We start from the raw sequence: 93,555 nt of genomic DNA, 5'->3' as shown, positions 1-93,555 counted from the left end.
GGGCAGGGGGCAGGGGGACAAGGGAGAATTATTGAACAAGTTTCTTCCTTGTCTTCCTTGTCTTTTCCCAATGCCCAATGCCCAATGCCCAAGTTTAATGTTGGAGTTCCAAACCTGCTGCCGCATCTAGCAGCCACCAAAGTTCTCCTTGGGGCTGAATTAAGCGGGATGGATAAGTGAAGTCATCGGCTACAGGTGCAAAGACTTGCGCCAAAGCTGGTCGTTTATTAGCACCAGCAACCAGAAAAATCACGCTGCTCGCGGCGTTGATGAAGGGGTATGTGAAACTTATCCGGGGATTTCCGTCTTTGTTACCCACGGTAACTAGGCGATCGCGTACTTTGAGAGCCTCTGTGTGGGGAAACAAAGATGCGGTATGTGCATCATCACCCATTCCTAGTAATACTACATCCAACGCGGGAAACTCGACCCCAGAAGAATTGAAAAATTCTTTAAGCTGTTGTTCATACTTAGCAGCAGCCAGTTCTGGACTGGCTTCCAAGGTTGGTACGGGGTGAATGTTAGCTGCTGGGATGTCAACATGATCTAGCCATGCACGACGCGTCATCAGTTCATTGCTATCGGGGTGATCTGGTGCTACGTAACGCTCATCCCCCCAGAATATATGAATTTTATCCCAAGGCAGTTTTTGATTTGCAATCGCTTCGTATAACGGTTTAGGTGTACTGCCGCCAGATAAGGCGATGGTAAACCGCCCCTGCTGTTCAATAGCAGTTTCTAACTTGGACAGAATTAATTCTAGCGCTCGTGCAACCAGCGCTGCCTGATCTGGTAGAACTTCAACGGTTTTGTTCATGGCTTCATCATTATATTGCTGGCTTCTGGCAATACAATACCGAACTTATTACAATCCTCCTTTTTAACTTTTGAAACATTTAACATCGTGGATTAGGTAGGCTATAAAAACGTAGACGCTCCTTATCACCTTCAACAGTAAATTGTCAGTAGTCAGTCGTACTAACTACTAACTACTCTCATGATTATTTTTATTTACACCCAGTTACTTGATACTTTGTTGATTAACGCCACAGAGGATACATTTATTAATTCTTATTAAAAATTAATAAAACTAATTAATCACAAAGAGTGCTTCCCAGTCAGCGATCGCTTCACGTTGGGCAATTAACAATTCCTGAATTCCTTTTTGGGCGACATCTAGCAGCTGATCCAACTGAGTGCGGCTAAAGCTGCCTTCTTCGCCTGTTCCCTGGACTTCAATGATTCCCAAATGTTGATTCATCACTATATTAAAATCTACGGTTGCAGCCACATCTTCGATATAATTCATATCCAAAAATGGCTCTCCCTCCAGTAATCCTACGGAAACTGCTGCTACCTGTCCACACAGAGGCGATCGCTCTAACACGCCCTCCTGCAACAATTTAGAAATCGCATGAGCCAACGCCACAAACGAGCCTGTAATAGCTGTTGTCCGAGTTCCAGCGTCTGCTTGCAACACATCAGCATCCACAGTTAGCGTGCGTTCTCCCAGTGCCTCAAAATCCACTGCTGCGCGTAAGCTACGTCCAATTAAACGTTGAATTTCTTGCGTTCGTCCAGATAATTTCAATAATTCCCTTTCTTGCCGTTTTTGGGTGGCAGATGGTAGCATTCGGTACTCAGCAGTTAACCAGCCTTTACCAGTTCCTTCGAGAAACTTTGGAACCCCCTTATTAACGCTAACAGTACAAAGTACCTGAGTATCACCGCATCTTGCGAGAACAGAACCGGGGGCAAAGCGGGTGAAACTGGGGGAAAAGCTGATCGGACGTAGTTCGTAAGGATGACGACCGTCAGGACGCTGCCAAGCCATTGGAGTTGCCTCAAGTTTTACAATACTGCCTTAAGATTACCTTAGTGTTGCAAATCATCTGATTGAGGGACATTGGGCATTGGGAAAAAGGAGGCAGAAGTTCTTTAATTTTGTTAGCGCAGCGTTAGCGAGTCCGCGAGCGTCATTTTGAATTGATTTGTCTCCCCTGCTTCTTTATCTAAGGAACTGAAAGCAGAGTCAAAATATTTTGCATCACCATCTCTGGTGACTGGTCGCCGTTGATGGTCAACAAGCAGCGACGACGGTCGTAATATTCTAGGATGGGAATAGTGCGATCGTAGAATAATTCTACACGGCGCTGTACGATTTCTGGTTGGTCATCTGGTAGCGATCGCCCCAAGGATCGGCTAACCATGACTGCTTCCGGGACTTGGAGATAAATTGCCCAATCTAGCTTTTGCCCTAAATCATCCAATAAAAAATCTAATTCTTCAGCTTGGAAGGCAGTACGGGGATAGCCTTCTAAGACCCAATCGCAGTTAATATCTGGTTGTCTGAGGCGTATTCGGATCAATTCAATGATCATTTCATCTGGAACTAACTCCCCTTTTTGCATATAGGGCCGTGCGTGGTAACCTAGTTCACTCAGGCTAGCGTAAACCGAAAGAGAAGTCCGGGGATCGGCTTCTAACCATCGAAATTCCGGCAGGGGCTGATTGCCTGATATTGCTTCCCGTAAAATCTCACCTGTAGAAATCAGAGGAATATCAAAGTATCTGCAAAGCCTTTGTGCTTGAGTGCTTTTCCCCGATCCTGAACCTCCCAGAATCACCAATCTCACAACAATTAACTCCTCATCCTGTCAAATTCATTACTTGCTAAGTCTGTTTTGCCCAAACAACCGGAAAATCTAACATTTAGCGATTTTCAGCCGTTATGCCCAGCTTTTTAAGTAATTGGAACTCTAACTCATGTGTTTTCATTTTTACAACTACTTTCAGAGGAAAAACGAAAATAACCCTTGACTTCAGCGCAAACGTAGTGTTTGACTAAGAATGAAATTTGCCAAATCCACCACACCTGTGAAAAAAAATTGATTATACAGGCAAATTTTTAATCAGTAGTGCCAGCACAAACCTTTAATTTATTGTAAATTTTTGAACTTAACCCTATGGTTGCCCAGCTAGAAACTCCAAGTATAAATTCAACCCTAACCTTACCATATCCAGTTGAAGGACTAGTGCAAGTTTTCACTAGCTCCCACCGCAACTTTTTTACAACTGTTATGGCTCAAGCACTGAGAATAGCTGGACAAGGAACGCCAGTATTAATAGTGCAGTTTCTCAAAGGAGGTATTCGTCAAGGACAGGATCGACCTATACAATTAGGACAAAATTTAGATTGGATTCGCTGTGATTTGCCTCGTTGTATCGATACACCACATTTAGATGATACGGAAAATCAAGCCTTACAAAAGCTGTGGCAGTATACACAGCAAGTAGTATGTGAGAGTAAGTATTCTCTCGTTGTCTTAGATGAGTTAAGTTTAGCGATTAACTTTGGTCTAATTCCTGAAACGGAAGTTTTAGCGTTTCTGGCAAAACGCCCTCCCCACGTCGATATTATTCTCACAGGGCCAGAGATGCCAAAATCTCTTCTCGATGTAGCAGATCAAATTACAGAAATCCGTCGGAGTTATCGACCCTAAACAAACTACTCAGTTCGTGCTAATATATCGAGTCGGTTTGAATTAACGTTAGCAGCGAACTTGTGATTAAGAACGATATCTGGATTACTGAAATGGCTCAACAGGGTTTAATTTCGCCCTTTGAGCCGAGCTTAATCCGAAAAGTGCAAAAAGATGAGTCTGTAGCGGTTCAGCCTGTAATTAGTTACGGTCTGTCTTCTTATGGCTATGATATACGCCTTTCCTCGGCTGAGTTCCGTATTTTTCGCCACATTCCCGGAACTGTAGTTGATCCTAAAAACTTTAATCCCCACAATCTGGAGCCAACAGCACTGCACACAGATGCCAATGGCAGTTACTTTATTTTACCCGCTCATTCCTATGGACTTGGGGTTGCTCTAGAAAAACTGGAGGTTCCTGAGAATATTACTGTAATTTGTATTGGAAAATCTACGTATGCACGTTGTGGCATAATAGCAAACCTAACGCCTGCTGAGGCTGCATGGCGAGGTCATTTAACTTTAGAATTTTCCAATTCTTCCAGCGCCGACTGTCGCATCTACGCTAATGAAGGCGTAGTGCAATTGCTATTTTTAGAAGGTGAACCCTGCGCTATTAGTTATGAAGCAAGACGGGGTAAATATCAGGATCAGTTAGAAATTGTGACTTTGGCAAAGGTATAACTGAATATTCCTAAATAACTCAATTTAATTCATGTTCCTGTTGATCTTTGCGATCGCTCTAAATCATACCCAAAAATCGGAGTGCGATCGCTTGCCTTATCCCACTGCAAATTCTGTCAGCTTTCGCATATAAGGAGGCTGATAAGCCAGCACAATATCCTGCTTAGGAATACCATACTCGACTAATTCATTAGCCACACCAACCTCAGTCCCATCATACTGAATCCAAATCTTATGATCTCGAATATCTAGGTGAATTAAACAGCCATAAACCCGACGACGATTTTCCCAACCCATATTCACAACTTGATAATGATCCTGTTGTAAATCAAAAATAGTTTGCCGTTCGATTTCACCATAGGCAGGTTTAATCTGAGCGTGACTTGTCAGAACTCGCTGGATGATTTGCCGATACTCAGCTAGCTTATCCATTGTACAATTACCTCATTCTCAGGGTCAAATACTAGTAGTTTCAATTGATACTCGTGAATACTCAGTTGTGGCAATTGCCGTGAGAAAAAATCTTCATAAGTTGCTAGCGGAACTGCTAAATAGAGAACTCGCTCTGGTTCTTTTAGTTTGAGCGCTACTCGATAGTTTAAACATTGTCCTAAAGCTGTATGAAACTCAGAAATCGCAGAAGGAGCAACAAAACTCTTGATTTCTACAGCAATTCGTTCATCTTGCTTTTGGGCAGCAATTAACCGTTCTGCACCGAGATCAATTTGTAATTGTCCATCTGCTAAGTCAATAGACAGTGGATCATGTGTAATTGTCCAGCCATCTTTTTGCAAAGCCAATCTAACTAATTGATGGAAAATATCTCTTGCAGACATTCTTTAATGTTTTAAGTGTAATAAGCTATTGCACCTTTAATTTGCACTAATATTTTTTCAATATGATTGCGGGCTGCGCATCTTGCCTGCCCTGATAATGCAAGTTGTATACGTAACAGCTTAACTCGAAATTTTGGCTGTTATGCTAATTTATTATCTGACGTAATAAACACATCAAACAAAAGTTTATTTACTAAATTCCAAAGTTGCTTATCTAAAAAAGTCTGCAATGGAACTCGCGTTCCAACAAACACAGAAGTACTACTTATAATATCTAGCTCAGAGGAAATAATTCGGCGATCGCATAGAACTTCTTGAATATCCATCGTCCTGAAAAATTCTATATGAGATAGTCTAAACCTTCATCGCGCTTCTAGCCAAACCTGTAAATCAGCCAAACTAGTAAAATCTAACAGTGCTTCACTCAAATCTTCCAGAACAGGCAAAGGTAAACCAGAAATTGAGGAGCGTATTTCCTCAGAAAGTTCCCCAAATCGCTTAGTCAATTGCCGGAGAATAAGATTAGCTGTTGCTTCCTCACGTCCTTCCTCACGTCCTTCCTCGCGTCCTTCTTCCTTAATTTCTCGGTAAACTCGCGTTTCCTTAAGCGTGATTCCTAACATAGACTCTACCTCCGCTTGAGTTAATTTTTCAAATCTGTACACCATAATCGTCGTTATTAATTCAATTATGGCGCGACTTGATGGTGATAGCACTTCTTGAGCAGTTCTTGTTAACAAATACCTTGCTTCTTCTGGTGCTTGTTCTTCATCCACTGTAGTTAATACCATCAGTGCCACCCATATAGGTAATTGACGAATATCCCCTAATTCATCTAAATACACCCGGTGTAGTTGTCCGCCGTTCAGCAATGAACGATGAGGATGAATATCGCTTTGTTCGATACTGCGCGACGGGTAAATTATCACTGCTTGCCAGTCGCTAAATCTAGCACGGTTGCGGTAGAAATATAACGAAGATTCAGCCCATACTCTCTCATAAAGTTGTTCATCTTTCTGGAACTGTACCTCGCAAAAATATACAACTCCAGCACCATCGCTTTCAGGTGGTAGAAATACTCCGTCAATTTCAAATTTCGGTTCTTTAACGGCGACTGAATCAAAACGATAACTATCTGCATTATTTGGAGGATTTGCCAGTAGTTCAAACAGCAAAGTGGGAGACTGCTGAAACAGTTTGTAAAATATTGAGTCTCGACGCATGAAAGCATTTTACAAATTTTTTATAAGAAGAATTCAGTATGAATTAATTGCCCCAAGATATGATTATGGTGCTAATCTCGCTTTACCTAGACGCTGCTTTTCATACCATTGTGCGATCGCAGGTGCCCAATCTTCAAAATGAGGCCACATCATTTCACACAACTTTTGAATTTCAAGTTGAGCATCTTTTTTATTTCTCAGGTCACAAAAATGTAAGAAAGACCTTAAATTGAAGCTAACTACAAAATGCTGGCGATAATCAAAAGGTACTTTACCTCTTGCATGTTCTTCAGACATTCCACCCTCAAAATCAGCTTTATATCGTTTAGCTGCTTCTAAACACCACTCCAAGTCTGCTGCTCGCTGCTCTGGTGAATAATGGTACTTTTTGCCTTGTCTATCAGTGTAATAACCAACGGGACGTAAGTAAAAAACATCTTCTATGTCTTTTTTACCTTCTAATACATCAATAAATTGATTGCCTGTGTACCTAAAAGACTGAACATCAAATGATACGCCTACACGATGAGTACGAGCCTGCTGCATGACACTGTGGGGAAAGTAGCCACAGTTGAAAACAATCTGGGGATGCTCTAGAGGCCCATAGTGTCCCCTCTCACCCGCTAAAAGTCGCTTAACAATAACTTCGCCGCTTTGTGACTCCGAGGGCCAGGAGTCGCGCTCATCAAACACGAACCCATCGGTATAGTCTTGGTGCATCGCGGCATAAATTACCTGCTGCGGGTTTGGTGTTTTGGCAATAACCTCTACTCGAAATCGATGCATTAGCTGTTAGGGAATGGATTGGTGACTAAGATTGCTTACGCAGAAGGAGCGGAGCCTATTTGTTAGACATGGCTTTAAACTCGATTCATCATCATATCTCTTCTCTGGCTTGGACTTCTACTTGATTAGATTAAAATACTTTACAAATATTAATAACTTTGTTACAGTTGTTTACATAAAGAGAAGACAGGGAAAAATCCATGCGTACAAGCACTGCTATAATTGACGACCAAGGCAAACTGAACAACTTTGCGATCGAGCCAAAAGTTTACATAGATGAGCAAGGCGATCGCACTGGCTTCACTCCTTATGCAGAAATGCTCAACGGTCGTTTAGCAATGATTGGCTTTGTCTCTCTGATAGCATTAGAAGTATTTACAGGACATGGCATCGTTGGTGTTTTGGCAAATCTGTAAAAACTAATTTTTATAACTTAATTCTCAACAAATATAAGAGACGGTAAATTTACCGTCTCTTAATTTATGTAAAACTTAGTGCTAGAGTGAAAATATACTGATAGCCAAAGCAGTTATCAGCGTAAAAATATTGGGTGAAATATGGCTTTAACTGCTTCAACTATGTTGCCACTAGGCACAAAAGCGCCAGATTTTAATCTACCGGAAGTAGTATCTGGAAAGGCGACTTCACTTTCTACCTTTGCAGATAAAAAAGCACTGTTGGTAATGTTTATTTGTCGGCATTGCCCATTTGTAAAGCACATTCAACAAGAATTAGTGCAGTTAGGAAAAGATTATTTTACAAGTGATTTAGCGATCGTTGCCATTAGTGCTAACGATGCAAAAAATTACCCAGATGATGCGCCAGAGTCGTTACAAGCATTTGCAACAGAACAAGGGTTTAATTTTACCTTATGCTACGATGAGAGCCAAGAAACGGCGAAGGCTTACACAGCAGCTTGCACACCAGACTTTTTTGTATTTGATGACCAACGGCAACTTGTTTATCGGGGACAATTAGATGATAGCCGCCCCAGTAATGGTAAACCTGTGACTGGCGCAGATTTACGTGCAGCCATTGAAGCAGTGCTGGCGGGTAAACCTGTTACGAGTGAGCAAAAGCCGAGTGTTGGTTGCAATATTAAATGGAAACCTGGAAACCAACCCAGTTATTTTGGTTAAAAGGGATTGAGCATTGGGGATTAGGCATTAGTTATTGACAGTGGAAAAACTTTTCCCTATTCCCCATTCCCCATGCCTATCAATGTTTAATTTCCAAATTCAGTATGTAACATCCTAATTGCACTTTTTCTGCCCACAATTCATATTCCAGACGCAAATGTTCTGGCAAGGGATGTCCGTTGAGAGTTAGGCTACTAGTAAAATTTCGTAAACGAATAGGATCGTTAGGTTGCAACGACTCAGTTGGCAACCAATAGCGACTAATGCCATAAACGCCTTGTTCCCAAAAGTGACGGTAACTAACTTGAGCGTTACCTTGCATAGTCATGATGACCCGGTAAGGGGAAATCTCCAGCCACAAAATTCTGGGACTGTTGGGGGCGTAAGCTTTGCTCTTGCTTTGAGGAAGTGTTTCTTCTGGACTTACTACACTCTCTACTTCGCAGCTAATTAGGGGCGGTGCGGTCAATAGTAAATGAAACCTATCTGTATCTTTTTGATACAATGTCGCGGCAGTTTCGACAACAGACCAGATTGGTAGGTCAGTGGAAATAAGTGATAAGCACACGGGCTTGCGGTGATGGGTCAGCATGGGAGCGATAAGGGCTAAAAGCTATTGAACAAAGTGAAATGAACACTCTAGCTGTCTAATAGGTCAGAGTAAGAAACTAAATAGTAAAACAGGCTTAATATTAATGAATCCGCTGATTTGTTAAGCTACACAGATACCAACCAATAGAAATAGGTAGAATATCAGCTTAGACAGCCAAAACGGTACTTTCTCTAGAGAGAGCTAATTCGTAAGTAAAGCTTGTAAATATTCTAAGGCTATAGCCTCAAAACAGTGGGAGTCTTTTTAGATGTTAAGAAACCTTCTTGAGGGAGACTTGCCGTAGATTTGAGTAAGTTTCATACAGCAAAAAGCGATAGGATACTAGGCCAGAAGTCACTAGCAGCGACTTTGTTTGTTGCTGCCGAACTTCAGGTGTATTCAAAAGCCAGTGTATCCTAATGTCGCCTTCTGTTATAACCGTAGAAACTCACGAAGACCTTTCTCACAAGTTAATTATTTAACGGCCCCCTTTTGCCTGTCTTTACGGGGTCATATCTAGGTGGTTGGGGATCTTCACCATCGTCTAATGTTGAGCGCTCTAGCCGAAGGTGAAACCGAAATTTCGTAACTTCTCTTAAAAGAAGAACTCCGCAGCATTGCTAGTTGTTTTCAAGCTATGGATGCCCAAATTTCGGAACTTTGGGACTGAATCGAGCATCGGCCCAGAAACCAATAGTATTAGGGTTATTGGACTGGCTCAACTGTATGGACAAATAAACTAATTAAATTCTACTGGTATATAGTGGCTTTGGGCATTTATACTTTATTAAGGTTGTTTTTAGCAAAATCAACGTTTTTAAATTTTTGCCGACAGCCAAAAAAGAATTAACTTATACTCATTTTCCCATTCATGTTTCTGTATGTGTAACTTATCTTTGTAATCAAATTTATCTGGATTTTTATTAAAACAAAATTTAGTTGGGTATTCTGAACGAAAAAGGATAGCGCAACGCCTTGTAAAGAGTATCTGAATAAAGGGCGTTTTTGCACTCCCATCAAATCATAGGATTTGATAGTCAAATTTCATAGTGGCGGGTCTGAATCCAAAACTGATAGAGCAGAGCCAAGGAGTCTGTGAACATCAAGATTGCTGATTCCTGGATTCTGAATTATTCTTCAACACCACCAAATAGAGGCATGATGAATTCATGCAATGGAGAATTATTGAGAATCTGCCGCATAGAAAGGAGAACTCATGCCTATACTGGCTTCTTTAGTTGCATGACCATCGAAAAGCTTAACAGTAAGATTTCCATTTACCTGTTTTGTAAATGGAATCAATAAGCCATCAATATAATTTTGTGCATTCTCTACAGAATCAAATTCATAAAAACCACCAACAGTATTAGTGTTTACACCACTTAACCAAGTTTTAGACCTCAATCCTGGAAATTTTTTCATTTCTACATTGATTGGAACCCAATCTATCTGACTGAAAGGAATAGATACTTGATACTCGGCATATACGAATACTTTACTCATGGGGATTTTCGACCTAATCTTGAATTTTGTTGCAATGATTTTCTCGGCTCTTCAGTCTTGTTATTTATTCATTGCTGTTGAGGATTTTTGGAACTTTGAAAAATTCGCCTTCCTGTTCAGGTGCACTGTTGAGGATGCTTTCCCGGTCAGGATAAGGTTGCAATTCATCCTCTCGTGTGATGTTGCTGACATCAATCGCTCGTGTTGTTGGAGGCACATCACTAACATCAAGCTCATCCAACTGTTGAATATAATCCAGAATACTTCCTAACTGGGTAGTGAATTGTTCCTCTTCTTCTGGAGTCAACTCTAAACGAGCAAGATTAGCTACTTTATGAACTTGTTCTTGGTCAATCATATTTTTTAGTTAGGAGTTAGGGAGAGACGCGATTAATCGCATCTGTACAGGAGTGAGGAGTTAGGAGTGAATGATTCATAGTTCCTAACTCATCACTTTTAGAAGAATACGTCAATTTGCGATCGCCCGGTGGTTTTCAACCAGTTTTGGGCTTCGATGTAGTTATTGGGAGCCATGCGAATAGCTCGAATCCAATAGTCTGCTGCTTGGTCAAAGAGTGCTTCGCCAGCCTCGTTATCTCCAGCTTCTTTCTCCTTTTCGCCTTGGTAGTGATAAATCACAGCGATGTTGTTCAAGGCTTGAGGCATACGTGGGTTTAACTCAACTGCTTGGTGATACAGTTCTAAAGCTTTGTTGTGGTCGCCATTGCTGGCATAGATTAGCCCCATATTGTAGAGAATATAGCCGCGATCGTTGGTATCTTCTTCTAGTGTTAGAGCTTCTTCATAATATTCCAATGCTTCAGCATATTCCCCTTCTGCTTGGGCTGACATGCCATCTCGATAATAAACAAACGCTTCTTTAGCTTTTTTGTTGGTTGGCAGGATCTTCAGAATAATATCCGCCATCACTGTAAAGGATTTGTCAACAAAATTATCGTTCTTTTGTGTTCTTGGCATAGTTGTGTCTGGGGATTGGGGAACTTGAGGCCCCTCTGGGAATAAGGGGCAATGAGGACTGGGTATTAGGTATTGGAAAAACTCTTCCCTCATCATCTAATCCCCAGTCCACTCAATAGCTAATTTAACTGATTTGTGGGGGCATTCTTCTCACTGAGTGGGATGATGCACTCTGGACTATTATGCCGAGAGTTGTTTACCAAGGTGCTAACTGGATACGCAGTCATTGCTGGCGCTGGATAGGGACGCAATAGCTGCTGTAGGGTTTGGAGCGTTTGCACTTGGGAATCTAGCCATAAATCGTAATCTTGTGGCTCTAGAATCACTGGCATCCGTTCGTGGATAGGTTGGAGTAATTCGTTAGCTGCCGTTGTCAAAATTGTACAAGAGATTATTTCTTCGTTAGCAGGCGAACGCCATTTCTCCCACAAACCTGCGAAGCCGAAGGGTTGCCCATCTTGAAGGCGAAAATAAAATGGCTGCTTTTTGCCTTGTTGTCGTTGCCACTCATAAAAGCCATCAGCTAGCACTAAACAGCGTCGATGCTTAAAAGCCGAACGAAAAGCGGGTTTTTCGGCAACAGTTTCTGCCCTAGCGTTAATCAGCTTTGCCCCCATTCCTGAATCTTTTGCCCATGACGGAATTAATCCCCAATGCAACTGCTTAAATTCACGCTTTTCGCTTTCGGGATTTTGCAATACTGTTGCCACCATTTGCGTAGGTGCGATGTTATATCCGGCTGCTAAATCCACAACTGGCTCGACATGGAAAACTTGAGCTAAAGCTTCTGCTGACTGGTTTAGAGTAAATCTTCCACACATACTTTTAGTCTCAACCACTGACAAAACTAAACATCTCAATCTAGAAAGCAATAATATTTTTTTATTTTTTCAGATAATTTTCTATAGTACTCAGAAGCTCAATATTAAAAAAAATTATCCGGTTTTAGGAAAATATTTTGGTAAGATATTGTATTTTGAACCTCTACTGTTCAACATATTCATAACTGCATTTTAGCATGGAACTACTGCGTTTGTACGATTTTTTACCTTCTGGTAATGGTTATAAGATACGTCTTTTATTGACACAACTAGGTATGCCTTTTGAGAGGGTAGAGCTTAACATTTTGAAAGGCGAGACTCGCACACCAGAATTTTTAAGTAAGAATCCCAACGGAAAGATACCTACTCTGGAAATCGAGCCAGGGAAATACTTGGCAGAATCAAATGCCATATTGGTATATCTGAGTGAAGGTACAGAATTTTTACCCTATGACCGCTTTTTACGAGCGCAAGTGCTGCAATGGTTATGTTTTGAACAGTATAGCCATGAACCTTTTATTGCTACATCCAGATTTTGGATTTCTATTTTAGGTAAAACTGAAGAATATAGTGAAGCTATAAAGCAAAAACGTGAACCAGCTTATGCAGCACTTAGCCTGATGGAAAAACACTTAACTTCTCACACTTTTTTTGTAGGAGAGCGTTACACAATTGCTGATATCGCCTTGTTCGCTTACACTCATATAGCGCACGAAGGTGGGTTCGATTTAACACAATTTCCTGCTATCCAAGCTTGGATAGAAAGAGTCAAAGCTCAACCAAGCTATATCAGTATTACACAAGCGTAAAAAGTCGATTTTGCGAGTTTGTGTCTCTCATTTCTTGGCTCTGTTAGAGGATGTATTGGGTGGGACATCCCCTCACATTCAGCAGGAGGCAGAGTCTTCCCAGAAGATATTACTAAGCAGCAACTAGATATCTGTATCAATTTCTATCAGCTTTTGCCGAGAGGACAAACCTGACTTAATTCTGATATCAGATTTAGCTACATCAAATTTCTTTGCTAGAAGTTTAATTAATTCTTCATTAGCCTTACCATCTACTGGGGGCGATTTTAAATACACAGTCAAACTGCCATCAGGTTGTTCTTCAATTTTTTGCTGTTTTGAATTAGGTTTAACCTTGACTTTTTTTTGCATAACCTATTTTATGTAATTGTCGCAGCCACAACCAACCTAAAACACAACCCAATGCATAATGAGGAAAATCCCACCAAACAAAGGTAGTACCAAGTAACAATTTACCTATCAAGGTGGTGCGAATCTCCTCTAATAGTGGCGGATGCCAAAGTTGCAAGAATTCTAGTATACAAGTGATAATAAAAACCAATATAGGAATTTGGATGATCGCCGCCCGACTTCTGAAAAACCAAAATCCAAACAGACACCAAAATATTTCGTAAAGTATATCTCCTCCGTAGTCATTAAACCACTGATGGGCAAGCCCAGTGTAATACTTAAAGAAAAGGCCCATCGGTACAACGATGAGCACAGAAAGAATAATAAATATTGTTTGATTACGGTTTCGGCGCATTTTATCAGGCTTAAAGACTAAGCAAAATTTTAGCCTCTGCATAGTCGTTTCTAAATAATTCGTAATATTGAATGTTAATTACGAATTACGAATTACGAATTATTTAGTTATGGATATCTTCTGCTACCAGCGCCCACTACACCGATTTTGTGGCGATAGGAGAGTTCGGCACCGAACCAGCCGGAAATGCTAGTCAGTGTACCAACAACCAGCGAGATTAACAGTCCCCAAGGTACTATTCGGGATTCAGCGTCGCCCCAACGCAGGAGAAAGTTGACGAGTGATAAAACCAGGATAGAAACGTTAAGTATCAAATGCGCCCAACCGGCGGTGCGCTTGCGAACTCGTTCAATTTTCAAAAAGTCGCTCAGACCGATCGCAGCAGCGAGTAAGCCTCCAGCTAATCCGAGTCCGATTAACCATAGCGAAGCCCTAGCCCAAAAGAAATCACGAGTTAACCAGTAGCCGATATCACTTCCCAAGGCGGCGGCTAAAAAGGCGATGGGAAAGATTACACTCAGGGGATGTAGAGGATGTCCTGCGATCGCAACTGTACTAGGTACGCCCGTATCCCGATACTCACTGTCGTTACTTTCAATAACTGGTGGAATATTTGGAAAAGGTGTTGAACTTGTTTGCGTTGTGTCTGTAGTTTCCATTATTAGTATCCTGAATTAATTAGTGTCCTATATTCTTAAGCTGAAGGAATTTTTTCAACATAAGCTTCAGCTTGTAGGGTTAGTTTGCCTACTTCTACTTTTAGTTGGTTAACTTGCAGACTCATTCCTTCTAAATCAAAGTTACTCAAATTTAAAATTTCGCTAGTTTGATCTATCAAAGCTTTTGTCAACTCTGGCGACATTTCCTCACTTTCGCCATACTCGACATTTTCCAGAGTAACAGTTTTCCCATTACCGCTGATCCTGGGTACTGCGGCAAAAGCAACTTGCTGATTTTCACCTGTTTCTAATAATTTTATGCTGGCATTTAATGCCACTTTCCCATCACCAGGTAGTCGAAAATCTACATGTTGAGGTTCAATAGTCCTCAGTTCACCGTTAACGTGGATTTTTTGACTTTGCAGTTGCGATCGCACATATTCAGAGTTGAAGGCGCGATTGATATCACCTTCAGTTAATACAACCCGTGCATTAGCTTCAGTAGGTTTAGTGAGTTCAATTTTGCCAAAAGCCACATTCAAAGGATTAATGGCAACACTAGTCATTTGCATTTGCAGCTCCTCCATCCGGAGGTCTTTCTGCATCACCAAACCTTCGCCTTCAATTGTGACTGCATCTACCTGCCCTTGAACAAGTTTAAGCGGGTCTGTTTTGATGTCTACATCTAAATTTTCTACTTCATCTAATTGGCTAGATAATCCTATTTCTGCCGCTTTATTCAGGGCTTGCTCTCCTAAACCAGGATTGTCTGGCATTATTATATTAACTCCTACTTTTAATAGCATATCCTTGAGCTAATTTAATAAATTAGCGTCAGCTTTTTATCTATCTAGCGATGGAGTATAGGCTTAAATATTGTCTATCCAAAAGTATAATTACATTATTTATAATGAATAGAAAATTTTGCTTTTCTATCCAGAATTTTTAAGCCGTAGATGCACAGAAGTTTTTAGTCAGATTTCACTCAAAAGAAAGATTTAAATATAAAAAAATTACTAGTGATATTATTTTTCATAGATTTCCGCTTAAATCTATTTAATAAAAAATTAATAAAAAATTTCGCAACCTACTTTAGAATCGAATTTTGGATTGACACATTATCATATTAATTTTGGATACAGTGCTTAGGTGTAGCCAGCCGGAGGTAGCGCTTTTACAATAATTTTTTCAAAGGCAATATAAACCCAGGCACAACATCTTCACCGCTTAATATTGCCGTAGCTAGATATTGAGTAATTGAACCATCTCGTCGATAAACTAGAGCTTGCTGATTTTTACTATCAATTAACCATCCTAACTGAACACCATTGCTAATATATTCTTCCATTTTGGCTTTGAGTTTTGTCAAGCTGTCATTTTTAGAACGAATTTCAATTACAAAATCTGGTGCTAAGTTAATAAATTTGTCCTCTTGTTGATCCCAACCTTCTGGTAAGCGTCCTTTAGCCACAAAAGCAGCATCAGGTGATCGCACTGCCATATTTGCTAATTTAAAACCAGTACTCGGCCCAAAAACTTCACCAAGCTCCTGACTTTCTACCCAATTGAACAGATAGGCTCCTGCTTTTATTTCTCGATTACCAGAAATTCCACCAGTTGGAGGCATAGTTTCTAAAGTTCCATTAGCATTGCGTTCAAACCGCAGTTCTGGATTTTGCGAACTCATCAGCATTAATTCTTCATCAGTGACAGTATACAAAGACTGCACCGTTATTTTTTCGCTGGTCATGATAATGCCATAGCAAGCTTGATAGATATTTCAATTTTAGCTCTGTACTCCTTTGATCCTTGGCGACCTCTGCGTCTGGAGTAGTCTGTTATCAAATTGGCACAAACGCTTTATTTGGTGGAGTTCTCCTAACCGGAAACGGAGCGTCTCTGGCTTTGCTCCTGAATTTTCAGGGGGAAAATAAGTAACTCTTTGGTATTATCGGACGCTTGTAGATGCCGTCCCGCAGACTAGAAGCACTGTAATCATTGAGGAATTGAACGGATCGTTGTACAAATTGAGGTATTAGTATCTCAATAAAAAATTTTATTTACCCAAAAGTAGATAAAAGTTTCATAAGAACTAGACAAATGGCTTTTTTACAGACACGATATAATCATGTGTCTCACGAACAAATTTTGGCTTTTAGATTATTTCTCTAGATAAAAAATCTTTCTCTCGGTAGATAGGTGTACTTATATTATTATGGCTGCTATGTTACCAATATGACGATAGTAAGACAAAACGCCTTAAATACAACCGTAAGTCCTTCAGTAAATTCTCCAGAAACCTTGGCAGAAAAGGTTATTGAAGCAGAGCGTATGCACGATGTTCTGCTTTTACTGCAAAACTTGATTAACAGTGAAGAAGCCACTGTGAAACTAATTATGGATTGTCTCTATGATGTTGGCTCAGTCAATCTGATCAACCAAAAGCTTCGCCTAAAACCCGTAAACAGGGTGATGAAATTAATTGCGCGAATGTCCAAACCAGTTTTTAGAACTTTGGCTTTAAATTGGTTTAAGAAAAACTGTCCTCAACTGATTACTAATTGGCTGCATACGCAGGTGACTTTTGGAAGTATCCAAAATATACCCCAAGAAGTACCTATTGAAGTTTCAGAACTTCAACCATACTCGATACCACAGAGAGAAAATCTGAGCCAAGAGGTTAAAAATCTGCGCTATCAGGTAAGATTGCTCGCTGGGATTTCAATAATAGCGATCGCTGTTTTAGGAGTAACAGCCGCTAGGTTAAACTGAAACCCATAAGTAGCAACATTATTCAATCTAATAGATCCAGTAAGCTCATTTCGGCGTAAGATGCATTTGGGTTCTAAAAACCCTGACAGCCTAAAGTGGGAATAATTTTTTTCCATCAGGTATTTTGGGAAATATTTGTTTGGCTAACTCCAAGCAGTTTAACTCGTTGTATTGCCAGCATATTTAATTAACTGGCTCAACATATATGCTAATTCGTACTATGACTTTGCCCAAGCCTACCTTGGAGGATATAGAAATACATCTGCTGTTAGAAGGTGTATATCAATACTATGGTTATGACTTTCGCAATTATGCTCTTTCCTCACTCAAGCGCCGCATTCAAAGCTTCATGCAATTAGAGGGGTTCGCAAATGTTTCTGCATTGCAAGAACAGTTACTCCACAACCGTGCTTATTTGGAAAGATTTTTGCTTGCTCTGACGGTGAACGTAACATCAATGTTTCGTGATCCCAGCTTTTATAACACCTTCAGAAATCAAGTTATCCCCTTCTTGCAAACTTATCCGTTTATTCGCATCTGGCACGCTGGATGCTCGACTGGTGAAGAAGTCTACTCAATGGCAATTTTACTACAAGAAGAAGGGCTTTACCACCGTTGCCGCATATATGCCACTGATACTAATGAGAAAGTATTACAAAGTGCCAAAAGTGGTATTTTTTCCCTGAAACTGATGCAAGAATATACTCAGCTTTACCTGAAAGCAGGCGGTAAGAAGTCATTTTCAGAATATTATACAGCAGCTTATGATAATGCTATTTTTCGAGCATCTCTAAGAGAAAATGTTGTTTTCGCCCAGCATAATTTAGCAACTGATAGCTCTTTTAATGAGTTTAATGTCATCCTTTGTCGTAATGTCCTGATATATTTCAATCAGGTACTTCAAAAGCGGGTACACGAACTGTTTTATAATAGTCTCTGCACCTTTGGCATCTTGGGATTAGGAAAACAAGAATCCATCAGGTTTACCCCTTATGAACAGCACTATGAAGAGATAGTCAAAGGTGAAAAACTATATAAGAAAATAGCTGGTGTTTAAAATCCAGATCATTTGAACCACTAGATGAATCTGATTTAGTTAGATTTAACCGTAAAAATAGAGAGAATCTAACTAAAATTGTATTCAAATTAGCACTAAGTATTTTTCAGTAAAAATATTATGAATAAAGTTGTGTAGGCGTAGCCCGTCGTAGACATTGCTGTCAAAAGACAGTCTGTCAAACATTTTTAATTGTGTTCAGAAGATAGATACAGCGTAGACGCATTAGCGAAGCGGTAGCGACGTTCGCGTAGCGTCTCGCAGAGAAGGAGCGTCAGCGGCTTGTTGCTAGGCATCGCTTAAGGTAAATTATACATTAAAGCCTTAAAGGAGATTGTCGATGCAGCTTCTCGAATGTCCTCCTGTTGCAGTCATTGCTGGAGAAAATGCGGTTCACGTTTCTCAACTACCTTCTACATGGCAAGACATTGCTAGAGGAACCACGAGTGTCGGACTTTCTCATCCCCAAAGCTATCTGGAGATGGCACAGTTGTTCTTATATAAATTAGAGCATGGTGATGTTGACTTGTTTAGCGATCGCCCCCAACTAGCTCACTTGATACCCTCATTTTCTCAGCTATTTGGGCAACTAGCATGGGAGACCCTAGAGTTTTTTGGGCAAGACTTTCTCAAACACAGCTATCCAAACTTTGCAGAAATTCTCCGTGATGTGGAGTCAAAGGGGACAGAGTATGCTGATGAGGTAAAAGTGGCTCGCATTGGCATAGATTTATTCAACGAGTTTGGTTATGAACTACCTGCCAGCTTCTATCATGTGCATCTAGCACCAATTTACCGCGATCATGTTTTTGAAGAACGCGCCTTACGATTTGATCAGCGCGATATCGAACACAAACGGGCTTGGGATGCCATACTCCATGCAGGTAAAGTGTTTGCGATTCAGATGAAGGTGCAAAGTATTGCTTCTAAATACGGTTTTACTTATCAACACGGCTGCGGTTGTAACTCTCACCTATCTTCCATTGATGTATCTAGTGGCGCGTTTGAATATGAATTGAGTCCCGAAAAGCGCCAGCGATGGATTCGCAGTTTTATTTGGACTGCTTGGTATGAGTATGCCTTTTTTGCGATCGTGCCAAATACGAGTTATTTAGTATAATACCAATTTGAAAAAAGAATGCGACAAATATACCATTTGTAGAGACGCGATGAATCGCGTCTTTACCCAAGGATGTGTTGAAATCATTAATTGAATTAGTCTAAAGAGAAATAAGTAGAGGGAGTAATTACTCCCTCTACTTATTTACTGCCAAACGTAGATGAGGATAAACAAAATAATCCAGATAACATCGACGAAGTGCCAGAACAACGAAGTCGCGTTCACGCCGAAGTGACCTGTATCGTAGTTGCCAGGGATGAAAGAACGTACCAAAATAATCGACTGCAACAGAATGCCGGTGAAAACGTGCAAACCGTGGAAACCTGTTAGCAGGTAAAACGTCCCGCCAAATACTCCTGTGGTGAAGCCAAAATCTAGGCCGTTCCATTCAATCGCTTGCCCAACCAAAAAGTAAGTACCCATCGCCATTGTTGTCAAGAGATACAGGCGAAATTTTACTAAGTCATGGCGTTGCAGGGCGCGTTCTGCTAAGTAAATTACAAAGCTACTGGCGACAAGAATTACTGTGTTGATTGTCGGTTCTTTTACTTCTAGCCCGGAAACACCAGCTGGTAGCCAGTTAGGGGTTGTTGTTTTGTAGATGGCATATCCGGCGAAAAAACTTAAGAAAATGACGCTTTCAGACAGTAGGAAGACAATGAAGCCAAACATCTTGTTGCCTTCTTCGTCATGGGTATGTTCTGCGCTTGTGTGGTGCAATTCATCTGGATTGATATAACTGTCCATTTTGCTGTTAGTTTGAGGGGAATTTGAAACGCAAAGGAACGCGGAGGGAAGCGCAGAGGGACGCGGAGGGTTTTTGCGTCTTCCCGATAGTTTGCGTTTATTCTGGGAGGTTGGATGTTAAGGGTTCTGATTTGCCGTAGCCGTAGGGTTCGGAGATGATGATGGGGATTTCTTCAAAGTTTTCTACTGGGGGGGGTGAAGAAACTAACCACTCTAGTCCGATTGCACGCCAAGGATTAGCTGGTGCTTTCTCGCCTTGCATCCAAGAAATCACCATGTTGAAAATGAAGGGTAAGGTAGACATTCCTAAGAGAAATCCGCCCAAGCTAGCGATGATATTCCAGAATGTATACTCTGGGGCGTAGGAAGCAACTCGGCGTAACATCCCTTGCAATCCTAATGGGTGCATGGGCAAAAAGTTGAGGTTGGTGCCAATGAAGGCTAACCAGAAGTGGATTTTACCCCAGCTTTCGGAGTACATCCGCCCAGTCATTTTGGGGAACCAGTGGTAGATGGCAGCGTACAAGCCCATTGTCACGGTGCCGTAGAGGACGTAGTGGAAGTGTCCCACCACAAAATAGGTATTGTTAACGTGGACATCGACCGGCACTGAGGAAAGCATGATGCCTGTGATTCCGGCGAACACAAACATGACTAATGCACCCAAGGCAAACAGCATTGGGGTATTTAGCCGCAGTTTACCGCCCCAAATAGTTGCTACCCAAGCAAATACTTTAATTCCTGTGGGGACAGATACAAACATCGTCGTCAACATGAAAATCAACCGCATCCAGCCTGGTGTACCACTGACGTACATGTGGTGTACCCAAACGATACCGCTGACTACGGCAATCAACATTGATGAAACGGCAACTACTTTGTAACCAAATAGAGGTTTACGTGAATAAACTGGGAAGATTTCTGAGAAAATGCCGAAGATAGGCAAAATAATCACATAAACAGCGGGGTGGGAGTAGAACCAGAAGTAATGCTGGAACATAACTGGATTCCCACCCCTAGCAGGGTCGAAAAAGGCGGTGCCAGCAGTGAGGTCAAGTAGCAGCATCACTGCACCAGCTGTTAATGCAGGTAGTCCAAATAGTTGGATGATTTGGGCACTAAATACTGCCCAGACAAACAAGGGCATTTTGAAGAAGCCCATTCCTGGGGCCCGCATTTTCACGATTGTGGTGACAAAGTTCACTGCCCCCATAATTGAGGATACGCCGGATATTGCCACCGCTAAGAGCCAGAGAACTTGACCATTAATCAAGTTACCTGTGGGATTCTGGAGACTTACTGGCGGGTAAGACCACCAACCGGCTTGGGCTGGACCACCACGGACAAAGAAACTACCCATCATGATAATTCCGACTACTGGCACCATCCAAAAGGCGACGGCGTTGAGGCGAGGAAATGCCATATCTCGCGCCCCAATCATCAGGGGTACTAAATAGTTGGCAAAACCAACGAGTGAGGGAAATGTCCACAAAAACAGCATCACAGTGCCGTGCATGGTGAACATACCGTTGTAGACGGTGCGATCGACTAAATCTGATTCGGGTGTCATCAGTTCTCCCCGCATCACCATCGCAAAGATACCGCCGACGAGAAAGAAGAAAAATGAGGTAACGAGATACTGAATACCAATTACCTTGTGGTCAGTACTAAAGCTGAAGTATTCTTTCCAATTACTTGGAGATTCGTGGTTATGCTTCTCATCAGGGAGAAGGATACCTTCAATAGGAACATTAGTCATGATTACTTTCCTTTCAACCAGGTGAATTGACTAGAGGAGGTGCAGCAGGTGGAACTGTAACCCAACCAGTTTGGACTGATTGATTGGATGTTTGGGCATACTCAGAAGCTGCCTGATTATTTGCTACGGATGGCTTTTGGGTTGCAGCTTGGGCGAGCCATTGCTGATAATCTTCAGGAGATTCGACAACCACATTCGCCTGCATCGTCGCAAAGTATGTACCGCTATATTGAGAATCGGTCAATCGATATTGTCCGGGGCGGATGGGAGTAAATTCAAAGTCGATCGCATGGTTGGGAATAATATCCTGCTTGAGGCGAAATGCAGGTATATAGAAGCCGTGCAAAACATCCTGTGATTTCAGGGCTAAACGTATTCTGCGATCGCTAGGTAAATGCAATTCGGTACTGGTAATATCTCTTTCGGGATAATGAAAAACCCACGCCCACTGTTTAGCTAGTACGTCGATTTTTTCTACAGGTTCTGCTAAACCGTTGGCTGGGGCATCTTTTGGTTCTGCATAAGCCGATTCCATTCCCAACGGATTATGCAGGTGAACTATTTCCGATGGGCCTTGAATCCCCATTTGTTCGTAAACTTGGTAGCTGTAACCCGCAATCCACAACACTAACAGAATTGGAATTGCTGTCCAGACAACTTCTAAGGTGATATTACCTTCAATTGGGGGGCCGTCAGTGAAGTCATCTTTGACTGCCCGATGGAAGATCACAGAATACATCAGAGTACTTGTTACTCCCAAGAAGATGAAGGCACCAAGGGTTACTAAGAAGCTAATCAAATCATCAATTAGTAGGGATTCGGCTGCTGCTTGGGGAGGAAGCCAGGAGTAAGCCTGCTTCCCGATCCAGAGACTGGTAATAGTCACTGCGATCGCGCCTGTAAGCAGCGTCAAAATATTTAAAATCTTCTGGATTTTCATGGTCATTAGTCATTAGTCATTGGTCATTGGTCATTAGTCAAATGACTAATACTTACTTGAGTGTTGTATTGAGGTCTTGGTGCGATCGCAGCAAATTATCTGCTGTATTGTGTACGCCAAACTCGGCAGCCATTTGCGCCCCTAGTGTCCCGTGGACGTACAGAATGAACATGATTGCTATGCCTGCCAACAGATAGATCCATTGCACTTCTCTATCTGTCTGTTTATATTCTTGTTTGGCCCAAACGAAGCGCTGCCATCCTCTCCAGATGGTCAGGACAACAATCAGCGCTAATAAGAACACACCACCCACACCATGCCAAAGCATAGTTTCCATTGCCTGCAATCCCCAGGCACTTTTCATATCAGCTGGTGGTGTTGCCAACAGCATTTCGTAAAAGCCTGCTGCCACTGTGAAAAATGTGATGATGCTGGCAGCTAGCATGTTGTACCAGCCAACATCAAATAAGTTGTCACGTTCCACAGTAATTGCTAAAAATTTGAAGACCCATTTTTCAAAGGGGAACAGAACACCGACAATATCAAAGGTCATTCCAATGATGAACAAACCTATTGTCAGATGGACTAAGTTGGGATGAATGGGAATTGTGTAAGGTAATCCGTTTGCACCTAAAGAGCCGCTCAATTGATCAATTAATTCTGAATTCATCGCAACAGACCATCCTTTACTGCTTCCACAACTGGCACTGTATGCAATCCATACACCCAAACAAGTTCATCTCCGAGATATACCTGCAAGCCAACTATCAGGGTCAAAATTAACCCGGCTCCCAAATAATAAATTGATATTTTTTGCGGGTTGCGGGCACGAATTACATAGCGCCAAGCTGTAATTGCCGTGATGATTCCCGAAAGCGACCAGCCAATCAGCGTATGTAAATTCAGCACTGATTTAGCGAGGCTGTAAGGCTGTGCTAAACCTGCTTCAAACTGACCAAAAATGATCGCGACGAAGATGGCGATCGTCGCAACTAACATATTCCACCAACTCACTTCAAAAAGACTGGTTTTACCAGTAAAATAGCCAACTACATCGCAGAAAAAGGAAAACAATACCATCGCAATTACGAAGTGGACAACGATGGGATGAATCGTATCTGGATAGGGTAGATTGTGGTCGTTCAAAGATGTCAAATACTCAAGCATTGTTTCTCCTGGACATATCTACCGCACTTTGGTCAAACTTCAATAATCGATGGATACTCGCTAACATCACCACAAGTATCTATCCATAATTGACTAGAATCTGTTCAATATCTGCGCGGTGTAATACGCTTAATCATGTCTTAGCTTTTGGTAGACAAATCTAGTAAACTTGCCTACAGGAAATAATTTTGGTTGCGATTAATTTCCTCATGCCAATAGTCTGCAACAGCAATTTTTGATGTAGCTAAACCAAATCACTGTCGTTTGTTGATTTGCTTAACCTATCTTTTAGCTTAAGTAAATTTTTATGAATTGTCAAAGCAATAATAATTAAAATTTTAAAAGTTACTTATTTAGCAGTAAATTATTCTCGTAATGTAGCGATTCTGGCATTAATTAAAATATTAAAAAGCCTAAATGAAATATTTTTTTTGTAACCTATTTCACAATCCTAAAATATTTATTTGTAATACAAATGACATTGCAGGTGTTTTTCACCAAATTGTTTAATTTCATTGTTGTACATTAAATAATTATTGTCACTTTTAAAGAATTAATGTCCAGTTTTACGATAGCTGTCTAACAAGCTCAAAGCCTTGCCACAAAACTCTTTGAGCTATATTTCTGCTTTTATTATTCTCTCACCACTTTTAAAGTAAATGATGTCATTTTTCTGATAGACTTTTAAAGTAAAAATGGAGAATAACGGATTCGAACCGATGACCTCTGCGGTGCGATCGCAGCACTCTACCAACTGAGCTAATTCCCCTTAATCGGTTTTAAGTCAAGAGTACTATTACTCATTAACTCAAAACATTATCACCATAGATTATTCTAACATTCAGTTACCGATGGTTGAGGCTGTTTTTGAGAATAAACCTTCTGAACCCGTTCGACTTCCAAATCACTGAGATAATCAACAGTCCAGTTACAGCAGCGCTGGAGCATATGGAATGGGTAAGTATTGGCTACACCAACAACTTGCATTTGCGATCGCTTCGCCGCTTCGATACCTGCTGGAGTATCTTCAATTGCCAGACACTCGTGTGGTTGAAGATTCAATTCTGGATATTCTTTATTTAGACGTTTCACTGCCAGTAGATAACCATCGGGTTCTGGTTTACTGGTGGTAATGTCATCACCCGCGACGATAATTTTAAAATGTTCAGCCAGTTTAGATCGATGGAGTACCAATTCTATTTCTTGGCGAATAGCGCCACTGACTAAACCTAGTTTCAGATTACGCGATCGCACCTGATATATTAAGTCTTCTACACCTGGATATAAAGGCAGTTTCTCGATTTTCTCTAGTTCCACCACATAGGCTTGGGCTTTGCGGTATAGCAACTGAGTTAAATAGCTTTCGTTAGCGACTCTACCACGATTAGCGAGTAGTTGCTGAAAACAAGCGCGATCGCTGCGTCCTAGAGAAGCTTGACGCTCATTTACGCGTTGGGGTTGGAGATTTTCTTGAATGAGAATCTCATCTATCAGTTGCAGGTGGATTGGCTCATCGTTAATGATGACACCATTAAAATCAAAGAGAACTGCCTTTAAACTCATGCCATTATGCCAAACGCTGGAGATCCAAGTCCCTCCAAATCATTATTATCTATTGATGTGGCAGTATATTGACGGATATTTTCAGTTGTGCTCGGTTTAACGCCGCTAGTTAACTGATGTATCCACCATACATCCTGCGATCGCACAGCTTCAAATCCAGCTGCACCCATATTCGCGTCCACGCTACCGGCAGCATACTCACGAATATATGGCTCCTCAAAAACATCATTAAGCCATTCTAACTGACGCAGAGTCTTCTGATTCCCATCTAGAATTAATACTTGCCCTCCAGTTACCAGCAACCGGAAGCTTTCCCGCAAAATTGCTAGGGACACCGCATCTGGTGTTTCGTGGAATAGCAAAGAAGCTGTTACTAGGTCAAATGTTGCATCACTCAAACCAGTTTTTTCAGCATTTCCATGTCGCCAGACTATATCGAAACCAGCATTTCTAGCTTTATCTTCTGCCCTTACAAGCATATAGGGTGATAAATCCAAACCAATAACTTCCGCTTGGGGGAAAGCTTGCTTTAACATTAAGGTAGTGGAACCTGTACCACAGCCTAAGTCAAGTATGCGTCGTGGTTTTACCTTGACGGCATCAATTAAAGCCTGACGGATAATAGTTTCATTCGGCGGCAGAACATATTGCGTAATCGGATCGTAACTAACTGCTGCACCGTAATTGAGATATCCGCCTGTAATACCGTGAAAGTTTTGACTGCTGTAGTACGGGGGAATTATCACATCATCTCGTCGATAGCGATCGCACTCTTTCTCCCAGTCAATACTATCAGCGTAACGCTGTAATCCATCTTCATCAATCAAAAGACGCACTACAGGGGATAAAAAACGTTCCCAGATTGTATCTTGACGCACTGCCATATTGTGTCAGAACTCTAAGGGGCTATTTAAGCAGGGTAATTTTCTTTACAAATTTTAATACATTTGGAAAATATCTGCTTTCCCTCTGGAGTGAGAGGTTGACATTTGTAGTTTATTTAGTTACACTTGTAGTATAAAGACATTACTCCTAAAAGTAGTTCTTCAGCTTCACGAAAATTGAAGGAGCCAAATGAAAGACAATACAACATTTAAATTGCTACAAATAACTAGGTAATGGGTTATAAAGCAGAGCGATAATTATCAGTGCCCTATGCCCAATCCAAAAACTAAAATTTAAAATCTAAAATAGAAGAGATTATGCCCTACGAAAAGTTAGAAATTACCACACCAGCACCCGTCTTATCTTGGGCAAATCACTCTTTAGGCCCAGAAGAAACTAAGATGGCAAAGAATGTGGCATCATTACCATTTGTGTTTAAACACGTGGCATTAATGCCAGATGTTCACTTAGGAAAAGGTGCCTTAGTTGGTTCTGTAATTGCAACCAAAGAGGCGATTATACCAGCTGCTGTTGGTGTGGATATTGGTTGTGGTATGAGCGCCATCAAAACATCATTTACCGCCGAACAACTGGAAGGGAAACTGAAGAAAATCCGCCTGGATATTGAAGCTGCAATCCCTACTGGATTCAACGAAAACAAAGACGTTGAAAAATCTGTTATCAACTGGCAACAATGGGATGATTTTAAAGACTTGCATCGCGGGGTGCAAGACCTACAAAGTAAAGCAATGAAACAGATGGGTTCTCTCGGTGGAGGAAATCACTTTATTGAGGTGTGCCTTGATACAGAGAATCAAGTTTGGCTGATGCTGCATTCTGGTTCGCGTAACATCGGCAATAAACTAGCCCAATGTCATATTCACACGGCCAGGGAATTAGCAAAAATGGCAGGTAATAAATTGCCTGACCCTGATTTAGCTCACTTTGTCGCTGGTACGCCAGAATTCCAAGCATACTGGCACGATTTGCAATGGTCACAAAACTATGCGCGTGTCAACCGCGATGTGATGATGGCGCGTTTTAAGCACATAGTTGAGAAGCATCTGGCAGGTGGGAAAGCAACTAAACCTTTATTACAGGTTAATTGTCATCACAATTACGCCGAAAAAGAAGTGCATTTTGATGAGGATGTATACGTTACTCGTAAAGGTGCAGTCCGCGCCCAGACTGAAGATTATGGGATTATTCCTGGTTCGATGGGGGCAAAGTCTTTCATCGTTAAGGGTAAAGGTAATGCCCACAGCTTCTGTTCTTGTTCCCACGGTGCAGGGCGTTTGATGTCTAGAAATAAGGCAAAAAATGTCTACACACTTGATGATTTAATTGAGCAAACAAATGGCGTAGAATGCCGCAAAGATGAGGGCGTATTAGATGAAATTCCTGGTGCTTATAAGCCTATTGAGCAAGTTATGGCAAATCAAGCAGATTTAGTTGAAGTTGTAGCAACACTCAAGCAAGTTCTTTGTGTTAAGGGATAAATTTGTAGGTGGGTAGTGCCCACCTTTTTCATTTTTAAACGCAAAGATACGCTGAAGAATAAATGATTATTTTAAGTAAATAGATTTGTCATGCAAAATAGTGAATACGAACAGCACTATAAGAAAAAAGTAATTGATTTCTTTGATAGCAGAACTAGCTACGATAACGATTATACAATTCATCGCGCTCTACCTCTACTAGATTTAGTTCAACTGCAAAAGGGACAAAAAGTATTGGATATGGCAACTGGCACAGGTATCATTGCCATTGCTGTTGCACAAATTATCGGTTCTGAAGGAAAAGTAACTGGAGTAGATTTTTCTTCAGGTATGCTAGCTCAAGCACAACAGAAAATTGAAGAATTAGGTTTGCAAAATATCGAACTAATTGAAGCTGATGCTGAGTACATAAATTTCAATGATGAAAGCTTTGATGTAATTCTTTGCTCTACAGCGATAGTGTATTTTAAAGATATTCTTGCTGCTCTACGTAAATGGTATGGTTTTCTCAAACCAGGGGGAGTTGTGAGTTTTTCTTGTTGCTCTGAGCAATCATGTGGAGCGCCACTCATAATCGAAATTTGTGGCAAACATGATATTTTTCTGACAAATATCAATGAGCCGACAGGCACTCCCGAAAAGTGTCATAATCTGCTTGTAGAAGCTGGTTTTAAAGATATTGAAGCCAAGACACAACAATTAGGTTTCTACCGCAATCTAGATCAAGCTAGAGAATGGAATGGAGGATGGTTTCATCCTAGAGAAAACCCATTGTTACAAGTTTCATCAGAGCAAATGGCAGAATTAAAAGCAGAGTATCGTCAAAAAATTGAAGCAGAGGCGACAGAGCAAAAATCTTGGTACGAAAATCTGACTTTTTTTGTAACTGGCCAAAAGGCGTGAAGCAAGTAAGATTGGTGTGCGACTGAGCAAAAGGAGAATTTTGTTGTAGCTTGTAAGTAACGAATAGCTCTAAGCTTCGACTCTATTCAGCCAATTCATCAAATCATCTTCACTGGCGAAATCTAGTAGTACTTCACCCAAGTCTTCTAACTGAGCCAGCGACAAATCTTGCAACCGAGATTGTAATTGAGAATTAATTGAACCGAGCCGACGAGTTAATAGACGCATCACTAGCCTCAGTTCTGATTGTCTTCCTTGTTCAATGCCTTGTTCAATACCTTGTTCAATGCCTTGTTCAATACCTTGTTCAATGCCTTGTTCAATGCCTCGTTGTCTCCCTTCTTGAAGTCCCTCTTGGAGAATTTCTTGATAAATGGCAGATTCTCTCATATCTTCTCTCCTCAAAAACTGACGAATTAGTTCTGGCTCGAATACCAACCCTGCTAGAAGTTGGGTACATACCGATATACTCTGCTTGGTGGCTTCTTCTCCAATCATACTCACTTGAACTGCTACCTGTTGAAGTAAGCTTTGAGGAGAATCCGTTCGCGCCAAAGTTGCCAGAGGTAATAAACCAGGAGATAACAATAAAGGTTCTGGATCTTGTTCCCAAATTCGGATGATGCGGTAATGGTGCGTAGTATTGCGGGCAGTAAATCGATCTACAAAGACAGCTTCTGAAGTTGTAGGTTTAAGGAAAATTACTACCTGCTCGATATCACAATTGTATTGTCGATATAGCCGCACCCAATAGTCCAACATCCGCAGTGGCAAGGGTGGAGTCGATGCTGGTAAGGTTTGAAACTCTAAATGCAGTATTTGATTGGCAGTTTGCAAAAAAGTTACAGAATCGGCACGAATTGGTTCTTGATTTAATTCTGTTTTGAGAATCTGGATATCCGTTGCTTCAGATACAAGTAAGTAGCGGATAAAATCTTCTGGATACTGCTCAACCAGATATTTAAGAGTGTTGTCGTATGTCACTGTGATATCAGTTTGGAGAGAAACTAATGTAGAGACGTGATATCGCCACACCTCTACATAGTTTGTCCATAAAAAAATTTAAGTTTAGGTATTGTTTATTGTTAGCGCTACTCTATGACAAACTAATGCTCGCTGATAGCGCTAACATTTAAATTTGGTGTCTTTTCAAAACTACAGTGTCAAAGATTGAGGATTTGTCTCAATCAATTTCGCTAAATCTTGCAAGAACGCCGCAGCATGGGCACCGTAAATAATGCGATGGTCAGAAGTAATATTGACTTGCATTTGTTGCCGCACACCAAATAAACCGTCGGGTGTTGCTACCACTTGCGGACGGGATGCCCCGATCGCTAAAATTGAACCTTGTCCAGGCGGTAAAATCGCATCAAATTTATCTACGCCAAACATCCCCAAGTTAGACAGGGTAAAAGTACCACTGTTATATTCTTGGGGTTGTAGTTGTTTTGCCCTCGCACGTTCTACCAAAGACTTCCAAGTACGGGATAGAGAATAAATATCCACTGCGTCTGCATTTTGCAGCACAGGTGTAATTAATCCGCCATCATCCATTGCTACTGCTACGGAAATGTTGATATCAGAATGATAAACAATACCCTGGTCTGAGTAGCTGGCATTTAAAAGTGGGTGTTTTTGTAAAGTCATCGCTACAGCTTTCGCCAGTAGCGCTGTCATTGTCACGCCTTTGGATTTAATTTGTTTATAAAGTTTGTCTAACCCATCAGTGGTAATTGTATAACCGACACGGAAGACGGGCACGGATATGGTGGCTACCATGTTCCGCACTACGGCATTTTGGAAGGTAGTTAGAGGCACGATTTGACCAGGAACAGCAGCTACCACTGGTGCAGGTGCTGGTGTTCGAGGTGCTGGGGGTGCAACTGGGGCGCTGGTTGGTACAGGTGCTGGCGGGGCAACTGGGGAAGTAGCGGGTTGTTTGCCCTTATTGGACAATGCTTCTACATCTTCGGCGACAATGCGGCCGTGGGGGCCACTGCCTTGGAGTGTAGTTAAATCAACTTTGAGTTCTTTGGCTAACTTGCGGGCGCGAGGTGAAACTACAAGTCTTCCTTCTTTGTGGTTAGACCCGTTTTGAGACGCTAAGGCAGGAGTTGCCGCTGAGGCTGTGGCAGGGATTGGTTCTGGGGATGAGGTAGCACTAGCAGCCACGCCGCCGGAATTGGCAAGAGATTTGGCCTGTTCAATTTCAGCTTCCGTTTCGGCTATGAAGGCGATCGCAGATCCTACCGGGGCAGTTTCACCAGCTTCAACTATGATATGGGCAAGAAATCCCTCATAAAAGGTTTCTACATCCATATCTGCCTTATCTGACTCTACAACCACCACTGTTTCGCCTTTTTCCACTTTGTCCCCTGGCGATTTCACCCAGGAGACGATTTTGCCTTCGGTCATGGTAGAACTCAGAGCCGGCATAAATACTTCGTGAATGCTCATAGGGTGGTTTGGGAATCAATGGTTTATGGACTTTAACAGCTTTTATCAGATCGAATTGTATCTTGGCGGGAGAGTTTTGGACTGGAGATTTTATATTTTAGGTTGAGTATTGGGGACTGGGCATGGGGCATTAGCTTTTGACTAATGACTAATGACCAATCGATTGACTCTAGGAACCTAAATATGAATTGGAGGTCTATAATACAGAGCTATCCTCAATGGTTAGCCAATATCGCCATCTCGTTTTAGTCGTTGACTTGCAAAAACCACCACGAGTTTCTCACAGATTAAATGGAATTGCTATTCATATACCTCATAATCACTGCTTAAGATACAGGAGCTTCTCACGGGTAGAGGATATGGGATGCAGTTCAATCTAGAATTCAAAATTGGTAATAAACCTATTTGAAATTCCTGTTTACTTTTATGTCGGCAAAGCTAAAATTCTTTTTGATTGTGATACTCGGTATCTTTGCCACTGCTGGCGCTGGAGTATATATTACCCAGCGCCAGACATCCGCACCGATTTTTGAGACTAGTAACGGACAAACCCAGCAGGTGGGAGCAATACATCAGTCTCAAGAAATTGTGGCATACTCAGAGCGTTTCGATTATAAAACTATACCTCTAGAAAAGATCAACTCATCTCTCCAAGGTAGTGATCCTGCTACCCTCGCCCTGAATGCCTTTGACGGCATAGCATCGGTGGGAGGAACGCGAAAGGTAGAGGTAGCTTATCCGCAACGGAATCAAGCCTTTGTGACGATTACGCAAACCAAGCGGGGTGATGATTCAGTTGGTATTAAATATCGAGTTGAGATGACAACCTTCGGGCGATCGCTTTTTACTAGCTCACCTCCAGTCTGGCAAATTGTTTGGGCTGGCTCCCAGGTGGAATGTTGGGCTGGGAGCCGCTCCCACACAAAGTTAAATCACATTTGTCAGGAGTTAAAAGTGAGGAGTGAGGAGTGAGAAGTTAAAAGTGAGAAACTTATAACTCATAACTTTCTAAATGTCGCCGCGAATTTCTTCTACAACACCATCGCGCAGAACGATTTCGACCTGCATTTTGCTAATCAGGTTATCACCCGTCTCTACCCGGAAAAAGCCTTCCATTTGGAATTGGTTGACTTCCTGATCTTGCTGAAGAAATTGCACTTGCTGGAGGTTTTGCAGCAATTGATTTTTCTGCTCTAAAAATTCACTTTTCTTTTGATTGACTTGGAGTTGGATATTGTCAATTTGTTGGAGGGTCTGGGGACCAGGTGGTTGCAGACTCTGCTTTTGAATTGCAGCGATCGCTCTTTGTCCTTCAACGTCTAGCTGTTGCAGTTGCTGGTCAAGTTGATTGATCTGCGTTTGCAACTGCTGTTGTACTTCCTCTTTCCAGAGGGGAGTCACAATGACTTTGACGTTAACAACACGTTTCAGGAGCAAGTTAGATTTGGAGACATCCATAAATATTTCACGTTCACTCTTACTAATTGGGAGGTGGAATCATCAGGCAAACATGCCGTCAATAATATCGCGATAGCGTTCCGTGACGACGTGTCGTCGAACTTTCAGTGTTTGTGTCATCAAGCCATTTTCGATGGAAAACGGTTCCAGAATGAGCTTGAACGTCCCGATGCGGTCATCCGGTCGATAGCCTGGACGATTTTGCACTTCCCGATTCAATTCTTGCCGAAATAAATCCTGGATCATTCTACTCTCCAAGTCAATTTTTTGACTAGGTGAAGAAGTCACCTGATCATTCTGCGTATCCAGCGTTAGATTCTGACTTGCTGCCCATTTTTCTAAAGCTTCGACATTGGGGACAATTAAGGCTCCCAGGCTGCGCTGATCTTGGCCGATGAGCATGATTTGATCGATATATGGCGATCGCAGACACGCATCTTCGATTGGCTGCGGCTCGATGTTTTCGCCGTTAGTCAATACAATCGTATCCTTTGCTCTGCCAGTTAGCACCAAGTCGTTTTGTGGTGTCAGCCAACCCAAATCGCCGCTATCAAACCAACCTTCAGCGTCAATTGCTTTCGCTGTCGCTTGCGGATTTTGATAATAGCCTTGCATAATTTGCGGCCCCCTCAACAAAACCAAGCCTCGCTTTTCTACTGGTAGAGGCGCTTTTGTCTCAGGATCGACGATTTTAGCTTCTGTAGCCGGAAGTGGTTGTCCTGATGCACCAATCAAATTTCGCCAAGGACGACGTACATGGGTAACAGGAGAAGTTTCTGTCAAGCCATAGCCTTGCAAAATCTGCACACCAATAATTTCAAAGAAGTTATCTATGTGTCTGGGAAGCGCACCGCCGCCGCTAATCATCTGCTTGACTTGTCCTCCTGTGGCTTCTCGCACTTTGGCATAAACCAGTCGTTCTCCTAAGGCATGGAGAGGTAATAAAGCAGCTGCTTGTATCTTAGCTGCTAATCGTTCAAGGGATGAAGCATGAAGATTATTTAAACTCAATCCTTGAGCAACTCGCCGGGCTTTGATATATTTTTCGCTAATACCCATTAAAAAGTTAATTAGGCGTTGCTTTTTGGCTGGTTGCTCACGGAACTGCTTTTGCACTCCTTCATAAATCGATTCCCACAGGCGGGGTACACCCACCATGTAGTTGGGTTTAAATTGTCTCAAATCTGCTTTCACAGAGCGTAAGTTGGTATAAACTTGCGTGCAACCTTGAGATAGTAAGTAATATTCAACAGTCCGCTCATAACTGTGCCATGAAGGCAGGATACTGAGAACAATGTCGCCCGCATTTGGTTGCAATACTGTGCCAAAGGTTGTCACTTGGTGCATCAAATTGCTATAAGACAGCATCACACCCTTGGGTTTACCTGTGGTGCCAGAGGTGTAAATTAAGGTTGCCAGAGCGTCACGATTTTGCTTGACTGGCACAAAATTATGATTTTTCCCAATTTCGAGCAACTGGGCAAAATTCAGCACCTTTAGGGTTTCGTCTGTCGGTGGTGCTTCATCCGAAAGTAAGATTACCGCCTGAATTGGTAAATCTTGAAGGCGGTCTTGCAGTTTTTTAAGTGTCTTTAAATCTTCAACTACTATTGCCGTACTGCCACTATTAGCGATGATAAACAGCAGTTCTTCTTTTTCTGCTTGGGAGCTACGCACCGCATCAACTCCTCCAGCAGTCATTATGCCTTGATCGGCAATAAACCAGCGAGGACTGTTGTCAGAAATTAAAGAAATCCGATCGCCTACTTTTATTCCCAAAGCCTGTAACCCAGCAGCAAATAGTTGCATTTGCTCTGCCAACTGGGTATAAGTAATCGCTACTTCTGGTTTAGCGTGAGGGTTGCGGAGGGCAACAATATTACCAAATTTTTGAGCTGCCAAAGGCCAAATTTCTGGCAGCGATTCCACATTTGTGTAATCTACCAACCGCTTTAGGGCTTGGCGTTCTCGCTCACTAATGTTAGATAAAAAAGAAGACGCGGTTTGGGTTGTTGACATAACACCTTACCTAAATATCGTAAACTGATCGTTTTCCAGCTTATTTTGTTATTACGCTACAATATCAATCCTTATTATCCACATACCCCTCTGTGTATGATAATTCCAGGAATTTCACGTTTATATTTACAAAAATTTATGTTAAAGTTAATTTACATAGACTGCAAGCAATAGATTGACTGAACATCAATGCTATATGTACATTATGCTTGTAGATAAAAACAGCGATGTCTACGACGGGCTACGCCTACGCCTACGTTTCACAGGGGATGATTACCTATGAATTTGATAGACACTATACTACTAACGCTGCTCAATATTGCTGCTTGCATGGCGTTACCTAAGCTTTTAGCTATCCTTCTGGCTGATAGAACCAAAGTTACTGAAACGTTGGCGAATGATTCCAAATTACAAGCAGCCAAAATTGAACTTACCAGTTTTCCTTATTGTACAGCTTACCCAGTAACAGGTAGCCAATTTTGTAAATTCAGTCCTGATTTCTGTGTTAAGTGTTCTCCGAATTGATGGACTATTACTATTTGCCAGTAAAAATTCCTTAGTGCTTCCGACGACCAGCTATTAAATAGACATCGCCGAAAACTCCCAAAGTACCTCTGTAACTAGCTTATAGGTGCGCTTGCCAGTTTGGCAATCCGGCTAGTTTATACGATCAAATAGGGCTTTTAGGTGCTTGTTGTTGATAATCAGACAACAACGTAGTTATGTGCGTTTATTTTCACATCATGCGATCGCGTATATCTCTGCTGGTAATACAAGTGCCCCAATTCGCAATCTTACTACTTTGCAAACTGTCAAAATTACTTGTTCATACTTTTTAGGATTTAACCGAAATCTTTCTTGAACAACTCGAAATATTTTTACTGAACGAATTCGATGTTCAACAAATACTCGTTTGGATGAAAACTCCTTGTTTTCTTTTTTCTGGTCGATTGTTAACTGTCTTAGCACTAAATTACAAAAATTCTTTTCTCTAAGAGAGTATTTAAAAATTAATAGTTACCATAAAAAAACATATTTGTTTAGCTTATATTCACTACAAGAAATCTAAAATTATTTTTGTAAGCAATTGTACTGGTTTTGCTTCAAACTAAAAATATAGTCAACACCAATTTTAAAACGGAGAAGATTAATACATGAGTTTGATAGATGGTATATTTCTAACGCTGTTAAATACTGTTGCATGCCTAGCACTGCCTAAGCTGCTATTTGTAATTCTGTCTGCCAAAAGCCAAAAAGCTGCACCTTCACAATCTGCTCTTAGATCACAAGATTCCAACTCTGAAATCCCCAGTTTTTCTTAATGATAAGCTGATTATCTCTAGATATCGCCTTGATGAGGAGAAAATTGAGTTATTGGTGCAAGGCGATGTCTCATGATAAGTTATATACATCTTGTTTTGGGAAAAGAGTGGGTGTACATATCTACCAAAAATAAATATTTATATAGGGATAAATTGGTCTACAGTATAGCTTAAACTAGGTAATAGGGAAGAAATTATATTATCACTACTAAATAGAGTTTCTAGCAAGCTAAGTTGACTTTGTTCGCGCCGATAGACCTCTAGTTTACGCGATCGCCAATCAGCAATCCAATATTCTTTTACTCCTCTGGAAGAATAAAGTTTAAGTTTTGCTTCCTTATCTCGTCTTTGGTCTTCGTTGCTAAGAGACAAAACTTCGACTACTAAATCTGGTGCGCCAGTAAAGTGTCCCGCCTCATCCAATGTTAGCGCCAAGGTTTCTTTAGTAGCCCAAACTACATCAGGAATCACATTATCTGATTCTGGAAACAAAACGCCGGGGTTGATTACAGCTTCTCCTAAACCACTAAACTCCGACCAAACATCAAGTTGTCGGAAATTCTGCCACAAGTTTGCTGATGTTTAAAGTGAGGTGCCCTAGTCACAAATAATTCTCCATCAACTATCTCATAGCGTGTCCCTTCGTTTTCTGCTAACAGTTCCACATCGTGAATTGTCCAGCGTACTCCTGTATTAAGCATCTGACTCATTGGCTAACTCCTAACTCCTTTAATATTGCTTTTGTATTTTAATAAAATAGAATTTATGAATCAGACTAATTGATTCTGAATTCTGTATTTTTCTTCAATCATCACTTACGATTTTCACGCCGCCACTTACACCGTACTAAGCGAATTTCATCAAAAGTGTAGCTTTCACCTAATTGTTCTTTGATGGGAGTGAGGGAAATGTCACCGAGTACTTCTAAAACTTGCCAAATTTTTTGTTGATGTTCTAAAGGTACTAATTGATTTAAATCAACTGGCTGATTTTTCTCAATTAGTTTTTCTAAATGATTGCTAACTGTTGCCGGACTAAGGTTCCGCTTTTTGGCAATTTGAGCGATATTTAAACCTTGTTGATGTAATTGTAATGTCTGTAATTCGGTGTAAGAAGAAGATGAGTTGGGAGAGGATACGGAAGTAACAGATTTATTTTGCAAACCTTTTTCTTGGCGGTAGGCGCGAATTTCTGTAATAAACTTTTCGCCATATTGAGCGAGTTTGTGACTACCTACACCAGAAAGTTTGGCAAATTCAGTTAAGTTTTGGGGTTGCACCTGTACCATCAATTTTAAAGTGGAATCGTGGAAGATGACGTAAGGTGGTACAGATTGCTCATCAGCCAATTCTTTACGTAGCGATCGCAACTTCTGTAATAATATTTCTGCTTCTTCTGCTTTTTCACTCCCCTGTTCCCAGGTAATCTTTTGGACTGTGGTTATAGCTAACGAAACTGTGCGTTGTTTTCGCATTACTTGCCAACTTAAGGCATTTAGTTTTAAAACTGAGTAACCATCGCTAGTTTGTTCTATTAACCCTTGATGTAGTAGCGATCGCCCCAACATTCGCCATTCATCTAAAGTTCTATCTTTACCAATACCGTAGGTAGAAAGTTTATCGTGTTCGTATTGGAGAATTTTGTCTTTTTTTGCCCCCCGCAACACATCAATTATGTGTAGCATCCCAAATCTTTCTTTGCAACGAGCCACACAAGATAAAAACTTCATGGCTTCAATTGTCCAATCTTGCATGGGTTTGGGATGACGACAATTGTCACAGTTACCGCAATTCCCAGGAAACCTTTCTCCAAAATAACCCAGTTGAATCGTTCGCCGACAATCAGTACCTTCCGCGTAATCGATCATCTGCCGCAATTGTTGTTTGGCAATCAACTGTTCTTGAGGATCAGTTTTTTGATCGATACTCCATTCAATTGTTTTAACATCACCAAAGCTGAAAAATATTGTACACCGAGATGGTTCTCCGTCTCTACCTGCTCTACCCGATTCTTGATAATAACTTTCTATATTTCTAGGCAGATCAAAGTGAACTACCAACCGCACATCGGGTTTATTAATTCCCATCCCAAAGGCGATTGTTGCCACCATCACCCGGACATCATCTCGAATAAATCGCGTTTGATTACTACTACGTTCTTCATCACTTAATCCGGCGTGATAAGGCAGAGCAATAACTTTATCGTTTTGTAGTTTAAAAGTGAGTTCATCAACTTTTTTACGAGTTAAAGAATAAATAATTGTCGAACCTTCAGTTTCTCGAATTAGTTCTAATAATTCAGCGTAAGCATATTTAGTTTTAGGACGAACTTCGTAATAAAGATTTTCACGGTTAAAACTGGCAAGATGAATGCTAGGTTGCTTTAGTCCTAGTTGTTGAATGATATCACTACGGACGCGATCGGTTGCTGTGGCGGTGAGGGCGACGGTAGGAACATCAGGATAGCGTTTCCGCAGAGATTTCAACTGGCGATATTCTGGACGAAAGTCGTGTCCCCATTCAGAAACGCAGTGCGCTTCATCAATAGCAAAGCTAGAAATACCGATTTTTTCTTTAACTAAATCGAGAAATGGTAGAAACCTTTCACTCAAGAGGCGTTCAGGGGCGACGTATAGTAATTTTACTTTACCGCTAAGGATGGCTTCTTCCCGCGATCGCACCTTGTAAGCATTCAAACTACTATTGAGAAATGTCGCGTTAATATTATTATTTCGCAGTGCTTCTACTTGGTCTTGCATCAAAGCAATTAACGGCGACACCACCACCGTTAGTCCATTTTTTAACAATGCTGGTAGCTGAAAACACAGTGATTTTCCCCCACCAGTCGGCATTACAACCATTAAATCTCGATTTTGCAGCGCATCTTCGATAATTTGCCGTTGTCCGGGGCGGAATTGGTCGTAACCGAAGTGATATTTTAGCGCTTGTTCGAGATGAGGATACTGAAGCATAGCGATCGCTTTTTCGGAGGCGTTCTGCGTGGGTAGTTATGAAGATATCAGGATTTTAACTCACATCTTTGGCAGCTTTGGGAAGACTTGCCTTTCTCTACTATGCTCTTTAGTAGCAAGCAGACTTTTAATCTAAAATCTAAAATCTAAAATTTGCCTCAGCATCTACCTAACCGAGAATTTGCTGTTATTACTTTGCCCTGATGCCTTATCTGATTACATTTTAACTGTGATTCTAAAGCATCAATCTTTCGTAAAAGCGACACTCCCCACACTATAGAAATCACCAACTTGATTGTCATACCTACGAGCAAAAGTGTCACGATTGTGGCAGCTTTCTTTTGTTGAGCCAGCCTTTTTTGTTGTTCTGCAAGGCGTGCTTCAACTTCTTTGGCACGTTCAGCCTCTAATGCTTGCTGCATTTCTCGCCGATCTAATTCTTCACTAGCAGCTAAAAATCGATAATCTGAATTGGTCAAGCTTTTGCCATTTGCCCAAGTTTGAGCATCAATCAAGGCTTGTCCGCGCAATAGGCGAGATTCATCTTTTTCCTTTGAGGCTATCCATGCATTGAAGGTTTCGTAGTAAGGGCGCAAGTAAGCTAATTTTTTTCCAACCCATTCTAAATTGAAAACTTCTTGATAAATTCGGTTTTTGATTTGGAGAAAACCTTGCTTTTTGATTACCAAACCAGACAGCAACAGTTCTACCTGTTCTCGACTATCGTCGGCTGGTACTTCCACTCCTTGGAGAATTTGCTGATAAATTCCTAGCAATCTGGCGGCAGATTGTTCGTTTCCAAGGATGCGATCGCGAATTGTCCGCAAATGCTCTGGTTCATCTTGTGATTCCCATTTTTCGATTATGTGCGATCGCACTACATTTTCTATCCAAAATTCTTCTGCGCCAGGGGGAATTTTTAGCATTCTACCCACATCATCTTGAGATAAACTAACAAGTAGCCGACATAGCTTTTGAGTCAGAAATGGTTGCCCTTCTGTCCAAGACAATACTTCTTTCAAAAGTTTCTGGGGATTATTGCCTTTAATATCCAGTCCCAAAGATAGCGGTTGAGCTTCTTCAAATGTAAAACCATTTACTTGTATGGTTTTACCAAGATTAAAAGGGGTGGTATGATTCCGATATAAAATCAAATCTGAAGGTGTTGCAACCCCGAAAATTGCAAATGTAATTCGATTATACTCTGGATCAATTGCTCGTTGGTTATAACAGAAGCGAATTAAGTTGAAAAAGTCATCAACAGAGAAATCGAGGCTGAGAATACTATCAATTTCATCAATAAAAATAAATAGTCTTTCGTTAGGAAATTTAACTAACAGAATTTCCGAAATAAATCGACTGAGTTTCTGAACTAAAGAAATATCATTTTTTTCTTGCCACCAGGTTTTTAAATTGACTTTTCCTAACAGTTTAAAACTTAACCATAAGTCGCCTACAACTCCTTTATACCACTGCTCTGGAGTTATATTTTCACAACCAATATTAGTCATATCAACGGTTGCACATCTAAAGCCCTCTCGTTGGAAGCGATGCTTTGTTTTTACCATAAGTGAGGATTTGCCCATTTGTCTACTGCTCAGGATGTAGCAAAATTCACCCTGCTTCAAGGCTTCATAAAGTTCCACATCCGCTCTGCGCTCAACATAGCTAGGAGCATCACTAGTGAGCGTACCTCCAACTTGGTATCGATAATTGTTCATTTGATTGAAAATTTTAAATTAGTCCTCGTTTTTAATAAATAAATTTGGATCGGGACAATTGATAAAATTCAGATTAAGAACGAGAGCAAGTATTTTGATTATTTATCTTTCAACAGTTTACCAGAACCATTAGTAGTATTTTGCTTTCCAAGCTGTTGGCTAAAATAAAGACGATATAACTCACACATTGTGTGAGCTTGATTGCCGTTTAATTGAACCAAACCCATGCTTTCTAACTTGTAAGCAGCGATCGCATCTAACTCCACTTGTTCATCTGTTAAAATTACCTTTTGCATCGCGGACATTAATTCTGGTTCTTTTTGGAGCAAGCTCAACAGTTCTCGTAAATGCTGACTGTAAATCCCCACTGGTGTAGATGCTGTTTCTAGTAACATCTCTAATGTCATTTCTTCCTGATATAGATGATAAAGTGCAAGACTCACCAAATAGGGATGTCCTCCTACCATTGCTTGTAGGGGTACAAGGCGTTTTGCCCCTTCTGAGTCTGCTGCCCAATGCAGCCTGTAAGATAATGCTAAATTCTGTACCTGATTAAGAGTAAACGGTGGCAGCGTAATTGTTATCCCTACATTGAAAGGTGATTGGTTTAGCTTGAGTGGAATATAAATTTCTGTAGTATGAACTACTACCATCCGCAGTTTTTGCCAGATTTGATCCTGCTTTGCTTGTTCATGCCAAAATCGCAGCATTGGCAAAAAGTCTTGGGCAATATTGGGATGTTCAAAAACTCGATGGACTTCATTTAAAGCCAAAACTAAAGGACTATGATCAATGTATTGCAGCACATATGCTTCAAAATATATTTTGCAGCTTACCTTGCTGCCCATTTCCGTATCCCAAAAATCATCTAGACAAGGAAGGAGATTTAATTGCCTGCTGACATTGACACAAAACCAACGTAAAAATTTATCAAGAGAAGCAAAAACATCTTGGTCAGCTTCTTGAAAATCCAAATAGACAATTTGATAATCTTGCTCTCTAGCATAAGCAATCATCCGGTTGAGCAGCGAACTTTTTCCTGTCTTTCTAGGTGCTTTGATCCGGATTAAGCAACCAGGGTGTAAAATCTCGTGACAAACAAGTTCTTCCAGAGGAGGGCGATTGATGTAAAGAGGAGAACCCAGTGGTACAGGGCCGCTAGGAAATTCAATCTCGCTTGCTGAAAACAAGTCTGAAGAAACCATTTCTAAGCTAGATTCTTCACCCAACTTTTGATGGCTGTGATTTTCCTGATCGCTCATCTTGTCTTGCAGGTATTTATTCAAGGCTAAATGCAGATTTTTTTTCGTTATTTTTTTTCCAAGTGCAACGGAGAGGTCTTGCCACAACTCAGAGCCAACTTCCTTGATGTAATTGTTGCGATAGCCTGATACCTCTGCCATTTCATCGTAAGTTTTGCCCAACCACGATTGAGAGAGCACAAACCACTGAATGGAAGCAAGAGGCTTATCTTGCAGAATTCTTTCTACTGCTTGCAAAATATCTTCCACGGATATTAAAAGTTAAACATTTACTAGATGTATTTATCTACTTTGGTATAGTAATAATATACAACTGAATAAATATTTAAAAAAAGAAAATTAAATATCTACGGGTACAGTTTTTGACATCCAATTTATCTTTGAACAAAAAAAATTATTAGTGTGGCGCAGTTCACTTCTCCTTCTTGGGTGCTAAGACTGTCAAAGCAGATCAGATTTGCCTGTTAGGTAATAACGCTTTTGGCTTTGAGGATTTAGCAAATGGCGGTGATAAAGATTACAACGATTTGATTGTCCAAGTTAATTTGAGTATCGCCTAGTCTGAAGTTTCCACGGATAGATTTAGCAATATAGCCTGTAAACTCTACTGAGCAGGGAATACAGCATTTCATGGTGGAATATCCATACTCGTGTAAATATATGAAAATCAAATAAAAAGCTACATCGTGTAACGAGAGAAAGATATTTTAGAAAGTCAAAGCCATGAGAATCTATTCTCAATCTGGGAATAATAGCTTTGTAGATTACCGCTATTCCAAAAAAATTAACCCTCAGCTTACCACTGGGGGCTTTTTTTGTTTGGCAAAATGGCATATCTCTAAATTAGACGGTTGCTATGGTATTTGAGTAGGATACATTCCATGCGAAAAAGTACTGACTTGCATTACCCTTGGCTAACTACCAAGGGTTTTTATTGGAACTTCTACTGTGATATTGCACCATTCTTAATAACCGTAATGTTGGCAGCTGGGTATGAGTAATGATTCTAGAATTCCCTGCTTAATAAGGGATCGCGATTTTTATTCAACTACGGAAGTGTCAATATAGGCTTATATCGGAGTGAAAAAATCAAGTGCAACGAATTAACGATGACAGAAGCTAAAAACGTAATTGGTGGAAACCTAGAGGTCTGCTGCACTTCTCCCATGACTGGATTTTACCGCGACGGTTTTTGTCGCACAGGTGGTCAGGATTTCGGGTCGCATGTCGTATGTGCCGAAGTGACATTAGAATTCCTGGAGTTCACCAAATCGCGGGGGAACGACCTGAGCAGACCTGTTCCTGATTTTAATTTTCCTGGACTGAAGCCTGGCGATCGCTGGTGTTTATGTGCTTCTCGCTGGCAAGAAGCTCTCGATGCTGGTGTTGCTCCACCGGTTATTCTCTCTGCAACCCATGCTAGAGCTTTGGAAGTGGTTTCGCTAGACGATCTGAAAAAACATGCCCTAACTTCGTCTTGATTGGTTATGGGGCATTGGTTTTTCTCCTCTGCTCCTCTGCTCCGCAGTCCAAAATCAACTCATTGAAACTTCCAGAGGTAATTTTAATACATTGACAACCATAGCAATCAATTTAGTGGGGTCAATTGGCTTAGATAAATGCTGCTGAAACCCTGCTGAAAGGGCTTCTAAGCGGTCTTCTTCTCGCGTGTACGCTGTTAAAGCGATCGCTGGAATACGTCCGCCTTTTTCTGGTTCTAAAGAGCGCAGTTTCCGAATCAGCGTATAACCATCTTGCTCTGACATGCCAATGTCGCTAATCATGATATCTGGTTTTGCTTGTTCAAGTACTGCCAAAGCTTCATCAACTGATGCTACCGCAGTGGCAAATGCCCCATACTCTTCAAACATAAAACTGAGAAAGTTACGGGTATCTGCTTCATCATCTACAACTAAAACTCTTAATCCAGCAAGGGGCGTTGAAGCCACAGAAGAAGAAATTTCTCCTGTGGCTTCTCTACTCGCCCTGCTAGCCCTATTGTCTTGTAGCAGTGGCAGTCTCACAGTAAAGGTTGCTCCTTCTCCTGTGCCTGGACTTTGGGCAAAGATTGTCCCCTTGTGCAGTTCCACTAGATGACGGACGATCGCTAGTCCTAGTCCTAGTCCATTGTGCGATCGTGTTGTGGTGCTGTCTGCTTGCCGGAAACGCTCAAATACTTTGGGCAAAAACTCGGAACTGATGCCAATCCCGGTATCAATAACTTGAATTTGGGCGTATTTGTAAGTTGTTTGTTGTTCTTCACCACAGACTATTGACAGATTCACTTCTACCCTGCCACCCTTAGGGGTAAATTTAATGGCATTAGTTAGCAGGTTCCAGACAACTTGCTGTAACCGGGCTGGATCGCCATAAACTGACCCTACCGAAGTATCCAGAACAGTATTTAACTTAATATCTTTTGGTTCTGCTAGGGGACGCACTGCCTCTAAGGCTGCCTCCATCACCGTGATCAGATTTACCGCAGATACATTTAACCGCAACTGACCACGGATAATCCGAGATACGTCTAAAATATCCTCAATTAGTTGCATCTGTGATGTAGCGTTACGTTCAATCGCCTCTAGGGCGCGGGAAGTGGCTTTGTCGTCAAGTTTCTTAGAGCGGAGGATTTTTGACCAGCCCAGCATGGAGGTTAAAGGTGTGCGGAGTTCGTGGGAGAGAACGGCGAGAAACTCATCTTTCATCCGATTTGCTGCTTCTGCTTCCTGTCTTGCGGTCTGCTCTCGAATGATTTGAGCGCGGACTTCTTCTGCTTGCTTGCGTTCAGTAATATCTTCGAGGGTGCCTACATATCCCAGCAGTTCTCCTTGACCGGAAAGCATAGGTGATGAGCGAACCTGAACCCAACGGATGATACCCTGAGCAGTTTGAAAGCGAAACTCTTCAGAGTAGTCACGACCTTCACGAATGTAGTTAGACCAACTGGAAACTGCTCGTTCTCTATCTTCTAGATGAACAGATTCTAGCCATCCCTTTTCTAAACTCTCTGCCGCTTTCAAGCCACAAATTGCCTGATAGCGCGGATTAGTATATCTACATCCTCCTTCAGTATCAATTTCAAAAATGCCAACGGGTGAACAGGTACTCAGCGATCGGAATCGTTCTTCACTTTGCCTGAGTTCGGCATTGACAGCTACCAGCTGCGCTGCTTGTTGCTTGACGGCTTCTGTTTTCTTAAATAGTTCTACGAATACAGTGACTTTAGAAGTCAAAATATTCGGGTCTAATGGCTTGAGTAAATAATCAACAGCACCCAAGGCATAGCCTTTAAACAGCATTTGGTCGCTAGTGCTAAAGGCTGTGAGAAAAATAATTGGAGTGTGACGCGATCGCCCCCGATTGCGAATCAAGGTTGCAGTTTCAAACCCATCCATCCCTGGCATTTGCACATCCAGCAAAATTACTGCAAAGTCCTGATGTAGCAGACACCTCAAAGCTTCTTCCCCAGAAGTAGCTCTCACCAGATTCTCTCCCAGTTTTTCCAGGATTGCTTCTAGTGCTAGCAAATTTTCTAGTTTGTCATCCACTAGGAGGATGTTTACTTTGGGTTCCATCTGCATGGGTTTATTTCCGTGATTAATGACAAAGCTTGACCATTTGGGAAGCAATGTTTGAGAGTGTCAAAATCCAGTCTACTGCAACAGCAGAAATTGCTGCCTCTGGCATAATATCGCTCTCGGCTGTAGCAGGTTCCTGCACAATAGTCAGTCCTCCCCGCGCTTTTATTTTCTTAAGACCTTGCATACCATCTTGATTTGCTCCTGTCAATATTACACCAATAACTTGCTCAGTGTAGACATCAGCTGCCGACTCAAACAGCACATCGATAGATGGTCTGGCATAGGAAACAGGTTCATCAGTCGAAAGAGCAAAGTAACCTAGTTCAACTAGCAAGTGATAATCTGCTGGAGCTAAGTAGATATGTCCTGATAATATTTCGTCTTTATCTTCCACTTCTCGAATTGGCAATAAAGTGGATTCTTGTAATAACTCCTGGAGTGTGTTGTTAGACTCCTTGTGACGGTGTTGCACGATCGCGATCGGCACTAAGAAGTCTGCTGGTAAGTTCCCCAGGATAATTTTTAATGCTGATAATCCGCCCAGAGAAGTACCAATTACCACAATTTTAAACGGCACTTGTTTAGTCCTCACACCTGTAGAATGTGGGTTTCAACCTTGATAAGCTCATAAAATCTTTTCAGCATTCTCCAGTTCCACCACAGCTACTAACTTACCTTGATTTGCTTCTATACCAACTACTGAAGATTATCAGTAAACCAAAAAGTTTTTCCCAAAGAGCGATCGCTAATCAGGCGCACGTATGGGAGACTTTTCCATTCAAGAATATTATCGCCTAGATAGTAAGTTCCAACTAAGATAACGGGGATTCGCATTTAAAAACATCAATTAGCTCATTAAAGGCTTCCAACGTTAAGTAGTCGGCATTACCAAATTGTCCCTTATCCTTACGCCCAACACTTAGAGCCGCAACCCCTACCTGTTCAACTTTTCCCACCATGCGTTTAATAGTTCGAGTGCTTTTACCCAGAGCTTTCGCTACATCTGCGATCGCATCCCTGCAAGCATTTTTATTTGATGCTTGCACAATGGCATCAATGACATCGGCTTTTTGCTGAAACTTTGGCGAATCATCATTAAACAGTAGATAAGACTTTCCCTCTACCTGCTCTCCACCCTGCTCCGTAGAACTTCCTCACGTTCGGAGAGATTAGCGCCTTGACTCAAAGAACGCGTAGACATACACTTGACCCGTCTTCCAAGAAAAGTGACATCATTTACTTTAAAAGTGGCAAGAGAATAATTAAAGGTAAAATATGGCTCAAAGACTTTTGTAGTAGGGCTTTTAGCTTATTAGAGAGCTATTGAACAATGGACAATAATTCTTTAATGGACACCATTTTTACTTAAAGAAAAATCCAAAAAAAGGAGCCTGACTCAGGCTCCTTAATCAAAAACTGGTAATAGAATTGTGACTACTTGATAGTCACCTTACCGCCAGCTTCTTCGATGCGCTTCTTGGCATCTTCAGCAGCATCTTTAGCAATACCTTCTTTAACTGCCTTGGGCGCAGCTTCCACCATGTCTTTCGCTTCTTTTAGACCCAAACCGGTCAATTCCCGGACAATCTTCAGTACGGCAATCTTCTTATCAGCTGGGACTGATTCGAGAATCACTTCAAACTCGGTTTGCTCAACAGCTTCTTCAGCCGGAGCAGCACCACCAGCGCCAGGCATCATCATCATGCCGCCAACTGGTGCAGCAGCACTCACGCCAAAAGCTTCTTCAATTTGCTTGACTAACTCAGAAGCTTCCAACAAAGAAAGGGTTTTTAGTTGTTCTAAAATTTGATCGGTTGCAGCAGACATTGATATAACTCCTGTAATTTTGATTATTTATTAGTCATTAGTCATTAGCTTTTGACTTTTGACTGATGAACCACGAAGTCTATTCAGCAGCAGTTTCTGTGCTGCTATCGCCTTCAGTAGCTGTTTCAGTACTGCTATCTTGAACAGCAGCAGTTTCGGTGCTACCACCACTTTGGTCTTGGTCGGCGACAGCCTGCAAAGCACGCGCCAGTGAACCAGGAACTTCGTTGATACCCACAGCAATCTTGGTAGCCAAGGCGTTGATAGCTCCAGCAATTTGTGCGATGAGTTGTTCCTTAGATGGCAAGTCTCCTAGTACCTTGACATCAGGTTCTTTGAGTAGGCGACCTTCCAGTACACCACCACGAAGTTCTGTCTTCTTGGTGACTTTTTGGAATTCTTGGTATGCCTTAATTGCCGATGAAAAATCTTCTTTTACCAGCAAAAATGCGGAAGAACCGTTGAGCAATTCCGACATAGGCTGCCATTTTTCATCATCTTTAATGGCAATGCCCATTAGGGTGTTCTTCGTCACCTTACAAACAGTACCACTGGGACGCAGCCGCCGCCGTAAATCGCTAATTTCAGCAACAGTTAGTCCCTGATACTCTATTACCAGTGCCAGAGTTGACTCACTCAAAGTTTCTTTGAGGTCAGCTACTATCTCTTTTTTATTTTCTAGTGTTCTACCCATTCCAATCTCACCTCCTTAAAATAATCGGTGAAGTGCCCTACTTGTACGTTTTTTCTAAACCTGAACCCAAACAACAAACCCCAGCTAATCTAGCCGGGGTCGAGTATTAAGACTCTTGACGCCATAGTTATCACACCTTTATGGGTGGTAATTCTGACTATTAGAGTTTTAACCTCGGCAGGATATTTAAGCTATTAGCACCTGCTGTCTCCGGCTTTGCCTATTTAATTGAAAGTTAGGAGTGAGTAGTTAGGAGTTAGAAGTTTTATTCTTAACTCCTAACTTATAACTCATAACTCTTATTAACCTGCTTCGCTCAGTTTTAAATCTCGTAGGGCGCTGATATCAACTTTAATCGATGGGCCCATTGTGGCTGACACATAAAATGTGCGCCAATAACGACCTTTAGCTCCTGAAGGACGGTTACGGTCAATCGTTTCCTGCAATGCCTTCAGGTTAACTAACAAATCTTCAGGCGAGAAGGTTGTCTTACCAAACATAACATGGACAATACCAGTTCGGTCGGCTCGGAATTCTAATTTACCAGCTTTGAATTCTGCGATCGCACTTCCTAAGTCAAATGTTACGGTTCCACCCTTGGGCGATGGCATTAAACCACGTGGCCCAAGCAACTTACCCAGTTTTGCTACCTGTGGCATCACATCGGGTGTAGCAATCAGCTTGTCAAAATCCATTCTACCTTTTTGGATTTCGTCAATCAGTTCTTCTGAACCGACTATATCAGCACCAGCGTTGCTTGCTTCGTTTACCTTTTCGCCTCTAGCAATCACCGCCACCCGGACGATTTGTCCTGTACCTTTGGGCAGTGCTACCGTTGTCCGCAACTGTTGGTCTGTATACTTAGGGTCAATTCCCAAACGGATATGCGCTTCCGCAGCTTCAACAAATTTAGCTGTTGCTGTGTCTTTGAGAAGGGCTAAAGCCTCTAAAGGATGATAGTCCTTATCTTCTACTTTTGCTTGCAGTCCTTGCAAACGACGCGATATTTTTGGCATTTTGTTCTCCTGGGGTAATTCCGAAGCCTTGCCTCTCCCCCGATAATTTTTAGTTATCAGTCTTTTGCCATTTGTCCTTTGTCGCTAGTTTTTTACTAATGACCAATGACCAATGACCAATGACTAATCCGTGATTGTTACACCCATATTTTTAGCCGTTCCTGCCACAATCTTCATTGCCGCGTCTATGTCGTTGGCATTAAGATCGGGGAGTTTCGTTTGGGCAATTTCTTGCAATTGGGCTTTACTAATTGAACCAACCTTCTTTTTGTTGGGTTCATTCGAGCCTTTTTCAACTTTCGCCGCCTTCCGAATCAGCACTGATGCTGGTGGCGTTTTGAGTACAAATGTAAAACTCCGGTCTTCAAAAACCGAGATTTCTACAGGTATCACCATTCCAGCTTGGTCTGCTGTTTTGGCGTTGTACTCTTTGCAGAACATCATGATGTTAACGCCATGTTGACCCAAGGCGGGCCCCACTGGCGGTGCTGGGTTGGCTTTTCCAGCATTCAGGGCCAGTTTAATGACCGCCACTACTTTCTTCGCCATTTGTATTTAACTCTGTTTCTCTACCTGATTAAATTCCAATTCTACTGGTGTATCCCTGCCGAAAATTGAGAGCAAGGCTTTAAGTTTACTCCGTTCTGGAGAGACTTCAATTACCTCGCCTTCAAAATCTTTAAATGGCCCAGAAAGCACCATTATCTTATCACCAGTAGCCATGTCAATTTTGAGAACTGGCTCTTGTTCGCTGGTTTGTTTGAATATACGTTCTACTTCTGATGAACTCAGTGGTATGGGGTTCACATGACCGCGACCCTTACTGCTACCACGCTTTTGTTCTGCACCGACAAAGTTAATTACATGGGAGGTGTTTCGTACTACCTGCCAGGTATCATCATCCATCATCATCCGCACCAGCACATAGCCAGGGAAAACTTTTTCTTCTGTATGCTGGCGACTGCCATCTTTGCGGATTTTCACCGCTGGCGTTTGCGGAATTTCTACTTGGACAATTTTGTCAGCTACATCAAAAGTTTGAATGCGTTGCTCTAAGTTAGTCTTTACACGCTTTTCACAGCCTGAGGCTACTTGTACTGCATACCAGCGTGCTTCTTTTGACGCTGTTTCTGCTGTTTCTGCTGTTTCCTCCGACTGCAACGTTGAGTTGCGAGGTTCGTCTGTTGCAAAAGTCATCAGAACACCTGTTGTGCTGCCCAACTAAACAATCCATCGACCAAGTATATCAAAGATGCGGAGAGTGCCACCATTAACAACACAGCGGCGGATTCGCTCACTATCTGTTTCCGACTGGGCCAAACTACTTTTTCAAGTTCTTCTTTGGTTCCCTGTATGAAGTTGTTAAAGCTAAACCCATTTGTGGTTTCTGGCAATTCTGCTTCACTTTTTTTGGCCACGACCCTTAATCTCCCCGTTTGTCACTCAATTTTGGTCATCTAGGTTTGCAGTTTCGACTCTATTTCACTTAACTGAAAGCAAAACAACTACAAATACAATAAGTTTACCCGAAATTATTATCGCTAACTGCTAATATAGCAGTTGCGTAATTATTTCGGGCTTTGTTTTTTGCTCTTGAGCGCGCCCTGGAGGACTTGAACCCCCGACATCAGGTTTTGGAGACCTGCGTTCTACCAACTGAACTAAGAGCGCACAAGCTGTTTTTTATTCAGTCATTGCGCTGAACTAAATTTCAGTTTAACGCAATACGCGATTTTTATCATACCTCAGTTTCGTCGGGAAAACAAGTCAGCGGCAGATGCCGCTTAAGATTTCTCCCATACTATTGAAGGACGAATCACAAAGGGCGGTCAAACCGTTGCTTGATCCGGGTTGCCTTGCCTACGCGATCGCGGAGATAATACAGTTTAGCACGGCGGACTTTACCACGACGGATTACTTTGATGCTATCAATCCGCGGAGAATGCAACAGAAATACCCGCTCAACGCCTACACCTTGAAAAACCTTACGGACTGTAATCGTTTCGTTGATGCCACCATTACGCTTGGCAATCACTACTCCTTCGTAGGGTTGTACACGGTACTTTTCGCCTTCCTTGATTTTCACTCCTACTTTTACTGTGTCGCCCACATAAATGTCGGGCAGATTCGATTTTAGCTGTTCCGCTTCGATGGAGCGGATAATCTCTTGAGCGCTCATAGTCTTTCTGTCTGCTTAAAAAAATCTCACGATCATCAATGATAAATCGATAATCCTATTTCAGTCTACTTGTTGAGATTGATAATTTTACTGATACAACAGCCTAAAGTTCAAAGCTATATTGCAGAATGCTGTAACACAGGGGTGAAATTTATGAAATTTAGCGTCGTTATCAGTACCTATAATCGCTTGAACTTGCTGCAAAGAGCAATTGACTCGGCTCGTAACCAAACCATTGAGTGCGAGGTGGTTGTTGCCGATGACTGTTCTTCTGACGATACCCAAACCTATATCAAAAGCTTAGGGGACAAGGTTGTTTATCATCGTAACGAAGTGAACCTTGGCCATGCAGCAACGGTAAATGCTGGAGTTGCCAAAGCTAGCGGCGACTGGATTAAGTTTTTAGATGATGATGACTATTTAGCACCTAACTGCATAGAAGAGATGGCGAAGGCGATTGCACTTTGTCCCGATGCTGTAATCTGTTCTTGTGTCGCGGCTCAGGTAGATGGCAATGAAGTTGAACTCAGTCGCACCCCGCAAGTTGGCCCTGGATTAGCTTTTTATATTCCACAAGCCGATATTCATTACGGTATGCTCTTAGAGCTTGTACCCTTTGGTACGCCTGTACAAGTAGCTTGCCGCCGTGATGCTTTCCTGCAAACTGGTGGTTGGGACTCCACACTCGATGCTAACTGTGATGACATCGATTCGTGGATTCGGATTGCCCAGTTTGGCGATGCTATTTTCTTCAATCAGTGTCTTGCTTACCGCACTATCTGGCCTGGTGCTTATAATCAAAAGTTTTCTTTGTCTAGGCGGTTGGCTACAAATATTTTGATGAAGGAGAAAATTTACGCCTTGGTAAATGAGCAACATCGCTCAAAGATTCCCGTTTTTCAAGATATAAAAAATTACCTGAAACTCCATTGGATTTTAGTAGCACTGAAGCAAAAAAATATCAAGAGTTTTCTTTCAATGATAGATCCGTCTATAGTTTCCCCTCAGCCTTGGAAGTTTTTGCTAACTGCTGCCTCATCACGCCGCTCTCAGGGAAACAATTCTCAAGTTCGCAAACTTGTGTTAATTGAATCCTAAGAACCTACGAGGATTAAAACCATTAGAGAATTCCACAAAAAGGAATGTCCAAGTTTTTTGCTATGTCTTTGGGATAAGCCAGAAACCACTCATGTAGAGACGCGATAAATCGCGTCTAAAACACTGACACGTTAGAGAGACACGATAAATCGCCGTCTCTACAAAGAATGAACTCGTCAATTATTCCTTGACAGACTACTATTTCTGACTTGTGTGTACACCGTAGCCTAAAAGGAGAGAGACTTTGAATTTCCCCCTTCCTACTTCGAAAGTGGGTTAGGGAGTTAGGTTTTTGGTGGACTTTTCCACATAACGTGAAAAGTCAGGAATCCTACCTCCTTTTATCCCGATTTATTGAGCCGTTACTGAATAAGTCTTTAAAGCTAAGTGACTGATTATAAATGCTCTTAGCCAGTAGCTAGTGCCAATTTACGCACTAGCTACTGACTATCGTTGAAGACCTCAACAATAATGTTGATTTACACCCAGTTACTGATCTTTATTTTTTATACATATCTCAAATATTATGCGAATCATCCATATTTTGAACCACGTTCAAGAAATAGGTAACGGTATTGTGAATGTGGCTGTTGATCTGGCTTGTTTACAGGCTAAATCTGGTTATGAGGTAGCGGTTATTTCTGCTGGTGGTGAATATGAGAAATTACTAAATATTTGTGGTGTCAAACACTACCAATTAGACCAGACGAGGAAACCGATAAGTATTATCAAAGCAGCTGTGCGTTACCTGGCGATCGCAGCAGAATTTCAGCCGGATATTGTTCATGCACACATGATGACTGGAGTCATCCTCGCCCGCATTTTTAAAGGGCATAAGTATGCTTTAGTTTCTACAGTCCATAATGAATTTCAGCGTTCCAGTCTGCTGATGGGTTTAGCTGACAGAGTAATTGCCGTTAGCAAGGCTGTGCGAGATTCTATGGCAAGGCGCGGTATTTCAGAAAACAAGTTGCGGGTAGTATGTAATGGAACTTTGGGTAGTCCCCGCACTCGACAAATACAAGATTATCAACCTTTAGCATTACAACGACCAGCGATCGCTACCGTCGCCGGGATGTATCAACGGAAGGGAATTGCTGAATTAATTGCTGCCTTTGAGCAAATTGCCTCAGATTTTCCCCAAGCGCATCTTTATTTGGTAGGAAATGGCCCTGATAAACAGCTATTTGAGGCACAAGCACAAGCAACTTCTGTAAAAGAACGCATTCATTTTGAAGGCTTCCAGCCGTCACCTCAACGTTATCTCATATCTTGTGACATATTTGTGTTAGCTTCCCATCGTGATCCTTGCCCCTTGGTACTTTCGGAAGCTAGGGAAGCTGGAACTGCGATCGTTGGCACTCAGGTAGACGGAATTCCTGAAGCTTTGGACAATGGGCAAGCAGGTCTTTTAGTGCCAGCAAAAGATAGTAAGGCTTTGGCTGCGGTTTTAGTGCAATTACTAAGTAATGCCGATATGCTGCACGAATGGAAAAATCGGGCAAACCAAAACCTAGAGTGGCTGAGTGTTGCCCGCGTCCATCAAGAAACATTAACGGTGTATCGTGAATTAATTACAGAGTGAGAGGGTTAACAGTGTAGCGATCGCTTTAGTTTGAAAGCTACGCCCAAAGCGCCAAAGATCAGTACACCCAAAACATTAGTTGATTCAGGAATGGCGGTGTAAGAAGCACCCACCCGGATCGGCCCATCCTTATTCTCTTGCTCTGCTGGTATTGCTGGAATGATTCCACCACCTGGGGTTAAATTGGGCTGGGTAGAAAATAGATTGTAAAATATGTCTCCATCTCGGATTACGCCACCACTATAAGTAAGAATGTTGCCTTCGATGGTAACGTTTGTAAAGATATCCTCTAGACCAGGAGTACTAGAAAAACCAATCCTTCCATCTCCATCAACATCTCCCCACTGAACTGGCTCATTAGCAAATGGTGGATCAGCATCGGGATTAGTATAGAACAGCGTTTGTAAGTCAAAAACGAAGCTTCCCATATCATTCCCAGTGCCATTTATCAAGTTGTTAGCTCGATCTGGAACACCATATTCTATTATTTGTCCTGGTAGAATATCTGGCCCAAGAGTTCTTGGTTCCCTCGTTTGGAATATGTCTTCATTCACAGTCGTCACGATGGGTTCTACAAAGATGACGGCTCTCGCTGGTGTCCAAGACAAAAAACTAATTCCTGCTGCTCCTAGAACAGATAAGGCTATTTTGGTTGCGATTCTCTTCATGCTTGTGTCCTTTTCATATTGGTTAACAGAATGCTATACCTTGTGGTGAAATCAAACAGCAAAAACTCACTTTTCAATTGCTATCTACCTGCTAGATAAATAGAGGTTAATACGTGTCTACTCAGTGAGTTTATATCTACTCATAGGTTGATTTATAAAGCAATTCTTGTAATGCTTTATCACAATAGCTAGTAATTTCACGCAATCTTTATAAAAAATCTAAATTAGAACTTATGCGTTGACAGATTAGACAATATGTGGATTTTAAAAAGCTGATTTATCGCGTTTCTTAATTGGTTGTAATAGAGTCTGTTGGGAGGGGTGCACATCTCTCATTGGTAGCAATTTAAGCCAAAACACGAGAGAAAACCCTCGTTTCCAGGTCTAAGAAAGAAATGCAGATCATTGGGGGACTGCCGCTAATAAACGAGGCGGCAGCCCTCCAGTGGGCATTCTCAGCCAAAGACTGGAAACGAGGCAAATTAAGGACTTCAGACCTGATTTGATGCAATTTAAATGCTGATTAGCTGATAAATTTTTTGGTAAATCCACGCAACCGGATTAACACTGGCTTCGCCCAATTTCCACCCAACAAATCGTGCAACAGAGTATAAAAACAGGGGATGATAAACAGCGTCAGCACTGTTGCCAAAGACAAACCCGAAAACACTACCACGCCTAATGGTTGCAGAAATTCTGAGCCTTCCCCAATTCCTAAAGCTAGGGGAAACATACCTAAAACGGTGGTAATAGTTGTCATTAACACTGGTCGTAGGCGTTGAGGAGCAGCTTTCAACATGGCAGTTTTCCGGTCAACTTTTTCCCGTTCCAGAATTTGATTCGCCAATTCCACCATGATGATGGCGTTATTAACCACAATACCCACTAGCAAAACCGCACCGACAATCACTGTCGCCCCAATAGCAGTTTTGGTGATGTAAAGTCCAAAAATTCCCCCAGCTAATGCCAACGGAATTGTAAACATAATTACGAGTGGGTCAATGAGGGAATTGTATTGCACCGCCATCACCACAAAGACTAGAAAGGCTGCTAATCCACCTAACAGTTGCAGCGAGCTTTGGAGTTGCTGATTAGATTCTGCTGCTGAACTGGGCAATATACCAACGCCATCAGGTAAATCTATACTATCTATTATCGTGTTTACCTGTTCTAGGGCACCACTGAGGCTAGCTCCCTGAGTCAAGTTTCCAGCAATTAAGAAAACCTGACGCTGGTTGATTCGCTGAACCTCTCCTGGAGCTTGAGCCTCAGCAATTTTGGCAACATCGCTCAAGCGGATTTGGCGATTGTTATCCACAAACAACGGCAACCTCTCTAATTGAGAAGCTGCTTGTAATGATTTTTCATTCAACTTTACCCGGACATCGACTAAACGGTTGCCGCGTTGCAACTGAGTTGGTACGCTACCTTCAAGAGCAGTCTGAATTGTTTCTCCAATCTCTGTAGTAGTTAACCCTAAAGCCGAAACCCTCTCCCAGTCAGGAAGAATCTGAATTTCTGGTTGGCGATCGTCTGCATCGGGACGGAATCTAGCTAGGGTGGCTTGTTCTTCCAAGGCTGATAGTACCTGACGACCAGCCTGTTCTAAAGTATTTGCGTCATTTCCCTGAAGCATTACGTCAACATCAGCACCACGGATGGGAGAGTTACTGAGAATCAAACCCCGCACTTGACCAGGGGAAAGGCGCAGGCGAATTCCTGCTAAATTTAGCTTGTTCAACTCCTGGGTAACTCGTTCTACATAAGCTTGCACATTAGTACCTGTTTTCAGGGTAATGTTGCTGGAAGCTCGTAGGGCATTAGCATTGGTAGTGTTTCCAAAGAGGGAGCCACCAATTGTAGAGAAAACATATTCCGTTTCTGGCTGCTTGCGGATAATCTCATCCACCGCAACCATTACTTTTTGGTTGGTTTCTAAAGGTGTACCGGGAGGAAACTGGGCATTTAAGTTGGCTTGTCCGGTGTTGATGCGGGGAAGAATTTCCTGGGGAATTTGCGGTGCCATCCATAAACTAGCGCCGCCGAAAAAGATAATAGCGATCGCCACTGTAGCCACCCGCCAGCGTAATATCGCAGCTAAAAAATTGCCATATCCTCTCGTAGAAGCATCAAAGCGGCTATTAAACTTTTGCAACAGCCAAAATTCGCTCAGACGACTGGAAAATTTCCATGCCAACATGCGGGAGGCAAGCATCGGTACAACAGTCACGGCAATCAAAATTGAAGCCGCAACAGAAAAGGTGATGGTCAGAATTAACTCATTGAAGAGTAGTGCGATAAAGCCGCCGATGAGCAAAAACGGCAACACTGCCACTAAGTTTGTACTAGTGGAAGCAACTAAAGCTGATTCTACTTCTTGGCTACTTTTTTCAGCCTGGTAAATTAGTTGCTGCGAAGTCAAGCGGGTTTTATTATCCTTACCGGGAGTCATCCCAGCACCCTCAGCAATGTTCTCCAACATAACGATGGAGTTATCTACCACAATACCCACACCCAGCGCTAGACCACCCAAACTAAAAACATTGAGAGATAAGCCAAATAGCCCCATCAAGATGATGGCAGCTAGGGTTGCTAGGGGGATGGCTAGGACGATGATGAAAGTTTGTCGTAGAGAACCGAGAAATAGAAGAACTGCGATCGCTGCTAGTGCAGTGCCGATCAACCCAGAACTGGTAACATTCGAGATGGAATTTTGGATAAACCGCGACTCATCCAAGGTGGGTGTAAGAACTGTCCCTTCGGGAATTACTCCAGATTGCCGGAGTTCTTCCAAGCGTTTTTTCACACCCTCGACAACGTTGATGGTGTTGGCATCCGGCTGCTTTTGGATGCTGACTTTTACAGCTTCTTCTCCGTTGAGTAAGACGTACACCCGTTGTTGTTCTGAGCCATCAATGACTTCGGCAAAGTCGCGCAAATAGACGCGGCGGTTGGGAGTAGAGGAGGTAGGGGTAGATGAGGTCGATGATGTAGCGGGGGAAGAGACTTCAAAAGAAAGATTGCTGATTTCATTGGCATTTTGGAACCGCCCAACGGTACGGGTTAATGGTTCAGAATTCTGCCCTAAAATCCGACCGCCAGAAATATCTATGTTGCGATCTCTGAGTTCATCTAAGACATCGGTCAAACCTACACCCAAAGCTTGCAACCGATCCAAATCAATATTGACCCTAACTTCTTCTTGAACTCCTCCCGATATGTCTACCCCTGCGACTCCGGATACAACACTCAGTTCGCGGGCTAGTTCTTCTTCGGCAAAAACGCGCAAATCAACGCCTTCTAGAGAGGGTGAAGTTAATGCCAATTCGTAAACTGGTAACTGCGAAGGATCGACTTTAAATAAACGTGGTTCTTCGATGGCCTCTGGTAATGTGCTTCTAGCTCTGTTAAAAGCAGCTGTAGCGTCGTTTAAAGCTTGGTCAATATTGCCACCGGGTTGAAAGAACAGATCCAAGTTTATCTGTCCCTCACGAGTTTGGGAAAAAATCTGTACCACACCCTCGGTAGCGGCAAAAGCTTCTTCCAGTGGTCTTGTGACTTCATCAACTGCTACCTCTGGGGAAACTCCAGGTGCTTGTATTCGCACACCAATTCGAGGATAGGTAATTGATGGTAGTAGATCCACGGGTAATTTGACGACAAAAAAGACACCCAGCACTATCACTGCTAGGGTGAGCATGAGTGTGCCGATGTGTTGGCGGATTGATATAGCGCTGAGGCTAAATCCGCCACCATTTTTTACTTGCTGCATTACTGTCGCTGTGCTCCAATTAAAAAGGCAAAATGAAAAATTCCAAAAGACATTTTGAATTTTTAATTCCCTTGAGGGACTGACTCTGCTGTTTCGGAAAGAATTGATAAACGTACAGCGTCACCATCTTTTAAGGGTTGACCACTGCGAACAACATACCGTTCTCCTGATTGCAAGCCAGATAAAATTTCTACTTTGCCATCAGCTCTTTTTCCTAAAGTGACAGCACGCGATGCCACTTTCGTCTTGCCTTCTGTGTCTTTCACCACAAATAGCGTCCCAGTTAAGTTTTCTGCCCTTGCGGCATTAGCTGCGTTGGATGAGGGAGAGGGCTGTTGGTTTGTTTGTGTCTTACCTGTACTTTTGGAGTTGTTGCCCCCTGCTTGTTTCTGAATAGCTGTTTGCGGCACTACAACTCGCTGTTGAGTCTGGTTTTCAAAATTGACTCGCGCCAGCAGTCCACTACCAATCTTCCCTTGAGTGTTGGGAATCACTACTTCTACAGGTATCAAGCGAGCTGTGGCATCCGCAGCTGGGGAAATGCGCGTAACTCTGCCCATTAATGTTTCGTTGGGGAAAGCATCTAAGCGCACTTGTACAGACTGCCCAACCTGAATTTGTGCCAGTTCTAATTCGGAAACTTGCACGACGACTTTGACACGGTTAAAGTCGCCAATTTTCAAGACTTCGCTACCTGCTTGCAGAAGGTTGCCAGGTTCTGTCACCTTTTCTGTGACTACGCCAGTGATGGGGGATGTGAGCCGAGCGTAAGACCTACGCTCTTTGGTTTGAGCAACCAATGCCTGTTGGGCAATTACTCTACCTTGGGCAGCGGCGACAGCTTGCTGTTCTGTACGGACTTGCTCTTGAGCCGCCCGCAGTGCTTGGGCAGCTGTTTGTGCCTGGGTACGTGCTTGTTGGGCAGTTTGTTCAGCGATCGCTCCGGCTTTGAATAGATTCTGTTGCCGTTCTGAGTCTGCCTGAGCTTGCACCACTTCTAGCCGCGCCCGTTCAACGTCTGCACGGGCATTGCTTACCTGATTGGTTGCCCTAGCTACTTCTGATTTGAGGGCAGCTAGTTCTGCTTCTGCTTGCTTTAATTCGGTCAAAAGTATGGCATCATCTAACTGCCCGACGTTTTGCCCAAGCTTTACTGTATCGCCCACATCTAAGTTCAAAGCCAACAACCGAGCTTCTACCTGCGATCGCAGTGATACAATTCGAAAGGGTGTTGTATTACCTGTGTATTCTGGTTGTGTTTGCAGCGAGTCGGTTCGAGCGATCGCCACATCTACAGGTGTTGCACTACCGCGTTCTCCAGCACCAGGTTGCTGAGATTGTGCTCCGGCTGATTCTTTGGGTAGTGATCCGCAACTCGCCGTCAGCAGTCCTATACCTACCAAACAGGGAATTAATAAACTTCTTACAGAAGTGGAGAAAAAGAAGTAATTTTCCCCTTTCGCTTTTCCACCTGTTGAATTAGTACTGTTTGCAAGAAGTCTACTCTTTAAATCTGCGCTCGCCACTTCACTATTCACAAATGAATCTAACTGGATATTAATTAGTTGGTTAGCGACTCCGTGATCTTTCATTTTCACCTGTTTGTGCGGCTTATTCGTGTCCAAAATCATTCATTTTTCTCCTATTGGGGAGCTTTTGGGGTTAAACAGCCGTGTTTTACCAAGTAATTTTGAGAGATATAATTAACCAAAAACGGCGAGAATGAATAAGCTGTCTAACAGTAAGTTTCTGTATCAGAAATTACTGTTTTCCCACAAAAGTCCAAAATTTCTCACCGCTCTACTTCTGACGCAGAGGTAGATAAATCTTCTTGCAGATAATAAATTATAAACTTAGTATAAATATTTGTCATTTTTCTGGAATCTACCCATAGGAGAAACCTCGATTTTTCTAAAGATATGAAAATTTTTGTTCTATATCATAATATGGGCAGTATTACAATAATTGCTCTTATTCTTACATATTTATTTTTCTCCTGGCATAAATACTACTACGTATAGGATTTTATTTACTATATTAAGAATGTTAAAGATTTATTGCTTTTTTAAGTCTATAATGTAGTGGAAAACACTATTTTTTCTTACCCCGCTTGCGTAATATGGCAAGAAACAGGGCGATAAGTACCATAGCAACAACAGCAAGAATGAAGTTTTTTGCCAGAAATATATTTGCATTAGGTGAGGAAGGTAAGGCGTGACATCATTGCTCAAAATCGTACAAACCACTAATGAATCCCAGATTTCCGAATTTTTCCAGGAATCAGCAGGTAAGTGGCGATCGCAACGACGCTACTACACCCTACCTGAGGGAGAAACTAAGGAGATAGAAAGTATAGTTACGATCAATTTTTTAGAACAGGGCTGTGATGAATTGCAAAAGCTAGCTCAGATGCACGATTTGTCTGATACAGGTAGTTTAATCTGTGGTGCAGCAGTTGTATGGGAAAGTACGGATGTGCTGAAGACAAAGAAGGAGTCACAAGGTTCAACAATATTTGGGGTGATGGGAAACATTTTGTATCGCGATCGCGGTTTTGCCATATCCAAACCAGTCACCGCCCAGTATTATTTCTCCAACCCGAAAACACTGTGTTTGCGAACTGAATACAACGGTTCAGTATTTGAGGAAGAGTTAAAGCTAATTGGCAGTAAATACCGCACCAGACAGACCATCATCTCTCGTGCTGGTGAGCAGTTGATGATTGGCCAATATTTAGAAAAGAGAATAGAGAGTTAGTTTATTTTTGAATTTTGAATTTTGAATTGTTAACGGGTGGGTGTGGCTGGGGGCTATAGCCTCACCCGTTTTGGAACTACCCAGCATCTAGCTATCAACTGGCAATATAACTTTTTATAACAGTTTTTCAAACTTTCCCCCAGAAAGTTCCCTGCCATGTAATCATGGGAAATGAAATGAGAATTAATTCGGCGACAGTGTTTGTTTTTAGTATTGACAGGCTTTTCCCTTTTGGTATTACAGACTTCTCTCCGAAATCTAAATCTCTACAAACTTATGATTTTGGAGACATTTAATGTCAATTTACGTTGGTAACCTCTCCTATGAAGTTACACAAGATGCGCTGAGTGCTGTTTTTGCAGAATATGGTGCTGTAAAGCGTGTTCAGCTACCTACTGACCGTGAAACAGGCCGTTTACGCGGCTTTGCTTTCGTGGAAATGAGTTCAGAAGATGAAGAAACAAAAGCCATTGAAGCGCTTGATGGTGCTGAATGGCTGGGTCGTGACCTTAAAGTGAATAAGGCCAAGCCCAGAGAAGACCGAGGTGGAGGTGGTTCTTTCGGTGGTAATCGTGGCGGTGGTGGCGGCGGCTACAACCGTGGCGGTGGTGGTCGCTACTAAGCTAAGTAGGCGAAAGTCATTTAGTTGAATCTAGAAAAGGCTCAGGCAGGAATGCTTGAGCCTTTTTTATGCAAAACTTTACTTGTTGTTCATAATCTTCATGTTCCTTTCGAGTAGCTAGACGGGCGCTGATGATATGGATAACATTGGAAAGCTCAGTGAAAGAAATCAACAGCAAGAGATTTTGTTGAGAGTGACCAATAAAACCACAAGAGAGCATAAAATATGCAAAACACTCTAAAAGATACAGTCACAAATAAATTCTTGAACTAGGCGATCGCATCTCTCCAGACAAGCTTACCAATAGGCGATTCTTGAAAACAAGATGATATGCGATCACTCTGCAAACTTCTACTTTTACCTCATAACTCCAAACTTCGAGTTTAAAACTCGACACTTCAGTTTTATAGAGAGGACTGGGGTTTAGAGAATAGTTTTAGACTACCCTTTAGCATCTCACTGCCCCATTCCCAATTAATAATGTGTTCCCGACTTGCGATGATGCACTGCTGTAGCGCCATCTTGATTTAGGACTTTACCATTCTCGACAGTCGCATAAACTAGCCAGTGGTCGCCAGATTCCATCCGATTTTTTACGGAACATTCAAGATATGCTAGGGCATCCGTAAGTATGGGAGAACCGTTTTCCGCTTCTTCGGCGGCGACATCAGCAAATCGGTCTTGTCCTGGACCGAATGGTTTGAGGAAGTGCTTCATCAATCCCAAATGATTGCCTTCTTTAAGTATGTTGAGGACAAATTTATTTCCTGTATGCGTCAGTGTTTCTACTGCGCGTTCTTTAGCGACGGCGATGGTTAAACCAGGTGGATTAAAGCTAGCTTGAGCTACCCAAGAGGCTAACATGGCACTGGAGCGATCGCCTTCTTTTGCTGTGAGAACACAAAGAGAACCGACAATCCGACCAACTGCTTGTTCTACAGTTGTTGCAGGTTGACTTGGCGATCGCACTTTTCTAGCTTTCTTCAGGGCTTGGGCAAAGTCGGTTCCAGCTTCTTCACATAATTGTAAGGTGGCATCGTCGGGTTTGAATTTGACGCGGATGGTGTCAAAACCAAACCGATAGCCAGCATCTTTCAATTTACCTTCAATTAAATCAACTGCTTCCCCACTCCAGCCAAAGGAACCAAAGACACCAGCGAGTTTATTGTTAGTAGCAGTGGATAGTACAATTCCTAAAGCTGTTTGCACGGGTGTGGGTGCATGACCGCCGAGAGTCGGAGAACCGATGATGAAACCACCGGCTTTCTCTACAGCCGCCCGGATTTCTTCTGGTTCAGTAAATTCGCAGTTAATCGATTCTACAGCGACACCGGCTTTTGTGATGCCACGAGCGATCGCTTGGGCTAATGTTGCCGTATTCCCATAAGCCGACGCATAAATTAGCGCTACTGTCAAGTCAGCAGATGTTTGCTGCTGACTCCATTGGCGATAAGCTTTGGTCAGGTCGATTAAGCCATAGCGTACCAAAGGCCCGTGTCCAGTGGCATACATTCTCACTGGAAAATCAGCTAGTTTATCCAGCGCTGTTTCAACTTGACGGGCGTGGGGAGCCATGAGGCAATCAAAATAATAGCGCCGATCCTCGTTATATACTTCCCAGCCTTCATCAAATACCTGATCTCCACAAACATGCGCCCCAAATAACTTGTCTGAGTAAAGAATTTCTGTTTGGGGATCGTATGTGCAAAGTTGATCTGCATAGCGGGGATTGGGGGTGGGGATAAATTGTAAATTATGCCCGTTGCCTAAATCGAGGGTTTCTTCGCCCCGCATCACAATAATTTGTAAATCTGGATTTTCCAGCGCACTACGTAAATTGATTGCCCCTGGATTAGAACAAACAAAAGTGATTTGCGGGGCAATTTCCAACAAAGCTTTTAAAGTTGCAGCGCGGTTGGGGTTGATGTGTCCCAAAATTACATAATCTAAGTCTTCGAGATGGAAACGCTGCTGCAACGCTTTTAAATAAATTTCCGTAAACGTTTCCCCTGGAGGATCGATTATAGCTGTTTTCTCGCTTTCGATTAAATAAGAATTAGCAGTTGTACCCTTAGCAAGAGCGTATTCAATTTCAAACCTGAGCCTTGACCAACTGCGCGATCGCAGTATTCTTGTATCTGTAGCTATTGGATAAACTTGAACATCACGGGGTTTATTTGTTGACATGGCTGTTTAGGGAGTTAGGAGTTATGAATTAGGAGTTATGAATTATGAGTTAGGAGTTGAAGAAAGTGGTTAATTCAAAGCTCTGTACTTCCAAGACGATGTATTTCGTTAAGCTCGTCCTTACAACTCCTAACTCCTTACTTTTTAATAGTGGTTTCCAACTTTTCTGTGATGCACAGCAGTTAAAGCATCTGGCTTAGAAACTCGTCCGGCATAGACGGTGCTGTATACTGCCCAATGGTCGCCGCAATCCATTCTACTGACGACTTCGCACTCCATGTAGGCGAGGGCATCGTTGAGGATGGGGGCACCATTTTCGGCTGGCTGGGTTCTCACTCCTTCAAAGCGATCGGCACCAGGGGCGAACCGCTTCAAAAAGTGCTTCATGAGTGGTTGGAAATTGCCTTCTTCTAAGATGTTGAGAACAAAGCGATCGCCTACTTGCATGAGTGATTCAATTGCCCGATCTTTGGCGACTGCAATGGAGAATCCCAAGGGTTTGAAGCTAGCTTGAGCAACCCAAGAAGCTAACATGGCACTGGAAACATCGCCTTTTTTGGCGGTGATGATATATAAGCCACCGCTGAGTCTACCTAATGCTTTATCTAAGTCAGCACCAAGGGATTTCATGGCTTTGATACTGCGATCGCGTGTTACCCATTGAGCTAAGTCTGTACCCGCTTCTTCACATAGCTTGTAAGTGTTTTCTGTGGGCGTTTGTTTAATCCGAATCGCTGGAAAAACTGTTGTCAAACCCAAATTGCGGAATTTACTCAGCAAAGGATCTATTGGCTCATCATCGCCACCGCCAGTTTCAAACGCGCCGATAGCCTGCTTTTCTTTAGCAGATCCTAAAACTGTGCTGAGTGCAGCTTGAATGCTCGCAGCGCCACAAGCCGGAGGTAGACCAACAATTAGTCCAGTACAACGGCTAACTAATTCCCGCAGTTCTTGTAAATCTACTTCAGATCCCAAATCAACAATTTCCACGGCGACACCAGTTTTACCGATGCCGTTGGCAATTGCTTGAGCGAGGCGATCGCTATACCCATATTCGGAAACGTAAAATATCCCAATCGTTGTTTCTGCCTTGGTTTGCGTTTGACTCCAAGTGCGGTAACGTCCAACCAGTTCTTCAACATTATGGGATAATAATGGTCCGTGTCCTGTGGCAATCATACCGATGGTTTTCAGTTCTCCCATCCGCTTCAGGGCAGATAAAACTGACCGGGCATTCGGCCCCATCAAGCAATCGTAGTAGTAATGAAAGTCTTCTTCGATCGCCGCCAAGTCTTCATCAAAGGTGCTATCTGAGCAATAGTGCAACCCAAAAGCATCGCAGGTATAGAGAATTTTTGTTTTGTGGTCGAAACTGAAAATGGTATCCGGCCAATGTAAATTTGGAGCAATCACGAATTCAAATTCATGCCCATTGCCCAAATCTAAGCGATCGCCATTTTTCACAATCCGCCGTTTAAATGGCTGATGTACGAAATCCTCAAGAAACTGAATCGCCACCTTAGAGCCAACAACGGTAATATCTGGAGCCATTTGCAGCAAATCTTTAACTAAACCGCTATGGTCTGGCTCGGTGTGGCTGATAATCAAATAATCAATATCAGTTGGCTTGATTAGTCCGGTCAGCGTATCGAAGTATAGTTGACGAAACTTTTCGTGGGAGGTGTCAACTAAAGCAGTTTGCTCCCCACGGATGAGAAACGAGTTATAAGTAGTACCGTTTTGCAGACCAAACTCAATATCGAAGCGATCGCGATCCCAATCCAAAGAGCGAATAGCCGTCGTCTCTTGAGCGATTTCTACAGTCTGTATGGTGAGCCGTTTTTCAGTTTTTTCGGTGAGCGCTACCATAACTCCCTCCTTGACACAATGAGTATTTGTTCCTCTAGGTTTATTGTTACACGGCTTGAATGTTAATTTTTATTAAAAAACCTATGACTGACTTAAAAAAGTTAAAAGTGTGAAACCGCATAAACACCCAGAACACACAGAGAATGTTTGGCTAGCTTTGGAAATTGGAAATTCTCGGTTGCATTGGGCATTATTTTTAGGAGAGACGCTTTACTCAGTTTGGGATACCGACCATCTACCTGAGTCTGTTATACAACAACTGGCTGAATGTCAAACCCTAAATGATTTACTAGAAAAAAATTTTCCATCTCATCAGAGAACTAATGAACAAGAAGGATACGGAGACAATTCCCTTCCTCTCTTTGCGTCTCTCCCTCCCCTCCTCGTCGCCTCCGTAGTTCCCAGCCAAACTGCTATTTGGCAAGCTTACCCAAATACTCATGTTATTACCTTAGACCAATTACCACTAACAGGTGTTTATCCCACACTAGGAATTGACCGCGCTTTAGCTTTATGGGGTGCAGGGAAAACATGGGGTTTTCCAATGTTGGTGATTGATGCTGGGACAGCACTAACTTTTACTGCTGCGGATGCTAATGAGTGTCTAGTTGGAGGTGCAATTCTGCCGGGATTAGGCTTACAATTTACAACTCTCGGTCAAAAAACAGGACAATTACCATTAGTAGAAATACAAAATTTCCCGTCTCTACCACCACGTTTTGCACTTAATACTACAGAAGCAATTCAAAGTGGGGTTATTTACACTCTCTTAGCTGGAATTAAAGATTTTGTGGAAGCGTGGTTGCAATTATTTCCTAATGGGAAGATTGTGATTAAAGGGGGCGATCGCACTTTCTTACTAAACTATCTACAAGCTTTATATCCTGAAATTGCAGAACATTTAATTGTGGAACCAAATTTAATTTTTTGGGGAATGCGAGAAATAGCAAAACTGCTCTAAGTTAGACCCAGAGCAGCTTAAGATTAATCAATTAGAAGGTCGGAATTGAGCTTTGATTCTCTGAGCAATGGAAGTAGCTTCACGGCGAATCCTCTCAGGGTCAACCGTGAGCATCCTACGTTTTTCCATGAGAACTTGCCCATTTACAATCACAGTATCAACATCTTGGGAATCTGCTGCATAAACAAGATGCGAGATCACATCGTAAAGCGGGAGCAAGTGTGGTTCTTTAAGCTGGACTTGAATTAGGTCTGCTTGAAGTCCCACCTTAATCGCACCAATTTTATCTGATAAGCCGAGTGCTTCTGCACCGCCAAGTGTTGCCATACGCAAAACTGTCTTCGCCGGTACAGCAGTGGGGTCAAGGGTAGTCCCTTTATGAATGAGGGCGGTGAGGCGAATTGCCTTCCACATATCAAGAACGTTATTCGATGCGGCTCCATCCGTACCTAAACCAACTTTAATTCCCGCTTTCAGCATCGCCGGAATCGGCGCAAAACCAGAAGCCAGTTTCAAATTCGAGTCAGGATTGTGGATAACACCAACACCGCGTTTAGCCAGCAGGGCGATTTCACTTGCGTTAGGCCAGACAACGTGTGCAGCAAATACACGCGGTTCCAGGAAGCCGAGATTGTCTAAATGTTTGACTGGGGTTGCGTTATAGCGTTGCTGGACATCTTTAACTTCAGCTTGTGTCTCTGCCAGGTGAATTGTCAACGGCACATCGTAATGACGCGCAGCGCGAATAGCTTGGACGAGATGCTCTGGCGAGACGGTGTAGGGAGCGTGCGGAGCAATAGCGGGTATTATACGTTCGTTCTTACCTTTCCAACGTTTCAGAAAATTTATCGACGAGGCAAAGGCATCATCCCATCCTTGGAAACCAGGGCTAGGAAAATCTATTGACGAGGGCGCAATAATGGCGCGTAAGCCGCATTCACTAACGACTTTGGCAGCGACATCTGGCTGAAAGTACATATCAACAAAGGTTGTTGTGCCACCGCGTATCATCTCCCAGCAGGCAAGCTGTTCGCCAACACGGACAAAATTTTCATCAACGAACTTCCCTTCTGCTGGGAAGATGTAATTCTGGAGCCAATCCTGCAACGCTAAGTCGTCCGCAAGACCACGAAACAGAACCATTGCTGAGTGAGAATGACCGTTGACCAGACCCGGCATCAGCACCAGACCGTCGCCTGGCAGCGTCCTGTCGGCTCTGTAAGATGACGTGATTTTGTATTGTGTATCTACTGCAACAATTTTGCCGTCCTTAATGGCGATCGCACCATTGTGGATGACAGGTTGTGCCTCGTTCATCGTTACGATGAAATCGCCACCCACAATCAGTTGTACTCTTTGCTTCCCTTGAGCAACTAGATTATAGTTACTCTGAGCAATAACTATCTGACCGAAAAAGACGAACAACGTCGTACAGACAAAAAGAACTAATAGCTTATAGTATTTTGTCAGATGATATTTCACACTAAAATATCCTTGTTGAATTTTTGTCGTGACTTTATCATCCGTCTAATTGCTACTAATTTCACCATTAAAAATTGTGATTTACACTCATATATCTGTAAGCATTCTTCACAAATTGTTAGTCTTGAATAGCAACCTTTAATCGTTTCTTAATCACTTTGTTTGGAGAAAAATCATCGTTACTAAATTAAGACTCTTATTAAAAATGAGAATTGATTATAGAGATATTAACGTAAGTTGCTAGTTAGTGCCACAGAATGGTATCAATAGGATACAAAAACTCCATTTTTTAGTATTTTTAGATACTAAATTTTAGATATTTGTACTTAAAAATAGGAGTTTTTTGATAACTAGCAACTTGGGTTATTAGGAAATAAACCTTCAAACGCCGTTATTGTTTGAATTTAAAAAGTTGCTTTTGAATTTTCTGATCCCAGAATAATTAAAGATGGTCACAGATATCTAAAGGTTCTGTGACCATCTTTCATAAATCTTGGAAAAGTTAAGGAATTTTTGATATTTAAATCAACGAAAAATTAAAGTTTTATTAGAGTGACCCAAGAGGGTTAAGCTTTGGCTTTCTGAGCAGCAACTTGTCTACGCTTTATCAACCAGGCGATGCTACCAGTGAGAACTGTGCCACCCGTTGTTAATGGTTCAGGGACTGGGGTAGTAGAGGTAATATTAATTAATCCATTGTTCTGATCTATTGTTCCCTCATTAGGATTTCTCAGACTAAGGTCTAAACCAACAGTTCCGAACAGATAATAATCTGTACTTTGCCCGTTATCCTGACCTACATCAAAGTACCCAAACAAAGACTTCGTGGCTGTATCATAGTTGAAGTCTAAAAAATCATAAACAATACTCCCATTAGTAATCGGAGCAAAACTATTCAACAATTTTTGACTTGGGTCAAAAAAAGAAACTGCGATGGATTGAAGTTTTGAATTGTCTATGGTTGTGTAACCTTGAGTTTCATCATAGGAAAATGAGCCTCTAGCTGAATACCCAGTATTACCAGTCCAATCAAAGTTGAGTGTAACTGCATGGACTGGCGTAGCTTTTAGTAAACCCAGGCTTATCACTACCCCAGCAGTAGTAACGATACAAAGCTTTTGAGTTAATTTCATCAGAAAAGTTTTTCCAATTTAATAATCTGTATAAAGCCGCTCTGGGCTTAGTATAGATTACTGCATTGCTTTGTTAAAAATAATTTTAATATCAATTCTTTGTAAAGTTGCATACTTTGCGGTTGCTTCCAGCAAAACGATAAGTCCAAATGCTCAATTCCCTTTAATAAACTCCCGAATCTGAACTGCCACAACCCCAGCCGAAGATTCTGGTAAGTCATTTCCGGCATGAGCAATCATTTTCAACTCGACTTTCGGCATCAGTTGAGCATAAACCCGGCTCTTGGCTAAAGCATCTGGTGTATCTTGGCCACCTTGTAAAATAAAAACTGGCACATCTATCATGTAAAGCCGCTTTTGTACTAATTCCGCCTCAATTTCTGCTTGTCGCCGTTTGAAAAGTAACTGGCAACCGATGGGATACGGCAATAGCGACTGACGCAGCTGCAAGTCTTGTGCAATTTTTTCATGCCAACCTAAGATTTTAGTGAAGGGAGTTAGCGATCGCAACAATTTAACTAATAGTGGTGGATAGCTCAGTAATCGCCGCATCTTCTGGCAATACTGTTCTTGTCCTTCAATCTCTACACCCTCTGGTGCGAACAGTATCAAACCATCAACTTTCTCTGGATACTTTAAAGCATAGCTAGCAGCAATCCAACCCCCAAGAGAATGCCCTACTAAATATACTTTTTCTAATTTGACAGCTTGTAGGAATTCAGCTAAACACTCTACTTGTAAATCTATCGAATGGTGGATATTCGGATTTTCTGATTCACCAAACCCTAGCAAATCAGGTGCAAAGCAATGGAAATCTTGTGCAAGGGACTCCATCACAGATAACCATTGACTGCTCTCATTCCAAGCACCATGTAGAAAAATTATAGGAGTTTTTTCACCGACTTCACGCCAGAATATTAGCCCTTGAGAGAGCTTTATCCGCGAGTTACGGAATAGTGTATCCATTTTAATTTAGTAGTTAACTTTTAGCACCATAATAAATAGTCATTGGTCATTGGTCATTAGTAATTAGTTTTGGGAAAATTACAAAGAGAAAAGTGTGAGCCGTTCGCGTAGCGTCTCGTAGACAAAAGAGGCTTCCTTAAATCATATACTTTGGCAGCTAATGACTAATGACTAATGACTCATGACTAATGACTCATGACTCATGACTCATGACTAACAACTAAATATTGTTATGCCAGTGTTGTCAAGCCATTCAAGTAGTCTTGCAACTGCCGAGTATGGTCGTGAGACATCTGTCCTGAAGGTAGCAAATTGGGAGAGAAAGCTTGGATTTCTATGACTTCCAAAGTATCTTGAATCTCCATTGTCCCATGCACCTCGGCTTCAACCACAATACAAATTGAATGGATTCTGGGATCGCGGTCTGGTGCTGAGTAAACTCCTACCAAACGATTAATTTTCACCAATTCTAGCCCGGTTTCCTCGATCAATTCCCGGCGGACTGTGTTGGGAATATCTTCTCCCCAATCCACCATGCCTCCAGGCAATGCCCAAAGACCATCATCACGCCGTCGGATCAGTACTATCCGACCATCGGGTAAAATTGGGATGATACTAGTGCCAGTAATGGGATGACGAAATATTATACCCAATACTGTTTGTCCAATACGCCATAAGCTACGTGTGGACTGGACAGCTGCCGGAAAAAAAGCAATAACGTTCAAACTTCAAAATTTTTGTATTGTATTCTATAGTTCTCTACCACTTACATAGACTCAACTAATAAAATTCTTGTTGAGTTTTGTTTTATACTAAGATGTTTGTGGGTTGAGATTTTATTCTTACGATTTACGTAGAATATTATTAATTCTAACATCAAGTTTCAATAGAAGCACCGTATTCATATATACATATTATTTGTTAAGCCAGGAAACTTTTCAGTTTATCACTAATATTCGTTTTGCCCAAATCAGCTATCACTAATAGTTTTTCAACATCTATTCAAAAAATTAATTTGAATAAGAAGTTAAAATCTAGAATTCAGAAGAGATAATTAAGCGGGGTTTGGTTTGAGACCGCCACCTAATTCTTGATAATATTGTTTGGCTTGTTCCAAGAACAACTAGTTAGTTAATTTACATCTATTTGACGAATTTGAATCTTAGAAAAGTTATTTTTTGTCTAGCTGGCGAAGATAATTTAGAATTTTTCTTGACAGAGCAAGGTTGAATGCGGTAGACTAGTACACTGTTTAAAGCGTATTTATTGCTGCACTAGGCTACAAGTATATCAATGACATTGGTAGCTGATATTGCCTACGTGATGCCTAGTTGCTACTTTTTTTGTTGTTTATTAATGAGGTGAACATGGCCAAGCGCCGTAACCCGAAAAAAGAAAAGGCGCTACGGAACCAGGCGTATGCCAGAAAGTTTCGTAAACGAACTACGACAGGAAGAATGCAGAGAAGGTTCCAACAACGACCACCCAAGAGTGAAGAAGAAGAAGGCGCAGCAACAGCAGCTGACACTGACTAAGCTGTCTGCTTAAATCCTTGTTATTTAGATTATTTATTTTTTAGGGCGCACATTTGTACGCCCTTATTTTTTAATCGATAGCGATTTGAGCGCGGGCGGCTATGAGTGCTTTGCTTACCTGTGCAAAGCCAGTACCACCGTAACTATTACGGGCTGCTACAACTTGACGGGGGGATATCGCCTCATAAATATCTTCTGAAAATGCGGGATGTAGTTTTTGCCATTCTTCCAATTTCAAATCTTTCAGCAGTTTACCTGCGGCAATACTAGTTTTTACCACCTTACCCACAAGGTTATAAGCTTCCCGGAAAGGAACACCCCGTGCTGCCAGATAATCTGCTACATCGGTAGCATTGGAAAAATCTTCCGCCACAGCTTCTGCTAACCGCTGGGTACGAAATTCCAAGCCTTCCCTAAGCAAAATCGTCATCGCTTCTAGAGAGGCTTTGACTGTGTTAACGCTATCAAATAGACCTTCTTTATCTTCTTGTAAGTCTTTGTTATATGCCAGAGGTAGCCCCTTCATAATCACCAACATTGCTTGCAGATGGCCGAATACACGTCCTGTTTTCCCCCGTACCAATTCTGGGACATCGGGGTTTTTCTTTTGGGGCATGATACTGGAACCAGTAGCACAGCTATCTTTAAGGGTGACAAAGCGAAATTCCTCAGATGACCAAAGAATGACTTCTTCTGCAAGACGGCTGAGGTGAACCATAATCAAGCTAGCAGCACACAAGAATTCGATCGCAAAATCGCGATCGCTCACTCCATCGAGGCTATTGGCATAAATATCGTCAAAATTCAGTAGTTTGGCTGTGTAGTGGCGATCAATGGGGAAAGTAGTTCCCGCTAAAGCACCGCACCCCAAAGGTGAGATATTCACACGGCGAGAAACATCTCCTAAGCGTTCGCAGTCACGTTGCGCCATTTGAAAGTATGCCAAAAGGTGGTGAGCTAAACTCACAGGTTGGGCGCGTTGTAGGTGAGTATAGCCAGGAATCAGAGTTTCAACGTGCTTTTCGGCTATATCCAGTAAAACACCTTGGAATTCTCGCAATTCGCTTTTAATTTGTTGGATTTGGTCGCGGAGGTAGAGTCTGGTATCAGTCCCAACTTGATCATTACGCGATCGCGCTGTATGCACCTTTTTACCAACATCGCCGACAATTTCTGTCAGTCGTCGTTCAACTGCAAAATGTACATCTTCAGCATCGACACCAGGCTGAAATTGTCCCTGACGGTATTCTTGGCGAATTTTTTCTAAACCTGCAACCAGTTGCTCGCCTTCTTCTTGGGAGATAATGCCCGTGTGAGCGAGCATTTTGGCATGGGCTTGAGAACCAGTGAGGTCATATTCTATTAATTCAATATCAAAACCGATACTGGCATTAAAACGAGCGATCGCTGGATGCAATGCTGATTCAAACCGCTGGCTCCAAGTTTGTTTTTCGGTCATAAATTATGAAAGAAGTGGGGGAGAGTTAAGAGTTAAGAGTGAGAAGTTATGAGTTTCTGACTCCTAACTTCTCACTCCTCACTTTCAACTCCTAACTTTTAAATTTAACCGTAGCTAGTTAGATTCCGAATCATATAGCCAATGACTAAACCAATCAACAATGCCCACACTTGACCTGTTTGTATAAAGTGGTTCCAAGATTTTTGCATCTGACCCATCAAGTCTGGATCAGTAATTGTTTGTGCTAGTAGTGCTGTCAAATTTACAGGCAAATACCAATATAACTGAGAGATCAAATCGCTGTAATGGCTCATATTTGGTGATTAAGAGGTTGGGGTGGCAAATTCCAGTATCAGTTTATTTGTTACATAAATTACTGACGTTGTACTGTAATATTGCATATAACCTCAATGTCTTAACTCAAGATATAGCTGATGCCAACCGCAATTTCTCGGCAGTTCGCAAAATTTGCCCCGCCAAAACTGCTGCGCCAAAACCATTATCGATATTTACTACACCTACTCCCGCAGCACAAGAGTTAAGCATTGTTAATAAAGGTGCTAAACCGCCAAAACTTGCGCCATAACCGATGCTGGTGGGTACGGCAATTACAGGACAACTCGCTAAACCAGCGACAACGCTGGGTAAAGCACCTTCCATCCCCGCCACGACAATCAACACTGATGCTGACTCAATCAGGTGGCGGTTACTTAATAAGCGGTGAATCCCAGCAACGCCAACATCCCAGAGGCGCTGGACGCGAAAACCAGAAAGTTCAGCAGTCACAGCAGCTTCTTCAGCAACGGCTAAATCGGCGGTACCAGCAGAAAGAATGCCAATTTCCCCCTGGAATTGTGGTTCGATGGTAGGGGGAGCGATCGCACAAATTCGCGCCGATTGGTAATATCGTAAATCGCTAACTTTTGATTGCAGTACAGTATAAACTGCTGGTTCAATGCGAGTGGCCATCACCACCGGGTTGCGAAGGCGCATCACCTCCATAATTTGAGCAATTTGATCGGGAGTTTTACCAGGGCCCCAAATCACTTCTGGGAAACCAGTTCTTAGCTGGCGATGATGGTCAATTTTGGCAAATTCACCCACGGATTCATAAGTTAAGTCTTTGAGTGAGTCTAATGCCGTATCTGGCGTAACTTTACCCTTAGCAACCGCTTCGAGGAGCGATCGCAATGTTTTTTCATCTGTCATTAGTCCTTTATCCTTTATTCTTATCACTAACTACTGACTAATAACTAATGACTATTCCGTTATTTTGATTTCATGAATGTTCCAGAATGCGCCACCCAATGCAGAGTATTGGATACCTTCAAAGCGATTACGTACTGCTGACATTGATAAAGGATTAACTAGATAAATAAATGGTAAATTTTCTTGGGTAATCCTTTGGGTTTCAGCATAAATTTCTTTCCGCTTTGCTGGGTCTAATTCCCTTGCTCCTTGAATGTATAACTTAGCAATTTCTGCTTCCCAAGGAGCCACTTCCCAACCTTCAATTGGCTTTTGTCCTGCTTGGGGTTTTTGATTAAACATATGTAATCCACCTTCGGGAGACCAGACATTAGCTCCATCATTTGGTTCTAAACCACCAGTCAGACCCAGCATAGAAACTTCCCAATCTAATGAATTTGAAAGCTTATCTGTGTAAGTATTCCATGCCAGAGGAGTGAAATCAACTTGAATACCAATTTTACTCAGGTCTTGTTTAATCTGCGAGCCAATTGCTTCGCGGATTTTGTTACCAGCATTGGTAAGTAATGAGAAGCGGACGCGGTTTCCTTGAGCATCTATTAATTGGTTTTTGTCGTTATATTTGAATCCTGCTTTTAGTAGCAGTTCCTTCGCCTTTTGTGTATTGTAGTTATAAACTTTTAGTCCTTCTTCAGGCGACAGATAATAAGGACTTTGCACGGAAATAGGTGAATTTTGTGGTTTACCCAAACCACGAAAAGTGTTGTTAATCATTGTTTGTCGGTCAATCGCATAGGCTACTGCCTGCCGAAATTCTACAGTATTAAACCAACGCGATTTTATTGGATCAACCAGGGGTTTTCCATCCCTTTTACCTTTATTTAAATTAAAGAAAACAAACGTCGTACCTGTTGCTGGGCCACCATTAAAAATTTTAAAATTCCCCTGTTCTTCTTGCACCTTTAGTAAAGAAAAGTAATCTGGTGAGACTCCTACAGTATCTAACCCGCCAGAACGAAATTGCAGCAACGATGTATCTGTCGATTCCACAATTTGCCAGATAACCCGTTCAATATAAGGCTGGGATTCGCCTTTTGGCCCTTTGCGCCAATAGTAGGGGTTGCGCCTGAAAACTACACGCTGACTGGTGTCGTAGCGCTCTAGCTTGTAAGGGCCGTTGACGATAATTTGATCTGGAGGCGTATCAACGCCCCACTTTGACAAAAATATTGGCTTGCCATCTTGATCTTTTGTTTTTACAAATTTGTCTAGGGTATGGGCAGGTAAAATTGGCAGTCCTAGAGTTCCCAAGAAAGGTGCAAATGGTTCTGGAGTAGTGAATTCAATCCGTTGAGCATCGATTTTTCGTACTTTTGGCAATGCCCGACTTTCACCAATCCGTAGCACATCTCTAGCATCTGCGGGAATTGCTTCGTTAAGATAAATATCGTTGAAGGTAAATACTACATCATCGGCTGTTAAAGGCTTCCCATCAGACCATTTTAATCCCTGACGTAGGGTAAAAACAAATCGCAATTTGTCATCAGAAATTTCCCAAGATTCTGCTAAAGAAGGCTCGATTTTGCCCGTTATGGGGTTTTCAGTTGTCAATCCTTCATAAATCAGAGGAAAAACATTCGGAGACTCCTGACTGAGAGGATAATTAAAAGTTTTGGGATCACTGAGAATGGCACTTACCAATTGCGGCACTTGAGCAGCGGTGCTTTTGAAGTTAGCTGGGTTACAAGCGGTAAGTGTAAGCGCTGTTGCTGAAGTCAAAATTATTGGCAACCAAAAATGTTTAATTGCCAGAAATATTTTTCTAAAAAATTTCATAATTTCAAATTGATTTCCATCCTAATCAGTCTTGAATATCTTTTTCAGGGGCTAAAAGAAAAGTTATTCTAAAGCAACTAGCAAGACGACAGCATAAGCACATATACCTTCTTCGCGTCCAACAGGGCCTAATTTTTCGTTGGTGGTAGCTTTGATGCCAATTTGATTTGGTTCTAATTCTAAAACCGCCGCTAGTTTGTCGCGCATGTTGTAAATATGGGGTTTTAATTTTGGACGTTCTGCTACTACCACCGAGTCAATATTTCCCACCTGCCAACCTTGATCCCGAATCAATTGGTGTACTTGAGTTAATAGTACTAAACTATCTGCTCCCGCCCATTGGGGATCGCTAGGCGGAAAATAATGACCAATATCGCCCAAAGATAACGCCCCAAGCATGGCATCCATAATTGCGTGGGTAAGCACATCAGCATCACTGTGCCCCAACAAACCTAGTTCATGGGGAATTTCAATTCCACCTAAAATCAAAGCGCGATCGCTCACCAGTTGATGAATATCGTAGCCGTTACCAATACGAACTTTTGTCATTTGTTATTTATTATTGGGCATTGCTTATTCTTCCTCGTCCCCTTGTCCCCTTGTCCCCTTGTCCAATTTTTCCAAAAGATCAGGGCGACGATCGCGGGTTTTTTGAATTTGTTGTTCATAACGCCACCGGGCGATCGCTGCGTGATTGCCAGAAAGCAAGACATCAGGAACTTTCAAACCGCGAAAATTGGCAGGACGAGTATATTGGGGATAGTCCAACAACCCCTCTTCAAAACTTTCTGCGGTGAGGGACTCAGTTTTGGCCACGGTTCCTGGTATTAGCCGCACTACGCCATTAATCAAAGCCATTGCTGGAATTTCCCCACCAGTCAGAATAAAATCGCCTAAAGATACTTCACGAGTTACCAAATGCAGCACCCTCTCATCCACTCCTTCGTAATGCCCACAAATAACTACTAATTGGTCATAATTTGTAGCCAATTCTTTCAAAAGAGGTTGATTAATTGTTTGACCCTGTGGACTCATCAAAATTATTTCTCTTCGGGGTAGAATCGGCAGCGATTCCACAGCGTTAAAAATCGGTTCTGGCTTCATTAGCATCCCTACGCCGCCACCGTAGGGTTCATCATCTACCTTTCGGTGCTTGTCAGTGGTAAAGTCCCGTGGGTTAACCAGATGCACTTCGGCAATCTGTTTGGCTAAGGCTTTACCCAGTAACCCCGAATTGAGAACAGAGTTAAAACAGTCAGGAAAAAGTGTAACTATATCAAAGCGCACAGTTATTCGTATTCGAGGACACTAATCTTAAATTTGGATGTCTAGCAAACATCGCCAAGCCGAGGTCGAGTCAAACTCCAGTTAAACTTTATCAATAGTATCTAAGACTACCAGACCTCTTGGATTTTAGATGGGATCAAAAGTTTTTCTAATTACTTAATTTATGTTTAAATGTTGTCACAACTACATTTAAATTAATAATCATATCAAGTTAACAACTTCCAGGATGCATCGAGCCAGCCTCAGAAAAAAGCGTAGTCTTACCTGCTCGTCCCCAGCCCTAGAGGGGGAATCTAGCCCCCTAAAGACTATTTTGCCCTGCTGCAAGTGGACAGGTGAAAAACAAGGCCCTGGCTTTGAGAAATGGGAACGAACACGTTTAGACTGAGGCAACGCGAGCGTTAAGCGAGAATTTGGAGAGTGGCTGACTCAGTTCCAAACTTCCAAAAAGTGTCCTCTCAAAGAAGCAAAGCGCAAAAATCATCAGGCAACTGATCCTTGTTAAATTCACCTGAAGTTGTTGACAGGAGAAACAAAATGCCGCAATTACAAGCTAAATCGCTAGAAATGAGGACACCCCAAGCAACTAAAACCGCCGTTCTGGTTATCGGAGGCGCAGAAGATAAAGTTCATGGGCGCGAAATCCTACGAACTTTTTTTGGACGTGCCGGTGCTAGTAAGGCTTATATTACAATTATTCCATCTGCCTCTCGCGAACCCGCCATCATCGGTGGTCGGTATATTCGCATTTTTGAAGAAATGGGTGCTCAGAAGGTAGAGATTTTAGACATCCGCGAACGAGAACAGTGTGAAGCCTCCCAGATCAAAGCATCCTTAGAAGCCTGTAGTGGGGTATTTTTGACAGGAGGAGACCAACTGCGTCTTTGTGGCGTATTGGCAGATACACCAGCAATGGAAATTATTCGGCAGCGGGTGAGGGCGGGGCAACTTACGCTAGCAGGCACAAGTGCAGGAGCGGCAGTAATGGGGCATCACATGATTGCTGGCGGCGGTAGTGGAGAGTCGCCAAATCGTTCCCTAGTCGATATGGCAACGGGTTTGGGATTTATTCCTGAAGTAATCGTTGACCAACACTTTCACAACCGGAATCGGATGGGGCGGCTAATTAGTGCGATCGCAGCTCATCCCGATCGCTTAGGTATTGGCATTGACGAAGATACTTGTGCAGTGTTTGAACGTGATGGTTGGCTACAAGTTATGGGTAAAGGCAGTGTCACCATTGTTGATCCCACTGAAGCCACCCACACCAACGAACCCCATGTCGGTGCTAATGAACCATTAACAGTGCATAATTTACGTCTCCATATCCTCAGCTACGGCGATCGCTTCCACTTGTACCAGCGGACTGTATTGCCTGCTGTACACCGAATCTCCAGCTGACGGGATAGAGTATCTGAGGTTACACTGAGTTGACCGCACATTTATTTCTTACCGTAGAAAAATGATAAGAATACCATGTAAAAAGAAAAAACTGTTTGCAATGAACAGTTTAGCGGTCAATTCCAGTAAGAAACTAGAATTTTGGTTCCGAATCTCCATCTACCTATTCCCATGAGAATCCTCAAGATCCAGACCTTACGCGGCCCAAACTATTGGAGCATTCGACGCCACAAGCTGATCGTCATGCGCCTCGATTTAGAAACCCTTGCCGAGACGCCCTCGAATGAAATCCCTGGCTTTTATGAAGGATTAGTTGAGGCGCTGCCGAGTCTGGAGGGCCATTATTGTTCGCCTGGCTGTCGTGGTGGTTTTCTGATGCGAGTCAAAGAAGGCACTATGATCGGCCATATCGTGGAACATGTAGCCTTAGAACTCCAGGAATTAGCTGGTATGCATGTCGGCTTTGGTCGCACCCGCGAAACTGCCACACCCGGAATTTACCAAGTAGTGATCGAATACGTGAATGAGGAAGCGGGACGCTACGCTGGACGAGCCGCAGTGCGGCTGTGCCAGAGTATCGTTGATCGAGGCCGTTATCCGAAGGCAGAACTAGAGCAAGATATCCAAGACCTGAAAGACTTTGTTCGTGATGCTTCCCTAGGGCCTTCTACTGAAGCGATCGTCAAAGAAGCAGAAAAAAGAGGTATTCCCTGGATGTCTCTAGAAGCCCGCTTTTTGATTCAGCTAGGCTACGGCGTGAACCAGAAGCGAATGCAGGCCACAATGACTGACAACACCAGCATTCTGGGCGTAGAACTAGCTTGCGATAAAGAAGCCACTAAACGCATCCTCGCTGCCGCTGGTGCACCAGTACCCAGAGGTACAGTGATCAACTTCTTAGACGATTTAGAACAAGCCATTGAATACGTTGGCGGCTATCCCATTGTTATCAAGCCCCTGGATGGCAATCATGGGCGTGGGATCACCATTGATATCAGAACTTGGGAAGAAGCTGAAGCCGGATATGAAGCTGCCAGACAGGTTTCCCGGTCAATTATTGTTGAAAGATATTACGTTGGGCGCGACCACAGGGTATTAGTGGTTAATGGCAAAGTAGTAGCAGTAGCCGAGCGCGTCCCGGCTCATGTCATTGGCAATGGCAGATCCACCATCTCCGAACTGATTGAGGAAACTAACCTTGACCCAAATCGCGGCGAAGGACATGATAACGTCCTAACCAAGATTGAACTAGACCGCACCAGCTACCAGCTGCTAGAAAGGCAAGGCTATACCCTAAATAGCGTGCCACCCAAGGGTACTATTTGTTATCTCAGAGCAACGGCAAACTTAAGTACAGGTGGTAGCGCTGTAGACCGTACCGATGAAATTCACCCAGAAAATCTTTGGTTGGCACAACGGGTAGTGAAGATTATCGGTTTGGATATCGCCGGACTCGATATCGTCACCACGGATATTAGCCGCCCGCTGCGGGAAGTTGATGGCGTGATTGTGGAAGTTAACGCCGCTCCCGGCTTCCGAATGCACGTTGCCCCAAGCGTTGGTATCCCCCGCAACGTCGCCGGCGCAGTAATGGATATGTTGTTTCCCAACGAGCAATCCAGCCAAATACCGATCCTCAGCATTACGGGTACTAATGGCAAAACCACTACTACCCGACTACTAGCACATATTTATAAACAGACTGGGAAAGTAGTAGGATATACTACAACTGATGGTACATACATCGGTGATTACTTAGTAGAAGCTGGTGATAACACAGGCCCCCAAAGTGCCCACGTCATCCTCCAAGATCCCACAGTAGAGGTAGCTGTACTAGAAACGGCTCGCGGTGGCATTCTCCGTTCTGGATTAGGCTTTGTAGCAGCAAATGTGGGCGTGGTTTTGAATGTAGCCTCCGACCACTTAGGAATTGGCGATATAGATACCATTGAGCAGTTAGCTAACCTCAAGAGCGTAGTAGCGGAAGCCGTATACCCAGATGGATACGCGGTACTTAACGCCGACGATCGCCGCGTAGCCGCCATGTCAGAAAAAACTAAGGCTAATATTGCTTACTTCACAATGAACCCCGACTCGGAATTGGTGCGGAAGCACATCCAAAAGGGTGGAGTCGCGGCGGTATATGAAAATGGCTATTTGTCAATTGTTAAAGGTGATTGGACACACCGCATAGAAAGAGCAGAAAATATACCTTTAACAATGGGCGGACGTGCACCGTTTATGATTGCCAACGCTTTAGCTGCAAGTTTGGCAGCATTCGTGCAAAACGTCACAATTGAGCAGATTCGTGCTGGTTTGAAGACTTTCCGGGCTTCAGTTAGTCAAACGCCAGGACGGATGAATTTATTTAATTTAGGCAACTACCACGCTTTGGTGGACTATGCTCACAACGCAGCCAGTTACGAAGCTGTAGGTTCCTTTGTGCGGAACTGGACTACAGGACAACGGATTGGCGTAATTGGTGGCCCAGGCGATCGCCGTGATGAAGACTTTGTTACTTTGGGCAAATTAGCAGCACAAATTTTTGATTACATCATCGTCAAAGAAGACGATGACACACGGGGACGGGCACGAGGTTCAGCCGCCCAGTTGATTATTCAAGGCATCACCGAGGTTAAGCCTGACAGCCGCTATGAATCAATTCTGGATGAAACTCAAGCGATAAATAAAGGCTTAGACATGGCTCCTGATAACAGTCTGGTGGTAATTTTGCCAGAAAGTGTGAGTCGGGCTATTAAGTTAATTAAGCTGCGTGGTCTAGCCAAGGAAGAGACACACCAACAAAATTCCGGCACAACTGTCATCGATTCCCAAAATGGAATAGCACCTTCTTCTGTTGTTAATACCTTACTGTAGTCAGGAGAAGACCGCGCTGGCTCCCCAACGTACTGCCTCCTCCTGCCTTTTGTATTCTGACTACTTTAATTACTGTTTTTCTTGTTCCGAATTGGTTTCGTCACTGGGAGTTTTCATCTCCTCCTTAAACCCTCGTAGGGTTTTGCCCAGTGCGGTTCCCAGTTCGGGAATTTTTTTTGGGCCAAAAATTAGAACAGCGACTATGGTAATTACAGCTATTTCTGGCCATCCCAGTCCAAACATATAAATTTCCTCTAAGGCTCCTTTAATTAAATATAGACATTGATGGCTCAAATCTGATGAGTTCGCCATTGATAAGCGAAGCACTCGACCCTCTTGAGCGATCGCTAGCTCAACTAACTTCCCATTGGATTGGTAATTGGCAAACCTAACCACTCACTTAATTCATGAGCTAACCATTCAAGTTCTACTTCGGATTTAATACCGACATCGTTTCCACCAAGCTGATATTTTTGTACTCCTGAGCAAATATATAGTTGTGCGGGAACGGCAACTCTAGTGCCTTCAGAGTCTTTAGTAAAGTGTTTGGGAATGTAAACCACCTTGGTAATACTTCGTCTTGGCGATGGACGGGGACGCTCAAATTTCCAACGAAACAACTCCCAGCTTAGGGCAATTTGTTCTGCATTCAGGCGCAAGCAGATGCGTCCAAACAAGTTAAAGAAAAATTTATAAACCATCATAAAGCCAGCACCCCAAAAAGGAAGTGAGAACAAGGCAAAGGGGATATTGGCAGGAAAAGGGGCGGAGAGAGCGCCAATTGTCCAAAACAGGATAAATGAATTCCAGACGATCGCAAATAAACCTGTGAGTACTATTGATGCATCAAAACCAGCTGGTGGAACGATAATTTCTAGAGAATCCCAATTTTTGGTTAGTTGAATCTTACTCCCGTCTGGTTTGCTAACAACCAAAATAGGTAAGTTTGTCGCTTGTGGTTTCTCTAAAGCTGCGATCGCTTCGATCGCAGAACTCAAACGCCGTTCTAAACTGGGTTCAATCATCCACTTTAGCCAATTGCTAAAACTGGGACTCACATTAGCTGCTTGTTCAAACTGAATGCGAAAATCCTTTTGGGGTAAATCGGCTGGGTGATTACCCGTCATTAAATAAATTAAGGTTGCGCCTAAACTATAAAGGTCAGATGCTGCAACAGTGCGTCCACCAAATTGCTCTGGTGGCATATAGCCATAGGTTCCTACCACAGTTCTTGTTCCAGTTTCGGTGGCGAGGACAGTCTGCACTGAGCCAAAATCTACCAAATAAACTTGACCAACACTATTACCAGAACGCTCCCCTAATAAAATATTGCTAGGCTTAATATCACGGTGAATTACAGGCGGATACAGCCCATGTAGGTAAATAAGAATCTCTAAAAGCGCTTTGGCTATCTGTTTGACTTCAGGTTCTGTAAAAGTTCGCCCAGTTTGTAAGTATTGCTCTAAAGTTTTTGCTGGGATATAAGTTTGTACCAGGGCAAAACCTTTGATGGTTGGTAAATTGACCTCAAAATAGTTTAAATAGCGAGGAATTAAGGGGTGTGCTAGGTTTTTTAAGGTTTCGGCTTCTCGCTCAAACAGCTTTAAATCATCCCATTCAAAATCACCACCAAAAGAGAGTAACTTGATAACGACTAATTCCTGAGTTTGCAAGTCACGAGCTAATAAAGTTCGCCGCCCTGCTTTTTTTCCTAGTAGCTGCTGAACTTCATAGCGCTCACCTAATATTTCGCCAATCATTATGGTTTCTTATAATGCTACGTTTGAAAAGTTTTTAGAGCTTAGAGCTTTTCAATTTGGCAAATCGATATCTTTAGTATAATTGCGTAATTCTATGCCCTCCCAACTTTGGCCTTATATTACCCCTGGTATTCCCGATGAATTGTTTGAACATTTGCCAGGAATTCCCCTGAGCCAGCGAGAAGTCAGACTGCTGTTAATTGCCCAACTGCGACTAAGATCAGATTCTGTTTTGTGGGACATTGGTGCAGGGACGGGGACAATTCCGGTAGAAGTGGGGCTATTGTGTCCAAACGGAAAGATTATTGCTATAGAAAGGGATGAAGAAGTAGCTAATCTGATCAAGCGTAACTGCGATCGCTTTGAGGTTAAAAATGTCGAAGTAATTGAAGGTAGCGCCCCAGAGTGTTTACACGATCTTAAGGTCACCCCTCACCGTGTTTGTATCGAAGGAGGACGCCCCATTCAGGAAATTCTGCAAGCAGCTTGGCATTATTTACCCCCATCCGGTCGGGTTGTAGCCACAGCTGCTAATCTAGAAAGTCTGTATGCTATTTCCCAGAGTTTTTCTCTGTTAAGGGCTAGAAATATCGAAGTCGTTCAGTCTGCGGTTAATCGCTTAGAGACGCGTGGCTTTTCTCAAACCTTTACCGCCGTTGATCCCATTTTTATCCTCAGTGGTGAGAAACTGGACTAGGGACTGGGGGCTGAGGACTAGGGGCTAGGAACTAGGAAAAAGTTTTCCAAATACCTAATACCCAGTACCCAATCCCCAGTACCCAATACCCAATCCCCAGTACCCAATCCCAAATACTTCTATGCCTTGGTCTCGGATTATTAGTGGAATTGTTGCGATCGCTCTTGCTCTTTCTGCAACCCTTTTGGGGGGTTGGTACTTTACCATCATCTTTGCGGTTATCATCTTTTTGGGTCAACAGGAATATTTTAATTTGGTGCGAGCCAGAGGCATCGCTCCGGCCGCTAAAACGACTATGGTTGTCAGCCAAGTTTTGCTGGCAATTTGTACCCTTGATGGCAGTTTAGCTGACGCTGTGATGCCAGTTGCTGGCACACTTATTTGTTTTTACCTGCTGTTTCAGCCCAAATTTGCCACGATCGCTGATGTTTCCGCTTCTATTATGGGGCTATTTTACGTAGGTTATTTGCCGAGTTACTGGGTGCGATTACGAGCAATTGATAGTGCTGCTTTTAGCAATCTCGCTTTCGGAGGTTACTGGCCCACAACCTGGACAGATTTCTGGGAAAAAGCAAATTCTGCTTCTTTACCACAAGGTTTTACAGCAACACTGCTGACTTTTTTGTGTATTTGGGCAGCGGATATCGGTGCTTACACTATTGGCAAATTCTTTGGGAAAACCCGTCTCTCTGAGATTAGCCCGAAAAAAACTGTAGAAGGTGCTGTCTTTGGTATTACTTCAAGTGTTGCTGTAGCCATAGCAGGAGCCTATTATCTACATTTGCCCAGATCCCCCTTGACTGGTTTAGCATTGGGTTTACTGATTGGTATTGCTAGCCTTTTAGGGGATCTTACCGAGTCTATGCTCAAGCGGGATGCTGGGGTCAAAGATTCTGGACAATTAATCCCTGGTCACGGTGGTATTTTAGACCGTACTGATAGTTATATTTTCACTGCTCCTTTGGTTTATTATTTCGTGACACTACTGTTGCCGCTACTATAGAGCTTCTCAGTTGAGTTCAATACAGACCTAAGAAGAACAGTCCCAACTCTTGTAAGACTTGTCATTACCCACATTTTTGTAACAGTTAAAGTATTGCACTGACCCACATCCCGCCCAGAACTTAAGCTTTAGCCTTAGAATTCTATTCCGAGGCGGGATAGAAACGAAGCGAGGGATTGTCCCCTTGTCCTAATACACTTGGGTTAAGAATTTTTGGCATTGATTTCGGCACGTAGAGACGCGTTAGCGCAGCGGGACGAAGTAAAATTTTGGGTCTCTACAGAGGATTTCGGACTTAACTGAACAGTATTGCCCCTTGTCCTCCTCATCCCCTGAGAGCCGTTATATCATTTAAATTAATGTATTAGCATTTTTTAATTTCTAATCCTCAAGGATTAACGTTAATCCTCCCACGACACAATAGCTTGCCTGGGATCAGCGTTAGTTCTTGAATATCGACATCTGAGCCAAGATCCAGATTGTACTCATGATTGTCCTCTAATATATCTCCCTGGTTGGACTTGATTTTTATATGTGCCAGTTGCAACTCATGTCCACTGAGTAACTGTAAGCCCAGACAAATCTCTAGAGGTATTGTTTCACTATTGGTTACTCTCATACCTCGCAGTATAATTTGGTTGTTATCAAGGATAATTTCTTGCCAATTTATTGGTTGTGACTTTGGGCAATGTGTTGGTAAAACCTTAACCAGCAAATCGCTCAAAGCAGTCGATAATAAGTCAGATGAGAGAGAAGCATTGAGATCCTTCTCGTCTACGACTAAATCGCCAACCACTGGTACTGTTTCTAACAGTCGCAGAGGTTTTCCCTTGAGTACGGAGCCGATATTTATCCGAATATTTTCTGCTATTAATTTAATTTGTGTAATCAGGAGACCTTGATAAACTGCATGAGTAGCAAAAATAGATACCGAAGGGATACGCCCAGAGAGGATTTGGCGATCGCTCGCTTTAATCTCCACTTCTAATTCAGATATTTGGCTCACTTGCGCTCTCAACCAGAGCTTTAGTGCTGTTGTGAGTACTTGCGTAATTATGCGGATTTTATTTGCATTTGTTGTTTGGGAATTTTGCTCTGGCATTTAACCAATCTGTTTATGAGTATTTGTTCAACAACCGAACATAAATTAAATAAGTCTTAAATGTAACATTTATGCCTACTCACTACAAAATACAAATATCATTTAATTGTTAACAGTAAATAAGCAATTTCCACATGGAGGCACGGTTACAAAAAATTCTCGCTCAATGGGGTATCGCCTCACGTCGTGAAGCCGAAGAAATGATTAGGCACTCACGGGTGCGGATCAATGGGGTATTGGCACATTTAGGTCAAAAAGTTGATCCCCAAAAAGATGCGATCGCAATCGATGGTAAACCTGTATCCGAAAAGCAGCGTCCGGCTTTAATATATCTATTGCTACATAAACCAGCGGGAGTCGTTTCGACTTGCTACGACCCTCACCGCAGACCAACAGTCCTGGATCTACTACCGAAAGAATTACGGGAGGGTTCAGGTATTCACCCAGTTGGGCGTTTAGATGCAGACTCTACAGGAGCATTAATCCTTACCAATGACGGAAATCTGACATTTGGACTAACCCATCCACGTCACAGTATTTCCAAAACATATCGTGTTTTGGTCAAAGGACATCCTCCAGAAGCAGTACTACAAATGTGGCGTCAAGGTGTGATGTTGGAGGGTAGAAAAACCAGGGCCGCTAAGGTACACCTAATAGAACATCGAGCCGAGCAAAGCTTTTTAGAAATAGTGTTGCAGGAGGGAAGAAATCGCCAGATCCGCCGTATAGCTCAACAGTTAGGATACCCAGTAATCAAGCTGCATCGGACTGCTATCGGCCCAATTCAATTACAAACTCCCAAAGAACCCTTGTTGGAAGAGGGTCAATATCGTTCCCTCAAAGATCACGAGATTCGCTTTTTGCAATATCAGATAACGCAACCTATTAAAGATTCAGTGGAGTTAAGGAGTGTCAGCAGGCATGAAATGGCTAAGAAAGAAGAATAATCACCAGCCATCACTTTCATTAGAGCAACAACGAGCCGAAAAGTTGGCAGAAATGGGCGCTCAACTTTGGGCATTGCGTCAAGAACAGGGATTATCTCTAGAGCAAGTGGTTGTATTGACCAGGATTCCCCGGCGATTATTGCAGGCGATCGAAGAAGGTAATTTAAACGATCTGCCAGAACCAGTCTATATTCAAGGTTTAATCAGGCAATTTGCCGATGCACTAGGTTTGAATGGAGTAGAATTTTCTGGCACTTTTCCAATCAGTTCTGCACAAGTGAACCCTCAAGGTAGGGGGAATAATTCACCTCTTGATCAACTACGTCCGATTCACCTTTACTTTCTTTACATATTTCTAATAGTATGCTCTGTAAATGGCTTATCTCAGTTATTAAATAACGCTGTACTACAAGCAAGTAATAGCCAAAACCAGCCATACCTAAAGCAAAAGTCCATTGTTAAACCAGAACTAGCCCAACTAAAAGAGTCTGTGGAGGTTCAACCGGTTAGCAATACCCTTAGCGCTGTCCAACAGGGAAAGGCTGTACAGATTGGTGTCACTTTGAAAGCGTCATCTTGGATTCGCATAGTAGCCGATGGCAAAACCGAGTTTGAGGGTATTCTGCCAGAAGGAACTCACCGGATTTGGAAAGCCCAAGAGCAACTCACAGTGAAAACTGATAATGCTGGTGGTGTGTTGATGAGCGTCAATCAAGAGAAAGCCAAGGAAATGGGAGAACCGGGGAAAGAGGAAGAAGTTAGGATTGCAGCTGCTAAACCTAAGTTTTGAGATGAGGGATATGAGGGAGGAGGATGAGGGGGACAACGAGACAAGGAGGACAAGGAGGCATTTACTCCTCCCTCTGCCTTGTCTTCTCCTGCTCCCCCTCCTCCCTCATATCCCCACTCTTCACTGGGCTTGCGGGGCGCGTCCATTGAGTCTGGTAAGAACTTTCAAGCGATCGCCTAATTCTTGTGTCAAAGCTGCTCCTTGATAGCGCCACCCCCAGTTACCCTCAGCAATACTGGGAAAATTCATCCGCGCTTCGTTTCCTAATCCCAAAATATCTTGCAAGGGAATAATCGTTTGGTTGGCTATGGAACTCAAAGCCAAGCGAATTAAATCCCAATGGATGCCTTCAGGACTAATACAACCTAAATAAAGCAACAGATTTTGCTTTTCGTAGTCGCTGGCTGAATTAAACCAGCCTACAGTTGTGTCATTATCGTGAGTGCCAGTATAAACTACAGCATTTCGTGGGTAATTGAATGGTAAAAATGGATTACCGGGATCAGAACCAAAGGCAAACTGTAAAACCTTCATCCCAGGAAATTCATACTTATCTCGCAGCGCTTCTACCTCTGGTGTAATTACTCCCAAATCTTCCGCCAAGACCGGTAGCTTGCCCAACTTCTGCCTAATCACTTCAAAAAAAGCATCACCAGGCGCTTCCACCCATTTACCATTCATGGCAGTTTCTTCGCCTTTGGGTACTGACCAATATGCCTCAAAGCCCCGGAAGTGGTCAATGCGAATTATATCTACATAATCCAGCATTGCCTCAAAGCGCTGTACCCACCATTTAAAGTCTTGTTTTTGCAATTCTTCCCAGTTATAAACCGGGTTACCCCACAATTGACCAGTGGCGCTAAAGTAATCTGGTGGGACTCCGGCCATTTGGGCAGCAACTCCAGTCTCTTCATCTAAGCAAAAGATGTCGGGATGTGCCCACACGTCAGCACTATCATGAGCTACGTAAATGGGGATATCGCCGATAATGTCTATACCGCGCATGTTAGCGTAGCTTTTCAGGTCTGACCACTGCCGGAAAAACTCAAATTGGATGAACTTGTAATAAAAAATCTCCCCATTGAGCCGACGCTCTACCTGAGCTAAGGCTTCGGGTTCACGCTTGACAAATTCTGGCTTCCATGTATGCCAGCTTGCATTGTCGTTAGCATCTTTTAACGCCATAAATAAGGCGTAATTATCTAGCCAATAGGCTTTGCTATCGCAAAAACCTGCAAACTCTTTTTGTTGGATTTCCGTAGCATTTGCTCTAAAGTTTTCACAGGCTTTTTTCAGCAGCTCAATCTTAATCGGCACAACTTGGTCAAAGTCTACCTTTTCTACGGGAAATCCTGGTAAATTAGCAAAGTCTTCTTCAGTTAGCAAACCCTCATCTCGCAGTTTTTCTGGGCTAATTAGCAGGGGATTTCCTGCCATTGCCGAGTAGCACATATAGGGGGAATTACCGTATCCAGTGGGGCCCAAGGGTAAAACTTGCCAATATTGTTGATGGCTCTCTTTAAGAAAATCGATGAAGCGATAGGCTTCTAAGCCTAAATCTCCAACGCCGAATCGACTGGGAAAGGAAGTAGGATGCAGCAAAATGCCACTGGATCTAGGAAAAGGCATATTTAACCTGAATTATGAGAGGGAGCAATTATCTGATGGACACGCTACGCGATCGCATCGAATTTATCACGGAACAGTATTTGCAGGATAAATCAAGTAAACTCATCTTGATTGTCATTTGTCTTTGGTTGATTAACTAATGACCAATGACTAATGACCAATGACTAATAACTATGACTTACCGAAATCCTGCACCGACAGTTGATATCATCATTGAACTAGTAGATCGACCTCATCGGCCAATAGTGTTAATTGAAAGACATAATCTACCCTTAGGTTGGGCTATTCCTGGTGGTTTTGTGGATTATGGGGAAGCGGTGGAAGTGGCGGCCCTGCGGGAAGCTGAGGAAGAAACGGGTTTGCAGGTGGAGTTAGTTGAACAATTACTGGTGTATTCTGATCCCAATCGCGATCCGCGTCAGCATACGATTAGTATTGTGTTTTTGGCAACAGCGACGGGGGAACCTGTGGCTGGAGATGATGCTAAGGGTGTAGGAATTTTTGAGTCTTGGCGTGTGCCTAGTAATTTATGTTTTGACCACGATTGCATTTTGCGGGATTATTGGCGATATCGGCATTATGGGATACGTCCGAGGTTGGGGTAAGAGGGACGAACCGCGAAGGCGCGTTCACGAAGTGTCTCGAAGAGAAGGGCGCAAAGGAAGAAAAGAGAGGAATATCTATGACACAAAGTTTTTGTGATTATACTGTGTCAGTGGTATTCAAAGGTGCATTATGGACGCTGAGACGCTATTAGAGAAATATGCCGAAGGACAACGGAAATTTCATTCAGAAAATTTGAGTGAAGAAAATCTCAAAGGTGCAGACCTCAGTGAAATAGACTTATACGGTGCAAATTTGGCTGGAGTTGATTTAAGTGAAACGAATTTAACTCAAGCAAATCTTAATAGTACAAATCTCACTAAAGCGTCTTTAGCAAATACAAAGTTAATTTCAGTAAGTGCTTCTTCAGCAATTTTTGCTTGGACAGACCTCAGTGGTGCTGACTTGAGTTGGTCAACTCTCAATAGCGCAAATTTGAATCATGCAAACTTAGAACAGGCAAACTTGATCGGTGTAGACCTAAGTAGTGCAAAATTAATTTATGCAAACCTAGATACAGCAAATTTAACTGGAGCAACTCTTAGTAGTGCAGATCTGACTGCGGCTTCCTTAGCTGAAGCTAATCTCAGTAAAGCTAATCTAACTAAGACAGATTTTAGCCAGGCGTACTTAATTGGAGCAAACTTTACTCTGGCTAACTTAACTGAGGCAATATTGCAAAGTGTCAAACTCCAAGGAAGTATATTTCATAGAGCGAATCTGAACAAAGTTGATCTCTCAGGCATGAATTTGGCTGACATAGATTTTGCAGCAGCATCTCTTCAAAGTACAAACCTTACAAAAGCATTTCTCCAAGGAGCGAATTTAGAAAAAGTCAATTTGCGATGGGCAAATTTAACCAGAGCAAATTTAGATGGAGCAAATTTGAGAAGGGCTGATTTAACTGGGGCAAATATCTATGGGGCAACCTTTAAAGATGCTGACCTAACTGGTGCGATAATGCCAGATGGAGAAGTCTACAGACTGATCGCTCCTAAAGGGGAAATCGGTAAACAAGAAACATCGTTAGAGAAAGTAATATCTATGACTCGTAAAGTAATTAATACTGATAACGCACCCGCTCCAGTGGGCCCTTATAATCAAGCGATCGCAGCTTCAGGTCAATTTCTATTCATAGCTGGACAAATTGCCATCGATCCCCGCCTTGGTGATGTCGTCTACACTGATGATGTCAAAAAGCAAACTGAGCAGGTATTAGCTAATCTTGAAGCCATCCTCACCGCAGCCGGGGCGACTTTTGAAGATGTTGTGAAAACTACTGTATTTCTAGCTGATATGAATGATTTTGCGGCGGTGAATGCCGTATATGCTAAATATTTCCCGGAAAATACAGCCCCAGCGCGGGCTTGTGTGCAGGTATCGCGCTTACCTAAAGATGTGTTGGTAGAAATTGATGCGATCGCAGTTATTAGCGGTTAGGAGAAATATCACAATGAGCAAAATTTTAACGGTTACATTTGATGGTTCTGTTTTGCGCCCAGATATTCCACCTGATTTAGAACTGAACAAACGCTATGTAATTACCATCGTTTCTGAGGATATTAACTCATCTGAAACTAAAGTGGCTGATGCATGGGATGTATTAGAAGATTTAACTGGAACAGTTGATGCACCCGAAGATTGGGCAAGTCAACACGATCATTACCTCTATGGCACACCAAAACGCCAGCCTGAAATTAACACATGACGGGTGAGCGAATATTTTTAGACACTGTTTTTATCCAAGCGTTACTAAATGTACGCGATCAATACCCTCTCAAGGCTAAAACACTGCTACCACGTGTCCAAAATGCTGTTGAAGTATGGGTGACTGAAGCTGTTTTAATCGAAGTTGGTAATGCTTTGAGTGCTTTTAATCGCACAGCCGCAATACGATTTATCCAGCAGTGTTATCAAACACCAAATATGTGTGTTGTGAGTGTAGACACACAGATGCTTAACCATGCTTTACAACTTTATCAGTCCCGTCTAGACAAAACCTGGGGGTTAACTGATTGTATTTCGTTTATTGTCATGCAGGATCAGGGCTTAATTATTGCAGCAACCGCTGATCAACACTTTGTCCAAGCAGGTTATCGGGCAATTTTGCTGGAAATAGAAGCTTGACTGGATGATGGCTTGAAAAATTAGAACTTCAACAGCACAGTTGAGGATTGGCAATTGTAAGTATTTTTGAATGTTCCCCTCTGAATAAATGCGATCGCCTCTAGAACTTTGGGAATACTGAAATTAAGTACCCTAGAGGAGTATTAAAAATGGCAGAAAATCGCATCAGTGCCAGTCTAGCCCCAGCAGATAAAGAAGCAGTCATGCAAGCGATCGCTACAATTAGAGAAAAGTTACCGTTTTTGGTTGATCTGACCACCGAAGAACGGCGAACAATGTTGAAGATGGGAGATAAAAGTCGGGCTTTTGTCAGCAAAGCCTTAGAAGTGGCGACACAGAACCCTAACTTTTTGCCCCGTTCTTTTGATTTAGAAGAGATGCGCCGAGATTTGGCACTGTTTGAGGCCTTGTATCCAGTGCTTTTGTCTCTAACGCAACTGCAAGAATTAGTGGATGATACCTGTATAGCCTCTGCTAGCGAAGCCTATGCAGCAGCATTAGCAGTTTATAGCTATGCCAAAGCTAGCGGTGATGTCACAGGTTTAGATGCAGTAATTGATGAGATGGGACGCAGGTTTAACCGCCGTTCCAAGAAAAAGCAATCCGAAGTCCCAGTTAGCTAAAGCTTAAAATAGGCAATTATAGCAGTTGTCAACTTGGTAAAATACACATCATTTGTAGCGGCATAACAATGTTATGCCCTTTTTGCGTCTTGAATCCAAAGATTTTTGAAACCCGCCTTCGCGGGTTTTGTCTGTGTAGCCGCGACTTCTAGTCGCCAGGGCATTTTTGAGCCTCAGAAGATCAACATTGAGCCTCAGAAGGTCAACATTGAGCCTCAAAAGGTCAACATTGAGCCTCAAAAGGTCAACATTGAGCCTCAGAAGGTCAACATTGAGCCTCAGAAGGTCAACATTGAGCCTCAGAAGGTCAACGTCGAGCCTCAGAAGGTCAACGTCGAGCCTCAGAAGGTCAACGTCGAGCCTCAGAAGGTCAACGTCGAGCCTCAGAAGGTCAA

The 93,555-nt window shown here is 42.4% G+C and carries 94 protein-coding genes, 2 tRNA genes, 1 pseudogene and 1 other annotated feature; of the genes and pseudogenes, 31 read left to right on the top strand and 66 right to left on the bottom strand.

The window, feature by feature from the left end; translation table 11 throughout:
* Nucleotides 1-94: 94 nt before the first annotated feature.
* From pgl to F8R90_RS16995, 3 genes are all read right to left on the bottom strand, one after another.
* Entirely contained in the window at nt 95-817 is a 723-nt protein-coding gene (gene pgl / locus F8R90_RS17005; protein WP_196511721.1) for a 6-phosphogluconolactonase, read from the bottom strand.
* 273 nt (nt 818-1,090) lie between these two features.
* On the bottom strand, nt 1,091-1,834 hold the full coding sequence (gene rph / locus F8R90_RS17000; RefSeq protein WP_196511720.1) for a ribonuclease PH: 744 nt from the start codon (nt 1,832-1,834) through the stop codon (nt 1,091-1,093).
* Between the two features lie 178 nt (nt 1,835-2,012).
* The gene (locus F8R90_RS16995; RefSeq protein WP_196511719.1) at nt 2,013-2,636 is read right to left on the bottom strand and encodes an adenylate kinase family protein; all 624 of its coding nucleotides are present in this window, start codon (nt 2,634-2,636) and stop codon (nt 2,013-2,015) included.
* Nucleotides 2,637-2,966: 330 nt separating this feature from the next.
* On the opposite strand from F8R90_RS16995, the gene F8R90_RS16990 reads away from it, so the two are divergent.
* Complete coding sequence (locus tag F8R90_RS16990; protein WP_190895642.1) at nt 2,967-3,503, top strand: P-loop NTPase family protein; 537 nt, start codon at nt 2,967-2,969, stop codon at nt 3,501-3,503.
* A 92-nt stretch (nt 3,504-3,595) separates the two neighbouring features.
* Nucleotides 3,596-4,165 carry a dCTP deaminase gene (dcd, locus tag F8R90_RS16985; RefSeq protein ID WP_230966365.1) on the top strand — a complete coding sequence of 190 codons (570 nt, stop codon included), beginning with the start codon at nt 3,596-3,598 and terminating at the stop codon, nt 4,163-4,165.
* A gap of 96 nt (nt 4,166-4,261) precedes the next feature.
* On the opposite strand, the gene F8R90_RS16980 is transcribed toward dcd, so the two are convergent.
* The 5 genes from F8R90_RS16980 to thyX all read right to left on the bottom strand — a co-directional run bounded on the left by F8R90_RS16980 (nt 4,262) and on the right by thyX (nt 7,010).
* A complete protein-coding gene (locus tag F8R90_RS16980) occupies nt 4,262-4,597 on the bottom strand; it encodes a XisI protein (RefSeq protein WP_196511717.1) in 336 nt (111 codons plus the stop codon).
* The gene (locus F8R90_RS16975) at nt 4,585-5,001 is read right to left on the bottom strand and encodes a XisH family protein (RefSeq protein WP_196511716.1); all 417 of its coding nucleotides are present in this window, start codon (nt 4,999-5,001) and stop codon (nt 4,585-4,587) included. The genes F8R90_RS16980 and F8R90_RS16975 overlap by 13 nt, the downstream gene beginning before the upstream one ends.
* Nucleotides 5,002-5,141: 140 nt before the next feature.
* Entirely contained in the window at nt 5,142-5,327 is a 186-nt protein-coding gene (locus F8R90_RS16970) for a hypothetical protein (RefSeq protein ID WP_196511715.1), read from the bottom strand.
* Between the two features lie 36 nt (nt 5,328-5,363).
* Nucleotides 5,364-6,224: an Rpn family recombination-promoting nuclease/putative transposase gene (locus F8R90_RS16965; RefSeq protein WP_196511714.1), complete on the bottom strand. Its 861-nt coding sequence runs from the start codon at nt 6,222-6,224 to the stop codon at nt 5,364-5,366.
* Nucleotides 6,225-6,287: 63 nt separating this feature from the next.
* Complete coding sequence (gene thyX, locus F8R90_RS16960) at nt 6,288-7,010, bottom strand: FAD-dependent thymidylate synthase (protein ID WP_196511713.1); 723 nt, start codon at nt 7,008-7,010, stop codon at nt 6,288-6,290.
* 200 nt (nt 7,011-7,210) lie between these two features.
* Here thyX and F8R90_RS16955 point away from each other — a divergent pair, with 200 nt between their 5' ends.
* Complete coding sequence (locus tag F8R90_RS16955) at nt 7,211-7,426, top strand: chlorophyll a/b-binding protein (protein ID WP_114083012.1); 216 nt, start codon at nt 7,211-7,213, stop codon at nt 7,424-7,426.
* Between the two features lie 141 nt (nt 7,427-7,567).
* Complete coding sequence (locus tag F8R90_RS16950; RefSeq protein ID WP_100898998.1) at nt 7,568-8,149, top strand: thioredoxin family protein; 582 nt, start codon at nt 7,568-7,570, stop codon at nt 8,147-8,149.
* A gap of 79 nt (nt 8,150-8,228) precedes the next feature.
* On the opposite strand, the gene F8R90_RS16945 is transcribed toward F8R90_RS16950, so the two are convergent.
* The 5 genes from F8R90_RS16945 to F8R90_RS16925 form a co-directional block, all read right to left on the bottom strand.
* On the bottom strand, nt 8,229-8,741 hold the full coding sequence (locus F8R90_RS16945) for a hypothetical protein (protein WP_196511712.1): 513 nt from the start codon (nt 8,739-8,741) through the stop codon (nt 8,229-8,231).
* Nucleotides 8,742-9,923: 1,182 nt separating this feature from the next.
* The gene (locus F8R90_RS16940; protein WP_196511711.1) at nt 9,924-10,244 is read right to left on the bottom strand and encodes a YdhR family protein; all 321 of its coding nucleotides are present in this window, start codon (nt 10,242-10,244) and stop codon (nt 9,924-9,926) included.
* Between the two features lie 64 nt (nt 10,245-10,308).
* A complete protein-coding gene (gene gatC / locus F8R90_RS16935) occupies nt 10,309-10,602 on the bottom strand; it encodes an Asp-tRNA(Asn)/Glu-tRNA(Gln) amidotransferase subunit GatC (protein WP_196511710.1) in 294 nt (97 codons plus the stop codon).
* Nucleotides 10,603-10,700: 98 nt separating this feature from the next.
* On the bottom strand, nt 10,701-11,222 hold the full coding sequence (locus F8R90_RS16930) for a photosystem I assembly protein Ycf3 (protein WP_100902961.1): 522 nt from the start codon (nt 11,220-11,222) through the stop codon (nt 10,701-10,703).
* A 119-nt stretch (nt 11,223-11,341) separates the two neighbouring features.
* Nucleotides 11,342-12,043 (bottom strand): SOS response-associated peptidase, encoded by a 702-nt coding sequence (locus F8R90_RS16925; protein WP_196511709.1) that lies wholly within the window; start codon nt 12,041-12,043, stop codon nt 11,342-11,344.
* Nucleotides 12,044-12,240: 197 nt separating this feature from the next.
* Between F8R90_RS16925 and F8R90_RS16920 the strand changes: the two genes are divergently transcribed.
* Complete coding sequence (locus tag F8R90_RS16920; protein WP_196511708.1) at nt 12,241-12,852, top strand: glutathione S-transferase family protein; 612 nt, start codon at nt 12,241-12,243, stop codon at nt 12,850-12,852.
* Between the two features lie 123 nt (nt 12,853-12,975).
* Here the strand turns inward: F8R90_RS16920 and F8R90_RS16915 are convergent, their stop codons facing one another.
* The 5 genes from F8R90_RS16915 to F8R90_RS16895 form a co-directional block, all read right to left on the bottom strand.
* Nucleotides 12,976-13,203, bottom strand: coding sequence for a DUF167 domain-containing protein (locus tag F8R90_RS16915; protein ID WP_190895654.1), 228 nt, complete (start codon nt 13,201-13,203; stop codon nt 12,976-12,978).
* The gene (locus F8R90_RS16910) at nt 13,181-13,597 is read right to left on the bottom strand and encodes a ribosomal maturation YjgA family protein (protein ID WP_196511707.1); all 417 of its coding nucleotides are present in this window, start codon (nt 13,595-13,597) and stop codon (nt 13,181-13,183) included. Before F8R90_RS16910 ends, F8R90_RS16915 begins: the two co-directional genes overlap by 23 nt.
* 107 nt (nt 13,598-13,704) lie before the next feature.
* Complete coding sequence (locus F8R90_RS16905; RefSeq protein WP_190895655.1) at nt 13,705-14,256, bottom strand: DUF2231 domain-containing protein; 552 nt, start codon at nt 14,254-14,256, stop codon at nt 13,705-13,707.
* Between the two features lie 35 nt (nt 14,257-14,291).
* The gene (locus F8R90_RS16900; RefSeq protein ID WP_196511706.1) at nt 14,292-15,032 is read right to left on the bottom strand and encodes an LmeA family phospholipid-binding protein; all 741 of its coding nucleotides are present in this window, start codon (nt 15,030-15,032) and stop codon (nt 14,292-14,294) included.
* Nucleotides 15,033-15,430: 398 nt separating this feature from the next.
* Nucleotides 15,431-16,006 (bottom strand): Uma2 family endonuclease, encoded by a 576-nt coding sequence (locus F8R90_RS16895; protein WP_196511705.1) that lies wholly within the window; start codon nt 16,004-16,006, stop codon nt 15,431-15,433.
* Between the two features lie 485 nt (nt 16,007-16,491).
* Between F8R90_RS16895 and F8R90_RS16890 the strand changes: the two genes are divergently transcribed.
* The 3 genes from F8R90_RS16890 (at nt 16,492) to F8R90_RS16880 (ending at nt 19,205) form a co-directional block, all read left to right on the top strand.
* The gene (locus F8R90_RS16890) at nt 16,492-17,028 is read left to right on the top strand and encodes a hypothetical protein (protein WP_196511704.1); all 537 of its coding nucleotides are present in this window, start codon (nt 16,492-16,494) and stop codon (nt 17,026-17,028) included.
* A 220-nt stretch (nt 17,029-17,248) separates the two neighbouring features.
* Nucleotides 17,249-18,085, top strand: coding sequence for a CheR family methyltransferase (locus F8R90_RS16885; protein WP_196511725.1), 837 nt, complete (start codon nt 17,249-17,251; stop codon nt 18,083-18,085).
* A 340-nt stretch (nt 18,086-18,425) separates the two neighbouring features.
* Entirely contained in the window at nt 18,426-19,205 is a 780-nt protein-coding gene (locus tag F8R90_RS16880; protein WP_196511703.1) for a hypothetical protein, read from the top strand.
* 144 nt (nt 19,206-19,349) lie between these two features.
* Here the strand turns inward: F8R90_RS16880 and F8R90_RS16875 are convergent, their stop codons facing one another.
* The 8 genes from F8R90_RS16875 to F8R90_RS16840 all read right to left on the bottom strand — a co-directional run bounded on the left by F8R90_RS16875 (nt 19,350) and on the right by F8R90_RS16840 (nt 26,265).
* Nucleotides 19,350-19,952 carry a cytochrome c oxidase subunit 3 gene (locus tag F8R90_RS16875; protein WP_196511702.1) on the bottom strand — a complete coding sequence of 201 codons (603 nt, stop codon included), beginning with the start codon at nt 19,950-19,952 and terminating at the stop codon, nt 19,350-19,352.
* A gap of 97 nt (nt 19,953-20,049) precedes the next feature.
* Complete coding sequence (gene ctaD / locus F8R90_RS16870; RefSeq protein WP_196511701.1) at nt 20,050-21,711, bottom strand: cytochrome c oxidase subunit I; 1,662 nt, start codon at nt 21,709-21,711, stop codon at nt 20,050-20,052.
* A 13-nt stretch (nt 21,712-21,724) separates the two neighbouring features.
* Nucleotides 21,725-22,651, bottom strand: a complete 927-nt coding sequence (locus tag F8R90_RS16865) for a cytochrome c oxidase subunit II (RefSeq protein ID WP_196511724.1) — start codon at nt 22,649-22,651, stop codon at nt 21,725-21,727.
* A 52-nt stretch (nt 22,652-22,703) separates the two neighbouring features.
* Nucleotides 22,704-23,321, bottom strand: coding sequence for a DUF2231 domain-containing protein (locus F8R90_RS16860; protein ID WP_196511700.1), 618 nt, complete (start codon nt 23,319-23,321; stop codon nt 22,704-22,706).
* Nucleotides 23,318-23,818, bottom strand: coding sequence for a DUF2231 domain-containing protein (locus F8R90_RS16855; protein WP_190895663.1), 501 nt, complete (start codon nt 23,816-23,818; stop codon nt 23,318-23,320). Before F8R90_RS16855 ends, F8R90_RS16860 begins: the two co-directional genes overlap by 4 nt.
* A gap of 696 nt (nt 23,819-24,514) precedes the next feature.
* Nucleotides 24,515-24,587, bottom strand: a tRNA-Ala gene (locus F8R90_RS16850).
* A 65-nt stretch (nt 24,588-24,652) separates the two neighbouring features.
* Entirely contained in the window at nt 24,653-25,381 is a 729-nt protein-coding gene (locus F8R90_RS16845) for an HAD family hydrolase (protein ID WP_196511699.1), read from the bottom strand.
* Nucleotides 25,378-26,265, bottom strand: coding sequence for a class I SAM-dependent methyltransferase (locus F8R90_RS16840; RefSeq protein ID WP_196511698.1), 888 nt, complete (start codon nt 26,263-26,265; stop codon nt 25,378-25,380). Before F8R90_RS16840 ends, F8R90_RS16845 begins: the two co-directional genes overlap by 4 nt.
* 318 nt (nt 26,266-26,583) lie before the next feature.
* On the opposite strand from F8R90_RS16840, the gene F8R90_RS16835 reads away from it, so the two are divergent.
* Complete coding sequence (locus F8R90_RS16835) at nt 26,584-27,765, top strand: RtcB family protein (RefSeq protein ID WP_196511697.1); 1,182 nt, start codon at nt 26,584-26,586, stop codon at nt 27,763-27,765.
* 90 nt (nt 27,766-27,855) lie between these two features.
* Nucleotides 27,856-28,668 (top strand): class I SAM-dependent methyltransferase, encoded by an 813-nt coding sequence (locus F8R90_RS16830; protein WP_196511696.1) that lies wholly within the window; start codon nt 27,856-27,858, stop codon nt 28,666-28,668.
* Nucleotides 28,669-28,737: 69 nt separating this feature from the next.
* Here the strand turns inward: F8R90_RS16830 and F8R90_RS16825 are convergent, their stop codons facing one another.
* On the bottom strand, nt 28,738-29,652 hold the full coding sequence (locus tag F8R90_RS16825; protein WP_196511695.1) for an Rpn family recombination-promoting nuclease/putative transposase: 915 nt from the start codon (nt 29,650-29,652) through the stop codon (nt 28,738-28,740).
* A gap of 171 nt (nt 29,653-29,823) precedes the next feature.
* Entirely contained in the window at nt 29,824-31,125 is a 1,302-nt protein-coding gene (locus tag F8R90_RS16820; RefSeq protein WP_196511694.1) for a dihydrolipoamide acetyltransferase family protein, read from the bottom strand.
* 426 nt (nt 31,126-31,551) lie between these two features.
* Between F8R90_RS16820 and F8R90_RS16815 the strand changes: the two genes are divergently transcribed.
* A complete protein-coding gene (locus F8R90_RS16815; RefSeq protein ID WP_196511693.1) occupies nt 31,552-32,097 on the top strand; it encodes a hypothetical protein in 546 nt (181 codons plus the stop codon).
* Nucleotides 32,098-32,133: 36 nt separating this feature from the next.
* Here the strand turns inward: F8R90_RS16815 and F8R90_RS16810 are convergent, their stop codons facing one another.
* Nucleotides 32,134-32,583 (bottom strand): YlqD family protein, encoded by a 450-nt coding sequence (locus F8R90_RS16810; RefSeq protein WP_069072569.1) that lies wholly within the window; start codon nt 32,581-32,583, stop codon nt 32,134-32,136.
* Between the two features lie 42 nt (nt 32,584-32,625).
* A complete protein-coding gene (locus F8R90_RS16805; protein WP_196511692.1) occupies nt 32,626-34,602 on the bottom strand; it encodes an AMP-dependent synthetase/ligase in 1,977 nt (658 codons plus the stop codon).
* A 279-nt stretch (nt 34,603-34,881) separates the two neighbouring features.
* Between F8R90_RS16805 and F8R90_RS16800 the strand changes: the two genes are divergently transcribed.
* Entirely contained in the window at nt 34,882-35,127 is a 246-nt protein-coding gene (locus F8R90_RS16800; protein ID WP_196511691.1) for a hypothetical protein, read from the top strand.
* Between the two features lie 216 nt (nt 35,128-35,343).
* On the opposite strand, the gene F8R90_RS16795 is transcribed toward F8R90_RS16800, so the two are convergent.
* The 5 genes and pseudogenes from F8R90_RS16795 to F8R90_RS16775 form a co-directional block, all read right to left on the bottom strand.
* Nucleotides 35,344-35,571, bottom strand: a complete 228-nt coding sequence (locus F8R90_RS16795) for a transposase family protein (RefSeq protein ID WP_196511690.1) — start codon at nt 35,569-35,571, stop codon at nt 35,344-35,346.
* A gap of 491 nt (nt 35,572-36,062) precedes the next feature.
* A pseudogene (locus F8R90_RS16790) lies at nt 36,063-36,634 on the bottom strand (Uma2 family endonuclease).
* A gap of 101 nt (nt 36,635-36,735) precedes the next feature.
* Complete coding sequence (recQ, locus tag F8R90_RS16785; RefSeq protein WP_196511689.1) at nt 36,736-38,895, bottom strand: DNA helicase RecQ; 2,160 nt, start codon at nt 38,893-38,895, stop codon at nt 36,736-36,738.
* A gap of 158 nt (nt 38,896-39,053) precedes the next feature.
* Nucleotides 39,054-40,616, bottom strand: coding sequence for an AAA-like domain-containing protein (locus tag F8R90_RS16780; RefSeq protein ID WP_196511688.1), 1,563 nt, complete (start codon nt 40,614-40,616; stop codon nt 39,054-39,056).
* Between the two features lie 98 nt (nt 40,617-40,714).
* Entirely contained in the window at nt 40,715-42,127 is a 1,413-nt protein-coding gene (locus F8R90_RS16775) for an AAA-like domain-containing protein (RefSeq protein WP_331000672.1), read from the bottom strand.
* A gap of 176 nt (nt 42,128-42,303) precedes the next feature.
* Here F8R90_RS16775 and F8R90_RS16770 point away from each other — a divergent pair, with 176 nt between their 5' ends.
* Nucleotides 42,304-42,438 (top strand): DUF4114 domain-containing protein, encoded by a 135-nt coding sequence (locus F8R90_RS16770; protein WP_196511687.1) that lies wholly within the window; start codon nt 42,304-42,306, stop codon nt 42,436-42,438.
* 549 nt (nt 42,439-42,987) lie between these two features.
* Nucleotides 42,988-43,359, top strand: coding sequence for a DUF2237 family protein (locus tag F8R90_RS16765; RefSeq protein WP_196511686.1), 372 nt, complete (start codon nt 42,988-42,990; stop codon nt 43,357-43,359).
* A 54-nt stretch (nt 43,360-43,413) separates the two neighbouring features.
* Here F8R90_RS16765 and F8R90_RS16760 read toward each other — a convergent pair whose 3' ends face one another.
* The 11 genes from F8R90_RS16760 to rplS form a co-directional block, all read right to left on the bottom strand.
* A complete protein-coding gene (locus F8R90_RS16760) occupies nt 43,414-45,459 on the bottom strand; it encodes a hybrid sensor histidine kinase/response regulator (protein WP_196511685.1) in 2,046 nt (681 codons plus the stop codon).
* 16 nt (nt 45,460-45,475) lie between these two features.
* The gene (locus tag F8R90_RS16755; RefSeq protein WP_190894715.1) at nt 45,476-46,036 is read right to left on the bottom strand and encodes a chemotaxis protein CheB; all 561 of its coding nucleotides are present in this window, start codon (nt 46,034-46,036) and stop codon (nt 45,476-45,478) included.
* Between the two features lie 235 nt (nt 46,037-46,271).
* Nucleotides 46,272-46,505: a hypothetical protein gene (locus F8R90_RS16750; protein WP_196511684.1), complete on the bottom strand. Its 234-nt coding sequence runs from the start codon at nt 46,503-46,505 to the stop codon at nt 46,272-46,274.
* A gap of 388 nt (nt 46,506-46,893) precedes the next feature.
* Nucleotides 46,894-47,286 carry a 50S ribosomal protein L7/L12 gene (rplL, locus tag F8R90_RS16745; protein WP_181932255.1) on the bottom strand — a complete coding sequence of 131 codons (393 nt, stop codon included), beginning with the start codon at nt 47,284-47,286 and terminating at the stop codon, nt 46,894-46,896.
* Nucleotides 47,287-47,365: 79 nt separating this feature from the next.
* Nucleotides 47,366-47,980, bottom strand: a complete 615-nt coding sequence (gene rplJ, locus F8R90_RS16740) for a 50S ribosomal protein L10 (protein WP_196511683.1) — start codon at nt 47,978-47,980, stop codon at nt 47,366-47,368.
* Between the two features lie 63 nt (nt 47,981-48,043).
* Nucleotides 48,044-48,212: a sequence feature (ribosomal protein L10 leader region), on the bottom strand.
* A 70-nt stretch (nt 48,213-48,282) separates the two neighbouring features.
* Entirely contained in the window at nt 48,283-48,996 is a 714-nt protein-coding gene (gene rplA, locus F8R90_RS16735) for a 50S ribosomal protein L1 (protein ID WP_190894720.1), read from the bottom strand.
* 123 nt (nt 48,997-49,119) lie between these two features.
* Nucleotides 49,120-49,545: a 50S ribosomal protein L11 gene (gene rplK, locus F8R90_RS16730; RefSeq protein ID WP_100898684.1), complete on the bottom strand. Its 426-nt coding sequence runs from the start codon at nt 49,543-49,545 to the stop codon at nt 49,120-49,122.
* 6 nt (nt 49,546-49,551) lie between these two features.
* Nucleotides 49,552-50,193 carry a transcription termination/antitermination protein NusG gene (nusG, locus tag F8R90_RS16725; RefSeq protein ID WP_190894721.1) on the bottom strand — a complete coding sequence of 214 codons (642 nt, stop codon included), beginning with the start codon at nt 50,191-50,193 and terminating at the stop codon, nt 49,552-49,554.
* Entirely contained in the window at nt 50,193-50,414 is a 222-nt protein-coding gene (secE, locus tag F8R90_RS16720; protein ID WP_190894722.1) for a preprotein translocase subunit SecE, read from the bottom strand. The genes nusG and secE overlap by 1 nt, the downstream gene beginning before the upstream one ends.
* Nucleotides 50,415-50,594: 180 nt before the next feature.
* Nucleotides 50,595-50,667: transfer RNA gene (locus F8R90_RS16715), tRNA-Trp, on the bottom strand.
* 145 nt (nt 50,668-50,812) lie between these two features.
* On the bottom strand, nt 50,813-51,175 hold the full coding sequence (rplS, locus tag F8R90_RS16710) for a 50S ribosomal protein L19 (RefSeq protein ID WP_190734030.1): 363 nt from the start codon (nt 51,173-51,175) through the stop codon (nt 50,813-50,815).
* A gap of 153 nt (nt 51,176-51,328) precedes the next feature.
* Between rplS and F8R90_RS16705 the strand changes: the two genes are divergently transcribed.
* Nucleotides 51,329-52,273 carry a glycosyltransferase family 2 protein gene (locus F8R90_RS16705; protein ID WP_196511682.1) on the top strand — a complete coding sequence of 315 codons (945 nt, stop codon included), beginning with the start codon at nt 51,329-51,331 and terminating at the stop codon, nt 52,271-52,273.
* 526 nt (nt 52,274-52,799) lie between these two features.
* Nucleotides 52,800-53,858, top strand: a complete 1,059-nt coding sequence (locus F8R90_RS16700) for a glycosyltransferase family 4 protein (protein ID WP_196511681.1) — start codon at nt 52,800-52,802, stop codon at nt 53,856-53,858.
* Nucleotides 53,859-53,863: 5 nt separating this feature from the next.
* Here F8R90_RS16700 and F8R90_RS16695 read toward each other — a convergent pair whose 3' ends face one another.
* From F8R90_RS16695 to F8R90_RS16685, 3 genes are all read right to left on the bottom strand, one after another.
* Nucleotides 53,864-54,526 (bottom strand): hypothetical protein, encoded by a 663-nt coding sequence (locus F8R90_RS16695; RefSeq protein WP_196511680.1) that lies wholly within the window; start codon nt 54,524-54,526, stop codon nt 53,864-53,866.
* Between the two features lie 523 nt (nt 54,527-55,049).
* Entirely contained in the window at nt 55,050-58,298 is a 3,249-nt protein-coding gene (locus F8R90_RS16690; RefSeq protein WP_196511679.1) for an efflux RND transporter permease subunit, read from the bottom strand.
* Nucleotides 58,299-58,360: 62 nt separating this feature from the next.
* Nucleotides 58,361-59,890, bottom strand: a complete 1,530-nt coding sequence (locus F8R90_RS16685; RefSeq protein WP_196511678.1) for an efflux RND transporter periplasmic adaptor subunit — start codon at nt 59,888-59,890, stop codon at nt 58,361-58,363.
* A gap of 622 nt (nt 59,891-60,512) precedes the next feature.
* Between F8R90_RS16685 and F8R90_RS16680 the strand changes: the two genes are divergently transcribed.
* Together F8R90_RS16680 and F8R90_RS16675 are read left to right on the top strand one after the other, a co-directional pair.
* On the top strand, nt 60,513-61,055 hold the full coding sequence (locus F8R90_RS16680; RefSeq protein ID WP_196511677.1) for a phycobiliprotein lyase: 543 nt from the start codon (nt 60,513-60,515) through the stop codon (nt 61,053-61,055).
* Nucleotides 61,056-61,350: 295 nt separating this feature from the next.
* Nucleotides 61,351-61,677, top strand: coding sequence for an RNA recognition motif domain-containing protein (locus tag F8R90_RS16675; RefSeq protein WP_196511676.1), 327 nt, complete (start codon nt 61,351-61,353; stop codon nt 61,675-61,677).
* Between the two features lie 474 nt (nt 61,678-62,151).
* On the opposite strand, the gene F8R90_RS16670 is transcribed toward F8R90_RS16675, so the two are convergent.
* Nucleotides 62,152-63,864, bottom strand: coding sequence for a diflavin flavoprotein (locus tag F8R90_RS16670; protein WP_196511675.1), 1,713 nt, complete (start codon nt 63,862-63,864; stop codon nt 62,152-62,154).
* Nucleotides 63,865-64,008: 144 nt separating this feature from the next.
* On the bottom strand, nt 64,009-65,733 hold the full coding sequence (locus tag F8R90_RS16665) for a diflavin flavoprotein (RefSeq protein WP_196511674.1): 1,725 nt from the start codon (nt 65,731-65,733) through the stop codon (nt 64,009-64,011).
* 109 nt (nt 65,734-65,842) lie between these two features.
* Between F8R90_RS16665 and F8R90_RS16660 the strand changes: the two genes are divergently transcribed.
* Entirely contained in the window at nt 65,843-66,694 is an 852-nt protein-coding gene (locus F8R90_RS16660; RefSeq protein ID WP_196511673.1) for a pantothenate kinase, read from the top strand.
* Nucleotides 66,695-66,721: 27 nt separating this feature from the next.
* Here the strand turns inward: F8R90_RS16660 and F8R90_RS16655 are convergent, their stop codons facing one another.
* The 4 genes from F8R90_RS16655 to F8R90_RS16640 form a co-directional block, all read right to left on the bottom strand.
* Nucleotides 66,722-68,176: an amidohydrolase gene (locus F8R90_RS16655; protein ID WP_331000671.1), complete on the bottom strand. Its 1,455-nt coding sequence runs from the start codon at nt 68,174-68,176 to the stop codon at nt 66,722-66,724.
* Between the two features lie 566 nt (nt 68,177-68,742).
* The gene (locus tag F8R90_RS16650) at nt 68,743-69,309 is read right to left on the bottom strand and encodes a PEP-CTERM sorting domain-containing protein (RefSeq protein ID WP_196511672.1); all 567 of its coding nucleotides are present in this window, start codon (nt 69,307-69,309) and stop codon (nt 68,743-68,745) included.
* Between the two features lie 153 nt (nt 69,310-69,462).
* Entirely contained in the window at nt 69,463-70,275 is an 813-nt protein-coding gene (locus F8R90_RS16645; protein ID WP_196511671.1) for an alpha/beta fold hydrolase, read from the bottom strand.
* 230 nt (nt 70,276-70,505) lie between these two features.
* Complete coding sequence (locus F8R90_RS16640) at nt 70,506-71,000, bottom strand: NUDIX hydrolase (protein WP_196511670.1); 495 nt, start codon at nt 70,998-71,000, stop codon at nt 70,506-70,508.
* Between the two features lie 642 nt (nt 71,001-71,642).
* Here F8R90_RS16640 and F8R90_RS16635 point away from each other — a divergent pair.
* Nucleotides 71,643-71,810 (top strand): hypothetical protein, encoded by a 168-nt coding sequence (locus tag F8R90_RS16635; RefSeq protein ID WP_012412073.1) that lies wholly within the window; start codon nt 71,643-71,645, stop codon nt 71,808-71,810.
* A 70-nt stretch (nt 71,811-71,880) separates the two neighbouring features.
* Here F8R90_RS16635 and argH read toward each other — a convergent pair whose 3' ends face one another.
* The 6 genes from argH to trmD form a co-directional block, all read right to left on the bottom strand.
* The gene (gene argH, locus F8R90_RS16630; RefSeq protein WP_196511669.1) at nt 71,881-73,269 is read right to left on the bottom strand and encodes an argininosuccinate lyase; all 1,389 of its coding nucleotides are present in this window, start codon (nt 73,267-73,269) and stop codon (nt 71,881-71,883) included.
* Between the two features lie 104 nt (nt 73,270-73,373).
* Entirely contained in the window at nt 73,374-73,583 is a 210-nt protein-coding gene (locus tag F8R90_RS16625) for a hypothetical protein (RefSeq protein ID WP_196511668.1), read from the bottom strand.
* A gap of 106 nt (nt 73,584-73,689) precedes the next feature.
* Nucleotides 73,690-74,478 carry a nickel pincer cofactor biosynthesis protein LarB gene (larB, locus tag F8R90_RS16620; RefSeq protein WP_196511667.1) on the bottom strand — a complete coding sequence of 263 codons (789 nt, stop codon included), beginning with the start codon at nt 74,476-74,478 and terminating at the stop codon, nt 73,690-73,692.
* A gap of 51 nt (nt 74,479-74,529) precedes the next feature.
* A complete protein-coding gene (locus tag F8R90_RS16615) occupies nt 74,530-76,314 on the bottom strand; it encodes an ABC transporter substrate-binding protein (RefSeq protein ID WP_196511666.1) in 1,785 nt (594 codons plus the stop codon).
* Nucleotides 76,315-76,377: 63 nt separating this feature from the next.
* Nucleotides 76,378-76,863, bottom strand: a complete 486-nt coding sequence (gene ispF, locus F8R90_RS16610; RefSeq protein WP_196511665.1) for a 2-C-methyl-D-erythritol 2,4-cyclodiphosphate synthase — start codon at nt 76,861-76,863, stop codon at nt 76,378-76,380.
* Between the two features lie 24 nt (nt 76,864-76,887).
* Nucleotides 76,888-77,601 (bottom strand): tRNA (guanosine(37)-N1)-methyltransferase TrmD, encoded by a 714-nt coding sequence (gene trmD / locus F8R90_RS16605; protein WP_196511664.1) that lies wholly within the window; start codon nt 77,599-77,601, stop codon nt 76,888-76,890.
* 537 nt (nt 77,602-78,138) lie between these two features.
* Between trmD and F8R90_RS16600 the strand changes: the two genes are divergently transcribed.
* Entirely contained in the window at nt 78,139-79,002 is an 864-nt protein-coding gene (locus tag F8R90_RS16600) for a cyanophycinase (protein ID WP_012412065.1), read from the top strand.
* A gap of 171 nt (nt 79,003-79,173) precedes the next feature.
* Nucleotides 79,174-81,879: a cyanophycin synthetase gene (cphA, locus tag F8R90_RS16595; protein ID WP_196511663.1), complete on the top strand. Its 2,706-nt coding sequence runs from the start codon at nt 79,174-79,176 to the stop codon at nt 81,877-81,879.
* A gap of 69 nt (nt 81,880-81,948) precedes the next feature.
* Here the strand turns inward: cphA and tatA are convergent, their stop codons facing one another.
* Nucleotides 81,949-82,122, bottom strand: coding sequence for a twin-arginine translocase TatA/TatE family subunit (gene tatA, locus F8R90_RS16590; protein WP_190894808.1), 174 nt, complete (start codon nt 82,120-82,122; stop codon nt 81,949-81,951).
* A 113-nt stretch (nt 82,123-82,235) separates the two neighbouring features.
* Nucleotides 82,236-83,639, bottom strand: a complete 1,404-nt coding sequence (locus tag F8R90_RS16585) for a serine/threonine protein kinase (RefSeq protein ID WP_196511662.1) — start codon at nt 83,637-83,639, stop codon at nt 82,236-82,238.
* A gap of 94 nt (nt 83,640-83,733) precedes the next feature.
* On the opposite strand from F8R90_RS16585, the gene cbiT reads away from it, so the two are divergent.
* Together cbiT and F8R90_RS16575 are read left to right on the top strand one after the other, a co-directional pair.
* Nucleotides 83,734-84,336 carry a precorrin-6Y C5,15-methyltransferase subunit CbiT gene (cbiT, locus tag F8R90_RS16580; RefSeq protein ID WP_196511661.1) on the top strand — a complete coding sequence of 201 codons (603 nt, stop codon included), beginning with the start codon at nt 83,734-83,736 and terminating at the stop codon, nt 84,334-84,336.
* Between the two features lie 121 nt (nt 84,337-84,457).
* The gene (locus tag F8R90_RS16575) at nt 84,458-85,339 is read left to right on the top strand and encodes a phosphatidate cytidylyltransferase (protein WP_196511660.1); all 882 of its coding nucleotides are present in this window, start codon (nt 84,458-84,460) and stop codon (nt 85,337-85,339) included.
* A gap of 388 nt (nt 85,340-85,727) precedes the next feature.
* Here the strand turns inward: F8R90_RS16575 and F8R90_RS16570 are convergent, their stop codons facing one another.
* On the bottom strand, nt 85,728-86,441 hold the full coding sequence (locus F8R90_RS16570; protein ID WP_196511659.1) for an LmeA family phospholipid-binding protein: 714 nt from the start codon (nt 86,439-86,441) through the stop codon (nt 85,728-85,730).
* 134 nt (nt 86,442-86,575) lie between these two features.
* Between F8R90_RS16570 and F8R90_RS16565 the strand changes: the two genes are divergently transcribed.
* Together F8R90_RS16565 and F8R90_RS16560 are read left to right on the top strand one after the other, a co-directional pair.
* On the top strand, nt 86,576-87,388 hold the full coding sequence (locus F8R90_RS16565; RefSeq protein WP_196511658.1) for a pseudouridine synthase: 813 nt from the start codon (nt 86,576-86,578) through the stop codon (nt 87,386-87,388).
* The gene (locus tag F8R90_RS16560; protein ID WP_196511657.1) at nt 87,363-88,178 is read left to right on the top strand and encodes a helix-turn-helix domain-containing protein; all 816 of its coding nucleotides are present in this window, start codon (nt 87,363-87,365) and stop codon (nt 88,176-88,178) included. Before F8R90_RS16565 ends, F8R90_RS16560 begins: the two co-directional genes overlap by 26 nt.
* A gap of 120 nt (nt 88,179-88,298) precedes the next feature.
* Here F8R90_RS16560 and malQ read toward each other — a convergent pair whose 3' ends face one another.
* The gene (malQ, locus tag F8R90_RS16555) at nt 88,299-89,807 is read right to left on the bottom strand and encodes a 4-alpha-glucanotransferase (protein WP_196511656.1); all 1,509 of its coding nucleotides are present in this window, start codon (nt 89,805-89,807) and stop codon (nt 88,299-88,301) included.
* A gap of 173 nt (nt 89,808-89,980) precedes the next feature.
* Between malQ and F8R90_RS16550 the strand changes: the two genes are divergently transcribed.
* The 5 genes from F8R90_RS16550 (at nt 89,981) to F8R90_RS16530 (ending at nt 93,160) form a co-directional block, all read left to right on the top strand.
* A complete protein-coding gene (locus F8R90_RS16550) occupies nt 89,981-90,412 on the top strand; it encodes an NUDIX domain-containing protein (protein ID WP_196511655.1) in 432 nt (143 codons plus the stop codon).
* 130 nt (nt 90,413-90,542) lie between these two features.
* On the top strand, nt 90,543-91,850 hold the full coding sequence (locus tag F8R90_RS33700) for a Rid family detoxifying hydrolase (protein WP_196511654.1): 1,308 nt from the start codon (nt 90,543-90,545) through the stop codon (nt 91,848-91,850).
* Between the two features lie 13 nt (nt 91,851-91,863).
* Complete coding sequence (locus F8R90_RS16540) at nt 91,864-92,118, top strand: hypothetical protein (RefSeq protein ID WP_196511653.1); 255 nt, start codon at nt 91,864-91,866, stop codon at nt 92,116-92,118.
* On the top strand, nt 92,115-92,537 hold the full coding sequence (locus F8R90_RS16535) for a type II toxin-antitoxin system VapC family toxin (protein ID WP_196511652.1): 423 nt from the start codon (nt 92,115-92,117) through the stop codon (nt 92,535-92,537). The genes F8R90_RS16540 and F8R90_RS16535 overlap by 4 nt, the downstream gene beginning before the upstream one ends.
* Before the next feature lie 149 nt (nt 92,538-92,686).
* Entirely contained in the window at nt 92,687-93,160 is a 474-nt protein-coding gene (locus F8R90_RS16530) for a hypothetical protein (protein ID WP_196511651.1), read from the top strand.
* Nucleotides 93,161-93,208: 48 nt separating this feature from the next.
* Here F8R90_RS16530 and F8R90_RS16525 read toward each other — a convergent pair.
* On the bottom strand, nt 93,209-93,555 hold a 347-nt coding region (locus F8R90_RS16525), incomplete at its 5' end, for a hypothetical protein (RefSeq protein ID WP_196511650.1).

It is taken from the genome of Nostoc sp. NZL (assembly GCF_015714705.1).
In the GTDB taxonomy this organism is placed as follows: domain Bacteria; phylum Cyanobacteriota; class Cyanobacteriia; order Cyanobacteriales; family Nostocaceae; genus Nostoc; species Nostoc foliaceum_A.
Note: the sequence above shows the minus strand (reverse complement) of the source record. Positions and strands in the feature narration are given on the sequence as shown.

Coding starts and splice junctions, on each gene's coding strand:
- pgl (WP_196511721.1), bottom strand. CDS start 817: ATGAACAAAACCGTTGAAGTTCTACCAGATCAGGCAGCGCTGGTTGCA.
- rph (WP_196511720.1), bottom strand. CDS start 1,834: ATGGCTTGGCAGCGTCCTGACGGTCGTCATCCTTACGAACTACGTCCG.
- F8R90_RS16990 (WP_190895642.1), top strand. CDS start 2,967: ATGGTTGCCCAGCTAGAAACTCCAAGTATAAATTCAACCCTAACCTTA.
- dcd (WP_230966365.1), top strand. CDS start 3,596: ATGGCTCAACAGGGTTTAATTTCGCCCTTTGAGCCGAGCTTAATCCGA.
- F8R90_RS16980 (WP_196511717.1), bottom strand. CDS start 4,597: ATGGATAAGCTAGCTGAGTATCGGCAAATCATCCAGCGAGTTCTGACA.
- F8R90_RS16975 (WP_196511716.1), bottom strand. CDS start 5,001: ATGTCTGCAAGAGATATTTTCCATCAATTAGTTAGATTGGCTTTGCAA.
- F8R90_RS16970 (WP_196511715.1), bottom strand. CDS start 5,327: ATGGATATTCAAGAAGTTCTATGCGATCGCCGAATTATTTCCTCTGAG.
- F8R90_RS16965 (WP_196511714.1), bottom strand. CDS start 6,224: ATGCGTCGAGACTCAATATTTTACAAACTGTTTCAGCAGTCTCCCACT.
- thyX (WP_196511713.1), bottom strand. CDS start 7,010: ATGCATCGATTTCGAGTAGAGGTTATTGCCAAAACACCAAACCCGCAG.
- F8R90_RS16955 (WP_114083012.1), top strand. CDS start 7,211: ATGCGTACAAGCACTGCTATAATTGACGACCAAGGCAAACTGAACAAC.
- F8R90_RS16950 (WP_100898998.1), top strand. CDS start 7,568: ATGGCTTTAACTGCTTCAACTATGTTGCCACTAGGCACAAAAGCGCCA.
- F8R90_RS16945 (WP_196511712.1), bottom strand. CDS start 8,741: ATGCTGACCCATCACCGCAAGCCCGTGTGCTTATCACTTATTTCCACT.
- F8R90_RS16940 (WP_196511711.1), bottom strand. CDS start 10,244: ATGAGTAAAGTATTCGTATATGCCGAGTATCAAGTATCTATTCCTTTC.
- gatC (WP_196511710.1), bottom strand. CDS start 10,602: ATGATTGACCAAGAACAAGTTCATAAAGTAGCTAATCTTGCTCGTTTA.
- F8R90_RS16930 (WP_100902961.1), bottom strand. CDS start 11,222: ATGCCAAGAACACAAAAGAACGATAATTTTGTTGACAAATCCTTTACA.
- F8R90_RS16925 (WP_196511709.1), bottom strand. CDS start 12,043: ATGTGTGGAAGATTTACTCTAAACCAGTCAGCAGAAGCTTTAGCTCAA.
- F8R90_RS16920 (WP_196511708.1), top strand. CDS start 12,241: ATGGAACTACTGCGTTTGTACGATTTTTTACCTTCTGGTAATGGTTAT.
- F8R90_RS16915 (WP_190895654.1), bottom strand. CDS start 13,203: ATGCAAAAAAAAGTCAAGGTTAAACCTAATTCAAAACAGCAAAAAATT.
- F8R90_RS16910 (WP_196511707.1), bottom strand. CDS start 13,597: ATGCGCCGAAACCGTAATCAAACAATATTTATTATTCTTTCTGTGCTC.
- F8R90_RS16905 (WP_190895655.1), bottom strand. CDS start 14,256: ATGGAAACTACAGACACAACGCAAACAAGTTCAACACCTTTTCCAAAT.
- F8R90_RS16900 (WP_196511706.1), bottom strand. CDS start 15,032: ATGCCAGACAATCCTGGTTTAGGAGAGCAAGCCCTGAATAAAGCGGCA.
- F8R90_RS16895 (WP_196511705.1), bottom strand. CDS start 16,006: ATGACCAGCGAAAAAATAACGGTGCAGTCTTTGTATACTGTCACTGAT.
- F8R90_RS16890 (WP_196511704.1), top strand. CDS start 16,492: ATGACGATAGTAAGACAAAACGCCTTAAATACAACCGTAAGTCCTTCA.
- F8R90_RS16885 (WP_196511725.1), top strand. CDS start 17,249: ATGACTTTGCCCAAGCCTACCTTGGAGGATATAGAAATACATCTGCTG.
- F8R90_RS16880 (WP_196511703.1), top strand. CDS start 18,426: ATGCAGCTTCTCGAATGTCCTCCTGTTGCAGTCATTGCTGGAGAAAAT.
- F8R90_RS16875 (WP_196511702.1), bottom strand. CDS start 19,952: ATGGACAGTTATATCAATCCAGATGAATTGCACCACACAAGCGCAGAA.
- ctaD (WP_196511701.1), bottom strand. CDS start 21,711: ATGACTAATGTTCCTATTGAAGGTATCCTTCTCCCTGATGAGAAGCAT.
- F8R90_RS16865 (WP_196511724.1), bottom strand. CDS start 22,651: ATGAAAATCCAGAAGATTTTAAATATTTTGACGCTGCTTACAGGCGCG.
- F8R90_RS16860 (WP_196511700.1), bottom strand. CDS start 23,321: ATGAATTCAGAATTAATTGATCAATTGAGCGGCTCTTTAGGTGCAAAC.
- F8R90_RS16855 (WP_190895663.1), bottom strand. CDS start 23,818: ATGCTTGAGTATTTGACATCTTTGAACGACCACAATCTACCCTATCCA.
- F8R90_RS16845 (WP_196511699.1), bottom strand. CDS start 25,381: ATGAGTTTAAAGGCAGTTCTCTTTGATTTTAATGGTGTCATCATTAAC.
- F8R90_RS16840 (WP_196511698.1), bottom strand. CDS start 26,265: ATGGCAGTGCGTCAAGATACAATCTGGGAACGTTTTTTATCCCCTGTA.
- F8R90_RS16835 (WP_196511697.1), top strand. CDS start 26,584: ATGCCCTACGAAAAGTTAGAAATTACCACACCAGCACCCGTCTTATCT.
- F8R90_RS16830 (WP_196511696.1), top strand. CDS start 27,856: ATGCAAAATAGTGAATACGAACAGCACTATAAGAAAAAAGTAATTGAT.
- F8R90_RS16820 (WP_196511694.1), bottom strand. CDS start 31,125: ATGAGCATTCACGAAGTATTTATGCCGGCTCTGAGTTCTACCATGACC.
- F8R90_RS16815 (WP_196511693.1), top strand. CDS start 31,552: ATGTCGGCAAAGCTAAAATTCTTTTTGATTGTGATACTCGGTATCTTT.
- F8R90_RS16810 (WP_069072569.1), bottom strand. CDS start 32,583: ATGGATGTCTCCAAATCTAACTTGCTCCTGAAACGTGTTGTTAACGTC.
- F8R90_RS16805 (WP_196511692.1), bottom strand. CDS start 34,602: ATGTCAACAACCCAAACCGCGTCTTCTTTTTTATCTAACATTAGTGAG.
- F8R90_RS16800 (WP_196511691.1), top strand. CDS start 34,882: ATGAATTTGATAGACACTATACTACTAACGCTGCTCAATATTGCTGCT.
- recQ (WP_196511689.1), bottom strand. CDS start 38,895: ATGCTTCAGTATCCTCATCTCGAACAAGCGCTAAAATATCACTTCGGT.
- F8R90_RS16780 (WP_196511688.1), bottom strand. CDS start 40,616: ATGAACAATTATCGATACCAAGTTGGAGGTACGCTCACTAGTGATGCT.
- F8R90_RS16765 (WP_196511686.1), top strand. CDS start 42,988: ATGACAGAAGCTAAAAACGTAATTGGTGGAAACCTAGAGGTCTGCTGC.
- F8R90_RS16760 (WP_196511685.1), bottom strand. CDS start 45,459: ATGCAGATGGAACCCAAAGTAAACATCCTCCTAGTGGATGACAAACTA.
- rplL (WP_181932255.1), bottom strand. CDS start 47,286: ATGTCTGCTGCAACCGATCAAATTTTAGAACAACTAAAAACCCTTTCT.
- rplJ (WP_196511683.1), bottom strand. CDS start 47,980: ATGGGTAGAACACTAGAAAATAAAAAAGAGATAGTAGCTGACCTCAAA.
- rplA (WP_190894720.1), bottom strand. CDS start 48,996: ATGCCAAAAATATCGCGTCGTTTGCAAGGACTGCAAGCAAAAGTAGAA.
- rplK (WP_100898684.1), bottom strand. CDS start 49,545: ATGGCGAAGAAAGTAGTGGCGGTCATTAAACTGGCCCTGAATGCTGGA.
- nusG (WP_190894721.1), bottom strand. CDS start 50,193: ATGACTTTTGCAACAGACGAACCTCGCAACTCAACGTTGCAGTCGGAG.
- rplS (WP_190734030.1), bottom strand. CDS start 51,175: ATGAGCGCTCAAGAGATTATCCGCTCCATCGAAGCGGAACAGCTAAAA.
- F8R90_RS16705 (WP_196511682.1), top strand. CDS start 51,329: ATGAAATTTAGCGTCGTTATCAGTACCTATAATCGCTTGAACTTGCTG.
- F8R90_RS16700 (WP_196511681.1), top strand. CDS start 52,800: ATGCGAATCATCCATATTTTGAACCACGTTCAAGAAATAGGTAACGGT.
- F8R90_RS16695 (WP_196511680.1), bottom strand. CDS start 54,526: ATGAAGAGAATCGCAACCAAAATAGCCTTATCTGTTCTAGGAGCAGCA.
- F8R90_RS16690 (WP_196511679.1), bottom strand. CDS start 58,298: ATGCAGCAAGTAAAAAATGGTGGCGGATTTAGCCTCAGCGCTATATCA.
- F8R90_RS16685 (WP_196511678.1), bottom strand. CDS start 59,890: ATGAAAGATCACGGAGTCGCTAACCAACTAATTAATATCCAGTTAGAT.
- F8R90_RS16675 (WP_196511676.1), top strand. CDS start 61,351: ATGTCAATTTACGTTGGTAACCTCTCCTATGAAGTTACACAAGATGCG.
- F8R90_RS16670 (WP_196511675.1), bottom strand. CDS start 63,864: ATGTCAACAAATAAACCCCGTGATGTTCAAGTTTATCCAATAGCTACA.
- F8R90_RS16665 (WP_196511674.1), bottom strand. CDS start 65,733: ATGGTAGCGCTCACCGAAAAAACTGAAAAACGGCTCACCATACAGACT.
- F8R90_RS16650 (WP_196511672.1), bottom strand. CDS start 69,309: ATGAAATTAACTCAAAAGCTTTGTATCGTTACTACTGCTGGGGTAGTG.
- F8R90_RS16645 (WP_196511671.1), bottom strand. CDS start 70,275: ATGGATACACTATTCCGTAACTCGCGGATAAAGCTCTCTCAAGGGCTA.
- F8R90_RS16635 (WP_012412073.1), top strand. CDS start 71,643: ATGGCCAAGCGCCGTAACCCGAAAAAAGAAAAGGCGCTACGGAACCAG.
- argH (WP_196511669.1), bottom strand. CDS start 73,269: ATGACCGAAAAACAAACTTGGAGCCAGCGGTTTGAATCAGCATTGCAT.
- F8R90_RS16625 (WP_196511668.1), bottom strand. CDS start 73,583: ATGAGCCATTACAGCGATTTGATCTCTCAGTTATATTGGTATTTGCCT.
- larB (WP_196511667.1), bottom strand. CDS start 74,478: ATGACAGATGAAAAAACATTGCGATCGCTCCTCGAAGCGGTTGCTAAG.
- F8R90_RS16615 (WP_196511666.1), bottom strand. CDS start 76,314: ATGAAATTTTTTAGAAAAATATTTCTGGCAATTAAACATTTTTGGTTG.
- ispF (WP_196511665.1), bottom strand. CDS start 76,863: ATGACAAAAGTTCGTATTGGTAACGGCTACGATATTCATCAACTGGTG.
- F8R90_RS16600 (WP_012412065.1), top strand. CDS start 78,139: ATGCCGCAATTACAAGCTAAATCGCTAGAAATGAGGACACCCCAAGCA.
- cphA (WP_196511663.1), top strand. CDS start 79,174: ATGAGAATCCTCAAGATCCAGACCTTACGCGGCCCAAACTATTGGAGC.
- tatA (WP_190894808.1), bottom strand. CDS start 82,122: ATGTTTGGACTGGGATGGCCAGAAATAGCTGTAATTACCATAGTCGCT.
- F8R90_RS16585 (WP_196511662.1), bottom strand. CDS start 83,639: ATGATTGGCGAAATATTAGGTGAGCGCTATGAAGTTCAGCAGCTACTA.
- cbiT (WP_196511661.1), top strand. CDS start 83,734: ATGCCCTCCCAACTTTGGCCTTATATTACCCCTGGTATTCCCGATGAA.
- F8R90_RS16575 (WP_196511660.1), top strand. CDS start 84,458: ATGCCTTGGTCTCGGATTATTAGTGGAATTGTTGCGATCGCTCTTGCT.
- F8R90_RS16570 (WP_196511659.1), bottom strand. CDS start 86,441: ATGCCAGAGCAAAATTCCCAAACAACAAATGCAAATAAAATCCGCATA.
- F8R90_RS16565 (WP_196511658.1), top strand. CDS start 86,576: ATGGAGGCACGGTTACAAAAAATTCTCGCTCAATGGGGTATCGCCTCA.
- F8R90_RS16560 (WP_196511657.1), top strand. CDS start 87,363: ATGAAATGGCTAAGAAAGAAGAATAATCACCAGCCATCACTTTCATTA.
- malQ (WP_196511656.1), bottom strand. CDS start 89,807: ATGCCTTTTCCTAGATCCAGTGGCATTTTGCTGCATCCTACTTCCTTT.
- F8R90_RS16550 (WP_196511655.1), top strand. CDS start 89,981: ATGACTTACCGAAATCCTGCACCGACAGTTGATATCATCATTGAACTA.
- F8R90_RS33700 (WP_196511654.1), top strand. CDS start 90,543: ATGGACGCTGAGACGCTATTAGAGAAATATGCCGAAGGACAACGGAAA.
- F8R90_RS16540 (WP_196511653.1), top strand. CDS start 91,864: ATGAGCAAAATTTTAACGGTTACATTTGATGGTTCTGTTTTGCGCCCA.
- F8R90_RS16535 (WP_196511652.1), top strand. CDS start 92,115: ATGACGGGTGAGCGAATATTTTTAGACACTGTTTTTATCCAAGCGTTA.
- F8R90_RS16530 (WP_196511651.1), top strand. CDS start 92,687: ATGGCAGAAAATCGCATCAGTGCCAGTCTAGCCCCAGCAGATAAAGAA.